Annotated in this window: 88 protein-coding genes and 2 pseudogenes; 38 read left to right on the forward strand and 52 right to left on the reverse strand. The window is 70.3% G+C overall.

Features of this window, described 5'->3' with window-relative positions; genetic code table 11:
• Positions 1 to 789: 789 nt before the first annotated feature.
• The 5 genes from IEZ27_RS35280 to IEZ27_RS35300 all read right to left on the reverse strand — a co-directional run bounded on the left by IEZ27_RS35280 (position 790) and on the right by IEZ27_RS35300 (position 7,552).
• Positions 790 to 2,592 (reverse strand): glycoside hydrolase family 35 protein, encoded by a 1,803-nt coding sequence (locus IEZ27_RS35280; RefSeq protein ID WP_189651215.1) that lies wholly within the window; start codon positions 2,590 to 2,592, stop codon positions 790 to 792.
• 212 nt (positions 2,593 to 2,804) lie between these two features.
• Positions 2,805 to 3,650, reverse strand: coding sequence for a carbohydrate ABC transporter permease (locus IEZ27_RS35285; RefSeq protein ID WP_189651216.1), 846 nt, complete (start codon positions 3,648 to 3,650; stop codon positions 2,805 to 2,807).
• A complete protein-coding gene (locus IEZ27_RS35290) occupies positions 3,647 to 4,546 on the reverse strand; it encodes a carbohydrate ABC transporter permease (protein ID WP_229824633.1) in 900 nt (299 codons plus the stop codon). The genes IEZ27_RS35285 and IEZ27_RS35290 overlap by 4 nt, the downstream gene beginning before the upstream one ends.
• Positions 4,547 to 4,699: 153 nt before the next feature.
• Positions 4,700 to 5,998: an ABC transporter substrate-binding protein gene (locus IEZ27_RS35295; RefSeq protein ID WP_189651218.1), complete on the reverse strand. Its 1,299-nt coding sequence runs from the start codon at positions 5,996 to 5,998 to the stop codon at positions 4,700 to 4,702.
• A gap of 378 nt (positions 5,999 to 6,376) precedes the next feature.
• Complete coding sequence (locus IEZ27_RS35300) at positions 6,377 to 7,552, reverse strand: ROK family transcriptional regulator (RefSeq protein WP_189651219.1); 1,176 nt, start codon at positions 7,550 to 7,552, stop codon at positions 6,377 to 6,379.
• Between the two features lie 668 nt (positions 7,553 to 8,220).
• Here IEZ27_RS35300 and IEZ27_RS35305 point away from each other — a divergent pair.
• Both IEZ27_RS35305 and IEZ27_RS35310 read left to right on the forward strand, forming a co-directional pair.
• Complete coding sequence (locus IEZ27_RS35305) at positions 8,221 to 8,610, forward strand: DUF3892 domain-containing protein (RefSeq protein WP_189651220.1); 390 nt, start codon at positions 8,221 to 8,223, stop codon at positions 8,608 to 8,610.
• Positions 8,611 to 8,934: 324 nt separating this feature from the next.
• Positions 8,935 to 9,411: a hypothetical protein gene (locus tag IEZ27_RS35310; RefSeq protein ID WP_189651221.1), complete on the forward strand. Its 477-nt coding sequence runs from the start codon at positions 8,935 to 8,937 to the stop codon at positions 9,409 to 9,411.
• Between the two features lie 273 nt (positions 9,412 to 9,684).
• Here IEZ27_RS35310 and IEZ27_RS35315 read toward each other — a convergent pair whose 3' ends face one another.
• Positions 9,685 to 9,912 carry a hypothetical protein gene (locus IEZ27_RS35315; RefSeq protein WP_189651222.1) on the reverse strand — a complete coding sequence of 76 codons (228 nt, stop codon included), beginning with the start codon at positions 9,910 to 9,912 and terminating at the stop codon, positions 9,685 to 9,687.
• Between the two features lie 281 nt (positions 9,913 to 10,193).
• Here IEZ27_RS35315 and IEZ27_RS35320 point away from each other — a divergent pair, with 281 nt between their 5' ends.
• From IEZ27_RS35320 to IEZ27_RS35350, 7 genes and pseudogenes are all read left to right on the forward strand, one after another.
• Entirely contained in the window at positions 10,194 to 10,847 is a 654-nt protein-coding gene (locus IEZ27_RS35320) for a response regulator transcription factor (protein WP_189651223.1), read from the forward strand.
• A gap of 409 nt (positions 10,848 to 11,256) precedes the next feature.
• Positions 11,257 to 12,153, forward strand: a complete 897-nt coding sequence (locus tag IEZ27_RS35325; protein WP_189651224.1) for a CPBP family intramembrane glutamic endopeptidase — start codon at positions 11,257 to 11,259, stop codon at positions 12,151 to 12,153.
• Between the two features lie 57 nt (positions 12,154 to 12,210).
• A complete protein-coding gene (locus IEZ27_RS35330; RefSeq protein WP_189651225.1) occupies positions 12,211 to 13,476 on the forward strand; it encodes a sensor histidine kinase in 1,266 nt (421 codons plus the stop codon).
• A gap of 193 nt (positions 13,477 to 13,669) precedes the next feature.
• A complete protein-coding gene (locus IEZ27_RS35335) occupies positions 13,670 to 14,053 on the forward strand; it encodes a hypothetical protein (protein ID WP_189651226.1) in 384 nt (127 codons plus the stop codon).
• 66 nt (positions 14,054 to 14,119) lie between these two features.
• Entirely contained in the window at positions 14,120 to 14,818 is a 699-nt protein-coding gene (locus IEZ27_RS35340) for a DUF2306 domain-containing protein (RefSeq protein ID WP_189651227.1), read from the forward strand.
• A 518-nt stretch (positions 14,819 to 15,336) separates the two neighbouring features.
• Positions 15,337 to 15,642, forward strand: coding sequence for a hypothetical protein (locus IEZ27_RS35345; protein WP_189651228.1), 306 nt, complete (start codon positions 15,337 to 15,339; stop codon positions 15,640 to 15,642).
• 158 nt (positions 15,643 to 15,800) lie between these two features.
• Positions 15,801 to 15,938, forward strand: a pseudogene (locus IEZ27_RS35350) (IS256 family transposase); the annotation flags it as partial.
• Between the two features lie 68 nt (positions 15,939 to 16,006).
• Here IEZ27_RS35350 and IEZ27_RS35355 read toward each other — a convergent pair.
• From IEZ27_RS35355 to IEZ27_RS35405, 11 genes and pseudogenes are all read right to left on the reverse strand, one after another.
• Positions 16,007 to 17,536, reverse strand: coding sequence for an ISL3 family transposase (locus IEZ27_RS35355; RefSeq protein ID WP_189651229.1), 1,530 nt, complete (start codon positions 17,534 to 17,536; stop codon positions 16,007 to 16,009).
• A gap of 91 nt (positions 17,537 to 17,627) precedes the next feature.
• Positions 17,628 to 18,095 (reverse strand): annotated as a pseudogene (locus IEZ27_RS35360) (GNAT family N-acetyltransferase); the annotation flags it as partial.
• A 54-nt stretch (positions 18,096 to 18,149) separates the two neighbouring features.
• Positions 18,150 to 18,566: a hypothetical protein gene (locus IEZ27_RS35365; protein WP_189651231.1), complete on the reverse strand. Its 417-nt coding sequence runs from the start codon at positions 18,564 to 18,566 to the stop codon at positions 18,150 to 18,152.
• 66 nt (positions 18,567 to 18,632) lie between these two features.
• Positions 18,633 to 20,225: an aldehyde dehydrogenase (NADP(+)) gene (locus IEZ27_RS35370; protein ID WP_189651232.1), complete on the reverse strand. Its 1,593-nt coding sequence runs from the start codon at positions 20,223 to 20,225 to the stop codon at positions 18,633 to 18,635.
• A complete protein-coding gene (locus IEZ27_RS35375) occupies positions 20,225 to 21,103 on the reverse strand; it encodes a fumarylacetoacetate hydrolase family protein (RefSeq protein WP_189651233.1) in 879 nt (292 codons plus the stop codon). Before IEZ27_RS35375 ends, IEZ27_RS35370 begins: the two co-directional genes overlap by 1 nt.
• A complete protein-coding gene (locus IEZ27_RS35380) occupies positions 21,100 to 21,984 on the reverse strand; it encodes an SMP-30/gluconolactonase/LRE family protein (RefSeq protein ID WP_189651234.1) in 885 nt (294 codons plus the stop codon). The genes IEZ27_RS35375 and IEZ27_RS35380 overlap by 4 nt, the downstream gene beginning before the upstream one ends.
• Entirely contained in the window at positions 21,984 to 23,009 is a 1,026-nt protein-coding gene (locus tag IEZ27_RS35385; protein WP_189651235.1) for an alcohol dehydrogenase catalytic domain-containing protein, read from the reverse strand. Before IEZ27_RS35385 ends, IEZ27_RS35380 begins: the two co-directional genes overlap by 1 nt.
• A gap of 29 nt (positions 23,010 to 23,038) precedes the next feature.
• Positions 23,039 to 24,232, reverse strand: coding sequence for a mandelate racemase/muconate lactonizing enzyme family protein (locus tag IEZ27_RS35390; protein WP_189651236.1), 1,194 nt, complete (start codon positions 24,230 to 24,232; stop codon positions 23,039 to 23,041).
• Positions 24,233 to 24,290: 58 nt separating this feature from the next.
• On the reverse strand, positions 24,291 to 25,334 hold the full coding sequence (locus IEZ27_RS35395; protein WP_189651237.1) for a substrate-binding domain-containing protein: 1,044 nt from the start codon (positions 25,332 to 25,334) through the stop codon (positions 24,291 to 24,293).
• Positions 25,335 to 25,359: 25 nt separating this feature from the next.
• Positions 25,360 to 26,379, reverse strand: coding sequence for an ABC transporter permease (locus IEZ27_RS35400; protein WP_189651238.1), 1,020 nt, complete (start codon positions 26,377 to 26,379; stop codon positions 25,360 to 25,362).
• Entirely contained in the window at positions 26,376 to 27,146 is a 771-nt protein-coding gene (locus IEZ27_RS35405; protein ID WP_189651239.1) for an ATP-binding cassette domain-containing protein, read from the reverse strand. Before IEZ27_RS35405 ends, IEZ27_RS35400 begins: the two co-directional genes overlap by 4 nt.
• A gap of 199 nt (positions 27,147 to 27,345) precedes the next feature.
• On the opposite strand from IEZ27_RS35405, the gene IEZ27_RS35410 reads away from it, so the two are divergent.
• From IEZ27_RS35410 to IEZ27_RS35435, 6 genes are all read left to right on the forward strand, one after another.
• Complete coding sequence (locus IEZ27_RS35410; protein ID WP_189651240.1) at positions 27,346 to 28,101, forward strand: SDR family NAD(P)-dependent oxidoreductase; 756 nt, start codon at positions 27,346 to 27,348, stop codon at positions 28,099 to 28,101.
• Positions 28,102 to 28,155: 54 nt separating this feature from the next.
• Positions 28,156 to 28,926, forward strand: a complete 771-nt coding sequence (locus IEZ27_RS35415; protein ID WP_229824634.1) for a FadR/GntR family transcriptional regulator — start codon at positions 28,156 to 28,158, stop codon at positions 28,924 to 28,926.
• Positions 28,927 to 29,135: 209 nt separating this feature from the next.
• Positions 29,136 to 29,501 carry a hypothetical protein gene (locus tag IEZ27_RS35420; protein ID WP_189651241.1) on the forward strand — a complete coding sequence of 122 codons (366 nt, stop codon included), beginning with the start codon at positions 29,136 to 29,138 and terminating at the stop codon, positions 29,499 to 29,501.
• A gap of 110 nt (positions 29,502 to 29,611) precedes the next feature.
• A complete protein-coding gene (locus tag IEZ27_RS35425) occupies positions 29,612 to 30,013 on the forward strand; it encodes a hypothetical protein (RefSeq protein ID WP_189651242.1) in 402 nt (133 codons plus the stop codon).
• Positions 30,010 to 30,687 carry a two-component system response regulator CseB gene (gene cseB / locus IEZ27_RS35430; RefSeq protein WP_189651243.1) on the forward strand — a complete coding sequence of 226 codons (678 nt, stop codon included), beginning with the start codon at positions 30,010 to 30,012 and terminating at the stop codon, positions 30,685 to 30,687. The genes IEZ27_RS35425 and cseB overlap by 4 nt, the downstream gene beginning before the upstream one ends.
• Positions 30,688 to 30,695: 8 nt before the next feature.
• The gene (locus IEZ27_RS35435; RefSeq protein WP_189651244.1) at positions 30,696 to 31,964 is read left to right on the forward strand and encodes a HAMP domain-containing sensor histidine kinase; all 1,269 of its coding nucleotides are present in this window, start codon (positions 30,696 to 30,698) and stop codon (positions 31,962 to 31,964) included.
• Positions 31,965 to 32,088: 124 nt separating this feature from the next.
• Here the strand turns inward: IEZ27_RS35435 and IEZ27_RS35440 are convergent, their stop codons facing one another.
• A complete protein-coding gene (locus tag IEZ27_RS35440; protein WP_229824635.1) occupies positions 32,089 to 32,718 on the reverse strand; it encodes a TetR/AcrR family transcriptional regulator in 630 nt (209 codons plus the stop codon).
• A gap of 89 nt (positions 32,719 to 32,807) precedes the next feature.
• Here IEZ27_RS35440 and IEZ27_RS35445 point away from each other — a divergent pair, with 89 nt between their 5' ends.
• Positions 32,808 to 33,470, forward strand: a complete 663-nt coding sequence (locus IEZ27_RS35445) for a biliverdin-producing heme oxygenase (RefSeq protein ID WP_189651245.1) — start codon at positions 32,808 to 32,810, stop codon at positions 33,468 to 33,470.
• 36 nt (positions 33,471 to 33,506) lie between these two features.
• Here IEZ27_RS35445 and IEZ27_RS35450 read toward each other — a convergent pair whose 3' ends face one another.
• From IEZ27_RS35450 to IEZ27_RS35460, 3 genes are read right to left on the reverse strand one after another with little or no spacing between them, the layout of a single operon-like run.
• Entirely contained in the window at positions 33,507 to 33,695 is a 189-nt protein-coding gene (locus tag IEZ27_RS35450) for a ferredoxin (protein WP_189651246.1), read from the reverse strand.
• Positions 33,692 to 34,873 (reverse strand): NADH-ubiquinone oxidoreductase-F iron-sulfur binding region domain-containing protein, encoded by a 1,182-nt coding sequence (locus IEZ27_RS35455; protein ID WP_189651247.1) that lies wholly within the window; start codon positions 34,871 to 34,873, stop codon positions 33,692 to 33,694. The genes IEZ27_RS35450 and IEZ27_RS35455 overlap by 4 nt, the downstream gene beginning before the upstream one ends.
• Positions 34,870 to 35,520 (reverse strand): biliverdin-producing heme oxygenase, encoded by a 651-nt coding sequence (locus IEZ27_RS35460; protein WP_189651248.1) that lies wholly within the window; start codon positions 35,518 to 35,520, stop codon positions 34,870 to 34,872. The genes IEZ27_RS35455 and IEZ27_RS35460 overlap by 4 nt, the downstream gene beginning before the upstream one ends.
• Positions 35,521 to 35,633: 113 nt before the next feature.
• On the opposite strand from IEZ27_RS35460, the gene IEZ27_RS35465 reads away from it, so the two are divergent.
• The 6 genes from IEZ27_RS35465 to IEZ27_RS35490 are packed head-to-tail and all read left to right on the forward strand — an operon-like array spanning position 35,634 to position 41,646.
• Positions 35,634 to 36,398 (forward strand): DUF1838 family protein, encoded by a 765-nt coding sequence (locus IEZ27_RS35465; RefSeq protein WP_189651249.1) that lies wholly within the window; start codon positions 35,634 to 35,636, stop codon positions 36,396 to 36,398.
• Positions 36,399 to 36,457: 59 nt separating this feature from the next.
• On the forward strand, positions 36,458 to 37,414 hold the full coding sequence (locus IEZ27_RS35470; protein ID WP_189651250.1) for an ABC transporter permease: 957 nt from the start codon (positions 36,458 to 36,460) through the stop codon (positions 37,412 to 37,414).
• A complete protein-coding gene (locus tag IEZ27_RS35475) occupies positions 37,411 to 38,253 on the forward strand; it encodes an ABC transporter permease (protein WP_189651251.1) in 843 nt (280 codons plus the stop codon). The genes IEZ27_RS35470 and IEZ27_RS35475 overlap by 4 nt, the downstream gene beginning before the upstream one ends.
• Positions 38,250 to 39,779, forward strand: coding sequence for an ABC transporter substrate-binding protein (locus IEZ27_RS35480; RefSeq protein ID WP_189651252.1), 1,530 nt, complete (start codon positions 38,250 to 38,252; stop codon positions 39,777 to 39,779). Before IEZ27_RS35475 ends, IEZ27_RS35480 begins: the two co-directional genes overlap by 4 nt.
• Positions 39,776 to 40,681, forward strand: coding sequence for an ABC transporter ATP-binding protein (locus tag IEZ27_RS35485; RefSeq protein WP_189651253.1), 906 nt, complete (start codon positions 39,776 to 39,778; stop codon positions 40,679 to 40,681). The genes IEZ27_RS35480 and IEZ27_RS35485 overlap by 4 nt, the downstream gene beginning before the upstream one ends.
• On the forward strand, positions 40,678 to 41,646 hold the full coding sequence (locus IEZ27_RS35490) for an oligopeptide/dipeptide ABC transporter ATP-binding protein (protein WP_189651254.1): 969 nt from the start codon (positions 40,678 to 40,680) through the stop codon (positions 41,644 to 41,646). Before IEZ27_RS35485 ends, IEZ27_RS35490 begins: the two co-directional genes overlap by 4 nt.
• Before the next feature lie 40 nt (positions 41,647 to 41,686).
• Here the strand turns inward: IEZ27_RS35490 and IEZ27_RS35495 are convergent, their stop codons facing one another.
• Positions 41,687 to 42,277 (reverse strand): neocarzinostatin apoprotein domain-containing protein, encoded by a 591-nt coding sequence (locus tag IEZ27_RS35495; protein ID WP_189651255.1) that lies wholly within the window; start codon positions 42,275 to 42,277, stop codon positions 41,687 to 41,689.
• Positions 42,278 to 42,449: 172 nt separating this feature from the next.
• Here IEZ27_RS35495 and IEZ27_RS35500 point away from each other — a divergent pair, with 172 nt between their 5' ends.
• The 4 genes from IEZ27_RS35500 to IEZ27_RS35515 are packed head-to-tail and all read left to right on the forward strand — an operon-like array spanning position 42,450 to position 46,273.
• Positions 42,450 to 43,115: a VIT1/CCC1 transporter family protein gene (locus tag IEZ27_RS35500; RefSeq protein ID WP_229824636.1), complete on the forward strand. Its 666-nt coding sequence runs from the start codon at positions 42,450 to 42,452 to the stop codon at positions 43,113 to 43,115.
• 14 nt (positions 43,116 to 43,129) lie between these two features.
• Positions 43,130 to 43,582 (forward strand): DUF3598 family protein, encoded by a 453-nt coding sequence (locus IEZ27_RS35505; RefSeq protein ID WP_189651257.1) that lies wholly within the window; start codon positions 43,130 to 43,132, stop codon positions 43,580 to 43,582.
• On the forward strand, positions 43,579 to 45,069 hold the full coding sequence (locus IEZ27_RS35510; RefSeq protein WP_229824637.1) for a class I adenylate-forming enzyme family protein: 1,491 nt from the start codon (positions 43,579 to 43,581) through the stop codon (positions 45,067 to 45,069). The genes IEZ27_RS35505 and IEZ27_RS35510 overlap by 4 nt, the downstream gene beginning before the upstream one ends.
• Positions 45,053 to 46,273 (forward strand): DUF4437 domain-containing protein, encoded by a 1,221-nt coding sequence (locus IEZ27_RS35515; protein WP_189651258.1) that lies wholly within the window; start codon positions 45,053 to 45,055, stop codon positions 46,271 to 46,273. The genes IEZ27_RS35510 and IEZ27_RS35515 overlap by 17 nt, the downstream gene beginning before the upstream one ends.
• Before the next feature lie 205 nt (positions 46,274 to 46,478).
• Here IEZ27_RS35515 and IEZ27_RS35520 read toward each other — a convergent pair whose 3' ends face one another.
• From IEZ27_RS35520 to IEZ27_RS35530, 3 genes are read right to left on the reverse strand one after another with little or no spacing between them, the layout of a single operon-like run.
• Positions 46,479 to 47,894 (reverse strand): dihydroorotase, encoded by a 1,416-nt coding sequence (locus IEZ27_RS35520; protein ID WP_189651259.1) that lies wholly within the window; start codon positions 47,892 to 47,894, stop codon positions 46,479 to 46,481.
• Between the two features lie 40 nt (positions 47,895 to 47,934).
• A complete protein-coding gene (locus IEZ27_RS35525) occupies positions 47,935 to 48,744 on the reverse strand; it encodes an IclR family transcriptional regulator (protein ID WP_229824638.1) in 810 nt (269 codons plus the stop codon).
• A 13-nt stretch (positions 48,745 to 48,757) separates the two neighbouring features.
• Positions 48,758 to 49,102 (reverse strand): hypothetical protein, encoded by a 345-nt coding sequence (locus IEZ27_RS35530; RefSeq protein ID WP_229824639.1) that lies wholly within the window; start codon positions 49,100 to 49,102, stop codon positions 48,758 to 48,760.
• A gap of 80 nt (positions 49,103 to 49,182) precedes the next feature.
• Here IEZ27_RS35530 and IEZ27_RS55110 point away from each other — a divergent pair, with 80 nt between their 5' ends.
• From IEZ27_RS55110 to IEZ27_RS35540, 3 genes are read left to right on the forward strand one after another with little or no spacing between them, the layout of a single operon-like run.
• Positions 49,183 to 49,305 (forward strand): hypothetical protein, encoded by a 123-nt coding sequence (locus IEZ27_RS55110; protein WP_268246105.1) that lies wholly within the window; start codon positions 49,183 to 49,185, stop codon positions 49,303 to 49,305.
• Positions 49,305 to 50,099, forward strand: a complete 795-nt coding sequence (locus IEZ27_RS35535; protein WP_189651261.1) for a cyclase family protein — start codon at positions 49,305 to 49,307, stop codon at positions 50,097 to 50,099. Before IEZ27_RS55110 ends, IEZ27_RS35535 begins: the two co-directional genes overlap by 1 nt.
• Entirely contained in the window at positions 50,099 to 51,496 is a 1,398-nt protein-coding gene (locus IEZ27_RS35540; RefSeq protein ID WP_189651262.1) for an MmgE/PrpD family protein, read from the forward strand. Before IEZ27_RS35535 ends, IEZ27_RS35540 begins: the two co-directional genes overlap by 1 nt.
• Before the next feature lie 72 nt (positions 51,497 to 51,568).
• Here the strand turns inward: IEZ27_RS35540 and IEZ27_RS35545 are convergent, their stop codons facing one another.
• From IEZ27_RS35545 to IEZ27_RS35600, 12 genes are read right to left on the reverse strand one after another with little or no spacing between them, the layout of a single operon-like run.
• A complete protein-coding gene (locus IEZ27_RS35545) occupies positions 51,569 to 51,913 on the reverse strand; it encodes a cupin domain-containing protein (protein ID WP_189651263.1) in 345 nt (114 codons plus the stop codon).
• Entirely contained in the window at positions 51,910 to 52,758 is an 849-nt protein-coding gene (locus tag IEZ27_RS35550; protein WP_189651264.1) for an HpcH/HpaI aldolase/citrate lyase family protein, read from the reverse strand. Before IEZ27_RS35550 ends, IEZ27_RS35545 begins: the two co-directional genes overlap by 4 nt.
• Positions 52,755 to 53,909, reverse strand: a complete 1,155-nt coding sequence (locus IEZ27_RS35555; RefSeq protein WP_189651265.1) for an acyl-CoA dehydrogenase family protein — start codon at positions 53,907 to 53,909, stop codon at positions 52,755 to 52,757. The genes IEZ27_RS35550 and IEZ27_RS35555 overlap by 4 nt, the downstream gene beginning before the upstream one ends.
• 1 nt (position 53,910) lies before the next feature.
• Positions 53,911 to 54,270 (reverse strand): Zn-ribbon domain-containing OB-fold protein, encoded by a 360-nt coding sequence (locus IEZ27_RS35560; RefSeq protein ID WP_189651266.1) that lies wholly within the window; start codon positions 54,268 to 54,270, stop codon positions 53,911 to 53,913.
• On the reverse strand, positions 54,267 to 55,409 hold the full coding sequence (locus IEZ27_RS35565) for an acetyl-CoA acetyltransferase (RefSeq protein WP_189651267.1): 1,143 nt from the start codon (positions 55,407 to 55,409) through the stop codon (positions 54,267 to 54,269). The genes IEZ27_RS35560 and IEZ27_RS35565 overlap by 4 nt, the downstream gene beginning before the upstream one ends.
• Positions 55,406 to 55,768 carry a MaoC/PaaZ C-terminal domain-containing protein gene (locus IEZ27_RS35570; RefSeq protein WP_189651268.1) on the reverse strand — a complete coding sequence of 121 codons (363 nt, stop codon included), beginning with the start codon at positions 55,766 to 55,768 and terminating at the stop codon, positions 55,406 to 55,408. The genes IEZ27_RS35565 and IEZ27_RS35570 overlap by 4 nt, the downstream gene beginning before the upstream one ends.
• Complete coding sequence (locus IEZ27_RS35575; RefSeq protein ID WP_189651269.1) at positions 55,765 to 56,220, reverse strand: FAS1-like dehydratase domain-containing protein; 456 nt, start codon at positions 56,218 to 56,220, stop codon at positions 55,765 to 55,767. Before IEZ27_RS35575 ends, IEZ27_RS35570 begins: the two co-directional genes overlap by 4 nt.
• Positions 56,217 to 57,242, reverse strand: a complete 1,026-nt coding sequence (locus tag IEZ27_RS35580) for a RidA family protein (protein WP_189651270.1) — start codon at positions 57,240 to 57,242, stop codon at positions 56,217 to 56,219. The genes IEZ27_RS35575 and IEZ27_RS35580 overlap by 4 nt, the downstream gene beginning before the upstream one ends.
• On the reverse strand, positions 57,239 to 58,585 hold the full coding sequence (locus tag IEZ27_RS35585) for an MmgE/PrpD family protein (protein WP_189651271.1): 1,347 nt from the start codon (positions 58,583 to 58,585) through the stop codon (positions 57,239 to 57,241). The genes IEZ27_RS35580 and IEZ27_RS35585 overlap by 4 nt, the downstream gene beginning before the upstream one ends.
• Positions 58,582 to 59,787 (reverse strand): CaiB/BaiF CoA transferase family protein, encoded by a 1,206-nt coding sequence (locus tag IEZ27_RS35590; protein WP_189651272.1) that lies wholly within the window; start codon positions 59,785 to 59,787, stop codon positions 58,582 to 58,584. Before IEZ27_RS35590 ends, IEZ27_RS35585 begins: the two co-directional genes overlap by 4 nt.
• Positions 59,784 to 60,767, reverse strand: coding sequence for an LLM class flavin-dependent oxidoreductase (locus IEZ27_RS35595; RefSeq protein ID WP_189651273.1), 984 nt, complete (start codon positions 60,765 to 60,767; stop codon positions 59,784 to 59,786). Before IEZ27_RS35595 ends, IEZ27_RS35590 begins: the two co-directional genes overlap by 4 nt.
• Positions 60,767 to 61,285: a MaoC family dehydratase gene (locus tag IEZ27_RS35600; protein ID WP_189651274.1), complete on the reverse strand. Its 519-nt coding sequence runs from the start codon at positions 61,283 to 61,285 to the stop codon at positions 60,767 to 60,769. The genes IEZ27_RS35595 and IEZ27_RS35600 overlap by 1 nt, the downstream gene beginning before the upstream one ends.
• 77 nt (positions 61,286 to 61,362) lie before the next feature.
• On the opposite strand from IEZ27_RS35600, the gene IEZ27_RS35605 reads away from it, so the two are divergent.
• Together IEZ27_RS35605 and IEZ27_RS35610 are read left to right on the forward strand one after the other, a co-directional pair.
• The gene (locus tag IEZ27_RS35605; protein ID WP_229824641.1) at positions 61,363 to 62,391 is read left to right on the forward strand and encodes a nitrilase-related carbon-nitrogen hydrolase; all 1,029 of its coding nucleotides are present in this window, start codon (positions 61,363 to 61,365) and stop codon (positions 62,389 to 62,391) included.
• Entirely contained in the window at positions 62,388 to 63,794 is a 1,407-nt protein-coding gene (locus tag IEZ27_RS35610; protein WP_189651275.1) for an aldehyde dehydrogenase family protein, read from the forward strand. Before IEZ27_RS35605 ends, IEZ27_RS35610 begins: the two co-directional genes overlap by 4 nt.
• Before the next feature lie 34 nt (positions 63,795 to 63,828).
• Here the strand turns inward: IEZ27_RS35610 and IEZ27_RS35615 are convergent, their stop codons facing one another.
• The 8 genes from IEZ27_RS35615 to IEZ27_RS35650 all read right to left on the reverse strand — a co-directional run bounded on the left by IEZ27_RS35615 (position 63,829) and on the right by IEZ27_RS35650 (position 73,132).
• Positions 63,829 to 64,683, reverse strand: a complete 855-nt coding sequence (locus IEZ27_RS35615; RefSeq protein ID WP_189651276.1) for an amidohydrolase family protein — start codon at positions 64,681 to 64,683, stop codon at positions 63,829 to 63,831.
• The gene (locus IEZ27_RS35620) at positions 64,680 to 65,615 is read right to left on the reverse strand and encodes an aldo/keto reductase (protein WP_189651277.1); all 936 of its coding nucleotides are present in this window, start codon (positions 65,613 to 65,615) and stop codon (positions 64,680 to 64,682) included. Before IEZ27_RS35620 ends, IEZ27_RS35615 begins: the two co-directional genes overlap by 4 nt.
• 221 nt (positions 65,616 to 65,836) lie before the next feature.
• Positions 65,837 to 66,610 (reverse strand): RraA family protein, encoded by a 774-nt coding sequence (locus IEZ27_RS35625; RefSeq protein WP_189651278.1) that lies wholly within the window; start codon positions 66,608 to 66,610, stop codon positions 65,837 to 65,839.
• Positions 66,607 to 68,586 (reverse strand): hypothetical protein, encoded by a 1,980-nt coding sequence (locus tag IEZ27_RS35630; RefSeq protein WP_189651279.1) that lies wholly within the window; start codon positions 68,584 to 68,586, stop codon positions 66,607 to 66,609. Before IEZ27_RS35630 ends, IEZ27_RS35625 begins: the two co-directional genes overlap by 4 nt.
• Before the next feature lie 87 nt (positions 68,587 to 68,673).
• Positions 68,674 to 69,978, reverse strand: coding sequence for a Gfo/Idh/MocA family protein (locus IEZ27_RS35635; RefSeq protein WP_189651280.1), 1,305 nt, complete (start codon positions 69,976 to 69,978; stop codon positions 68,674 to 68,676).
• Positions 69,979 to 69,986: 8 nt separating this feature from the next.
• Entirely contained in the window at positions 69,987 to 70,820 is an 834-nt protein-coding gene (locus IEZ27_RS35640; protein WP_189651281.1) for a carbohydrate ABC transporter permease, read from the reverse strand.
• On the reverse strand, positions 70,817 to 71,794 hold the full coding sequence (locus tag IEZ27_RS35645) for a carbohydrate ABC transporter permease (protein WP_189651282.1): 978 nt from the start codon (positions 71,792 to 71,794) through the stop codon (positions 70,817 to 70,819). The genes IEZ27_RS35640 and IEZ27_RS35645 overlap by 4 nt, the downstream gene beginning before the upstream one ends.
• 30 nt (positions 71,795 to 71,824) lie before the next feature.
• Positions 71,825 to 73,132 (reverse strand): ABC transporter substrate-binding protein, encoded by a 1,308-nt coding sequence (locus IEZ27_RS35650; protein WP_189651283.1) that lies wholly within the window; start codon positions 73,130 to 73,132, stop codon positions 71,825 to 71,827.
• A 157-nt stretch (positions 73,133 to 73,289) separates the two neighbouring features.
• Between IEZ27_RS35650 and IEZ27_RS35655 the strand changes: the two genes are divergently transcribed.
• The gene (locus IEZ27_RS35655) at positions 73,290 to 74,480 is read left to right on the forward strand and encodes an ROK family protein (RefSeq protein ID WP_189651284.1); all 1,191 of its coding nucleotides are present in this window, start codon (positions 73,290 to 73,292) and stop codon (positions 74,478 to 74,480) included.
• Positions 74,481 to 74,941: 461 nt separating this feature from the next.
• On the opposite strand, the gene IEZ27_RS35660 is transcribed toward IEZ27_RS35655, so the two are convergent.
• Positions 74,942 to 75,373, reverse strand: a complete 432-nt coding sequence (locus IEZ27_RS35660; protein WP_189651285.1) for a BP74-related protein — start codon at positions 75,371 to 75,373, stop codon at positions 74,942 to 74,944.
• Positions 75,374 to 75,690: 317 nt separating this feature from the next.
• Here IEZ27_RS35660 and IEZ27_RS35665 point away from each other — a divergent pair, with 317 nt between their 5' ends.
• The 4 genes from IEZ27_RS35665 (at position 75,691) to IEZ27_RS35680 (ending at position 80,342) form a co-directional block, all read left to right on the forward strand.
• On the forward strand, positions 75,691 to 76,554 hold the full coding sequence (locus IEZ27_RS35665) for a hypothetical protein (RefSeq protein WP_189651286.1): 864 nt from the start codon (positions 75,691 to 75,693) through the stop codon (positions 76,552 to 76,554).
• A 62-nt stretch (positions 76,555 to 76,616) separates the two neighbouring features.
• The gene (locus tag IEZ27_RS35670) at positions 76,617 to 78,491 is read left to right on the forward strand and encodes a peptidoglycan-binding protein (RefSeq protein WP_229824642.1); all 1,875 of its coding nucleotides are present in this window, start codon (positions 76,617 to 76,619) and stop codon (positions 78,489 to 78,491) included.
• Entirely contained in the window at positions 78,484 to 79,161 is a 678-nt protein-coding gene (locus IEZ27_RS35675; RefSeq protein ID WP_189651287.1) for an ABC transporter ATP-binding protein, read from the forward strand. The genes IEZ27_RS35670 and IEZ27_RS35675 overlap by 8 nt, the downstream gene beginning before the upstream one ends.
• A 2-nt stretch (positions 79,162 to 79,163) precedes the next feature.
• On the forward strand, positions 79,164 to 80,342 hold the full coding sequence (locus tag IEZ27_RS35680; RefSeq protein WP_189651345.1) for an ABC transporter permease: 1,179 nt from the start codon (positions 79,164 to 79,166) through the stop codon (positions 80,340 to 80,342).
• A 27-nt stretch (positions 80,343 to 80,369) separates the two neighbouring features.
• On the opposite strand, the gene IEZ27_RS35685 is transcribed toward IEZ27_RS35680, so the two are convergent.
• Both IEZ27_RS35685 and dnaE read right to left on the reverse strand, forming a co-directional pair.
• Positions 80,370 to 81,539 carry a hypothetical protein gene (locus IEZ27_RS35685; RefSeq protein WP_189651288.1) on the reverse strand — a complete coding sequence of 390 codons (1,170 nt, stop codon included), beginning with the start codon at positions 81,537 to 81,539 and terminating at the stop codon, positions 80,370 to 80,372.
• Between the two features lie 107 nt (positions 81,540 to 81,646).
• Complete coding sequence (gene dnaE / locus IEZ27_RS35690) at positions 81,647 to 85,189, reverse strand: DNA polymerase III subunit alpha (RefSeq protein WP_189651289.1); 3,543 nt, start codon at positions 85,187 to 85,189, stop codon at positions 81,647 to 81,649.
• Between the two features lie 107 nt (positions 85,190 to 85,296).
• Here dnaE and IEZ27_RS35695 point away from each other — a divergent pair, with 107 nt between their 5' ends.
• Positions 85,297 to 86,250 carry a LysR family transcriptional regulator gene (locus tag IEZ27_RS35695; RefSeq protein ID WP_189651290.1) on the forward strand — a complete coding sequence of 318 codons (954 nt, stop codon included), beginning with the start codon at positions 85,297 to 85,299 and terminating at the stop codon, positions 86,248 to 86,250.
• Here the strand turns inward: IEZ27_RS35695 and IEZ27_RS35700 are convergent.
• Entirely contained in the window at positions 86,247 to 87,047 is an 801-nt protein-coding gene (locus IEZ27_RS35700) for a TetR/AcrR family transcriptional regulator (protein ID WP_229824643.1), read from the reverse strand. The two genes, IEZ27_RS35695 and IEZ27_RS35700, sit on opposite strands and share 4 nt — an antisense overlap.
• Positions 87,048 to 87,156: 109 nt before the next feature.
• Here IEZ27_RS35700 and IEZ27_RS35705 point away from each other — a divergent pair, with 109 nt between their 5' ends.
• Positions 87,157 to 88,701, forward strand: coding sequence for an MFS transporter (locus IEZ27_RS35705; protein ID WP_189651292.1), 1,545 nt, complete (start codon positions 87,157 to 87,159; stop codon positions 88,699 to 88,701).
• A gap of 77 nt (positions 88,702 to 88,778) precedes the next feature.
• On the opposite strand, the gene IEZ27_RS35710 is transcribed toward IEZ27_RS35705, so the two are convergent.
• From IEZ27_RS35710 to IEZ27_RS54305, 3 genes are all read right to left on the reverse strand, one after another.
• A complete protein-coding gene (locus IEZ27_RS35710) occupies positions 88,779 to 89,168 on the reverse strand; it encodes a hypothetical protein (RefSeq protein ID WP_189651293.1) in 390 nt (129 codons plus the stop codon).
• A gap of 284 nt (positions 89,169 to 89,452) precedes the next feature.
• Positions 89,453 to 90,703, reverse strand: a complete 1,251-nt coding sequence (locus tag IEZ27_RS35715; RefSeq protein ID WP_229824644.1) for an esterase/lipase family protein — start codon at positions 90,701 to 90,703, stop codon at positions 89,453 to 89,455.
• Positions 90,704 to 90,813: 110 nt separating this feature from the next.
• Positions 90,814 to 91,317 (reverse strand): SDR family oxidoreductase (locus IEZ27_RS54305; RefSeq protein WP_229824645.1); only part of this gene is annotated, 504 nt, incomplete at its 5' end.

Raw genomic sequence — 91,317 nt, forward strand, 5'->3', positions numbered from 1 at the left:
CCCAGCACGGCCCGGGCGATACGGACGTCATCGGCCGGATCCAGCAGGACCGTCACCGGCGGTGGCGTTGGCGAGGCCGAAGGGCTCATGATCCCATCCTGAGCGATCCCGTGGCAGCTCAGTCAGCACCAGACTGCCAGCCCCAGGCATCTGCTCAGCTCTGGTGTGGTGAAGGTGAGAGCGGCGAGGATGCACGCACCGCCGCGACCGCCCGCATCACGAGCTGAAACAGCAGGCCGGCGACCAGAAGCACGAGCTCACCACCCCACCGCCGCCAACTGCAGGAACAGGAAGGGCTCACCGCACACGCCGGACACTTGCCTACGACTCTCGAGGTCCCGCTGGAGGCGCCGTCCGCTCGGGCGCACCGGATTTGCTTTGATCCACTGCACGAGGCTTGCTGCGGCCTTCGTGCGAAGCTGGCACCCTTTGGTTTTGGTGGGAGAGTACGGGCGAAGCCCGTGCCGTATCGGTTGTAAGTGGTATACGGGTTGTGAACATCTAGCCGGCGCCTTTACAACGTAGATCACAACCGGGCACGACGGACACCGCCGATCACGGCACGGAGTTCGACCCCGATGGGTCCCCCCAGATCGCCCCCGATGGCCGTGGCGCCTGGGGCCAGCCGTAGGCGATGTGAGTACGAGAGCCCGTCCCAGACGCCCGGGCGACAGCAAGGTCACCCGCAGCACTACCACCTTGTGCCGAAGTACCTTGAGCGCGGCGTTCTTGGCCTCCCAACTTCCGCTGAAGCGGTGCAGGCCACCTGCGATTGTCGCTCACCTTCGGTCAGTACCGAGGCGCTGCCGCGGTCGGCCCGAGATCGGGCGCGGCCCGCAGCTCGACGGTGAGCGGCTTGTCGGTTCCGGCGAGGTCGAGCACCAGAACCTCATTGGTCCCCGCACGCCACAGTGGCGCCGGGGCGTAGAGAGTGACCTGGGGCCCCTTCTCGGTCCGCAGGCGGCCGAGAAGGAAGCCGTTGACCCAGACCAGAGTGCGGTCGCTGCCCGGGACGGCGACGAACGCGTCGCCCGCTTCGGGCATCCCCACGACAGCGCGGTGGAAGGCCGGACCCGCGGTGGTGTCAGCGGCCGAGGCGGTGGGCAGGGCGGCCAGGTCGTCGAGCGGCAGCACCCGGATGGTCCACCCGAACAGGTGCTGGTGGTCCAGGCGCACACCGCCGATCAGGCCCTTGCGGTCGGCAAGGTGGGGGCCGTAGTTGACCCGCCCGTACGGCTCGACGAGGATCTCCAACTCCGCGCCGCCCTCGGGGACGGTCAGTTCCACGGTCGGGGCCGGGGCATCCCGCTCCAGTACGCCGACCAGGTGACCGTCAAGGAAGACCTGCGCCAGGTCCCGGATGCCGTCCACGGTCAGCGTGGCGGGGCCCGCGGGGCCGATGATCCGGTGCCGGTAGTGAACGAGCCCGCAGTGATGACCGAGCCTTTCCATCGGCTCCGGCGCCGGGCGGTGCGTCGCGACCGAAAGCAGGCCCACGTGGTCGCGCAGGGCCCCGACGCGGGTGGCGGCGACGGTCTGCGGCGCCACCCGCCGCTGTGGAGCGGGGAGTTCGGCGGCGGGCAGCGGCGCGTAGCGGCCGATGACCTCGCGGAAGGCGTGGAACTTCTCGGTCAGTTCGCCGGCTTCGCCGATGGGGGCATCGTAGTCGTAGCTGGTGACGGTGGGCACGTAGCCAGGGTCGGTGAGGGTCTTGCCGATGTGGTTGGCGCCGGCCCACCAGCCGAAGTTGGTTCCGCCATGGCCCATGTAGATGTTGACCGATCCCCCGGCGGCGAGAATGCCGTCGAGCACGTCCGCGGCGTCGGAGGCGTCGCGGACGTGGTGGGGGTCCCCGAAGTGGTCGAACCAGCCGTTCCAGAACTCCATGCAGACCAGCGGCGCTTCGGGCCGGAACTTGGCGAGGGCGGCGAAAGCCTCGTCAGGGCGCGAGCCGAAGTTGGCGGTGGCCAGCACGCCGGACAGGGTGCCGCCCGCCAGCATGCGCGGTTCGGGGCCGTCGGAGGTGAAGAGCAGGCAGTCGATGCCCCGGGTGACCAGACCCTCCTTGAGGTGTTGCAAGTAGGCGTGGTCGTTGCCGTAGCTGCCGTACTCGTTCTCGACCTGGACCGCGACGATCGGTCCGCCACGCGAGGCCTGCAGGTCGGCGAGCATGGGGATCAGCTGGTCGAACCACTCGTCGACGGCCGCGAGATAGGTCGGGTCGCTGGTGCGCAGCCGCAGGGACTCGTCGGCGAGCAGCCACGCCGGCAGCCCGCCCATGTCCCACTCGGCGCAGATGTAGGGGCCGGGGCGGGCGATGACGTCGAGGCCGAGGGCGTCGGCCTCGCGGATGAAGGCGGCGACGTCGTGCCAGCCGTCGAAGCGGGGCGGGCCGGGGACCGGCTGGTGGAAGTTCCAGGCGATGTAGAGCTCGACCGTGTTGCAGCCCATGGCGCGCAGTCGCTGCAGCCGGTCGCGCCACAGTCCGGGGTGGATGCGGAAGTAGTGCACGGCGGCGGAGACCACGCGGTGCTCGCGGCCACCGCGCAGGAAGCGGTGGCCGTCAACGGTCAAGGCGGGTCGCGCGCTCATATGTTCATTGCTCTCGGGTCGTGGTGGTTCGGTGGGCGAGGACTGGTGCGCGGCATGGTCCGGTTGCGCCGCCGGTGCAGCTCCACAGCTCCATGGCGGTGCCGTCGAGAACCAGGAGCGCGGTACCGAGCCGCGCGGCGCAGCCGGTATGCGCGCGTGGTCTGTGCATGCCTTGTCCGTTCTGAGGTGTGCGGAAGATGCCTGGAGTGCGGTTACTTGACGGCGCCTGCAGTCAGACCGCTGCGCCAGAAGCGCTGCAGCGCGACGAAGGCAACGAGCAGGGGGAGCAGCGAAACGAACGCTCCGGTGATCGGGAGCATCGGAGAGACGCCGTTGGCGAACTCTGAGCGCCACTGGACCAGGCCGACGGTGACCGGCAGTTTGGACGCGTCGTTGAGCATGAGCGAGGGAAGCAGATAGTTGTTCCAGACGCTGACGAACTGGAACAGGAAGATCGTCACCAGCGCGGGCGCCATCACGGGCATCGCGATGCGGAAGAAGGTCCGCTTTTCGCTGGCGCCGTCGATGCGCGCGGCCTCCAGCAGCTCGTCAGGGACGGAGGCCGAGGCGTAGACGCGCGAAAGGTAGACGCCGAACGGGCTGACGAAGCTGGGGAGCAGGACGGCCCAGTAGCTGTCGGTGAGCCGGAGTTGAGCCAGCATCAGGAACAGCGGCAGGGCGAGCATCGGCGCCGGGATCAGCACCGAGGCCAGGATCGTGTTGAAGACCGTCTCCCGGCCTCGGAACCGGTACTTGGCCAGGGCGAAGCCCGCCATGACCGACAACAGTGTGCTGACCCCTGCGCCGACCAGGCTGTAGAGCGCGCTGTTGGCGAGCCAGGAGGAGAAGATCCCGTCCTGGAAGGAGAAGACGCGGCCGAGATTGTCACCGAGGCCGAAGTGGGAGAACCAGAGTGGGTTCCCACGGTGAAGATAGCCCTCGCCCTTGGTCGCCGAGACGAACAGCCACCACAAGGGGATGAGGGTGTAGAGGGCCATCAGGCCGAGCAGTGCGTTGACGGCCAGGCGGCCGGCGAGCGGGCTGCGGGTGCTGGTCATGCGTCGGCCATCCTTCGCTGCGTGAACTTCAGGAACCCGAAGGAGAGAACCAGCGTGACGAGGGCCAGCAGAACGGATTCAGCAGCGGCCAGGTTCGGGTCCGCCTGGGAGGCGGTGAGCGTGGTGTTCATGATCGGGCTGAACTTGGTGGAGGCGCCCGGGATCCGTGCGGCGGCGAGCACGGCCGGCTCGGTGTAGAGCTGGGCGGTGCCGATGACGGAGAAGACCGTCGTCAGTACGAGGGCGGGCCACACCATCGGGATCTTGACGTACCAGGCCAGCCGCCAGCCTGTGCAGTTGTCGAGGGTCGCGGCTTCGAGCACCTCGCCGGGCACGGCCTGCAGCGCCGAGTAGATGATCAGCATGTTGTAGCCGGTCCAGCCCCAGGTGATCATGTTGCCGATCGACACCGGGATCCAGTCGGCCGACAGGAAGTCGGCGTGGATACCGATCGCCGCCAGCGGCCCGGTGAACGGCGAGAGGTTCTTCACCAGCAGGAACGACCACATCACCACGGCGATCGCCCCGGGCAGCGCATAGGGCAGGAAGAAGGTCAGCCGGAACATCTTCCGGAGCCGGGCCGAGCGAGAGTCCAGCAGCAGCGCGAGGCCGAGGGCCAGCCCGAGCATCACCGGCACCTGGACGACGCCCAGCAGCGCCACCCGGCCCAGCGAGGCCATGAAGTCGCCGTCCTGGAGAGCGCGAGAGAAGTTTCCGAACCCGGCGAAGTGCGTGGTCTGTCCGCCGCCGAACAGGCCCTGACGGCGGACCTGGAAAAAGCTCTGGTAGATCGCGTAACCGATCGGCGCGAGCATCATCGCGGTGAACAGGATGCCGAACGGGGCCAGGAATCCGGCGGCGTAGCGTGCGCTCCGGCGGCTGCGGCCGGCTGTCACGGGCGTGGACGCCGGCGCCGGTGCAGGCGGTGTTGCTGTCTGGGTGCTCATGGTCTTCCTCGCGCGGTTGCGGTACGGAGGGGGCGGTTCCGCGGTGCCGCCCCCTCAAGCGGCACTGCGGAACCCTCGGACGACGTGGTGTCGCGTCGGGCATCAGCTGCCGGACACGGAGAGCCCGAGACTCTTGATCTTGTCGATCGTCTTCTGCTGTACCGTGGTCGTCGCCTGCGCGTAGCCGCCCTTGCCGATGGCGTCCGAGTAATCCGCCTCGACCTGGCCGAAGGTCGGCCCGACGACCCAGGTGGCGGGGATGTTCGCCGCGGATTCCTTGAAGACGTCGTAGATCTTCTGGCCGCCGAAGTACGGGTCGCCCTGCGACAGCAGGGGGTTCTCCAGACCGGTCTTGGATGCCGGGTACAGGCCGCCGACCGTGATGCCGGTGCTCACCGCTTCCGGGTCGCTGGACAGGAAGGCGGCGAACTGCTCGGCCTCCTTCGGGGTCTTGCAGCCGGTCAGCACGGAGGTGGCGGAGCCGCCGGAGTTCGCGCTGGTGTGATCGCCGGCGGTCCAGGTCGGCAGCGGGGCCACGGCCCACTTGCCGGCGAGATCCTTGAGGTCACCCTTGATCCCCGCGGCCGCCCAGGAGGCGTTCACGAAGGTCATGACCTGGCCCGCCTCGGACGCCTTGTCGAAGTTCGGGTCCCAGGCGTTGCCGTTGTTCATCACCAGCTTCTTGTCCTTCAGGCCCTGCCAGTACGTGGCGACCTGCTGGGTGCCGGGATTGTCGATGGAGACCTGCCAGGCGCCGCCCTGCGTGCCGAACCAGGACTTGCCGGTCTGCCAGGTCAGCGCGGCCATGTCGTAGGCGTCCTGGGGCGCGGTGCCGAAGGCGACGGCGGGGTCGGCCGCGTGCACCTTGGCGGCGTCCGCGGCGTACTCGTCCCAGGTCGCGGGGGGCTTCGCGATGCCGAACTTGCGGAACAGGTCGGTGCGGTAGTACAGGGCCATCGGCCCGATGTCGACCGGGAGGCCGTACACCTTGCCGTCGGCCGACGACGCCGCGACGGTCCAGTCCAGGTACTTGCCGGTGTCGCCGGACGCGTACGGGGTGATGTCCATCAGCGCGTTCTTGACCAGCATCGACGGGATGTCGTTGTAGGTGACCTGAGCCAGGCACGGCGCCTTGCCCGCGGTGATCGCGTTGGTCATCTGGTCGTAACCGCCCTTGGCGCCGGACGGGATCTGCTTGAACGTCACCTTGATGTCCGGGTGGGCGGCGTTCCACTGAGCGGTGATCTTGTCGTAGCCCGGGGCCCAGCCCCAGAACTCCATCGACACCGGCCCGCTCGGAGCTGCCGCATCGTCGGCCGAGCCGGAGCTGGAACAGCCGGCCACCAGCAGGGCCAGGGAGAGGAACGCCGCGCCGGCGGCTCTGGACGCGGAGGTGCGCATGGGGGGACTTCCTTTGCAGAGAGTGAATTGGAACGCGATCGGGAAGCCGGCCGGAGGACGCGGCAAACAGTCGCATTCGGGAATGTCGAGGGTTGTTCGGCATGTCGCGGGAGAGGCGGTCAACACCTCGTGCACGCGGTTTCCGGCTCGACTCAGCAGCCTTGATTTCGGGCACGGGTCCCGACCTGCTGGTTCAGGGGAGACAGCGGAGAACCACCCGTCCGATACTCGAGCGGATGACATGAAGGTTCAGGCGGTTTATCCGGCAGGGGAATTCATGGTTGCGGCAGCCCCGGCCGCCACCGCATACCCAAGCTTTATCGACCGCGCATGGCTGCTCCGGGATTTTGCCTGGCGAAGGCGGAACCGGTTGGGGACTCAGGACAGCCGGGCACGGACGCTCTCCCTGATGACCAGACAGGCGGCGCCCCGCGCCCACAATGTCTCGCTGGCCTGATCTACCTTGATCACACAGTCGCGGGCGGCAGAGGAGACGGCGTGGCGCTCCAGGGCTCTCGTCATTGCCGGGCCGAAGTGGTCGTAGGCCACCACGCCCTCGCCCGCGATCACGATCAGTCCCGGGTTGAGCAGGTTGCACAGGCAGGCCAGTCCGCGCCCCAACGCGTCCCCGGCCACGGCGAACGCGTCGAGCGCGGCCTGCCGCTCGGGTTCCGTCCCCGAGCGCGCGAGCTCGGCGACGGCATCATAATCCGCCTCGGGACGGCCGCCGAGCTCCCGGAACGTCCGCAGCACCGCATCGGAGGAGGCAAGCGCCTCCACGCAGCCGCGGTTGCCGCAGGCGCACTCCGGCCCGTTGGGCTCGATGGGCAGATGCCCGAACTCGACGGCCAGTCCGCCGGCACCGGAGTGGAGGACCCCGTGCAGCATGAGCGCACCGCCGACACCTCGCCCGACCGAGATCACCGCGAACGAGTCGACGTCCCGGCCCTCACCGAACCAGCGCTCGGCGATGACCAGGGCGTTGACGTCGTTGTTCACCACCACCGGAAGCCCGGTGGCCGCGCTGAGCGGAGCGGCGATCGGGACATCCGTCCAGCCGAGCCGCACCGCCGAGCGGCACACCCCGCCCTCCGCGTAGACGTGACCGCCGACGCCGACCCCGATGCCCAGCACCTTCGCCTTGGCGGACGGCGCCCCGGCGATCAGGCGGCCCGTCAACTCCGCCGCCACCGAGAGGACATGAGCCGGTTCCACGGAGTCGAGCGCCTGCTCCAGACGCAGCAGCGGACGGGCTCCGAGGTCGGTGAGCACAGCCGCGACATGGGTGCGCGCGATCTGGATCCCGACAACCAGGTGCTGCTCGGTGTTGACCCGCAGCAGGCGCTGGGGCCGCCCCAGCCCCGCCGCGCTCTGCTGTCCGGTCTCGCTCAGGTAGCCGCCCTCGATCAGCGGCGACAGCAGCCGGGTCACCGTGGAGGGCGACAACCCGAGCCGCTGTGCGATCACCGTCCGGGAGATCGGCCCGGCGGTGAGCACCTGCGCGAAGATCTCGGCTCCCGTCTGGTCCGGGACCAGAGTCGTCAACGCGTTCACGTCGTACCCCATCTCATGACTGCACGCACTGCGTCGCCTAGAGTCTGGCGGACATATTTTCTTGAGTCAAGAAAATAAGTGGGTTGACGTGATCCCGGCCCCCTCGTCGGGCGTGAGCTGTGGCGGTCCGCCAGAGCTGCGAGTTCGAGGCCGTCACCACGCGCAGGGCCGTACGCCCCCGCGCCCATCGCAATCTTGGGTTCGCAGATCTTTCCGCAGGTCATAGAGATGTGATCTTGTCAGGCACGTAAGGCACGTGAGCCCAGCCTCCACGGCAAGTTGCGGCGACCAGGAATCACTGCGGAACAACATCCCGAAGTTAAAGCGATAGCAGAGTGTAGTTATAGGCAACGGCCGGTAGTCGTACGGAGGGAGGTGAACCGGCGAGACAGCTGTTCCCCCAGCGATGGGAGCACCATGCATCCGATTCTCAAGTTCGCCGCCGCACTACTGTTCGGGACGGCCGTAGTCGCCAGTGCCGCCCCGGCGGTTACCCGAGCCGACTGCATCGCCGGTGGGGGGGGTACGTCACGTTCGACCCCATATACGGCCTGATCTGCTCCAGGGGAACCCATGAAGGAGAAAGCATCATCCGCGAGTAGGCCCGAGAAGAGCGCGTGCCTGATCGGGAGCGAGCCCTTCTTGTGTAGCCGCCGGGGTTCGACGCGGTGCTACGGGACCCCGCGACGGTGCGCATCCCCACCACCACCGACATCCACGGCCGCTGGGAGTGGCATCACCGACCCTCCGCGACGACCTGGCGAGCCGAGATCGTCCAGCCGGTCGCCGCCGGGCAGATCAGCGCGATCAGGCGGATCGGCCCCGCCCGCACGATCCAGCGGATCAAAGTCGTGTCCCCCTCGGGAAAGGACTCGGAGCTGAGCATCGACGAGGCCATCCAGATGACCGAGTCGGGACGGTTCACGTTCTTCACCAGAGTCCCCGGATTCCCCGAGGCCGGCGTGATCGTCGACACCACCGCGCGAGGCCGCCGGTACCTGCGCACCGACGCCGACCAGACGACGGGCAACAACCTGGCCGTACTACCCATCTTCTGACCCCGGGAGTCACGATGGCGATCTCGAAACTCGCCGCGGCACTCTTCCCCGCGCCCATCGCGGTGGCCGAAGGTAACGCCACTCCCTTCGAAGCGATGCCCGCTCTGCCGCTCCCCGTCGTCCAGGGGACAGCCGACGCCCCCATACACCTGCTCGTCGGCCAGTCGGCCACGCTGGCCGGCGCCGCGATGGCCATGGTCGGTATGTGGGCCGATCCGCCGCAGTGGGCGAGGGCGCTCAAGGTCTTCCAGTACCAGCTGCTGGGGGCACACCTGTTCCGGTACGGCACCACATTCGCGTTCGGCCCTGACAGCGCTGGCTGCAGTGGCGGACACGCCGAAGGCGCTCGCGCCGGTGACGCTGGCCGGCGTGACGCGGCAGGAGGTCGGCTCGCTGCACGCCTTCGACCCCTTCCGGCGTTTTCGCCCGCAAGGCGCGCGATACAACCTTGCCTCACCAACGACGGTTATCCGCGTTTCGCGCCTGCGTGCAGCTCTACCGTCCGAGCTGGAAGCCGGCCGCTCGGCCTGGCAGGAGGAGAAGCTGGCCTACGCGACCGCTCGACGCGAGGCCAAGCAGCGAGGTCAGCGCGGCCTCCACCCTGACGACATCAACCTCTACACCCCGACCTGTTGGTACGGCGCGTGCCGAGAAGCGGCACTCCATGCCGTGTCTTTCTGGCATCAGCGACGGCTCGCGGTCCTTCTCGTCGACGACGACAGGCCGGCTTCCCATCCCTGTCCCGGATCAGAAAGCGCGCCCGACGGCCCGCATCGTCCAGATCCATCACAAGATTCTTGAACGCCTGGATCACCCAGTTCGCACTCGGGTGAGCGGTGGTGTCCAGCACGCGGACGCGCCGGGTGGCGTGCTGGACGCGAGCGTGGCGAGCTCACCATGCACCCGCCGGTATCCCCCGACCGGGGTTCTCCCGAATCAGGCGCAGGACGAGAGCGCGAATGGAGCGGACCGTGAGCGGGCGCCCAGGCCGCTTCGGCCGGCAGATACCGGCATGACGGCGCTTCATCAGATCGCGGTGCCATCGCGGGACGGTGTCCGGCCGGACGAGGAGCCTCAGTCGGCGCAGGACCTCGCGGGGCGGCGACTCAGAAGCGCGGCGAGAAGGGCTCGGTCCTCGGGTGCGAACTTCACTCTGGTGTCAGCGCCGAGCCGGCGTTCAAGAACGATGATCCGGTGGCGCAGGGCAAGAATCTCCACGTCCTTGTCCCGATCGCCCGTGGGCGGCAACCGCAGCGCGGCGAACGTGTTCGTGACGGTGAGGTAGGCCAGGCGAAGGAGCATGGCCGATCATCCTGCCGCACTTGGTTCCCTCTCCTGGGTGGCCGGAGCTCGCGCCGCCACGCGAAGCCCTTGCACGGCGATGACCAGGCCGGATGTAGTTATCGGCAGGCGCACAGCCGCGATGTCGACGATGCCGGCCCCATCGATGTCATGGACGGGCCGTGGGAGTCGCCCCGAGGGCGGAGCCTTAGGATCTACTTGGTTCCCCGGCCGGCGGTCGGCGGCGCCCGCGGATCGCCCAGCCCGCCCGGCGGGCCGACCACCATGAAGGCGAGCCTTCCATGCGCATTGTGATCGCCGAGGACGACCCCTTGCTGCGCGAAGGCATGGCGTTGCTGCTGCGTGCCGAGTCGCTGGAAGTGGTGGCCACCGCCTCAGATGCCGCCGGGTTCCTGGACGCCGTGGACGCCCATCGGCCGGATGTGGCCATCGTGGACGTGCGCATGCCGCCCACCCACACCGACGAGGGCATTGTGGCGGCCGTCGAGGCCAGGCGGCGGCTGCCGGGACTGGCCGTGCTGGTGCTGTCGGCGTACGTGGAGCAGGCGTTCGCCACCGATCTGCTCGCGCATGGCGGCGCGCGCCTGGGTTACCTGCTCAAGGAGCGGGTCGGGCGCGTCCAGGAATTCCTGATGGCGCTGCACCGGGTAGCCGATGGCGGCACCGCCATCGACCCCGAGGTGGTCGCGCAGTTCCTCACCCGCAGCCGCCCTGGCAACCGGCTCGAACGGCTCAGCCCGCGCGAGCGCGACGTGCTGGCCTTGATGGCCGAAGGGCTGGGCAACTCGGCCATCGCCGAGCGGTTGTTCGTCACCGGCGGCGCAGTGCACAAGCACATTCGCAGCATCTTCGCCAAACTCGACCTGGCCCCGGCCGACGGCACCGACCGGCGGGTGGCCGCCGTGCTGACCTACCTCGAAGGCGTGAAGGGGTGAGTAGTCGGGCCCACCCGGGTCCGGCCGGAACGTCCATGTGACATGAAGGTGTTGATCGAGGCACAGAGTCATCGGGGTCGGAATTCCCGCGCGATCAGCCGGCTTCGGGCCATTCCAGAGCCGTGTCCTCAGACTCTCTGATCACTCTGCCTCGCCGGGTGACCGGCATTCGGCGCCTTCCATCGTGCGGTGCGCGGCCCTGTTCACCTGGCGTTCCTGATCGGTGTCCAACTCACTGACCAGCCAGTTCACTTGACAACGCCAGATGGCGAGCGTGTCCGGCGTCCCGGCGCCTGAGACGGTGGTACCCCTGGCTGTACCTCTCTTCGGGGCGTAGGGGGGAATGATCAGAACGCCCGCGGCTGATGTGCTGATGAGCGTCCATCACACGCTCCCAAGGGAACACCGAATGGCAGTCAACAGCCGATCGGTCGCCGAGCGCGACACGCCCCCCAAGGGTTTCGTCCGCCGCCGTCCGTTACTCGCTTTCTTCGTCCTGGCCAACGCGATGAGCTGGGCCGCCTGGACGCCCTATGTCCTGTCGGCGAACGGGCTCGGGATCCTGGACTTCACCTTCCCCACATTGCTCGGCACCACGCAGTTCCTGGGAGTGCTCCCCGGCGCGTATCTCGGGCCCGTCTTCGCCGCCTACATCGTCACCAGAGTCACGGAAGGAAAGGAAGGCGTCCGCCGCTGGATCGGGCGGATGACCAAATGGCGCGTCAATGGGATCTGGTACCTGGTGACCGCGCTCGGCGTCCCGGCCGCCATCATCGTCACCGCGGCCTCCATGGCCGGCGAGAAGCTCACCATGCCGCCCGTCGCCGTGCTGGTGGCCTACGTGCCCGGCCTGATGCTCCAAATGGTCACCACCGGGCTCGCGGAGGAGCCGGGATGGCGGGACTTCGCCCTGGCCCGCATGCAACGCAGGTTCGGCCCGCTGCGCGCCACCGCGCTCCTCGGCCCATTGTGGGGCGTCTGGCACCTGCCGCTGTTCCTGACCGAGTGGGGCGGCTGGCCGGACGTCACCTGGATGCGGGTCGGCGAGTTCATCGCCTTCTGCTGCGCGTTCAGCGTGGTCGTCACCTGGGTCTTCAACCGGACCGGGCAGAGCCTGCCGCTGGTCATGCTGCTGCATGTCAGCATCAACAACTTCATGTCGATCGTCTACGCGGACATGTTCCCGTCCATCGCCACGCCGGCGCTGGCGTCCCGGGTCACGCTGCTGGCGGGCACCACGGCGGCGGTCCTGGTGCTCATCGCGACGCGCGGCCGGCTGGGTTACCGGCCCGCCGGGGAACCGTGAGGAGGGGATGATCTGCTGTTCCGCCGGCGAAGACCGACAAGAGAGAGGTGAGTGCCGATGAAGGCCCAGCCCCTGTGGCGCCGCTTCGGACGCCGGGAGATGCTCGCCCACGCCCGCGCCACGCTCGACGCGCTCGAACACGTCGTCGGCGGCATGGGCACCGCGATCCTGGCGCTGGTCGCGCTCCTGGCGGTGGCCGTCACCGGCCTGGCATGCCTGATCGGCGTGGGGCTGCCGCTGGTGCCCACCACGCTGCGCGGGGTGCGCGCGGTGGCCGACCGAGAGCGGGCCAGACTCTCGCGCTGGGGCGAGGAGGAAGTCATCGCCGTGTCCCCGCCGGCAGGCGGCCTGCGCGCTGCCCTCGCCGACCCGGCCACGCGGCGCGAGCTGGCCTGGCTACTCGCGCACGCCTCCATCGGACTGCTGCTGGGCCTGGTCACGCTCACCTTCCCGATCCACGCCGTGCAGGACGCGACATTCGCGCTGTGGTGGTGGCTGTTGCCGCTGGAGGAAGCCGCGAGCGCGGCGTACGGGCTGTGGGAGGTCAACGACACTGCCAGCGCACTCGCGGTCGCCGCGCTGGCCCCGATCGAGATCATTGTCACCCTGGTCCTCACGCCGTGCACGGCCTGGCTGCAAGCGCGGCCGGGCCGGAAGCTGCTGCTGAGGCCCGCCCCCGACGCCGACCTGGGCCTGCGCGTCGCGCAGCTCACCGCGTCCCGCGCCGCCCTGCTCGACGCGCACGTCGTCGAATTGCGCAGGATCGAACGCTCGCTGCACGACGGGACCCAAAACCGGCTCGTCGCGGTGAATGTGCTGCTGGGCACGGCCTTACGGGCGCTGGAACGCGACCCTGCCACCGCCAAGGCATCGCTCGAGCGAGCCCAGGACGCCGCCGAGCAGGCCCTCGGCGAGCTCCGCGGCGTGGTACGCGCCATCCTGCCTCCCGTCCTGGCCCACAAGAACCTCGCCGACGCGCTCGCCGGGCTGGCCTCGGCCTGCCCGGTGCCGTGCCGGGTCGACGCCGATCTGCCGGTCAGGGCCGCCGCCTCGGTCGAGGCCACCGCCTACTACGCGGCGGCCGAAGCGCTCACCAACATCGCCAAGCACAGCCGGGCCGGGCGTGCCGTCGTCAGCGTGCGCCGCGTCGGCGACCGGCTGTGCCTGCGGATCACGGACGACGGCCGGGGCGGCGCGGACGAGCATGGCTCCGGCCTGGTCGGCATCCGCCGCCGGGTCGAGGCACACGACGGGTCGTTCACGCTGGACAGCCCGGCCGGCGGCCCGACCGTCCTCGACGTGACCCTGCCTTGCGGAACCTGAACCCGCGAAACCGCCACCAGCATTGCCATTCCACTCCGACCTTGCGACGTCCGGACCGATCTTGCGCCCCTCCATGCGTGCGGCGTCCCCGGGTGGACGCGAAGCGGCGGCGCGAGCAGATCCTCGAGGCCGCCCTGGCCGAGTTCAGGCAGAAGGGCTGCACGGCGGGTTTACGGTAACGAACGCCCAGCAGGTGGGCATCTCGCACCCGAACCTGTTCCGGCTCTTCTCCACCAAGAAGGAGCTCTTCCTGGCCGTTCTCGTTCGGCTGTTCGAGACGATCGACCGCGAGATGGTCCGGCGGGGCAGCAACGCCGGGGCGGACCCCGTGCCGGTGATGGTGGACGCCTGGGGCGTGCTCATGGAGGATCGCGCGCTGATGCTCATGATGCTCCAGGGGTACGCGGCCTGCGATGATCGCGACGTTCGCGATCTGGTGGCCCGCTCGACCCAGGACATCTTCGAGAATGTCGAGCTCATGCCGGGCGTCGGCGCCGACCGTGCGCACGCCTTCGTCGCCGAGGGAATGCGCTACATGGTCTCCGCGGCGATGGACCTGCCGCGCCTGGCCGCGTAGGAGCCGTGGGCCGAGCGTTTTCTTTTTTGTGCTTGAAAGTGACCACTCACTACACAGGAGCAGGACATGACCACAACCACCACCCGACGCCGCCGGCCCGCACTCATGTGGACCCTGTTAACTCTGCTCGCTGTCGGCATCGCCGTCTTCGCCGTCCAGCCCTACCTGACGGGCGACACCTCGCTCAGCAAGATCCCCCTCAACACGGACGTCGCCCTGCACTACCTGTCGATCGTGATCCACGCGCTTCCCGGCGGCCTCGCGTTGATCATCGGCCCGTTCCAGTTCAGCACCCGGCTGCGCGCCCGCCACCCCAAGGCCCACCGCATCGCCGGGCGCGTCTACATGATCAGCATCGTCCTGGCCACCGCCGCAGCCCTGTTCGCAGCCACCGTCTCCACCAGCGGCCTGCCCGCCCAGATCGCGTTCTACCTGCTGGCCGCAGCCTGGCTGTACAGCCTCTGTCAGGGCTATCGTGCCATCCGCCGTGGCAACGTCCGAGAGCACCGGGTCTGGATGGTCCGCAACTACGCGCTGACATTCGCCGCGGTGAGCCTGCGCCTCTTCCTCGTCATCGGTCTCCTGGCGCAGCAGGCCTATCCCACGCTGAGCTTCGACGACGTCTACACCACAAGCGCGTGGGCGTCCGTGCTGGTCAACTCGGTCGCGGCGGAGTACTTCATCGTGCATCGCCTGCTGGTGCACCGCGATCGGCGCCCCGCGTCGAGCGGCCGGCGGGGAGACGCCGCCCTCACCGCGCAGTGAAGGGGGGCGCTGTGACAGGGGGCGCTGTCGAGACCTCGCGCTGCCTCCATGAACGGCCCGCCCTTGTCGAAGTCGGCCTGCTGGGTGGTGAGGACACGGAAAGCCAGCTCTGCCCGGTTGAGCAGGTAACTTTCCCAGTTCCCCAGGCGAACCCGAACCACTGGATCGGTGGCGCACTGCTGGCGCAGGTAACCCGGCGGATCACGCAACAACTGGTGCGTGTGACCGAGCAAGGGAACAGCGCCCACCGCCGCCGGGATGCTGGTGCTCGCCGGCATTCTCGCCCCCTTCGATCCGGAGGCAGCCAGGTGGCGCTCACCGCGGCGATGCGGCCCCCGGCGTGGCGGTCGTCTCGATGGGGACGTCCTTCCCCTGCGCGAGCGCGGCCGGGTGGTTGACGTCGAACACTGGCACGCGCACCCTGACCTGGACAGAACCATAACTACAATAGGTAGTCATATGAGAGCATAGAGTTATTAGCATGGTGGAGGTCATCTGGATTCCACGAAGGGACCCCCATGCGACCCATCCCCGCCATCCTGGCCGTAGCCGCCGGGGCTCTGACACTCATCAGCGCCGTTCCCGCCTCCGCCGCACCCGGAGTCGCCCTCCTCTCCTCACAGGACGGGCAGACGCGAACGATCAACGATCCGCAGCCCAGGCAGTGCCATCGCGGCTTCGGGCCGAACAGCGGCCTGGCGAACTACACCGAGGGCACCATCCTGGTCTTCCCTGACTCGAACTGCCGGACCAGGATCTTCGACCCTGTGGAGCCTGGCGACACCAAGAACGGCAACATCGGCAGCTTCTTCGCCCTGGACTGATCCGCGCCCTCTGCGCACGGCCAGAGGAGAACGGAACGCGGGGATGCGGCTGGACGCCACTTGGGTTCGCCGCTGGGAAGCAGCCACCGCCGCCGCCGTGATCCCCCGGCCCCCTTGAACCGCGAGGGGACCGGGGGCTCTCTCCGTGCCTGAAGCCGCTCAAGTGCGTTTACATGGCGATCACGAGCCTGGACCCGACCGGCAAGGGCCGCAAACGCTGGATCACCCGCTGGAAGGCGGCCCTGAACGCCTTCGCCATCACCTTCGAAGGCCGCCTGACCCCGACCACCCGATAACGAGTCAGGATCGAGAAACACCGGTATCTAGACTCTGGCCCGTAATCGGTGGTGGCGTTGAGTGATCTTCATTGCAGCAGGATGCGGTGGCGCAGAAGGTCGAACCCGGCGCGGCCGTGCATCTGGCGCGTGATCCTCTTCGTGCGGGTGTTGACGCCTTCGGTTCGGCTGTTGTGGTGCGGGAGGGCGGCGTTGACAGCATCGCGGTCAAGTTCGATGCCGTTGGCGAAGCCGTGCAGGTGCGGCAGATCGGCGGCTCGGAGGGTGGTGGTCCAGGCGGTGAGTTCGGCGTCGTTGCCGGCGGCCGGGGTGAGGAGCTCGGCGAAGCTGCGGACGTGTCGGGCGAGTTCGGCCAGTTCGGGGCAGGCGGCTGTGAGCTCCTGCACCAGCTGGGTGTCGCTGTCACGCAGCCGGTCGGGGTGGGTGAGCAGGAGACGGGCCAGGCGGCGCGGCGTGATGACGGGCCGCTCTCCTTCGGCACGGCCTTGGGTGATGTAGCGGTAGAGCGGATTGAGGCTGCCGGTGTAGCCGAGCTCTTTGATCTCTCGAAACAGCTGCTGGACGGCAACGGCCGGATCGGTGGCGCGCCGTTCTCGCAGGTGATCGCGGTAAGGATCGACGAGCGTGGGTCGGTAGCACGGGGCCCGGCGCAAAGCCTCGGGCTTCTGGGTGCGGGCGTAGCGCTTGGTGGTGCCCAGGGACAGGTTCAACCGACGGGCGCACTCCAAGAGGCCGACGCCCTTGTCCAGCAGGTCGTGGATCTGCTGCCAGCGCTCACGGGTGCTCTGCTCATGGACGCCGGCGGGCCGCGACGGGTTGACCGTGGCCCAGCAGGCGCTGTGGGACCGAAGCTCAGCAAGGGTCTTGTCGCAGAAATTCGCCCACAGGTGCCACCTGTCCCCGACCTGCACGGCATCCGGCAGAGCACGTCGAACCGCCTCACCGTACGCGCCCGACCCGTCGCGGCAGACGATCTCGACTCCAGGGCGGGATCGCAGCCATGTCTCCAGCACATCGGCACCGCGGCCGGGCAGGACATCGATCCGCTCGCCGGTCGCGGCGTCGATCAGGATCGTGGCATAGCGGTGCCGGCGTTTGAGAGCGAAGTCATCGACACCCAGCACGCGCGGGATCCGCAGCGGGGGAAGCGGCAGCCGCGCCAGCAGCCGCAGCGCTGTGGACCTCGAAATCGTGACAGCCAGGACCACCGACAGCCGAGCACTCGCTCGGCCGGCCAGTTCCTTCACCACCGCGCCCAGCTGGCCGGTGAGCCTGCTGGCTCGACGCTGGTAGCGCTCGATCAGCCTGGGCGCCTGCTCACGGAACGTCTGCCGAGGGCATCCCCACTCGGGGCAGACCAGACGCCGTACCTGTAGCGACACCACCACCAGCCGCCCGTCGACCGGGACATCCGTGACCGTCCGGCTCACGTGGCCGTGCGCTCGACCGCTCAGCGCCCCGCACACCGGGCACGGCACCGGCTCGTCGCGAGTACGAGCCATGACCCGAATGAGGTCGTCCTCGTCCTCTACTCCCTCGATGACCAGGGTAGACAGCCCCGCAAATACCACACCCGCAAGATCGTCGATCTTCAGCACGGCCCAGCCTGGCAGGGATCACTCAGTGCCACCACCGATTACGGGCCAGAGCCGTTGACCGTACAGTCCCTTACGAGGGAGAAGTGCGCTGTCAGCCAGCCGCAGCCTTCCACTCCGGAGCGAGGACGGAGTGAATGACCGAATCTCGCCACCCGTCCGCGAGCTTCAAGTGCCCCCGGATGACACCCTCCTCCACCATTCCGAGCTTGCTCATGACTCGCCCGGACGCCTCGTTGAGCGGGCTTCGTGCACCCCAGATACGGTAGATGCCGAGTTGCTCGAACCCGAGCCGCAGGAGCAGGCGCACGACTTCGGCGCCCAGGCCCTGACGCCACCGGTCTGACCGGAGCGCGAACCCTATCTGGGCGCTGTTCTGGAGCGGGTGGCCGAGGTCGATCGAGATCCGCGCGAACGCCACCAGCTCGCCGCCGTCCGGCAGCACCGCGGCGAGGCAGTAGTCCATCCGCGGTTCGATCCGAGCCGACTCGACCACTCCGGCGATCGTGCTCTCGACTTGCTCACGAGTTCGAGGCTCGAAGCTCATGTGCTCAGTGACCTGCGGGTCGCCGTAGTTCCTCCTTGGACAGGAACCCGATCAGGGTGTCGGCGACGATCACGCGGGGCGGTCGGCGGGGACCTCGTCGAGCCATCGGGGGTCGTTGAGGTCGGAGCCGATGGTGTGGGCGTGGGGGCGCTCGGGGAGCAGCAGGCGCCTGGCCTTGGCCACGCCGGGCAGGCCCACGTCGTGCCACTCGACGGTGGCGGGCGGGTCGACGCGGTGGACGTGGGTGTCGAGTCCGGCGCTGTAGTCGAGCGCCTTGCCCGCCAGGGTCAGCCAGAACGTGTTCTCCAGCGGCGTGGGGTCGGGGAGGGTGACGGCCATCGTGTCAGTCCCTTTCTGCGGTGACTCGTCCAGCGCGGTGTCGTCGGTGAACCGCCGGTGGGTACAGAGCTCCAGCGTGGGCAGCGCGAGGCGGCGCAGCAGGTCGGGGCCGAACCGGCGGGTTCGCCTGCGGACACGATCAGGCACGGACGAGGCGACCCGGGCGTTCTCCACGATCAGTGATCGCCGGGATGTCCGTGCCTTCTGTGCGGATCAGACCTGGCGGGACCCATCCGGGCCGAACTCCGTGCCGTGATCGGCGGTGTCCGTCTCCTTCACGGCCAGGACTCCGTCCACGCGGCGGGGAACCCCAAGGGGGTTGTCGTCGCGCAGCTCGGGCGGGAGCAGCCGCTGCGGGGTGTCCTGGTAGGCGATCGGGCGGAGGAACCGCTGGACGGCGGAGGCGCCGACCGAGGTGTGCGCGGAGTCGGTGGCCGCCGGGTACGGTCCCGAATGGTTCATCGCCCAGCTCACCGCGACCCCGGTCGGATAGCCGTCGCACACCACCCGCCCGGTGCGCCGGGTGACGACGTCGATCACGCGGCGCGGGAGATCCTCCTCCCCCTCCCCCATGTGCAGCGTCGCGGTGAGGCTGCCGGGGAGGCGGCCGAGCAGGGCGAGCAGCTCCTCCTCCGTGTCGTACTCCACCAGCACGATCACCGGGCCGAAGCACTCCCCGGTCAGCGCCTCGCCGAACATCGTGCCCGGCACTCTCAGCACGGTGGGCGTCGCCCTGCCGTCGAGGTCGCGCGGCTCGGCTCCGGCCAACACCTGGACGCCCGGCTGCGCGGCGAGCTCCCGCACGCCTTCGGCGTACGCCGCCAGGATGTTCCTGGTGAGCATCGTGCCGGCCGGCGCGTCGGCGCCGCGCGCGGCGAGCGCCTCCTGCAGCGCTGTCCCGTGCTCGCCGGCCGGTACGAAGGCGAGCCCCGGTTTGGTGCAGAACTGGCCTGTCCCGAGCGTGAAGGAACCCAGCAGTCCTTCGGCGATCGACGCACCACGTTCCACGGCCGCGGCCGGGGTGACGACCAGCGGGTTGACGCTGCCGAGCTCTCCGAAGAACGGGATGGGCTCCGGGCGGGCGGCGGCCAGGTCGAACAGCGCGCGCCCACCGCGCACCGAGCCGGTGAAGGCTACGGCCGTGACGCGCGGGTCCGTGACCAGCGCCACTCCGGCGGCCTGCCCGTGCACCAGGCTCACCGCGTCGGGAACCCCTGCCCGTACGGCAGCATTGAGCAGCGCGCCGTACGTCGCCAGCGAGGTCGCCGGGTGGGCCGGATGGGCCTTCACCACCACGGGGCAGCCGGCTGCCAGCGCGGAGGCGGTGTCGCCGCCCGGAACGCTGAAGGCGAGCGGGAAGTTGCTTGCGCCGAAGACGGCGACCGGGCCGCGCGGGACCATCATCCGCCGCAGGTCCGGGCACGGCGGGACGGCCGCCGGGTCGGCGTGGTCGATCACGACCCCGAGGTGGCTTCCCTCGGTGACGACGTCGGCGAGGAACCTGAGCTGGGCACAGGTGCGGGCGAGCTCCCCGGTGAGCCGGGGCAGGCCCAGCGCGCTCTCCCGGTCGGCGAGCGTGAGGATCGTCTCGCCGGCCTTCTCCAGCTCGGCGGCCATGTCGCGCAGCAGCGCCGCCCGGCCCGCGACGCCCAAGGCGGCCAGCGCGGGCACGGCCGACGCGGCGGCCGCGCAGCGCGCCGCCACCTCGGCCGGCGTGGACTCGGCGCCGACCACCTCGACGACCTCGCCGGTGCGCGGGTCGACTGAGACGACGTCTGAGGTGGCGTTGTTCGTCGCGGTGTTCATCACTGCGTTCCTTCAAGGGACTCCAGCATGGCCGCCAGTCCGCGGACCACGCCGTTGGTCAGGGTTCCGATCTCGCCGATCCCGATCTCCACGACGTCCCCCCCGGCGAGCGTGAAGGGAAGGTCCGGCACCAGGCAGGTGCCGGTCGCCAGCACGGCGCCGTCCGGGAAGACGTCGGCGGCGAACAGGTATCCGGCCAGGTCGTCGAGCCGCCGGTTCAGCCGCCCGGTGTCGGCCTCACCGGACCAGGCGACGGCGCCGTCGCGACGGATCGTCATGCGGATCGGCAGCGCGTAGGGGTCGGCGACCTCCCACACCGGGCGGATGGCCGGGCCTACTGCGCAGCCACCGAGATAGATCTTGGCCTGGGGGAGGTACAGCGGGTTCTCGCCCTCGATGGTGCGCGAGCTCATGTCGTCGCAGACCGTGTACCCGACGATCTCGCCGTACGCGTTGAGCACCAGGGCCAGCTCGGGCTCGGGCACGTCGATCGTGGAGTCGGCCCGCACCGCGACCGTGCCGCCGTCGCCGACGACCCGCCAGGCGGCGGACTTGAAGAACAGCTCGGGCCGGGGCGCGTCGTACACCCGCTCGTAGACGTCCGCGGCGGCGGCGCTCTCGGCCATCCGTGCCTGGCGGGAGCGACGGTAGGTGACGCCGGCGGCCCACACCTCCATGCGGCCCTCGACCGGCGGGAGCGGCTCGGCCGGGCCGTCCGAGGGCTCGGTCAGGGCCCGCTCGACGAGTTCGCGCAGGTCGGACAGGCTCAGACGCAACAGCTCGGCCAGCGGCAGCGGCAGCGGATGGACCAGGCCGTCGTCTGCCCGCACCCCCGCCCGGATCTCGCCGTCTCTCGCGTAACGCAGGATGTGTGTCATCGGTCAGCTCCATGGAAGGGGGTGGCGGGACGGCCGGTGGTTCCGGGTTCGACCGCGAAGATCGACCCGGCCAGCGGCTGGGCGGCCAGCTCGCCGGGGGTGAGCCGGTAGGCGGCGGAGGTCACGTAGAGCACGTCACCGTCGGGGCCGCCGAAGGCGCAGCTGGTCACCTGGGTGACAGGGAGGCGGACGATCCGGTCCAGGACGCCGTCGGGGGTGTAGCGACGGACCGTTCCGCCGCCCCACAGCGCCACCCACAGGCAGCCGTCGTCGTCGACCGTCATGCCGTCCGGCATGCCCTCGGCGGGCTCGACGGTCACGACCACGCGGCGTGAGTCCGGCTCGCCCGACGCGAGGTCGAAGTCGTAGGCGTCGACCCGCTGGGTTCCGCTGTCGATGTGGTACATCACGGTCCCGTCGGGGCTCCATCCCAGACCGTTGGACAGCGTGACCCCGGTCAGGACGCGCTCGACGCTCCGGCCGTCGTAGCGGTAGAGGGCGGCGGCGCCGGGTTCGGCCTCGTACGGCATGGTGCCCGCCCAGAGCCGCCCGGACGGGTCGCATTTGGCGTCGTTCATCCGGTTGCCCGGACGATCGGCCTCCACTTCGGCGACCATGCGGACCTCTCCGTCGGGTGACAACATCGCCAGCCCGTCGCGTACCGCGAGAATCAGACCGTCGTCGCCCGCGGGCACCGCCGCGCCGATGTGCGTGCCCACGTCCACGAGCTGGTCCACGCCGCCGGCGGGGTCGTAGGTGTGGACCGCGCATCCGGTGACGTCCACCCAGACGAGCCGTCGCCGGACCGCGTCCCAGGCCGGCCCCTCCCCCACGTCCGCGTCGCTCCGCAGCACGAGTTCGCCGTCGAGTTCGCTGACCATCAGACCTCCTCCTGGCCGCGCGGATCGATCGCGACCTTCACGACACTCTGATCGGGCACGGCGAGCAGCGCGGGCACCTCGTCCAACGACGCCACACGCACCGGTACGAGGTCCGGGTCGATCACCCCGGACGCGAGCAGCCGTACTCCGGCGGTGACGTCCTCGTCCCACAGGTGGGCCGCCGTACCGACCAGGCGCTTCTCCTTGAGCACCACGTCGGCGAGCGGCACCGTGGCGTCCTGGCCGGAGAACCCGACGATCACCACGGTGCCCCGGGCCGCACAGCGCCGGATCGCCTCCGGCAGCAGGGCAGGCAGGCCGGTGCACTCGAACACCACGTCCGCCCCCCTGCCCTCGGTCAGGCGGTCGATCGCGGCGGCCGTCTCCTCCGGCCGGACCGCCACCGCTCCGGCGCGGCGAGCGGCCTCCCGGCGGAAGCCGGCGGTCTCGCTCGTCACGACCTGGATCCCGGCAGCCACCGCCACCCGGGTCAGCAGCAGCCCGATGGCGCCCGCGCCGAGCACCAGCGCGGTGCCGCCGGTCACGTCACCGGCCTTGCGCAGCGCGCGTACCGCAACGGCGGCCGGCTCGGCGAGCACCGCCAGCCGCGGCGGGACGTGGTCGGGGACGGGGACGCAGGTGCCCGCGTCGGCGACCATGTACTCGGCCAGCCCTCCGTCGAGGTTGAGGCCGCGCACCGCCTGACGCGCGCAGACCCCCTCCTGGTGCCTGCGGCACCACCAGCACGTTCCGCAGCCGAGCACGACGTCGGGGATGACCCGGGTGCCGACGGGCATCCGGCTCGCGTCGGTCCCCGGGCCGTGCCCGACGACGACGCCGGCCACCTCGTGTCCGAGTGTCAACGGCGCCCGGGTGCCGGTCAGCGGGTGGGGCCTGTCCACGTCGATGGCGAGCGGCCCCTCCCGGTACTCCTCCACGTCGGTGCCGCAGATCCCGCAGAGCTCGACGCGGACCAGCACCTCGCCGGCCGCCGGAACGGGGTCGGGCACCTCCTCCACGCGCACGTCTCCACGCGCGTGCCAGCGGACCGCCCTCACAGCCGGGACACCCGCCGTTCCACGTCGTCCCGCTCGGCGACCCCGTCACGCAGGACGACCCCGTGCCCGGGGGCCCGGCCCGGCCGCACCTGCCCGTCCTCGATCTCCGGCAGGCCCGTGACCAGCTCGTCGTACCAGGTGCGCAGGAACGCCCTGACCGTCTCCTGGATGAGCCCGTTCGGCTGGCTGCACGCGAAGTGCACGCAGCCGGCCAGGGTCGCCGGGCCGGTGCAGTCGTGCGGGGCGACGGGCACGCCGTAGGCGTCGGCCAGCGAGGCGATCTTGCGCGCCTCGGTCAGTCCGCCGGTCCATTGGACGTCCAGGGTCAGGATGTCGACGCCGCCGGAGTCGAGCAGGGGCTTGAAGCCGCGCCGTCCCACGCAGGTCTCCCCCGTGGCGATCGGTACCCCGTCAACCCTGGCCAGCTTGCCGAACGCGTCGGCCGCGTCGGAGCGCAGCGGGTCCTCCACCCAGTACGGCCGGTACGGCGCGAGCGCCGAGATGATCTTTTCTGCGGCGGGCCTGTTCCACAGGCCGTGCAGCTCGATCATCAGCTTCATGTCCATGCCGACCTCTTCGCGGACCGCGGCGACCGTGGAGAGGGCCCGGTCCAGCTCGGTCGGGGAGATGTCGGTGCCGCCGGTCCGTTCGGCGGCGGTGTCGAAGGGCCAGATCTTCATGCCCCGGATGCCCTCGTCCCACAGCTCGCGGGCCAGCCGCGCGGGCTCGTTGAGGAAGGCGTGCAGATCCTCGTAGCGGTCGGCGGCGCTCATCCCCCAGTTGCCGGACTCCTGCCGGGTGGACGTGCCGACGTAACCAGGACCGGCGCACGTGTTGTAGATATCGATCCCGTCACGTACGGCTCCGCCGAGCAGGTCGACCAGCGGCAGCCCCGAGGCATGCCCCAGCAGATCCCACAGGGCGATGTCGATCGCACCGTTGCCGCGCGTCTCGGCCCCCGCTCCCTGGAATCCGACGTAGGTGGCCAGCGCTCGCGCCGCCCGCTCCGGCGTGGGATCGGTCATCCCGACCAGGACGGGAGCGACGCTTTCGTGCAGGTAGGCCTCCACCGTACGGGCGCCGAAGAACGCCTCGCCCAGGCCGACCAGTCCGGCATCGGTATGCAGGCGGACGAACAGCAGGTTGGGCTGGATGGCCGGACGGATTGTCTCAAGAGCAGTGATCTTCATCCAGGTCTTCCGAAAGTTCGTGAACTGAGGGGGGCACGGGACGCGCTGGCGTACCTGGTCAGGCGAAACGGGCCTCACGCGCGGCGACCGCGTCGATGTTGGCGGCGTTGACGACCTCCGCGCCGGTGTCGTACGTCCTGGCCGGGTAGCCGGGGTCGAACTCCTCGGCGAGCAGGGCCGCGGCGATCCAGCCCTGCGCGTACGGGTTCTGCCCCAGGGAGAAGTCGATCGACTTGTCCTTGATCCCGTCCAGGACCGGCTGGATCAGGTCGAATCCTCCGACGGCGAACTTGCCGACGAGATTCTTGCCCTTCGCCCAGGTGGCCACGTACTGGTGGTCGAAGGCCGCCATCGCCCAGCCGACGATCCTGCCCTTCGCCGAGGCGTACTTGGCGTCGATGGCGGCGACGGCCTTGGACTCGTCGGTGCTGGTGACGAGGACCTCGGTGGTGAAGGAGGTGCCGTTCTCCTTGTTGTACGCCCCGATCCCCTGCTTGATCCCCTGGATGCGCTGTTCGAGGGCGGTGCTGCCGGGCGCGAAGTTGCCGCACACGATGACGCCGTCGGACTTGCCGGTGCGCTCCTTCGCGCACCTGGCGATCTCACGGCCGCACGCGTCACCCGCGTTGACGAAGTTCTGGCCGACGAAGCCGACACCGAGCTTCTCGTAGCCGTCGCTGGCCACGTTGGACAGGATCACCTTTACTCCGGAGGAGGTCGCCCGCTTGATGTTGGCGTCGAAGGAGGTCTCGTCGATCCGGGTGAAGATCACGCCATCGGGCTTTGCGCTCAGCGCGCTGGCTTGGAGCTCGACGGTCTTCTGGGTGTCCTGCGCGGGCGGGCCGATGAACTGGGTCTTCCATCCCATGATCAGGCCGAAGTCCTCGAAACCGCGCTGCACCGGGGCGAAGAAGGGGTTCTTGTCGTGGACGACGAAGATCACCTTCTTGTCCTTCTGGGGGCCGTCGGCGGCGCGGCCGCCGGACGAGGCCTCTGCGGACGGCTCCTTCTCACTGGTGCACGCGGCGGCCAGGACGCCGGCGGTGGCCAGGGAGCCGCTGAGCAGCAGGCCCCGGCGTGACAACGGGCTTTTCGCTGCCATTGTTCTCTCCTGTTCGATCGGGGGGTCAGGCGTTCAAGCCGTGTGCTGAACGCTTGGCGACGAGGTGGTTGAGCATGACGGCTCCCAGGATCAGGAGGCCGGTGGCGACCTGCTGCCAGTTGCCGTCCACGCCGAAGAGGACGAGCGCGTTGGTGATCACACCGGTGATCACCGCGCCGAGGAAGGTGCCGAGCACGCTGCCCGTGCCGCCGGCCAGCCCGGCACCGCCCACGACGACCGCGGCGATGACACTGAGCTCGAAGCCGTTGCCGGTGAGGGGGTTGGCACTGCCCAGCCAACCGACCAGGATGATCGAGGCCAGGCCGGTCAGCCCTCCGGTGAGGGCGAAGCACATGACCTTGACGCGGTCGCTGGTGATGCCCGCTCCGGCTGCGGCCGACGGGTTGCCGCCCACGCTGTAGACGTCGTAGCCGAACTTGGTCCTGGCCATGACGAAGGCTCCGACGGCGACAACGACGGCCATCCACAGCGTCTGCGCGGCGAGGTTGGGCAGCGGGCTGCCCGCGAACAGATGGATGAACGACTCATCGCGCGAGCCGCGGATCGGCACGCCGTCCGACAGCAGCAGCGCGGCGCCGCGCAGTGCCGCCAGCGCGGCCAGTGTGACCACGAACGAGGGGATCTTGAACCGGGTGGTGAGCAGACCGTTGATCACACCGATCGTCACACCGGTGAGGATGGCCAGCGGGGCCGCGGCGCCGACGGGCACGCCCACCTTCGTCACCAGCCAGGCGAGTTCCACCGCGAGGAATCCGTGCAGCGACCCCACCGACAGGTCGATCTCGCCGACGACGATCAGGAAGGTCATGCCGGTGGCGACGATGCCGAGGATGGCGATCTGCTGGGCGACGGACAGCAGGTTGTCGGCTGCGAGAAAGCCGTCGGCGCCCACGGCGCAGACCAGGAAGATCGCCACGGTCGCGGCCAGCACGCCGAACTCCCTGGCACCGAGCAACCTGCGTACCAGGCTTCCGCCGGAGTCGTCCACCCGGTAGGCGGTCGCGATCTGCTGCTGGATGGTCATGCGGGTTCTCCGGAGGTGTGAGGGGCGCCGTCGGGAGCGGCCGCCGGCGCGTTGCCGAGGATGAGTCCGACGACCTCGGCCGCCGTGGTGCCCGCGACATCGCGTACGCCCGACACCAGCCCGCCGCGCATCACCACGACCCGGTCGGCGACCTCCAGGACGTGGTCGACGTTGTGCGAGACGACGACGACGGCCTTGCCCCGGCCCCGCAGGTCACGGATCAGCGAGAGCACGTTCTGCTGCTGCTCGGGTCCCAGCGCCGCGGTCGGCTCGTCCAGCAGCACGAGCTCACCGCCCTGATGCACGGCTCTGGCGATGGCGATGCACTGGCGCTGCCCTCCGGACAGCCCGGCCACGGGCATCCGTACGGACGGGATGCGGATGCGCAGTGTGGTGAGCACCTCTCGCGCCTCCGCCCGCATCCTGCGGGTGTCGACCAGGCCGAACCTGCGCGGCTCCTGCCCGAGGAACACGTTGGCGGCGACGCTGCGCTGGTCGACCAGGCCGAGGTTCTGGTAGACGACCGCGATGCCGCAGGCCGCGGCGCCACGGGGGCTGCGGAAGACCTGCGGGCGGCCGCCCATCCGGATCTCTCCCTCGTCGGGCCGGTACGCGCCGCAGATCACCTTCATCAGCGTCGACTTACCGGCGCCGTTGTCGCCCATGAGGCCGACCACCTCGCCGGGTTCGACGCTGAAGTCGACGCCGCGCAGGGCCTCGACCCCGCCGAAGCGTTTGCGTACGCCTACGGCCTCGAACAGTGGCATGCTCTCTCCCTTCCGAACCCGTGGGTTGGCTTGACTGGTAAGACCGGTTATGCCAAGCGAGGTTTGTCCCTCGAAGAGTGATTCGTCAACCCTTTCGCACATCTCGAATCGGCAACGGCCGCTCGGGGCGCGGCGGCGGGGCCCACGGAGTATGGTGGTCCTGGTCTTACCGGCCTAACCACACTCTGAGGAGATCTCCATGCCGGACCTGGAGGGAAGAAACGCACTGGTCACGGGCGGTGCCGGCGACATCGGCGCCGCCATGGCCGCCGAGCTGACCCGCCGGGGCGCCCACGTCACGCTGCTCGACGTCAAGTCCCCGGACGAGGCACAGGAGTGGATCACTACGGCCTCCGCGTACGGCGAGGTGGGCTACGTGCGAGCCGACGTACGCGACCGGCCCGCTCTGGACGCGGCGCTGGAACACATCGGCAGGCTGGACATCGCGATCGCCAACGCGGGCATCGTCGAATCCGCCCCCTTCCTGGAGATCACTGCCGAGCAGTGGCAGCGGCACCTGGACATCAACCTCACCGGCACCTTCCACACCGCCCAGGCCGCCGCCCGGCGCATGGTCGCCCAGGGCGGCGGGGGCCGCATCGTCTTGACCGGGTCCTGGGTGGGCACGGTCCCCTGGCCGGAGATCGCGGCCTACAGCGCGTCCAAGGCGGGGGTGGCGATGCTGGCCCGTTCGATGGCCAAGGAGCTGGCGCCGCACGGCATCCTGGTCAACGCTCTCGCCCCCGGGATCGTGGCCGCGGGCCTGGCCAAGTGGCAGTTCGAGAACGAGCCGGCCTACGCCGCGCGGGCGAGCACGGCGATCCCCCTCGGGGCGCCGCAGACCGCGCAGCAGGTGGCCAAGGCGGCAGCCTTCCTGTGTTCGCCGGACTCCGACTACATCACCGGCACGACGCTGCTGGCCGACGGTGGTTGCTCGTTGTTCAACCAGGGATGATCGGATTCGACCGGAGGGCGTCGGCCCCTCGATCTTGAAGGTAACGTGGCAGGGATGATGGGAAGTGAAGACGCCGCCTCCGCGCGCGACATGCGCCCCCCGACCAAGGAGGCCGTGGCCAGGCGACTCGAACTGGAGCTCCTGTCCGGGCAACATCCGGCCGGATCGAAGCTGGAGTCGGAACGGGTGCTCTCCCAGCGGTTCCGCGTGAGCCGCCCGATGATCAGGGAGGTCCTGCGGAGACTGGAGCAGCAGGGCATCATCGAGGTCGTCCCGGGGCGGGGCAGCTTCGTCCGCGACGTGCGGATCACCGACGCGGTCCGCCCGCTCGACGCGCTGTACCGGCAGCGCAAGCCGACCTCACGTGACGTGATCAGCGCCCGGATGATGCTCGAGCGCGAGACCGCCGCGCTCGCCGCCCAGCACGCGACCCCGGAGGACCTGCGCGTCATCGAGGAGATGCTGCTGCGCTTCGACGAGGCCCGCGACCTGGTCTCCCGGGCCAGAGCCGACGTCGCCTTCCACGCCGCGGTCGCGGCGGCGTCGCGCAACCCGGTGATCGAGGCCATGTTCGGCTCGATCGTCACGCTCACCTTCGAGCTCATGCTCCGCAGCCTCGGCGATCCTTCGGTCTCCCGCGAGGGCCTGCCGTACCATCGGGAGATCCTTGAGGCGATCACGGCCCGCGACCCGGAGGCCGCGAGCAACGCCATGGCCGCCCATCTCGAGGTGGCCCTGCGCACCTATGGTGACGACCTCGACCAGAGCCTCGACCTGGTCGCCCAACGTAAGATCGAGCAGCTCATGGACCTGTCCGCGGACTGACCGCGACCGGCTCGGTCAGCGACCGCTCGACGATGCGGGCGTCTTCGACGATCATGGTTGTCACTCTGACCGCGCCGCCGTAGAGCCCGGAGCGCTGTTACACGGCTGTGAACCAGCCGCCGGGTCATCGTGAAGCGCCCGCGAACGCTTCGCGGGGTGCCGCGGCCAGTCTGGTGTCATCATCGGACACCACCTCAAGGGGGCGCGACATGCGTAGAACCCTTCTCACCCTGGCCGCGGGAACACTCGCCGCCGGAGGCATGGCCGGCGTGGCCACCGCGGACACCTCGCACGCAGAGGTCACCCACGCGAGGCTCGCACGCTGCGCCTTCGACCCGAACGAGGTCGACCATCCCGACGACGCAACGCGCGCCCGCAAGAAGCACGCGACGTACTGCCGGTACGGCCTCCTCGACCGGACCGGCGCGTGGACGGCCAAGGGCCGCGCCTGGATCGCCCTCAGGAACGGCGACACCCCCGCCGCGCTCGCGCGGTTCGAGCGGTGGTTCGCCAAGGGCTGGATCGGGCCGGACGGCGGCTGGTCCGAGCGCGCTCCGGCCCAGGTCTCCCGGTGAACCGGTCCGGAGTTCCGCTGTCGCCGCATGCGTCCTATGCCGTGGCCGGGACAGGATGCGCCGGTCGGCCGCGCCGGCGGCGGGGCATACCCTTCACCCTCGTGAGGGTCGTGACGACAGTGATGGTGCTGTCCCTGCTGGTGGCCGGGTGCGGTGTCGACGGCGGTGTCAGGGTCGAGGGGCCGGCCCCGTCGGCCCGGCCGGGGCCCGTGTACGTGATGGCCTACATGGGGCATCCGCTGCAGCGGCCTGAGCGTTTCGCGCTCAGCGAGTTCTCCAGCATGGCCAAGGTACGCTGGCGGTCCTGGGGCGGCGGGAGCGCGGTCGGGGTGGGCGAGCTCAGCGGCACCTGGTGCCTGCCGGGATGCGAGAAGAACGGCATTCCCGCCACGATCACGCTCAGCGGCCTGGAATGGCAGGAGCGGGTCGGCTACTACAGCCGCTTCGACGTCCAGGGGCGCGGGGTGCCGCAGGATCTGGTCGATCAGAAACTGGAGGTGCCGCGGGCATGAGCGACCTGTTGCTGGTCGAGGACGACGCGGTGATCCGCGAGGCCACGCAGATGGCGCTGGAGCGCTACGGTCTGCGCGTACGCACCGCCGTCGACGGGCTGGCCGGCCTGGAGGCCTTCGAGAGGGACGTCCCAGCCGTTGCGCTGCTGGATGTGATGCTGCCCCATCTGGACGGGGTGAGCGTGGCACGGCGTATCAGGGAGACCAGCCTGATCCCGATCATCATGATCTCGGCCCGCTCCGACGCGATCGACGTGATCAACGCCCTGGAGGCCGGCGCGGACGACTACGTCACCAAACCGTTCGACACGGCGGTGCTGTACGCGCGAATCCGGGCGGCGTTGCGCCGGGCCGCCACCGGCGCCAAGGTTCCCGTATCCGCTGGTGGCCCCGCGCTGGTCTTCGGAGACCTGTCGGTGGACCCCGAGGCGATGGAGGTCAGGTCGCGCGGTGAGCGGCTGTCCTTGACGCCGACCGAACTGAAGCTGCTGCTGGAGTTCACCGCGAGCCCGGGGATCGTGCTCTCGCGCGACGTGCTGCTCCAGCGGGTGTGGGATTACGCCTGGGACGGCGACACCCGGGTGGTGGACGTACATGTCCAGCGGCTCCGCGTCAAGATCGGGTCCGACCGCATCGAGACCGTGCGCGGTTTCGGCTACAAGCTCCGGCGTTGAGGCCGTCCATGGGCATTCGCACCAGGATCGGGCTGGTCATCGCGGCGACCGCGGCGCTCGTGGCCGCGGTGCTGGGGCTGGTGGTCCACTCCCGGATGGCGGCGGCGCAGTTGGAGACGGCCCGCACCGCGCTGGACGCGCGACTCGTCGCCGAGGTGGAGCGCTACCAGGAGGGCCAGGACACCGAGTTGACCACGCAGGGCGTGCCCGGGCCTCTGCGTGAGGCGGTGCGGGGACACGTCCGAGCCACCTACCTCGACGGACCCGTGCTCTGGGCGGCGGCCCAGGTAGGGGATCAGCTGGTCGCGCTTCGGCTTGACTACGGCCCGCAGAACGCCGAGCTGGTCCGGTTGGATCGGATTCTGGCGGTCTCGGGCGTGGTGGTGGCGGCGGTGGCGTCTCTGCTGGGGCTGCTGGCCGCCGACGGGCTGAGCCGGAGGATCCGCCGGATGGCCGTGATCGCCGAGCGTGTCGCCGGTGGAGAGCTGTCGGCCCGTGTCGCACCGGCCGGCCTGAGCGGGCGTGGGAGCGCGGGCGACGAGGTGGCGACCTTGGGGGCGGCACTGGACCGGATGGCGGACGTACTGCAGGCGCGGCTGGAGGCCGAGCGGCGGGTCACCGCCGACATCGCGCACGAGTTGCGTACCCCCGTCACCGGTCTGGTCACCGCCGCCGAACTGCTGCCGCCCGGCCGACCGGCCGAGATGGTGCGCGACCGCGCCGCCCTGCTGCGTCGCCTGGTGGAGGACGTGCTGGAGGTCGCCCGGCTGGACGCCGCGGTCGAGACCTCGGCGATGGAGCGCCGGCCGGTCAGCGTGCTGGCCCGCCGCGCCGTGTCCGCCGCTCAGGCGACTCTGCGGCAGGCCCATGCCGTGGAGGTCGTCGTGCTCGCCGATGCCGAGGTGGAGGCCGATCCGCGCAGGGTGGAACGCATCCTGGCCAACCTGATCGCCAATGCCGTCCATCACGGCACCCCTCCGGTGTCGGCCACCGTCGACGCCACCGGCATCACGGTCACCGACCATGGCCCCGGTTTCCCCGACGAGATGCTGAGCGCCCTGCGCGCGCACGGTCCCCGGCGGTTCAGCACCGGCGAGGCCGCGCGCGGTACGGGGGTCGGCCTGGGCCTGACCATCGCCGCCGGCCAGGCCCGTCTGATCGGCGCCACGCTGACCTTCGGCAACGCCCCGGACGGCGGCGCACAGGTCCGGCTCTCCTTCGAGGGGGCCGGTGGACGGTCTTCACCTCAAGGCGCAGCACGGCCCCGTGCCCAGTGACGGTCTTCGCCTGTGCCGTCGGGCGGATCACATCCAGTGGCGTCCGGCCCACAGGCGCCTGCTGGACGAGCCCGCCGAGACCCCACCACCGGCTCGGGCGGGGCTCAGCCGGCGTCGAGGCGACTCATGCCCGAAGAGCGCATTGGACGAAGGCGGTCACCCTGGTCCGCGCCTCCTCCGGCCCCACGTGTCCCTGGACGAGCGGGATACGCTCAGCGCCGATGACCCCCATGACGCTGCGTGCCGCACTGTCTGCATCGAGCGGACGGAACTCGCCCGCCTCCACGCCCGCTGCGATGATCTCCGCGAGTATCTGCTGCATCGGTGCGACATGCCCGGCCAGGGCGTTGTAGGCATCGGCTCCGAGGGCCACCGACATCTCGGCCGTGTCGGGGTGGGGGTGGGCCAGCAGGCCGTCGAGGGTGAGCCGGATGAACACCGACAGGCGTTCGGACGGCTGGGCGGAGGCCGGCAGTTCGCGTTCGAACCGCTCCACGAAGTATTCCGTCACCCGCTCGCTGAAGGCGAGCAACAGCGAGGCCTTGTCGGAGAAGTAGTTGTAGAGCACCGTGCGCGCCACTCCGGCCGCCGCGGCGACGTCGGTCATGGAGATGTCGTCGATGGCCTGGCTGCGTGACAACCGCGAGACCGCCTCGAAGATGCGTTCCAAGGTCTGCGCGCGGTGCTCACTCAAATTCGCGGCGGAGATTCGGGGCACCTGGCCATCTTCGCACGTGGGCGGGTCGAGAGCCATCGGCGCACAGGTCAGGAACGCTGTTCCATTGTTTTTACGACAGAATGTCGTTATCTTTATGGCATGTCGTCATAAAGACGAGGAGAATCATGGAGACCACCGGACAGGGCCGCGAGCCCTTGTCGCGGCTGCTGTACAAGGGCACGACCGAAGCCCATCGCGCGGCCGAGAACACCCCGTACATGCTCGCTCTCTTCCAAGGCAAGCTCACGGAGGAGGCATACCGGCTCTGGCTGGTGCGCTTCCACGCCGTCTACACCGCTCTGGAGCACACCACCGAGGCCCTTCGCGACGACCCGGCGGTCGGCGTGCTGCGACTGCCGCAGTTGTACCGCACCGAAGCGATCGAGAAGGACCTGGCGCACTTCTACGGCCGCGACTGGCGGCGGGCCCTGGAGTCCTCCCCCGCCACCGACGCCTACGTCGCCCGGCTGGATCGAGTCCGGGACGAGTGGCCGCTCGGCCTGGTGCCCCACCACTGGATCCGTTACGCGGGCTACCTGCACGGCGGGGCCACCCTCGGCAAGCTGCTCGCGACCACCTACGGACTGAGTGGAGGCGACGGCACCGCCTTCTATGACTTCGCGGAGATCGAGGACACCCACGCCTTCGTCAGCGAATATCACACCAGGATGAACTCGGTCCCGGTCACTGACGACGACCTTCCCACGCTGGTGGACGAAGGCAATCACGCCTTCGACGGCAATGCCGCCATCACCGTCGAGCTGGGCGAGGCCGTCGACCTGGGCTGAGCGGCGGAAGGCTGCCCCCGCGGGGGCAGCCCATGCTCACGCCGTCCTGATAGCCTGGAGCGGGCAGGCCTCCACCGCGGCACGGGCGTTGGCCTCCTGCTCCGGAGGGACCTCCTCGACCAGGACCTTGCCGTAGCCCCATTCGTCCAGGCCGAACACCTCGGGGGCGAAGCGCTTGCAGTAGCCCTTGCCGTCACAGACAGAGGCGTCGATCGCCACCTTCATGGATTCTCCTCAAGCCGAATACGGAAATCGTGTGGCGCGCACCGCGGGCACCTGGCGCCGACGTGCGCTCGCACCAGCTCTCGGTGGTGCCGGAAGAGCGAGCCGACGAGGACGGAGACCGCGTCGGGCGTGGCGCAATTGCCTCGCCCGGCCAGCCCCCTCCCCCACCGTTCCAGCCGCTCCACGTCCTCTCCGGTCGCCGCCCCCGTACCGAGGCGGGCCAGGACGGCGGCAACGCCCGCGCTCCCCTTGACGCACGACCCGCACTGGCGGGCGTTCTCCTCGTCGAAGAAGCGCGCCATCTCGGCGGCGACCCCGATGGGACAGTCGCCTGCCAGGAGCACGAAAGCGCCGCATCCGAGCGTGCTTCCCGCTCGGGAGAAGTCGGCGTGCGTCATGGGCAGGGCGAGCGCGGAGGCCGGGAGCAGGCCACCGGCGAAACCGCCCGCGATCACCCCGGTCACACCGGCCGCCGACCCAAGGTGATGCGCCACGAGTTCGCCGAACGGCATGCCGTACGGCACCTCGTAGAGGGTGGGGGCATGGGCGGCGCCGGACACCGTGGCGAGGAAGGTGCCCGGCGAGTCGCCGGTGCCCACTGCGCGGTACGCCTCCGGGCCGAGGTGTACGGCGGTCGCGAGCTGGGCCAGCGTCTCGACGTTGCTGACCAGGGTCGGCCGCCCGCCCAGTCCCGACTGCCAGGGACGGGGCGGTTTCGCCGACGGGAGCGCCGGGCCACCGCCGACGGCGCGTACGGCGGCCGTCTCCTCCCCCGCGACGTAGGCAGGCGGCACCTGCACGATCTCCACGCCGGCAGGTGCCGCCGCCCCCATCCGCGCCGCCGCCACGGGATCGCTGAGATACAGGAAGGCCCGCTCGGCATCGACGGCTCGTGCCGCGAGCTCAAGCCCCCTGATGACCAGCGAAGAACGTTCCCGCAGCAGGTACCGGTCCTTGACCGAGGCGGGCTCGCCCTCCTCGCCGTTGGCGATGACGAAGCCGGACCGTACGGCCCGGAGCTTCACCGCGAGGGGGAAGCCCGCCCCGCCCCGGCCTTGAACGCCCGCGGCCGCCGCGCTCTCCACGATCTGCTCGCCGGTCGGCTCCGGCCCACCGGCGGGCGGATCGGCCGACAGGCGTGCCGGGCCGAGGGATCGCACCGGAACGGGAAAGCTCATGCGACCAGATACTCCGGCAGCCGCTTGCCGATCTCGACGAGCACTTCGGTGTTGAGCTGGTAGGCCAGCAGAGTCTCGCGGACGATCCGCTTGCGCTGGACGTCGTCCAGGTCGAGGGCGTTGAGCTGGTCCCGGTACTCGACCTTGAACGCCTTGAGGTCGGGGACGGCCGGGAACCGGTAGAAGCCGACGCCGCCCTCGTCGTCGAACTCATAGGTCCGCTCGGCGACCTTCCTGATCACCTGGCCGCCGGACAGGTCGCCCAGGTAGCGGGTGTAGTGGTGGGCGATGAAGCCGCCCGGCCAGTCGGCGACCTGGTTGATGCGCGCGACGTAGGTCAACGTCGGCTTCGACGGCGTGATCTCCTCCCGCCAGGCCGGGCCGTACAGGGTCTCCAGGTCACGTTCGAGTGCGGGGACCCGCTCCAGTTCGGTCCGTACGAACGGGCCGGCCACCGGGTCGTCGGCCAGCGCCCGACCGGCCGCTTCCAGTGCGACGTAGGCGAAATAGTGCTGGGCGACCATCTCGGCGTAGCCGGCTCGGGAGACCTTGCCGCTCATCAACGCCTCCAGGTAGGCGGTGTGCTCGGCGGCCTCATGATCACCCCAGGTCGCCTGCCTGAGCTCATCGGCGAACGTCTCGGTCATCTGTGGCCTCCCGGGGCATTGCATTGGAATGTGGTTTCACGACAGAGTGTCGTCAAGTGGGCCCCAGGGCGTCAATGGGTTAGCGACACATTGTCATAAAAAGGAGGGCAACGATGGACCTGGTCCGTGTCCGAGCCGACCTGAGCGGAGCGGAGGTCGTGGTCTCGTGGTCAGGCGACGTCTACGCCTGGCTCCCCGGGGACGGCCCTCACCACCTCTTCGGATTCGAAGGGGTCAACGTCTCACGAGCGGTGGCGGCCGAGGCCGGGTACCGGCTCCTGAGCCGCGAGGCGGCCTTCTACCTCGATCCGGCCACGCGCGAGATCCTGGACACCTGGGACAACCGCTACACCGGCGACAAGGTGGACGTCGCGCACGTCTGGAACGACCCGGTGAACCAGTTCTGGCCGCACGGCCTCGAACCGTCCACCACCCGGATCGGGGCCGACGTCGTGATCAACGCGGACGTCCTGCTCGCCTATCCGTCACCGCTGCCGGTCGCCGAATATCCGGAGAACTCCGGCGACGACGTCTACCGCGCCATGGAACTCTTCCAGTTCTTCGCCCGCGCCGCCGACGTGGACGACTCCTCCGTCGACAACGTCGGATGCACGCTGTCGTGGACGCGGGTCGCCCCCTGGCTGCCGTGGATGCGGATGGCGCGGCGACCGGGCGCGCTGGTCTACCACTGCCGGGGCGCCAAACTCCCGGGCTGGGAGGCGGTTCCCGAGCGGATCAGGAAGTTCGTCGCCGACCACGGTCCGCGGTTCGCGCACGCCCCGGAGACCTGGTCAGCGCCCAACGAGACGAGCTGGACCTCCTTCCGGAAGCGCGCAATACATCCTTCGGACGATGCGCAGCGGCCTCAGGAGACCTAGTCTTTCCACCCATCCAAACGCCATTCCGGATATAGGAACACAGCGAGGAGTGGTCCGACTTGGCCTCCTACCTCCTCCGGCGCCTGATCGCCCTGCTGACCACGGTCTTCGTGGTGGTCTCGCTGGTCTTCGTCCTGCTGAGGCTGTCCCCCGGCAGCCCGCTCTACACTCTGCTCGGCTACAGCTACAGCGAGGAAGGAAGAGCCGCCGTCGCGGCACGGCTCGGCCTGGACGCCTCGATCCCGGAGCAGTACATCCGGTATGTCGGCCGGCTGTTCACCGGCGACCTGGGCAGCTCGCTCTTCTCCGGTCAGCCGGTGGTCTCCCTCGTCATGGAACGACTGCCCGTCTCCCTTGAGCTGGGACTGGTGGCCGCGGGCGCGTGGATGCTTCTGGGCGTCCTGGCAGGCGCCGCCGCCGCGCTCCGCCGCGGCTCGATCATCGACGGGTTCGTCCGCGTGGTCAGCGTGGTCGCGCTGTCCGTGCCCAGCTTCTGGCTCGGCCTGGTCTGCGTCCTGGTCTTCGGGGTCTACGTCGTGGGGGTCTTCCCCGCCGACGGCTACGTCCCGCCAGGGGACGGGCTGGGCGCGCATCTCAGCAGCCTGGCCCTGCCCGCGTTCGTCCTCGGCCTGCCCGCGTTCGCCGTGGTCGCGCGGACGCTTCGAGCCTCGTTGCTGGAGGTGCTGGAGCGCGACTACGTGGCGTTCGCCTGGGCCATCGGGCTGCCCCGTGGCGCACTCGTCCGCAGGGTCGCCCTGCGCAACGCGGCCGTACCGGTCGTCACGGTGATGGGGCTCATGCTCGGCATGCTGGTCAGCGGGGCGATCCTGGTGGAGAACGTGTTCGGCGTCCCGGGCATCGGCCAGCTCATGGTCGACTCCTTCCGCCGCCAGGACTACCCCGTCGCCGTCGGGTGCTGCCTGGCTGTGGCGCTGCTGTACCTCGTGACCAACCTGCTCGTGGACCTGGCCCAGCTGGCCATCGACCCCCGGGTGCGCGAGGGGCTGCTGCGATGAGACTGACCTGGTTCGGCGCCGGCTGCGCGGCGCTGTTCTGCCTGCTCGCCGTCCTCGGTCCGCTGGTGACCGGCGATCCCGACGCCGGCGGACCTGACGTCCTGGCCGGCCCGAGCATGACCCACCCGTTCGGCACCGACCAACTCGGCCGGGATCTGCTCGCCCGCACCGCGTCGGGCACGCGGGTCTCGCTCCTGGTCAGCCTGGCCGCGGTCGCCCTGGGACTGCTCATGGCCCTGCCCTTGGGCATCCTGGCCGGCTACCTGCGCGGCACGCTGGTCGACGACCTGGTCATGCGCGGCCTGGAGATCATTCAGGCGCTTCCCATGTTCGTGCTGGCCATGTTCGTCATCGGCCTGAGCGGGACAGCCACCATCCACCTCGGGCCGGTTCCCATCACCATGACGGCCAAGGTCGTCCTGCTGCTGGGCGTCGCCTTCGTCCCCTACTTCGCCCGTGTCGCCCGGGCGTCCACCCTCGTCGAGATGGGCCAGGACTACGTGCCTTCGCTTCAGGTGATCGGCGTCCGCCGTACCCGCGTCATCCTCGGCGAACTGCTCCCCAACATCGCCCCCGCCATGGCCGTCCAGGCCTTCCTGGCCATGGCGCTGGCCGTCTTCGCCGAAGGCGGGCTCGGCTTCCTGGGGCTCGGCATCCAGCTCCCCCAGGCCACCCTGGGCAACCTGACCGGCGGCGGCACCGGTTACCTGCCGGCGGGCATCTGGTGGTACTCCGTCCTGCCCGGCGCCGTCATGCTCGCCGGGATCCTCGGGTTCAACCTGGTCGGCGACACCCTCTCCGACCGGCTTGGCGGACATGCGCTGAAGGAGATTCGATGACCCCTGCCTTCTGGTCCAGACGGCGGCTGCTCGGCACCCTGGGCGCGATCCCGCTGGCCGCCGCCTGCTCCCCGCGGACCTCCCGTACGGCAAGCGGCACCCTGCGCATCGGCATCCCGGCAGGCCCGAGCAACCTCAACCCGCTCGACTCCGGAAGCGAGGTGACCCGCTGGATCGCCGAACCGGTGATGGAGACCCTCTACGACTACGACGCGGACCTGCGCCCGGTCCCCCTCCTCGCCGCCAAGGCCCCCGCCGTCTCACCGGACGGCCTGACCTGGACGATCTCGCTGAAGCCCGGAGTGACGTTTCACAACGGCGACCCGTTCACCGCCGAGCACGTCACCGCCTCCCTCGACCACGTCGCCGCCTTCGCCAGCGGAAGCGAATGGGTCGTCTACTTCCTCGGCTACTACGCCGGCGCGCACGCGGTCGACGCGCACACCGTGGAGATCAAGCTCAACCGTCCCTACGGACTGCTGCGTTCACACCTGACCAACCTGCCGATCACGCACAAGGCCTACGCCGAGCGCAAGGACGGGATGATGGGCACCGGACCCTACCGGCTGGACAAGGTGACCTCCGGTCTCGGCTACGCGATGAGCGCCCACCCCCGCTACCACGGCCCCGAGCCCGCCTACAGAGGGCTGGAGTTCCAGATCATCCCTGACGGTTCCACCCGTGCGGTCAACCTCCGCGCGGGCAGCGTCGACCTGGCGACCGAGCTCCCCGTCGCCGCCCTGCCCCTGCTCGCCGGCCTGCCTCAGGTCACCGTCCATCGAGTGGACGCACCCATTGACCTGCTCACCTATGTCAAGGTCGGCGATCCCCCCTTCGACGATGACGACTTCCGGCTCGCCGTCGCGCACGCCATGGACCGGCAGGCCGTCAACGACAAGGTCTATGGCGGAGCCGCCACCCTCGGCCAGGGCCCCATAGGACCGGCCGAACGCGGTTACGACCCCGGTCTCACGGTCTTCCCCGCCACACCGGACCTGGCCAGGGTCCGCGACCTGTTGAAGGGCGTGCGCGACCCCTCGTTCACCCTCACCATCAGCGCCGGTCAGACGATGGAGGACATCGCACAGGTGCTCATGCAGGGCTGGCAGCGCGCGGGCATCACCGTGAAGCTGGAGGTCCTTCAAGGCGGTCCGTGGGCGCAACGCTGGATCTCCGGCAAGTACCAAATGATCATGAATCGCTTCTCCAGCGGATTCACCAGCGGCGACGCCAACTACCTCACCCTCTCCCCGGCCCTGTCCACCAGCGTCCTGGCCTGCGGCTACCGCGACAAGGACGTGGACACCGCCATCGAACGCATCTGGGCCACCGATGACCAGGCCGAACGCGACCGGCTCCTCACCCGGGTCAACGCCCGGATCACCGAGGACGCCGTGATGTTCCCCCCGGTCTATCCCCAGATGATCGTCGGCCGGCGCGACGACGTGAGCCCGCTGGATCCGGCCAGGCTGCGGATCAACCGCCTCGGCACCACTCGCCTGCGGCCACGCGGGAGCACCGGATGACCGAGCTGCTCGCCGTCAGTGGCCTGCATGTGGACTATCCGGGCGTGCGGGCGGTCCATGACGTCTCCTTCACGCTGCGACAGGGTGAGGTCTTCGGCCTGGTGGGCGAATCGGGCAGCGGCAAGAGCAGCGTGTGCGCGGCGCTCACGCGCGTGCTGCCGCCCGGTGCCAGGATGACGGCCGAGGCCGTCCGGCTCGACGGCCAGGCGCTGTCCGACCTCACCGACGAGCAGATGCGCCGGCTGCGCGCCACCCGCATCGGAGTCATCCCGCAACGACCCATGACCTCGCTCAGCCCGGTCACCCCGGTCCTGCGGCAACTGCGATGGCACGCCGGAGACGCCGATCTCCCCGCGTTGCTCGGTCAGGTCGGGCTGCGCGCCGTCCTCGACCGCCCTCGCGACGCCCCCCACCGATTCTCCGGCGGCCAGTTGCAGCGGCTGCTCATCCTGCTCGCCGCACTCGCCAGGCAGCCCGACCTGCTCATCGCCGACGAACCGACCACGACGCTGGACCCCACGGTGCAGGCGCAGGTGCTCCGCCTGCTGCTCGACCTGCGCGACCGGCTCCGGCTCGCCATCCTCTACGTCACCCACGACCTGGCCGTGGTGGCACAGGTCTGCGACCGGGTCGGCGTGATGTACGGCGGGCGCCTGGTGGAGACGGGGACGACCGAACAGATCTTCACCTCTCCGCGCCACCCCTACACCCGCGCTCTGCTCTCGGCGCTTCCGGGCCGGACCGGCGCCGGATCGCGCCTGGGCGCTCTCGCCCCCGGCCCCGTCGCGCGCCACGGCTGCCCGTTCGCACCGCGCTGCCCGGTCGTCATGGACGTATGCGCCGCGCAGGACCCGCAGCCCGTTCTCGACGTTCGCTGCCACCACACGAAAGGCACGCCATGACAGCGCTCGTCGAGTTCGACCAGGTCACCCACCACTATCCACTCGCCCGGCGGCAGGTCGTCCATGCGGTGGAAGGCGTCTCGCTCAGCCTGCGGCCCGGTCAGACCCTGGCGGTGGTGGGCGAGTCCGGGTGCGGCAAGTCGACCCTCGCGCGGCTCGCCGTCGGCCTGGTCACGCCGACGGCCGGGCAGGTACGGCTGGCGGGCGAACCCGTCAGCCGGCCGCTGAGCCGTGAGGCACGCCGGGCTGTGCAGTTCGTCTCCCAGAATCCCTGGTCGGCGCTGAATCCCCGCAAGACGATCGGCCACTCGGTCGGCCTGCCCCTCCTCGTGCACGGCCTCTGCGCGACCAAGGGCGAGCGGGCCCGCCGGGTGGCCGAGCTCCTGGAGCAGGTCGGCCTGCCCGCGGACCACGCGCGCCGCCGCCCCGGAGGCGTCAGCGGCGGCGAGCTCCAGCGCGTCACCGTGGCACGCGCGCTCGCCGCCCGGCCTCGCGCCATCGTGCTGGACGAGCCGACGGCCAGCCTCGATGCCGGTGTCAAGGCCACCGTTGTCAACCTGCTGCTGGACCTGCGCCGATCTCTGGGGCTGGGTTATCTGCTCATCACCCACGAACTGGACATCGCACGTCACCTCGCCACCCACGTCGCCGTGATGTACCTGGGCAGGATCGTCGAGCACGGCCCCGCGGCGGAGATCTTCGACTCCCCTCGGCACCCCTACACCCGCACCTTGCTGGCGGCGGTTCCCGTCCCCGACCCCACCCGTCGGCAGCTGATCGCCGTGCCCGGCGAGGTCCCCTCCGCCGTACATCCTCCGCCCGGCTGCGCCTTCCATCCGCGCTGCCCCCACGTGGCCGATGCCTGCCGGGACGAGGTGCCGCTCCTGATGGAGGTGCCCGATCGCGCGGGCAGGCGGAGCGCCTGCCTGCGGGATCGGGAGATCGCCCGTGCGGCGAGCGAGTGAGGGCGGGCCGGTCCTCCCGGCCCGTCCTCACGACAGGCGATCAGGCCGTACGACGGCGCCGCACCACGACGACGACCCCCGCGACCACCAGTACCGCCGCGATCCCGATACCGGCCATCAGCATGGTGTTCGAGCCGCTGTCGTCAGCCGCCGGTGCCGCCGCCGGCGAGGCGGCCGGTTCCTGGGCGGCCGGGGTGCCCGGCGCGCTGGAGGGCGCGCCCTGGGCGGTCGCGAACGTGATGGGCAGTTGGGCGTAGTTCCGGGTGTCGCGTGGGTTGGCGGGGTCGTTGGTCATCAGCGCGCACGTGGTGTTCGTGCAGTCGGTCGCGCCGAACGTCGCGGCCGGTTTGATCTTCGCCTCCAGCTTGCCGCCGGTGTCGGTCGCCACCTTGGTGAAGTTCCCGGTGTCGCAGGCCTTGCCGGGAGGCTGCTTGGTGTCGCAGATCGCGAGGAACAGTGCGGTCTTGGGCGTGAACCCGGTCCCCGTCACGGTGATCTCGGATCCGGGCGACAGGTCGGTGCTCTGGCTTGCGGTCAGTTCCGGTCCGGCCGCCGTCGCGGCGGCCGGACCGGCCGCCGCGACGAGGGCGCACGTGAGAGCGACGGTGAGTGTGAGGAGCTTGCGGGGCATTCGACGGCCTCCTTGAGCTAGCTGTCTGGTCCAACCCCCGAGGCGCTTGCGGAACACTGTTTCACGACATAGTGTCACAAAACAAGATGTGGCCATCCCCAGCACAAGGACACATATGAGCGCGGACGTCATGTCCTCCCCCGCAGCGGAAAAGCATCAGCACCATCGCGACGTGACCGGCGGCTGGCTCCGCCCCGCGGTCTTCGGCGCGATGGACGGCCTGGTCTCCAACTTCGCCCTCATCAGCGGCATCGTGGGCGGTGGCGCCTCCGGCACGGTCGTGGTCGTCACCGGACTGGCCGGCCTGGCCGCCGGCGCGTGCTCCATGGCCGCCGGCGAATACACCTCCGTCGCCTCTCAGACGGAGCTCATGCAGGCCGAGATCGCAGTGGAGAAGGTCGAGCTGGCCCGGAACCCCGAGGGTGAACGCGCCGAGCTCACCGCCCTCTACCGGGCCCGCGGCCTGGACGTCGAGACCGCCGAGAAGGTCGCGGCACAGATCAGCGCCCAGCCGGAACTGGCCTGGCGGGTCCACGTACGCGAAGAGCTCGGCGTCGACCCCGACGACCTGCCCTCCCCCTACGTAGCGGCCCTGTCCTCGTTCACCGCCTTCGCCGTGGGCGCGATCATCCCGGTGCTGCCGTTCGTCTTCGGCGCCTCCGGCCTGCTCCTGGCCGCCATCGTCAGCATCCTCGGGCTGCTGGTGGCCGGCGGCATCGTCGCCCGGCTCACCGCACGACCGTGGTGGGCCGGCGCCCTGCGTCAACTGATACTCGGCAGCTTCGCCGCGGCGGCAACCTTCGGAATCGGAAGCCTGGTAGGAGCCGGGCTCTCCTGAGAGGAACGACCAGCATGGGAATCAGGCACGACATGCCGCTGCTCGCCCGGCACGAAGGCGAGTGGGAGGGCACCTACACCTACGTGGACGGCGACGGCAAGGTCGTCGACCGGCATCACGCCCGGCTCACCTGTACCCTGCCCGATGGCGGCGAATGGGACTATTACCAGGTCAACCGCTACACCTGGGAGGACGGCCGGACCGAGGAGCACTGTTTCCCCGGCACCTACCTGGGCGAGGGCCGCTGCGCGTTCGACACCGAGCGGATCAGAGGCGAGTTCTGGGCCGTGGACGACGACACGATCTACTTGTCGTGGATCTACAAGGAGAGCGGCGCCGACCTGAGGCTCTTCGAGCTGATCGTGCTGAGCCCGGACGGCGACACGCGTAGCCGCGTATGGCAATGGATCCAGGGCGGGCAGTGCGTCCGGCGGACCCTGATCGACGAGACCCGCGTCCAGCCGTGAAGGCGCAGTTGCTGATCGCCAACGGCGTGCGCGAGTTCGCCGTGGCCACCCCGTCCGCCGTCGCCGTGGTGGACGGGGACCGGCACCTGAGCTACGCGGCCCTGCACGAGCGCTCCAGCCGCCTGGCCAACGCGCTGCTCGACGCCGGCCTCGCGCCCGGTGACACGGTGGCCGTCCTGCTCGGCAACCAACTGGAGTATCCGGAGGTCGCCTGCGGGATCGCCAAGGCCGGTCTGGTGATGGTGCCGCTCAACCCGCGACTGACCCAGGTCGAGATCGCCTTCGTCGTCGGACACTCCGGCGCCGGAGCACTCGTCGTGGACGCGTCCCTGGAAGAGCTGGTCCCTGGTGATCCGCCCCTCGTGCTGCGGGTCGGCGGTTCCTACGAGCAGGCCCTCGCCGCCGCGCCCACACGTGACCCCGAGATCTGGGTCGATGAGAATTCTCCCTTCTGCGTCGCCTACACCTCGGGCACCACGGGTGATCCCAAGGGCGTGCTCATCAGCCATCGCTCCCGCGTGCTCACCTTCTACTGCTCGGCCCTGGACTGGGGACTCGGCACCGGCCGCCGTTCCATCGCCGTCGCTCCGATGTACCACGGCGCGGGATTCGCCTTCGCCTACGGCGCGATCCATACCGGCGGGACCGTCGCCATGCTCCGCTCGTGGGACCCCGAACGCCTGCTGACCCTGGTCGCCGAGTACCGCGCGCAGTCGGTGTTCCTGGTCCCCACCCACGCGCAGACCCTGCGCGCGCTCGGCGATCAGGCGCTGCGCCGCCACGACCTGGGCAGCCTGGACACGCTGTTCTTCAACGCCGCCGCGCTGCCCGTCCCGCTCAAGGAGTGGGTCTTCGACGCCCTCCCCGGAACCGGCGTGCACGAGCTGTACGGTTCCACCGAGGCAGGGATCGTCACCAATCTCCGTCCCGCCGACGCCCGGCGCAAGGCCGGATCCGTAGGCCATCCCTGGTTCATGACGGAGGTCAGGCTCGTCGGCGACGACGGCTCGCCCGTCCCCGCCGGCACCCCCGGGGAGCTGTTCAGCCGCTCCCCCTTCCTGATGAACGGCTACCTGCGCAACGAGCCGGCCACCCAGGCATGCACGACCGAGGACGGCTTCCTCACCAGCGGCGACATCGCCGTCGCCGATGAGGACGGTTTCCTGCGCATCGTCGACCGCAAGAAGGACGTGATCATCACGGGCGGCCTCAACGTCTACCCGCGAGAGATCGAGAGTGTCATCGACGGCTACCCCGGGGTCGGGGAGTCAGCCGTGGTCGGCGAACCGGACGACACCTGGGGCGAGCGGATCGTCGCGTACGTGTCCGGCTCGGTGGCCCCCGCCGACATCCACGCGTATCTGCGTCTCCACCTGGCCGGCTACAAGCTGCCCAAGGTCATTCACATCGTCCCGCGTCTCCCCCGGAACGCGGCGGGCAAGGTGCTCAAGCGCGAGTTGAAGGAGTCCCATGCGTCCCCACGTTGAACTCATCCACGAGAAGGACTACGTCTGGCACGGCGCCGAGCTCATCGGTGGGGAGGGCCGCGCCAGTGAGCGGCGGCTGTCGGTCGACGAGGAAGACGGATCGTGCTCGCTGCGCATCGACTTCCACACCCGGTGGGGGCGCGGACCAGGTGTCCACCACGCCGACACGGAGTACTTCGTGCTGGAGGGCTCCATGACCTACGGCGGCCGTACCATCGGCAGGGGCGGCTACGTCCACGCCCCCAAGGGCGTCCCGGCCGAGGCCGTCACCTTCGCCGAAGGAACCAGGATCCTCCACTACCGGGAGTACGGCGACGCCGGATTCGACCCCGGCGCGGCCCGCCGGCCCGGCGCCGGGGACGACGTCATCGTGCTCGATTCCGCGGCCATGACCTGGGACGCCGTGCCCAACGCCGGCCCGATGCCGGGCCTGTTCATCAAGTACCTCCATGTCGATCCGGTGAGCGGCTTCTACACCCGTCTGGTCCATTCTCAGGAGGGCTGGTCCGACCACCGGCTCGCGCACCATCCGTGCTACGAGGAGGCGTACACCATCGAAGGCCGGATGGAGTACAACTTCGGCACCCTGCTCGACAACACCTACTTCTTCCGGCCCGCCCGGGTGAAGCACGGCCACTTCACCACCATGGAAGGCGGTGTCACGTGGATCCTGCGTTCCGACGGTGAGCTCCAGAACTGGTACACCCAGAACGAGTGGGTCCGCTGGGGCGGAGAGGCGGTCAACTACGGGCCGAACGGCGGCCGCATGCGCTGGTCCCAGTCCAGTCACGACCTCGGCGCGGGATCCCCGCCACGCAGCGAGCGCGACCTGGCCGACCTGCGTGCCTCACTGGCCTTCGCCCGCCGGCAGGGCGGTCAGGACGTCGACTTCGTCCCGCACGGCCAGGGCACCGACAAGAGCGTCCTCGCCGTGGCCAAGGCCATGGACGCCGCCCGGCTCCAGGGCGGCCACAGCGACCACCACGACCACCACGACCACAAGCACGACCACGACCACGCGCATCCCGACTGGGGCGCCGATCCGCACGTCCTGGAGCACCCCGACGAGCGCACCGACTCCGGTTCGCACAACTGGGCCCAGGGGCGGCCGTGGAAGCAGGGCGACCCGATCCCCGCCCCCGTCATCTCCTCCCTCCCCGTCCGCAGCCGCTCCGCCGGACGGTGGAGCACGGACGGCATGTGACTCAGGAACCGAAGTACCCGGTGGTCTCCGGCCATGGTCTTGGCGGGGGCGGAGACCACCACCCGTTCGCGTTCGGCGTGCAGGCGGCCGCAAGCTGGTGGCGAGGCTCGCGCCGCCGAGGCGGACGCTCCCCGCAGCCACTCCGACCAGCCCTGACACGGCCCTGAGCAGCGAGGCCCCCTTCACCGCCGACGAGTCGAGATCGTCATCCTCTGCGGAGGTAGGAGCCGCCCGGCTCGCCCACGACGGCCCCGTCGCGGAAGGCGACGCGGCCACCGACGACCGTGGCCACCGGCCAGCCGGTCGCGGCCACGCCCTCGAACGGGCAGTGGTCCTGGCCCGACAACAGCAGCTCGCTCGTGACGGTACGGGTGACGGCCGGGTCGAGCACCGTGAAGTCGGCGTCGAAGCCGACCGCCAGGCTGCCCTTCCGGCCCCACAGGTTGTAGGCGCGAGCCGGGTTGGCCGAGGCCACCTCGGCGATCCGGGCCAGCGGCAGCCCACGCTTGAGGTGGCCCTCCGAGAACAGCACCGGGTACAGCAGCGCCGTGCCGCCGAAGCCGGGCCTGGCCGGCCACAACGCGTCGCCCTTGTGCTCCTCCATGCAGCAGGCGTGGTCGGAGGCCACCCAGTCGATGGCGCCGTCGGCGACCCCGGCCCACAGGGCGTCGTTGTGCTCGCGGGTGCGGACGGGCGGGTTGACCTTGCCGCCCAGGCCGCCCCTGGCGTCCAGTTCGTCGTGGTCCAGGCACAGGTGGTGGAGGGTGGTCTCGCGGCGCGCCCCGCGATGCGGCGCGGCCGCCGCCAGAGCCTGCGCGCTGGACAGGTGGAGGAAGTTGACCTCGACACCGGTGTGCGCGGCGAGGGTGACGGCCTCCGCGATCGCCACCTCCTCGGTGAGCGGCGGCCTGCCCTCGCTGTAGGCGCGCAGGTTCTGCGGCCCTCCGGCGCGCTGGACCCGGTCGATGAAGACCCGCATCAGCTCTGACTGCTCGCAGTGCAGGCTGAGCGAGATGCGCTTGTCCGGCCGGGCGCGCTGCACCTCGGCCAGCTTCTCCATGATGAGGAAGAGGTGGCCGAGGTCGTACTCGTCGCCCATGGTGAAGGAGCGGGCGTCGCGGCTGTTCGCGGCCAGGTCGAAGCCCTTGTAGAACATGTAGTACTTGTACGACGTGATGCCGTGCCCGGTCACGAGCTCCGGGATCTCCTCGATCTGCTCGACCGTCATCGGGGCGAGGTGGAACCCGTAGTCGGTCCAGGCCTGACCGTCGACCGCGGCCAGCGCCTCGGGGAAGATCGTCCGATAAGGGCCGGTCTTGTCCAGATAGTGCTGCCCGGTACGGAAGTAGGACAGGACTGTGGTGGCTCCGCCGACCAGCGAGGAGCGGGTCTCTTCGTAGGCGTCCACCGCCATATCCCGATAAATGCCGATGTGGAAGTGGGCGTCCACGGCTCCGGGCAGCACGACCTTGCCGGACGCGTCGATCACCTCGTCGGCCCCCGACAGCCCCTCACCCATCGCGACGATCCGGCCGCCGGCAATGGCCAGGTCGGCCCTGACCTCACCGTGGTACGGCAGGACGAGAAGTCCGTCTTTGACCAGTAAGTCGTATTGCTTCATCGGTGCGGCCGGCGGGTGTCCCGGCCGTCACCTCCCTTCGTCATGTCATGTGGCCCATCTGGGCCGAGAGCCGGGCCGTCGTTTCGAGCAGAGCCTCGGCCGCGCGCTTCTCCTCGCCCCGGAACCGCTCCTGCGGCCCGCAGACGCTGATGACGGCGGCGGGACTGCCGTGATGGTCGAAGACGGGGGCGGCGACCGAGGCGGATCCGGGCTGCCGTTCTGCGCTGGACTTGGCGTAGCCGCGGCGGCGGATGGCCGCCAGGTCCTTGCGCAGGACGTCCTCGTGCACGAGCGTGCGTTCGGTCAGGCGGGCGAGCGGCACCGTCTTGAAGTAGTCGTCGATCTCCGCCTCGGTGAGGAAGGCGAGGAACGCCTTGGAGGAGGCGCCGGCGTGGAGCGGATAGGGAACGCCGAGGGTGACCGACATGATCACCTCCCGGCTGGGCGTCACCTGGTCGACATAGACGCGGGTGTGGCCGGTCCGGACGGAGAGGGTGGCGGTCTCCGACAACGTCCTGGACAGCGAGACCAGCTCGGGCGCGCTCAGCCGCCGGACGTCCAGCCGGTCGAGGTAGGCCAGCCCGAGCCGCATCGCGGTCAGGCCGAGCGAGTATCTGCGGGTCTCCTCGTCCAGCTCGATCAGGCCGCGCAGCCGCAGCGAGGCGAGGATGCGGTGCACCGCCGCCTTCGACAGCGCGAGCTTCTCGGCGATCTCCGTGACGCCCAATGTCCGGGCCTCGGGGTCGGCGAACAGCACGAGTACGTCGGCCGCGCGCTCGACGGTCGCGACGGTCTGGCTCGTGCCCTCGGTGGTACGCCGGCGCAGCGGCTTGGATGTGTCCATCGGCATGCGGTGTTCCTACTCATCGGCGGCTCAGTCCCACCGGTACGGGCGGGTCGGTGACGATCCTGGTGTCGAGGAAATCCCACCACGTTTCCTGGGACACCCGTTCACTCTCCCATTCCGGATCGGCCTTCAGCCCTCCCAGAGCGGCCCGATACGCGCCCCACGCGGCCTCGTCGTCGAAGGCCGCCCAGTTCTCCAGCACGTAGACCTCCCCGACGGCGCTGTAGTACCAGCGGACCTCCTTCACCATCGGGAGGTCCCGGTAGAAGAACCGTTCCCGCTGCTCAAGCCACGCCCAGAACGCCTTCATGTCCCGACGAGCCGTCTCGGTGAGCCGCATCCGATAGACGAGATAGATCATGCGGCGGCCTCCCATTCCTAGGACGTATGCCCTACAGTTTGGAACAGCTTTCCTCAAATGGGAACACCCTTGGAGGTTCTGTGACCGGCGGTCCCTTGACCGACGTGGTCGTCGCCTGGCCGCCCACGCACTCCACGCCTGGCTCGATCCGCTGGACCGGTCCGCACCCGAAGGACGAGTCGCACCCGAAGGGGGTCATCTGATGCCACGCCCGTGGGAAGTCCTCGCCAATGCCCGCGTGTTCGACCTCGCGCAACCCATGAGCACCGGCATGCCGCAGTCCCCCAACCACCCGCCCTTCCGCATGACCTTGGAGCGCCGCCACGGCGACCTGATCAGGGAGGACGGCGGCTCCGCCGCGAACGAGGTCATCATCACCGGCGGCCACGTCGGCACCCACGTCGACGCGCTGGCCCACGTCTCCCAGGACGGCCTGCTGCACGGCGGCCTCGCCTCGGAGACCGTGCAGGGCCACCGGGGATTCTCCGCCCTGGGCATCGACGCCTTCGCCCCCTACGTCGGCCGTGCCGTGCTGCTCGACGTCGCCGCTGCGCACGGGGTCCCCGTCCTGCCTGCCGGGTACGAGGTCACGCCGGACGACCTCGACCGGGCCGCCGCCGGGGTCGAGATCGAGCCCGGCCAGGCCATCCTGATCGGCACCGGCTGGTCACGCCATTGGCCGGATCCAGCGGTCTTCACCGGGCAGTCCGGCGGAGCGCCGGGCCCCGGGGAGGCCGCGGCACGCTGGCTGGCCGAGCGGCGTCCCCGGCTGGTGGGCGCGGAGACCATCGCCTTCGAGCGCATCGCGCCCGGCCGTGGCCACGCCGCCCTCCCGGTCCATCGCGTACTCCTGGTCGAGGAAGGGATCAACATCGTGGAGACGATGCGGCTGCACGAGCTGCTCGACGCCGCGGCGAAGGAGTTCCTGCTCGTGGTCAACCCGCTGCCCATCGTCGGGGCGACCGGCGCCCCCGTCCGGCCGCTGGCCGTGCTGTGATGTCCACCTACGCGGAGATTCTCGCCCGTTTCGCGACGGACTGCCGCGATCACGGCTTGCCCAGCGAGGTCGAGACCGACGCGATCGGCCGGATTCTGGACGTGCTCGGCAACTGCCTGGCGGCGCACGCCGAGCGGTCCGAGCCGGGTCCGCTGGAGGCGGTCCGGCAGGTGACCGCGGCCTGGGGCGGGACCGCCCAGGCGGGCGCGATCGGCATGCGGGAAAGGCTGCCCGCTCCCTCGGCCGCGCTGGTCAACGGCACGCTCGCGCACGCGCTCGACTTCGACGACACCCACCTGCCGTCGATCCTGCACCCCAGCGCGTCCGTGGTGCCGGCCGCGCTCGCGGCGGCGGCCGAGACCCGCGCCGACGGCCGCGCCCTGCTCGCCGCCGTCGCCGCGGGCGACGAGGTCTGCGTACGGCTGGGCGCCGCCTCCTACCTGCCGGACCTGCGCAACTCGCTCTTCTTCGAAAAGGGCCTGCACGCCACCTCCATCTGCGGCACGATCGGCGCCGCCGTGGCCGCCGGCCTCCTCTACGGCCTGGACGCCCCAGGACTCGTCTCAGCCGTCGGCGTCGCGGCGAGCATGGGGGCGGGGATCATCGAGGCCAACCGCACCGGCGGCACCGTCAAGCGGGTCCACTGCGGCTGGGCCGCACACTCCGGCGTCAGCGCCGCGGCCCTGGTCCGCGCCGGTCTCACCGGGCCCCCCACCGTGCTGGAGGGCCGCTTCGGCTTCCTGAACGCCTATCTCGACGGCCGCCACGACGGCGACGCGCTGCTCTCCGGGCTGGGCGAGCGCTGGGAGGTCACCCGGACCACCTACAAGCCCTACCCGGCCAACCACTTCACCCACCCCGGCATCGACTGCGCCCTGGCCCTGCGCGCACAGGGTCTCGACCCCGCCGACGTCGTGGAGGCCGAGCTCGCGGTGCCCGCCCCCGTGCTGCGGACGATCGCCGAGCCGTACGAGGAGAAGATCCGCCCCCGTACGGCCTACCACGCCAAGTTCTCCGGGCCCTACACCGTGGCCGTCGCACTGTTCGGTGGCGGCGGTCTGGGCGTCTACCTGGACGACTTCGCCGAGCTCCACCCCGAGCGGCTGGCTCTGGCGGCCCGGGTTCGATGTGTCGCCGATGAGCGGGCCTCAGCGCTCTTCCCCGCCGGCTTCGGCGCCGCCCTTCGGGTCCGCACCCGAGCGGGCGCCCTGCTGGAGCATCGTGTGGACTGCTCGCGTGGCGGCCCTGGATCGCCGTTGACCGGGGCGGAGCTGGCGATGAAGTTCCGGCTCAACGCCCGGCGGGCGCTGACCGGCGAGGCTGCCGACGCCCTGGAGTCCGCCGTGCGCGCGCTGCCGACAAGCGCGGACGCCGACCGGCTCACGCCATCCTGCTGAACGCCGGCTCGTCCGTGGAGCCCCACGCCCCGCCCTGCCGCTCGGGGCGGCAGCGGCGGGGGTCCGGGGCTCTCATTCCGCCGCGACCCAGTGGGCGGGCCCGGAGAACCAGGCCAGCGCAAGAGCGCCTCCGTCGCTTCTGGAGTCGGTACGCTCACGGCCTGCCGGGAACCAGCCGCGGTCTCCGGCCCCGAAGAGGATGCCGGACACCGTCAGTTCGCCTTCCAGGACGACGAATTCCTCGTCGCAGGAGTAGTGACCGGCCACGGGTCGTCCCCAGCCTGCCGGGAAGCGGACCAGCACCAGGAAGGAGCCGCCGGCGGGGTCGCCGTGCAGAGGCGCCAGGACGACCGGCGGGCTCGACCGGGGGATGGTGAAGGGACGCCAGGGCAGGTCCTGGCCGATCCGCTCGATCATCTGGCCATGCCCATCACCCGCCGTGCCGATCTCACGACGGCCTCGTCCACGAGGCGTCCCGCCTCGTCCAGGCATACCGCCGTCCCGGCCGCCAGTGCCTGGTCGTACCTGTCGAGCAGCGCTCCGGCGGCGGCCAGCACTTCGGCCGAAGGGGTGAACACCTCGTGCGCCACGGGAAGCTGGGCGGGGTGGACACAGGCCCTGCCCACGAAGCCCAGCCGGGCGAGCGCTTCGGTGGAGAGCCGGAAGGCGGCCAGGTCACGTACCTCCACGCTCACCGGGGCGACCGGCGGCGCGATCCCGGCGGCGGCGCTCGCCGCGACCACCTGGGAGCGGGCCCACAGCAGCTCGCGTCCGTCGGGTCCAGGAGTGATGCCGAGGTCGGCGGCCAGGTCCGCCTCGCCCAGCTGGAGCCGGGTGACCCTGGGAGCGAGGGCGATCGCCCGCGCCTCGAACACCGCGTTCGCCGACTCCAGGAGGGGCATGAGGCTGATCGTCCCGGGCGCCAGGCCGGCCGCTTCTTCGGCCTGGTCCAGCACCGCGGCGAGCGCTTCGACCTCGGCGGCGTTCTCGGCCTTGGCCATGCAGAGCCCGGTGAGCGCCGACCGGACGACGGCCTTGGCGTCGACGTGCCCGGCCGAGCCCGGGTTGACGCGCACCCAGATCTCCGGCCCGCGCGGCCCCTGGGCGAGCCAGTCGGCGACGGCGGTGCGGGCCGCCGCCTTGCCGGTGTGCCGGACGGCGTCCTCCAGGTCGACGATCAGCGCGTCCGCGCCGCGACCGGCGGCCTTGGCCAGCTTGCCGGCGGCGTCGCCGGGCACGTAGAGATAGGAGCGGGCGGTCATCCGATGCTCCCCTTCCCTGTGGTCAACGCCTTGGCGATGACCATGCGCAGGATGTCGTTGGTGCCTTCGCCGATCATCATCAGCGGGGCGTCACGGTAGAGCCGTTCCACGATGAACTCCTTGGAGTAGCCGTAGCCGCCGTGCACCTGCATGGCGATGAGCGAGCACTCCTGTGCCGCCTCTGACGCCAGCACCTTGGCCATCCCCGACTCCAGGTCGACCCGTTCCCCGGCGTCGGCCCGGGAAGCTGCCCAGTAGACCATCAGGCGGGCGGCCTGCACCTTGATCGCCATGTCGGCCAGCTTGAGCTGGATCGCCTGGAAGTCGTGGATGGGGCGCCCGAACGCCTGCCGCTGCCCGGCATAGGCCAGCGCCTCGTCGTAGGCGGCCTGGGCGACGCCGAGTGCGCGGGCCGCGACGTTGATCCGGCCGGTCTCCAGTCCGGACAGCACCTGCTGCATGCCGCGCCCTTCGACGCCGCCGAGCAGGTTGGCCACCGGCACCCGGGCATCCTGGAGTAGGACCTCGCACGACTCGGTGCCCTTGTAGCCCAGCTTGGGCAGGTCGCGCAGCACGGAGAAGCCGGGGGTGTCGCGTTCGACCAGGAGCACGGACATGCCCTGGTGCGCGGGCGTGGTCTGCGCCGTCTTGACCAGTACCGGCAGCGGGTCGGCGTGGCGGGCGTTGGTGATCCACGTCTTGGCGCCGTTGACGACATAGACGTCCCGTTCGCGGCGGGCGGTCGTGGTGATCCCTTGCAGGTCGGTGCCGGCGCCGGGTTCGGTCAGTCCGATGCCGCTCCGGCGCGCACCGGTCGCCAGCTCGGGCAGGAAGCGTTCCTGCTGTTCCGCCGTCCCGTACCTGGAGATCATCCAGCAGGCCAGGGAGTGGGAGCCGAGCGTGCCGGCCACTCCCATCCAGCCCTTGGAGATCTCCTCGAAGACCAGGGCGAAGGAGACCATGTCGGCGCCGAGCCCGCCGTACGCCTCCGGAACGGTCAGCCCGAACAGGCCCATGTCCTTCATCTTCGCGACGATCTCCGCGGGGTGGCGGTCGGTCGCCTCCCATTCCTGTGCGACGGGCCGGACGTCCTTGTCGACGAAGTCGCGCAGCGTCTGCCGGAAGAGTCGCTGTTCTTCGGTCAGTTCCATGTCATTGCTCCTGAATGCGGAAGACCGGCAGGTGGCGGCCGTCGGGCAGGGGCCGCCAGTCGAGGCGTACGGGAAGGTCGCAGGCCCATTCGGCGTCGCCGACGAGGTGCGTGAGCAGGATCGGCCCTTCGGCGAGCCGTACCCTGGCCAGGACGTACGGCGGGTCGAACCCGGCGGCGGGAGCGCGGTGGACGACGGTGAAGGAGTCCACCGTGGCCCGTCCCGTCGCCTCCGCCAGGTCCAGGTCGCCGCGGCCACAGGCGACGCACAGAATGCGAGGGTAGTGCTGGTGTGCGCCGCAGGCACGGCAGCGCTGGACGAGCAGCCGCCGCCCGCGGGTGGCCTCCCAGAAGTCGTTCACCGGTCCACCCCCAGCAGGACGGTGGCGTGCGCGGACAGGATGCCGCCGGTGCCGTGGGCGAGCGCGATCTCGGCACCCGTCACCTGGCGCGCACCGCACTCGCCACGCAACTGCCGGACCGCCTCGACCAGCAGGAGCAGGCCGTACTGTCCGGGGTGGTTGTAGGACAACCCACCGCCGTTGGTGTTGAGCGGAAACGTACCCCCCGGGCGGATCCGGCCGCCCTTGAGGAAGTCGGCGGCCTCTCCCCTGCCGCAGAAGCCGAGCCCTTCGAGGCTGAGCAGCACGGTGATGGTGAAGGAGTCGTACAACTCGGCCACGTCCACGTCGTCCGGCCGCAGCCCTGCCCGCGCGAACGCCTCGGCCCCCGAACGCACGGCGCCGCTCGTGGTCAGGTCGTCGGCGCTGGTCATCGAGGTGTTGGTGACGCACTCGCCGTACCCGAGGACCACGACAGGGGGCTTGGGCAGGTCGCGGGCGCGCTCCAGCGAGGTCAGGACGACGGCCCCGCCCCCGTCGGTGACCAGGCACGCGTCGGCGGTGGTCAGGGGCGTGGAGACCATGGGCGCGGCCAGCACGTCCTCGACGGTCAGCGGTCCCGCGCCGTGGCGGAAGGCGGCGGGGTTGAGCAGCGCCCATTCCCGGGCGGCGACCGCCACCTCGGCCAGCGCCTCCCGCCCGGCGCCGGAGGTGTGCAGGTAGCGCTGAGCGGCCATCGCGTAGTACGAGAACGGGTACAGCGGGCCGTACGGCATCTCGTAGACGGCCTCGGGGGTGTGCTCCTCGGCCACTCCGCCCAGCGAGCGGGAGCGGGCCGAGCGCTGGTTGGAACCGTAGGAGATGACGACGGTGCGACACTGCCCGGCCTCGATGGCCTGGACGGCGCGGGCGACGTACATCTCGAACGCGCATCCCCCCGCGAAGGTGGAGTCGGTCCAGGCCGGCTGGAGGCCGAGGTAGTCGGCGACCTGGGTGGCGGAGAAGCGGGACACGCCGCAGGTGGCCAGCCCGTCCACGTCCTTGAGCGGCAGTCCGGCGTCGGCCAGGGCACGGGTGATGGCCTGGGTCTGCAGGGTCAGGATCGGGTGGCCGGTGACCCCGAGGTCGGATTCGGCGGCTCCGGCGATCGCGACGGTCATCGGGTCGTCACCTCGGCCGTCCCGGTGGCGGCGACCCTGTCGCCGGCGAGCACCTGCTGCTCGATCGTGGTCCGCGCGCCGTCGACCCGCGTCACGGCGCCGGTCACCCGGACGGTGTCTCCTGCGAACACCATGGAGTGCAGGCGGTAGCGCAGCCGGGTGAGCCGGGCGCCGGGTCCCGCCCAGTCCTGGGCGTGCTCCGCCATGAGCGCGCCGAGCAGTTGCCCGTCCACGACGGGCCGGTCGAGGCCGCGCCCGGCAACGTAGGCGAGATCGTGGTGGAGGCGGTGCCAGTCCCAGGTGGCTCCGGCGTAGGCCACGAGGTCGGCCGTCTCCAGGGTGCGTTCGAGGTCGATCATGCGGGCCTCACGTAGATGAGCGTCTCGTCGTTGACGGCGAGCAGCTCTCCGTGCTGGTTGGTGTAGGTGGCGCGGGAGAGCACGAAGAGCTTCCCCGCCTTCTCGGTAACGTCCTGGACGCGCCAGGTCGCGGTGATCACGTCATCGGGGTGCACGGGCCGGTGGAAGGTGTAGTCATTGCCGCCGCGCACCAGCCGGGCGCCCGGTACCTCGATCCGCCAGGAGTGTCCGGCGTAGCCGTCCTCGTCGCGGGGGAGGCCGGCGTACTGGTTCGTCTCGCAGATCAGGGTGGGTGGTGCGACCACGTCGCGGTAGCCGTGTGCCCGGGCGTGGGCGGGGTCGGTGTAGAGCGGGTTGTCGTCGCCGACGGCGAGCGCGAAGTAGCGGATGGCGGCCCGGCCGAGCTCCTCCGGGGCGGTGTAGGTGACCTCACGGCCGATCAGCTCCTTCATCGGAACACCGCCACGGGCACGACCTCGATGAGGAACTCGGGCCGCAGCAGGGCCGAGCAGACCACGGAGGTGAGCGCGGCGTCGCCGAAGTACCGGGCCCGCAGATCCGCCAGCCCGGGGTGGTCCGGCACGCCGTCCGGGGTGACGTACTCGATCAGCCGGACGACGTCGTGCCCGGTCAGCCCCGCTTCGCGCAGGACGGCGGCGATGGCGGCGTAGGTGTACTCGGCCTGCGCCGCCAGGTCGCCGTCGAAGATCGCCTTCTGGGTGGCGGGTTCGAGCGCGCCGAACCCCGACATGAACAGCGTGCGACCGGCGACGACCCCCGGTCTGTAGGTGAGCGTCTCGTACCGGGTCCAGCCCGGGTTCACCGTCCGCAGGGGCGCCGTGGAAGCGATGGCGTCCAGGGACACCATCGCGCCTGGGAGCACCGGCCGGTCGACCAGGATGCCCGCGGCGCCGGGGAAGACCGGACGGCCGTCGCTGCCGGTGCCGCCGAGCAGTTCCCTCCTGGGCCTTCCACAGCGGGGGTAGTCGGCCCGGGTGCCGGTGGCGGTGTAGTCGATCGTGCGCACCAGCGCCTGCGGGCCGAGCCCGGCCGCCTTGAGCAGTTCGGCGGCGCGTTCCAGGCAGAAGCGGTACTGGGCGCGGAAGTCGCCGGGATGCGCGAGGCCGTCGGCGTCGCAGGGGTGGATGCCCGGCAGGTAGACGATTCCGTCGGCGATCCGCAGCGTGCCTCGGTGGAGCCCGGCGTCCTCGTGGGCGACGACGAGCTCGCCGCCGCCCGGGTGGGCGGTCAGCTCCACCGCGTACGGCTCGCCGCCAGGCAGAGCCTCGACCGCCACGGTCGCCACCGGTACGGCGTGACCGCCCAGGAGGTCGTGCCTCGCCGTGGTCGGGCCGGTGGCGTCGCCGGTGACGTACTCCACGACGTGCACGAGGTCTGCGGGGGTGAGCCCGGCGTCGCGCAGCCCGGCCGCCGCTTCGCGGTAGCCGGGCGCGGCCGGCAGGTGGACGGTCATGGATGAGCCTCCAGTGCGGTCATCAGCGCCGTCGGTGACGGCAGGTCGGCGACGAGGGCGAGTACGGTCTCGGCTCGCGCGCCCAGGTTGGCCCGCGCCTTGCCGCGGACCAGGTCCTCGATGCGGGGGTCGTCCGGGCCGCCGCCGCTGCGGTCCACAACGGCGGTGACGCGTGTGCCGTCGCCGAGCAGCGCGCTCACTCGGCCCGGCTGATCGGCCGCCGCGCCGGGGGAGGTGACGAGCTCGTGCCGCACCCGCTCCGCCAGGGCGATCACCTCCGGCCGGTCCAGGCGCTCGAAGCTCGCGACCGTCAGCTCCCCGTCCAGGAGCAGCTGGGCCAGGCACCAGGGAAGGGAGAACTTGGCCGCGTACGCCGAGGCGGGGCGTTCCTTGCCGGGACCGCAGACGAACTGGGCGGCGTCAGGATGGATCTCCACGACGATCTCCACGATCGTGGAGACGACCGTCTCCGCCGCCTCCCGGCCGCCGAGCCGCGCCCGGAGCGCCGCCCCCGCGTCCAGGGCGGCGTGACCGAGCTGGCAGACCGGGTACGGCTTGATCGTGATCCGGGTCAGCTCCCAGACCTCGCCCAGGCCGGCGAGCACGTCCCGCGGCTCGACCCGCCGGTCGGCGTGCACGCCGTACAGGCCATAGGTCCCCTCGAAGACGCTGGCCGGGCCGGTCGCGCCCGCCGAGGCGAGCCGCGCGGCCAGGATGCCCGCCTGTGCCGCGAAGCCGGGGTGCAGCTGCTTGGTGGCCGCACCGGTGTTGACGCATTCCAGCAGGCCGCCCGCCAGGCTCCCGGCAATGCCGAGCGCGTGCGCGGCCCGCTCCGGCGGGAGCCGGTACAGCCGCGCGGCGGCCAGCGCCGCGGCGAAGACTCCGCAGGCCGACGTGGCGTGGAGCCCGCGCGCGTGGAACCCGTGGGGCACGGCGGCCCCCAGCCGGCACACCGTCTCCAGCCCGACCGCGAGCGCGGCCAGCGCCTGCGCGCCGCTCGCGCCGACCTCCTCCCCCACCGCCAGCACCGCGGGCAGCACCGGGGCGGTCGCGTGAACCAGCCCTCCTGCGTGGGTGTCGTCGAAGTCGAGGGCGTGGATGAGCGTCCCGTTGGCGAGCGCGGCGGCCGGCGCTCCGATCTTGCCGGGGAAGCCGATGACGGTCGCCTCGGCCGGGCCGCCGAGACCGCGCGCCACCGTGACCGCGGGGGCCGCCGCGTCGAGGCGGGCGGCGGCGCAGGCCGTGCCGAGCGCGTCCAGCAGGTGCCGCCGGACGGCCGCGTCCACCTCCGGGGGTGCTGTCCAGGGGGACGTCCCCCAGCGGGCCAGCTCCTCGGCGATCATCGTACGTCTCCGAACGCGCCCGCTCCGGTCAGCTCCGCGATCCTGGCCTCGCCGTACCCGAGCAGGTCGCGGAGAACGTGGCCGGCGTCCTCGTGGCGGCGGGGCGCGCGGCGGTGGGCGGGCGGGCGCTCGCCGACCCGTACCGGGGAGGCCAGGTTCCTGACCGTCCCGAAGACGGGGTGCTCGGTCTCGACGACCAGGTCCCTGGCTGCGGTGTGCGGTTCGGCGAGGGCCTGCTCGACGCTGTTGATCGGCCCGCACGGGACGCCGGCCGGGGCCAGCACGGCGAGCCATTGCCCGGCCGTACGGGACCGGAAGATCTTCTCCAGCGGCGGCAGCAACTCCTCCGCATGGTCCCGCCGCCCGCCGAAGGTCGCGTACGGTGAGCCGGGCTCGGCCCATTCCGGATGGCCGACGGCCGCGGCGAGCCGCTGCCAGAACTTCTCCTTGGCGCAGCCGACCACGATCCAGCCGTCGGAGGTCTCGAACGCCTGGAAGGGCACCAGCGAGGGATGCGCCGAGTGCCGGGTCCGCGCGGGGCTGTAGCCCGCGTTGAGGTGCCACACGCCCGGATAGGTGAGCAACGAGATCGCCGTGTCGTAGAGCGAGAGGTCGCAGTCCATGCCCACACCGTCCCGCCGGGCCGCGTGCAGACCCGCGAGCAGCGCGATCGCGGCCACGAAGCCGCCGGAGTAGTCGACCAGGGACAGTCCGGACTTCGTGGGCGGCCCGTCGGGTTCGCCGGTGACGTACATCCATCCGGCCAGCCCCTGGAGGATGTAGTCGTAGCCGGGCTCGGCGGCGCGCGGCCCGGTCATGCCGAACCCGGTCAGCGAGCAGCACACGATCGCCGGGTTCAGGTGCCTGAGCGCGCCGTACGTGATGCCGATCTTCTCCGGCACGTCGCCGCGCAGGTTGGAGTAGACCGCGTCGGCCCCGCGGACGAGGTCCTCGAACACCTCCCTGCCCGCCGGAGTGGCCAGGTCGAGCGACAGGGAACGTTTGTTGCGGTTGAACGCCTCGAAGAACAGGGAGTCCTCGCCCTCGGCGTACGGCGGCACGTAACGCCCGACGTCGCCGCCCGACCGGGGCTCCTCGATCTTGATGACCTCGGCGCCCAGGTCCGCCAGGTGCAGCGAGCCGAACGGCCCCGCGCCGTACTGTTCCAGGCTGATGATCCGAACGTCCTGGAGAGGTCTCATGCCAGGTCTCCGATGAGCTCGATGATGCGGTCCTGGGCCACGCGGGTCTCCTCTGAGGAGACTCCGTGGGTGGGCGGGGTCAGCTTGATCGCGCCGGCCAGCCCCTCATAGGCGGCGAGCTTGTCCCGCACCTGGTCGGCCGTGCCGGACAACGTGAGCAGGTCCACCATCCGCTGGGGCACGACGTCCGCCAGATCGTCGGCACCGGCGCCGCGACGGAACCGGTCCACCACTCCGGCCTGCTCCGCACCCAGCCCGTGGAAGGCGAAGAAGCCGGCATATGTCCTCACCGAGGCGTAGAAGCCGACCAGACCCGCCGCCCGCCTGCGGGCGACCGCCGGGTCCTCGTCGATGGAGCAGCAGGCCGAGACCACCACGTCGAACCCGGGCCGGACGTTCAGCTGGGGACGCACCCTGTCGCGCAGGTAGGCGGGCGAGCAGAGCTCATGGGAGATCCACCCGTCGCCGATCTCCCCCGCCAGCCGCGTCATCGCGGGTCCGACGGCGGCCAGGTAGATCGGGATGCGCGCCCGTTCGGTGGGGAAGGGCCGCTGGTAGCCGCGGATCCGCATGCCGGGCGCCTCGATCGGGTCACCGGTCCGGCAGCCGGCCGTGAACTCCCTGATCGCCGCCACGGTGTCGCGCATCCGTGCCACGGGCTTGTCCCATGCCACGCCGTGCCAGTCCTCGTTCAGTCTGCGCACGCCTGAGCCCAGCCCGAGCACGAACCGGCCGCCGGAGAGCTCGTCCAGGTCGAGCGCCTCCAGCGCGGTGGTCATGGGGCTGCGGGTGAAGGCCAGGGCGATCGCCGTGCCGATCCGGGTCCGCGTCGTGGCCCCGGCCAGGACGGCCGCGCTCACCATCGCGCTGCGGTGCAGCTCAGGGACCCACAACGTCTCGGCTCCCGCGTCCTCCGCGGCGCGGGCGGATGAGGCCAGCTCACTCAGCGTCTCACCCCAGGGCCCGTACGTGAGGCGCATCAGAGCGTCAGCTCACCGGTCTTGGCCGCGGGGAAGTAGCCCTTGTCCTGCGGGGCGTCGCGGCGGTAGACCATCACGCTGCGCCGCCAGGACATGATCTCGTCGCCGTCCTGGTTCAGCCCGCGGGTGCGGCAGGTGACGATCCCGGCGTAGGGGCGTGACCTCGACTCGCGCCTGTCCAGCACGATCGACTCGGCGTAGAGGGTGTCGCCCACGAAGACCGGATGGGTGAGCCGGATCTCGTCCCAGCCCAGGTTCATGATCGCGTTCTGGCTGGTGTCGGCCACCGAGAGGCCCAGGATGACCGCCACCGACAGCCCCGAGTTGACGATCACCCTGCCGTACGGCGCGCGCGCCGCGAAGTGGGCGTTGAAGTGGTTCTGGTTGGTGTTCATCGTCAGCAGCGTGAACCACGTGTTGTCGGCCTCGCTGACCGTACGGCCGAGCGCGTGCCGGTAGACGTCCCCGATCTCGAAGTCCTCGTAGTAGCGGCCCGCCGCGGCCTCGTGAAGCGTCACATCGTTCCCTTTCGCCGGGACATGCTCGGTGATACTTTCCATTTTGAGGAACGCTGTTTCAATTTGGGAAGGCCTGAGTGACGAATCCTTCGTACCGAGCCCTCGCCCTGCAGACGGTGACCCGTTCGGTCACCGGCATGTCGGTGCCTGACGCTCGTGCCGCCATCGGTGACGCCATCGCCAGGATCGGGGCCCAGGTTCGTGCCTCCCGGGCGTGGATCGGCCCGGATCTGCGGCTGGTCGTGCTGCCCGAGTACGCGCTGACCGGGTTCCCGATGGGCGAGCCGATCCCGGCCTGGCGGGACAAGGCGGCTCTCGCTCCGGACGGCGCCGAATACCAGGCGCTCGCCGAGATCGCCCAGGACCAGGACGTCCACCTGGTCGTCAACGCCTATGAGAGCGACCCGTACTTTCCCGGCCTGTACTTCCAGGCCTGCGTGATCCTGGACCCCGCCGGGAACCCGATGCTGCGCGCCAGGCGCCTCTACTCGATGTACTCCCCCACGCCGTACGACGTGTGGACGCGTTACCTGGACGCCTACGGCGCCGAGGCCGTGCTGCCCGTGGCACACACGCCGATAGGCAACCTCGCCGCCCTGTCCTCCGAGGAGATCCTCTATCCGGAGCTGGCCCGTTCGCTGGCCCTTCGGGGTGCCGAGATTCTGTGCCATCCGACCTCGGAGGCTTCGAGCCCGCGACTCACTCCCAAGGCTGTCGCCCGCCGAGCCCGCGCCATCGAGAATCTCGCCTATGTCGTCTCGGCCAACAGCGGCGGGCTCACGGACATCCCCATCCCCAACGACTCGACCAACGGCGGCTCGGAGCTGATCGACTTCGAAGGCCGCGTGCTGGCCCAGGCCGGCCCCGGCGAGAGCCTGGTCGCGGCCGCCGAGCTCGACCTCGGCGCCCTGCGCCGCTTCCGCGCCCGGCCGGGCATGGGCAACTTGCTGGCTCGGGCCAAACCAGCCCTCTGGGCACAGGAGTACGGCAGGCACGAGGGCGAACGGCCGGATGAGCTGGGCGATGCCGTACCGGAGCGAAGCTGGTTCGTCCAGCGTCAGCGTCAGACGATCGAGCGGCTGCGCGAGGCGAAGGTGATCTCATGACCTACCAGGTCCGTGACCCGCGCACCGGCCTGCTCGAACGAGAGCTGCGCCCGCCCAGCCCCGCCGAACTCGCGGAGACAGCCGCCGGGCTGCGCGCCGCCCAGCCCGCCTGGGCGGCGCTCACGGCAGAGGCCCGCGCCGCGGCTCTCCTGGCCTGGCGGAAGGAGATCAGCGCCGCCGAGAGCATCCTGGTCTCCGCGCTGACCGCTGACACCGGACGGTACGCCGAGTCGGTCATGGAGGTGCGGAGCGTGCTCGGGATGCTGGAGCGCTGGGCCGGTCAGGCGCCGAAGCTGCTGGCCACCTCCCCCGGGCCGGCGACAACCGTACCGGGCGTCGAGGTGTGCCAGTCACTGGTGCCTTACCAGCTCACCGGCGTGATCAGTCCCTGGAACTTCCCCCTCCTGCTCGGGCTCATCGACGCGATACCCGCACTGGCCGCCGGCAGCGCGGTCATCGTCAAGCCCAGCGAGGTCACCCCGCGCTTCATCGGCCCGGTCATGGACACCGTCCAGCGGGTGCCCTTGCTCGCGAAGACTCTGGCCATCGTCGAGGGCGACGGCGCGACAGGCGCCGAACTGATCGAACTCGTCGATGTCCTGGCCTTCACCGGGAGCGTGCCCACGGGACGCGCCGTCGGGGCCGCCGCGGCTGAAGCCTTCATTCCCGCCTTTCTCGAACTGGGCGGGAAGGACCCCGCCATCGTCCTGGCCGGCTCCGATCTGGAGCGGGCCAGTTCAGCCATATTGTGGGGCGCGACCGCCAACGCCGGGCAGTCCTGCCTGTCGATCGAGCGCGTCTATGTCGAGGAGCCGGCCTACGAGCGGTTCGTCGACCTGCTCACCGCGAAGGCAGAACGGCTGCGGCTGGCACGACCGGGCCCGGCGGACGGGCAGATCGGCCCACTGATCGACCCCGCCCAAGCCCTGATCATCGAACGGCACTTGGCCGACGCGTTCGCCAAGGGGGCCGTGGCGCGCTGCGGCGGCGCCGTGGAGACCTTGGACGGCGGCCTCTGGTGCAAGCCCACCGTCCTCATCGAGGTCGACCACGGCATGCTGGTCATGACCGAGGAGACCTTCGGCCCCATCGTCCCCGTCATGCCTGCCTCCGACGCACGGCACGCCGTGGAACTGGCCAACGACTCGGCCTTCGGGCTGTCGGCGGCGGTCTTCGGGCCCGACCTGGAAGCCGCCCGGACCGTGGCGGCGCGACTCCAGGCCGGAGCCGTGAGCGTCAACGACGCGGCGCTGACCGCTTTCGTCCACGAAGGGACGAAGAACTCCTTCAAGCTGTCCGGGCTCGGGGGCTCCAGAATGGGCCCCGCATCCTTGTTCCGCTTCGTCCGGCACCAGGCACACCTCGTCAACAGGTCACCCGCGCACGCCCCCTGGTGGCACTGACGGCTTGACCTGCATGGACGAGCAAGGCAGCACACTAGGCCGCCCGCGCATCCCGGAGATATACGGCGCGGGCGGTGGCGGACCGGATCGCGTCCTGGTCCGCGGGTGAGAGCCCGGCCAGCGAGGCGGCCAGGCGTTCGAGGCACGGCCCGTAGCCTGTGCCGCGTGTGGTGACCGGCCAGTCCGACCCGACCATGAGCCGCCGCGGCCCGAACACCTCGATCGCGTGTGCGATGGCGAAGGAGACCGGGTCGCCGGGCAGGTCAGCGGTGGACGGCAGCCCGGAGAGTTTGGCGACCACGTTGGGGCATCGCGCCAGTACGCCCAGGTCCCTCGCCCAGGAGCCCATTGTGCGCCTGCCCGCTGTGAGCGGCGGGTAGCCGATGTGATCGAGCACGAAGGTGGTTGACGGATGGCTCCGTGCCAGAGATCCGAGGCCGCGGAGTTCGGCGGGGGTGGCCAGAACGTCGAGCGGGAGCCCGCGTTCCGCGAGGAGGTCCAGGTTCGCACGCACCGCGCGGTCGCCTGAGGCCCCCCGCCCCAGCAGCGCCGGATCCCGGACGCCGACCAGCGGCGGCGGGGCGCCGCCCTCGGCGTCCGCGGCGGCGGTCAGCGCAGGTCCGCGCCCGGCGTCGGCCAGCGAGCGCTGCATCACGACCCCGGCGATGACGGTGCTCCGCCTCGCCACGTCCAGCAGCCATCGGGTCTCGCCGGGAGACGGGCCGGCCTGGACGCAGATGCTCGCGCTGACGGCGGTGGCCGCCACGGCTCGGGAGAACTCGTCGGCGGTCGCGTGCCGCGGAAGGTCGCGTGCGTCCGCCGCGTCCAGCCAGGGCTGGGGATGCAGGCGGACGTCCCAGAGGTGGTGGTGTGCGTCGATGACGGTCATGGCGTCGGAGCCCGCGGATCGAGCAGCCCCGATTCCCGCAGGTCCTGCCACAGCTCCGGCGGGATCGGCGTCCGCGCCATGGCGGCGTTCTCCGCCACTTCAGCGGGCGAGGCCGCTCCGATGACGACGCTGTGGACGGCCGGATGCGCCGGCGGCAGCTGGACGGCGGCGGCCTTGAGCGGCACGCCGTGTGCCGTGCAGTGCTCCCGCAACGCGACTGCCCTCTCCAGCACCGCCTCGGGCGCGGAGGCGTAATTGTACTTCGCGCCGGGTCGCGGGTCGGCGAGCAGCCCCGAGTTGTAGATCCCGCCGACGATGACGCCGACGCCGTGGTCCAGGCAGAGCGGCAGCAGCTCCCGCAGCGCGGGCTGTTCCAGCAGGGTGTACCGCCCCGCGATCAGGACATAGTCGATGCCGGTGTCCGGGACGAACCGGCTGAGCAGCACGTTGTCGTTCATGCCGACGCCGATGGCCCGGATCACCCCCGCGGCGCGCAGCGCCAGCAGTTCCGGAAGCGCCTCGTCGAGCGCGGGGCCGAGGTGGTCGTCGGGATCATGGATGTGGACGAGGTCCACGGCGTCCACGCCGAGCCGGTCCAGGCTCGCCGCGAGTGAGGCCCTGACCCCCGTCGCGGAGAAGTCGGGACGCGCCGCGCCGTCGTCGTCGAGCAGCCAGCCGACCTTCGTGGAGATGACCACCTCTGTGCTGTCGGCGTCGCGCAGCGCCCGGCCCAGGCGACGCTCGGCCAGTCCGGCGCCGTAACGGGGGGCCACGTCGAACAGCCTGATGCCGAGGTCGAGGGCGCGGTGCACCGTGGACAGCGCCTGCGCGTCGGTGAGCCGCTCGTACAGGTCGCCGATCGGCGCGCAGCCGAGGCCGAAGGCGGGCAGGTCAAGGGGGTTGGGCCGTTGCGGCGGGCCGAGGCTGGTCACCGTGTCTCCTGGTCAGGGGCGGGCTGGAACGTGCGCGGTGGGGAGGCCGCCGGCTCATGCCGGCCGGCCTCCCGATCGGTCGCTCGGACGGCGACCAGGTCGAACTCCTCCCACGGGCCGACGGCGGCGCGGTTGGCGATCAGCGGCGACGCGCCGCCGTACGTGGTCGAGCGTGGCGAACGGGAACGTCCGGCGGCGTCGGCAACCGGATCCCGTTCGCATCAGCGTTCGTGCCGCCGCCACTGCTCGTATTCGGCGCGGGTGGCCCGGGTCAGCGGGTAGTAGTCGCTCAACCGTGCGCCCTCGTCGATCCGGCGGCGGCTGAACACTTCCCACTCCTCGTGGTCGCGGGCCTCGGCGACGACCGCGGCGGCCTTGCCCGCCGGGACGACCACGGCGCCGTCGTCGTCGGCGACGACCAGGTCGCCGGGGAGGCACAACACGCCGCCGACCGCGACGGGGACGTCGTAGGCCCAGGGGAAGAGCTCGGACTGGGAGGCGTAGTGCGGGGTCGTGCCCCGGCACCAGATGGGGACGCCGAGCTGCCGGACGCGTGGCGCGTCGCGGATGTAGCCGTCGACGACGATCCCGGCGCCGCCCTTACGCTGGAAGTAACGGACCAGCATGTCCCCGAAGCACCCGGAGAAGGGGCTGCCGAAGGCCTGCACGACCAGGACGTCGCCGGGTTCGACGACCTCGAGCACCTCCCACAGGGCGGTGTGTTTCTCCACGTCCTCCTGCCCCAGGCCGGTCGCCACGTCTTCGCGTTGGGGCATGAACTGGAGCGTCCGCGCGACCCCGGTGACGCGGTGTCCGTCGACGAGCGGGACGGGTCCCTGCACGAAGGTGCGGCGGATGCCGTCCGCGTGCAGCTTCGCGCAGGCCGTGGCGGAACTGACCTGGGCCAGTTCGGCGACCAGGGCCGGGTCGGGCGTGGCGGGGCGTGTGCCGCGCACCGGGATGGGCCACGCGGCGTCGGCCGGACGGGTGCTCATGCGTCGTTCTCCGAAGGTCTGATCGCGTCGAACGTCTGATGCCGCGGGGGGTAGATGCGCAGTGTCATGTCCAGTTCGAGGCGGATGGTGTGGGCCGGCGGCAGGGACACGACGAGCCTCGGGCCGTCGACGCTCTGGCTGGACCGCTTTGTGGCCGGGACGGGCAGCGCGTAGCCGAGCGGATCGCCGGGATGGCCGTCCTCACGGAGGTCGTAGGTCACCCGGTCGATTCGGTGCTCGCCGAAGGCGCCCGCGCTGAGCCACAGCAGCCGGGGGCGGGTCGGGCTGAGGTTCACCAGGGTCACGTGCGTCGAGCGGTCGTCGAGGTGGTCGATCAGGGCCGCGACGTCCGGCGGCAGGCCCGGCCGGCCCGCTTCGGCGTCCCCGTACCGCAGGCGCGCGTGCTGCAGCCCGCCGTTGTAGAGCACCTGCGGGGCGCCAGTGGTCAACTGCGTCAGGACTTCGGTGACCACCGGGTTCTTCCGCTGCCACCAGTGGATGTCCTCGATGTCCCGCTCGTCGTCGGCGGCGATGAGCGCCAGCCGGTGCGCCGCCTGGGCCGCCGCCATGGCCAGCGCCTCCTCCGGATAACGCGGGTTGTCGCCGTTGAGGTACGCCAGCCACGGCGCCTCGTGCCCGGCCTCCTCCTTGTCGCGGAACGCGCGCACCCGGGCCCAGTCGTATCCGCTGCGCGCACCGATGTCCCGCAGCACCTCGGCGTCGCCCTTCTCCATCGAGTACCACCACAGCCACGTCGGGAACGCGGTCTGCATCGGCTGGAAGTCGAACCACCCCGACGGGCCGTGGCGGTGCGGATACAGCATCACCGGGAGTTCCGCCTCGTCGGCGAGCCGCTCGGTCCAGGGCCGGCGCTGACTCATCTCGGTCTCCGGCACCACGCCGGGGCGGCGTTGCTCCATCACCTGACGCAGCGGAAGCCGGGCGAGTTCCAGGAACCCGGCGTCGCCGCTCACGAAGGCGGCGTTCATGCCGCCGATCAGCGCGGCGGCGCCGACGGTGTGGTAGCCGTGCGGCCAGGTCCACCCGTAATGCCCGCCGTACCAGCGGCCGTCGTGGTACTCGCCGACCCTTCCCGACAGCCCCACGTTGTCGGGGAGGACGCCGCCAAGGTCGCGGCCGCGGGAGAGCCATCCGCGCGCGTAGGTGGTGATCCACTCGGCGTAGACGGCATCGTTGCCGTACAGCCAGGCGTTCGTCAGCAGGGACGTCGCGCACAGGTTGATCGCGGTGTCGCCGCGGCCCAGGCGCTCTCGCATCGCCTCCCCCATGGTCCGCGCCTTGACGTCGTCGCCGAGGTCGTCCCACTCGGTGATGCCCGGCACGTCGTGCAGCGGCAACCCGTAGGGATGGAAGATGTCCGCGTCGGGCGGGAAGGCGTCCATCTCCTCGCCGAGGCCGGGACGGGGTCCGTCGGCGCCGTTGTGCGGGGCCCTGATGATGTTCAGTTCGGCGTCGTAGTTCCCTTCTGGCGCCCCGGCCAGGTACAGACGGGCGAAACGCTCGGCCCGCTCCCGGAAGTCGGGATCCCGCGGGTCGGCCGCGCAGATCCCGTAGAGGAACAGCAGCGACTCGCCCTGATGGAACCAGTCATAGCCGCGGTCGAACTCGTCCTTGAGCAGGCCGAGCTCGGTGAGCTGGGCGGTGACGCCGTTCCAATGGCGTTTGGCCGCGTCCAGCACGTCGGAGGAGCCGCCGAGCAGATACAGGGCGGGCCAGTTGAAGAAGGGTTCGTAGAAGTCGTCCGCACCGTCGCGGTCCATCGGATGGTCGCGGTAGGCCAGCCGTCCGTCCGGCTCGCAGTAGCGGCGCTCGAAGACCCGCCATGCCTCGTCGAGCACGTCGAACAACCGGCGCTGCGACACCGCCCAGGTCGGCGGTGATCCCAGCGGGACGGTCGCTGCGACGCGAACCTCCGCCCCGGATCGCGGCTGCCCGACCACCAAATCGTCCCCCATGTCCGATCACTGTCCTTTCGCCACGCCGGGCCCTCGATGCCACGGCCCCCGGCAGTTCATTTCAGGAGCTCTCGCCGAACGCCTGACTCACATGTCTGTCGGCAGTTCGATGACGGTCCCCTGGGCCCGCGCGCGTTCCGCGGCGAAGACGACCCGGTGGCTGGCCAGGCTCTCCTTCAGGCCGGACGGGATGTCCCCGGCTGTGCCTTCGCGCAGTCCGCGGACGAATGCCTCCATCAGTGCGCGGTCGCCTCCGCCGTGTCCGTCGGCGGCCGTGTGACCCATGCCGGCGTGGGAGTCGATCACCGTGGTCCGCTCCGACAGGAAGTCGAACAGTTCGAGGTTTCGCCCGTCGCCGGTGATCTGCCCCCGGGTGCCGAACACGCGGGTCTTGCGATTGGCGCCCTCGGCGAACGCCGTCAAAGTGAAGCTCACCGTCGCACCGCCGTCGAACTCCATCTGGACCACCTGGTGGTCCACGACGTCGTTGTCGCTGGCGTAGACACACCGTCCGTACGGTCCGTGCGCCAGCGCGTCCTCGACCGCTTCGGTGGTGAGCCGGCCGGCCATCACCAGCGCGTTGTAGCCGTCGAAGGAGTCCGGGGCGGCGACGCCCCGGCGGTAGACCCGCGCGGCGGAGAAGGCGCAGTCCGGCTCGATCGAGCAGTCGACACACCGGTCGGCGGCGCCCTCGGGCCGGTTCGCGGCGTTGAAGTGCTTCAGGCTGCCGAACGAGGAGACCCGCTGCACCGGGCGGCCGATCAGGGACATCAGCCAGTCGATGTCGTGACAGGACTTCTGCAGAAGCAGCGGGCTGCTCTCGTCGGCGCGGCGCCAGTTGCCCCGCACGAACGAGTGGGCGAAGTGCGAGTGCCCGATCGGCTCCAGGTGCTCGATCGAGACGATCTCCCCGATCGCGCCGTCCGCGAGCAGCTTCTGCAGCGCGACGGTGTAGGGCGTGTAGCGGAGCACGTGGCACACCGCCGCGTGGACGCCGGCCGCCTCGACGGCCTCCTGGATCTTGACGCAGTCCTCCTCCGTGGTCGCCATCGGCTTCTCCAGGAGGATGTGGTAGCCGCGCTCGGCGAAGGCCAGGACGGCCTCCATGTGCTGGTGGTCGAGCAGGCTGACGACCACCATGTCAGCGAGCCGGGGCGCCGCGGCCAGGTCGCGCCAGTCCTTGAAGACGTTGTCGGCGGGTACGTCGAACCGGTCGGCGAACCGTTCGCGCGCGATCGTGCGGGGCTCGGCCACCGCCACGACGCGCACCGGTTCTGGCAGGCGGACCGCGGTGTCGGCATAGGCGAAGCCGCGCGCCCCTCCCCCGGCCACCGCCATGGTCAGGAGCCTGCCAGGCGAGTCGGCGACATTGGTGAACTGCGAGCCGGACATGCTGTGGATCATCCCTTCGTGGCCCCGCCAAGCAGGCCTTTGACGAAGTAGCGCTGGAAGAACAGGAAAAGGATCAAGATCGGGATGGTGGACAGCACCATGAACGCGAACACCGCTCCGAAGTCCGAGACGTGCTCGCTGATCTGGCGGTACATGCCGACGGTCACGGTGCTGCCGTTGGCCGGGCCCAGCACGATCAGCGGTGTGATGAAGTCGTTCCACACGCTGACCGCCGTGAAGATCAGGACGCTGGCCGCGGCGGGTCGCAGCAGGGGGAAGACGATGGACCAGAACGTCCGCAGCGGCCCGGCTCCGTCGAGGGCCGCGGCCTCCTCGAGATCGAGCGGGATGTTCTTGATGAAGCCCATGAACAGCAGGGCGCCGAACGGCAGGTTCGCCGCGACGTTGACCAGCACCAGGCCCAGAACCGTGCCCATCAGATGCAGTTGCCCGAGCACCTCGGTGATCGGCTGGAGCGTGACGGCGCTGGGGATCATCAGGCCGGCCAGGATCAGGACGGCGATGAGACGGGCGCCGCGGGTCTTGGTACGGACCAGGTAGTGCGCCAGCATCGCCGAGAGCACCGTGGACAAGATGACGGACAGGGCCGTGACCTGGACGCTGTTCAACAGGCCCGCCCAGAACAGGTGGTCGGCCCGGCCGGTGACGTTGCGGATGTTGTCCAGCGTCGGGTGCAGGGGAAGCGTTCCGGGGTGGGCGAAGATCTCCGTGCCCGGTTTGAAGGTGTTGGCCAGCACCAGGTAGACGGGCAGGATGAACACCGCCGTCACCGTCAGGGCCGTGAGGGCCCTGACCGGGCCGGTCCAGGTCCGCGTGGTCACAGTTCGACCTCCCGGCGGCGCAGCAGGCGGAGCGCGGCGAAGGAGACGGCCGCGATCAGCACGAGCATCAGCGTGGCCTTGGCGGCGCCGTATCCGATGTGCGCCCCGTCGATGCCGGTCACGACGACGTCGAAGGCCAGGGTGGTGGTGGTGCCGATGCCCGGGCCGCCGTTCGTCATGACCTTGACCTGGTCGTAGGCCTTGAATCCGCCGATCATGAGCAGGACGGTGCAGATGGTGACGGCCGGGGCGATCATCGGCCAGGTGACCGCGCGGAAGCGGGTCACCGGGCCGGCGCCGTCGATGGCCGCGGCCTCGGTCAGCTCCTGGGGGACGCCTTGCAGGCCCGCCAGGTAGATGACGACGCACAGGCCGAGCATCTGCCAGCACATGATCGAGGCGACGCTGTACAGCGCGATCCCCGGATCGGACAGCCACCCCGGCGGATGCGCGACGCCCAGGCCGCGCAGGACCCGGTTGAGCAGGCCGTCATCGGTGATGATCGTCTCCCAGATGACGCTGACCACGACCGAGGACAGCACCACCGGGACGAAGAACACCGCGCGCATCGCGTTGAAGACCCAGCCGCGCCGGTCCAGCAGCTGCGCGATGGCCAGCCCGAGGACGTTCGGGACGATGGTGACGATCGCACTGAGGATCAGCGTGTTCCGCAGGGTCTGGAGATACGCGGGGTCGGAGAACAGGTCACCGTAGTTCCGCAGGCCGACGAAGCTGGTCGCGAGGCGGAACCCGTTGCGGTCGGTGGTGCTCGTCCCGATGGCCATCGCCATCGGGACGAGCACCAGGCCCACGTAGACAGCCGCGCCCGGCAGCGCGAACACCAGGAAGCGGTACGTCCCGCGTCCCCGCCCGCGCCGCGGGGCGCCGATCGGCGATCTTGGGCGCCCCACCGATCCGGACGGCCCCGGCGGTCCGGCCGCGGTGGGCCGATCGTGGTTCTTGACGCCTTGCATGTACGGCTCCAAGTTCAGGTCCCGATGGATCTAGCGCGTCGCCGCGGCGTACCGCTGGTCGAGATACGCCGCGAAGGCCTGCGGCGACTTGCGCCCGGTGATCAGGTCGACGATCGCCGCGTTCAGCTGGTCGGAGAAGCCCGGCGGCAGGGAGCCGTCGCCGGCCGTGTTCATCCAGGCCGGCGCCGTCTGGCCGCTCTGCTGCGCCTTCTGGTAGATGTCGAGCGTCTGCGTGTACATCGCCCCGACGTTGGCCGGCGGCGTGTAGCCCTTGATGCCGATGATGAGCCCGTCGGCCAGGACGCTGTTGTCGAGATTGGTCTTGTCCTCGGCGAACGCCAGGGCCCACTTCTTGGCGAGGCCGACGTCCTTGGCCTTCGAGTTGACCATCAGACCGCCGCCGGTGACGACCGGGACGACGTTCTGCCCGGCGTCGCTGGGCCAGCCGAAGACGCCGACGTCGAACGACGGCTTGTTCTTGTCGAGGGAAGCGGAGAACCACGAGCCCATCGGGTACATGGCGGCCTTCTTGTCACGGAACGCCTGCTCGACGTCGGAGTAGGAGCGGCTGAGCCCGGCGGTGTCGATGTAGCCCTTCTTGGACAGGTCCGCGGCCTTCTGGGCGGCTGCCACGAAGTCCGGGTCGGCGAACTTCACCGTGCCGGCGGCGCGCTTGCTGAACCAGTCAGGGGTCTTGGTCAGCATGTCGGACGACACGATGGCCCCGAACCCGAACGCCGCCGCCCAGGTGTCCTTGCCTCCGCCGCCGATCTCCAGTGGGGTGATCCCCGCCGCCTTCAGCTTCGCGCAGGCGTCGAGGAACGCCGCGTAGGTCTTGGGCGCGGCGGTGATGCCCGCTTTGGCGAAGTCGTCCTTGTTGTAGTAGACGAGGGGGATCGGCTGCACGTTGAACGACAGCGCGTACGTCTGGCCCTTGATGGCGCCGGCGTGCGGGTCGATGAAGTTCTTCATCTCGTCCGCGCTCCACGCCGCCAGCTCGCCCTTCTGCGCGAAGCCGTCCGGCGAGATGCTCGTCATGATGTCGGGCGCCTGGCCGGACGCGTAGAGCTGCTGGAGGTAGGCGGTGCTGTTGGTGCCGACCAGCTTCTTGATCGTCACCCCGGGCACCTTCGCACTCGCTCGGGCGATCGCGGCGTCCCAATACTCACTGGTCAGGTTGGGATTCTCGAACGTGAGAAAGGTGAGTGTGACGGCGCTGCCGCCGCCTGACGCCTTGGTGACGTTCCCGTCTCCGACGGTACAGGCGCTGAGCGCCAGCGCCGCGGCCACCGCGACCGCCGCGGTCGTACGAAGCCTGGTTCCACGCGGTACGTACATGCTGATGCTCCTCAAAGGGGGGCGAGCCGCCGAAACCCGGCGGAGGCAGGGCTTTCCCCGCGGTACGACGCGGGGGCAGGTATATAAATAAACTTTGTTTTATAACCTGAATGGCTGGTAGTGTTGCAGCTCACACAGGGACCGTCAAGAGGTGGAGATGGCTGGTCTGAACGGGGATCCCTCGGTGCTCCGCAGGCTCAATTCGGCGGCGGTGCTGCGCGTCCTGCACGGCGCCCTACTGTCCGGGGCCGCGTCCGGCACAACGTCGCAGCCCGGTTCGATGACGCTCACCGAGATCACGAAGGCGATGAGCGTCTCCCGGCCCACCGTCGAGGATGTCGTGGAGTCGCTGCTGGAACAGGGGCTGCTGAACGATCTGGAGCCGACGGGCCGCGTGGCCGGCCGGCCTGCCCGGCGGTTCGGCTTCCGGGCCGATGCCGGCCACGTCGTCGGCATCGATGTCGCCCCCGACTGGGTCCACGTCCTGACGGCCGATCTGGTCGGCACGATCGTGGCTTCCCACCATGCGCCGGTGTCCCGGCGGGCCGACAGACCCGAGCGGCTGGAAGCGGTCCGCCGCGCCGTGGCACGGGTCCTCGACGACGCCGCGCCCGGACGACGACCCGTCCTGGGCGCGGCGGTGGCGACCACCGGCATCGTCGACGCCGTCGGCCGTGTCGTCCTGTCCAATCTCCCCGGCTGGACCGGCGTGGACCTCTCGTCGGAGCTCGGCGACATCATCGGCGCACCGATCGTCGTGGAGAACGACATGCGGGCCGGCGCGGCCGCCGAACGCTGGATCGGGGCGGCCATGGCCGCCGACAACGTCGTGTATCTGCACGCCGGGCTGCGTATGGGCACCGGCTTCCTGATCGACGGCCGCATCCCGAAGGGCCACCACGGCGGGGCGGGAGAACTCACGCGGGCAGGTGGGAAGCGGGCGCTCAAGGCGTACCGCCGCCTCCTCGATCACCTACCGCCCGCCGACCCCGCGAACGGCAGCGAGGAAGACGGCCCCCCTCGGGATGTGCGGCCGTTGTTCGAGGCCGCCGCCCGCCACGAGCCCGCCGCCGAGTCGGCGGCGAAGGACTTCGCCCGCCGTTTCGTCAAGGCCGTCGAAGGCCTCATCGTCTCGATCGACCCCGAGGTCGTGGTCGTCGGCGGCAGCCTGGCTCTGGCCGGTGACATCGTGGCAGAACCGATCCGGAACCACCTGGCCAAGGCATGCGTCTTCCCTCCACGCATCGAGGTGTCCCGATTGGGCGACGACTCCGTCGCCCAGGGGGCCATCCGAATAGCGCTGGACCAGGTCGAGGCTCAGCTGTTCCTCACCGGGAACGGTCACTAGCATCGCGACGCCCCCTTGGGGCCCCCTCCCCCGCCGGAGCGGATCCGGAGGCGATCATCGACCGGGTTCGGGAGTGGCCGAGCAGAACGGAATGATTGCTCCGACCTGCGGTTCGACGGGACCCGTCCGCGCGGACAAGGTCGCGCCCAGCGGGTGTTCGGCCGGCCGATGTTCTGGGCGTGGTGCTGCGTCACGAAGTAGCCGCGCCGCGACGCCGGACGTCCGACCACGCGTCGTAGCTCTCTCCAGAGCCGGCGAGGAACCGGTCCTGGTAGGGCTGGGCAACCACGAAGCAGCTCACCAGGACCTTTTCACGACCGACAACGGCGTCGGCCGCCGAACGCCGTACCGGGCACGGGAGGGCGACGACCTGAGCAGCCCCGCGGTCTGACCGCTCCGCATGCGGAGCGGCCTCCGGAGTGGTTCTCCAGAGGCCGCGACGGCAGGCGACGTAGGGGGTTCTACGGCGCAGGGACTTCGCGCACGAGCCTGGACGTCCAGGGGCACCAGACGAGGCCGGGCAGGAACGCCCCGCCGGCCTCGTCCAGGTAGTCCTCGACGTAGGGGATGGTCGCGTCACAGACTTCAAACGCCTGGTCGAAGAAGTCGACGGTCTCGGGGTTGTAGTGGTAGCTCCAGCGCGGGTTGTAGGGAACTTGGCGCTTGAGGATGCGTCCGATGACGTGCGGTCGGTCTGTGGTCTCGCCGTTCACCAGGTCGCGGGCGTGCTGGATCTTCGCGGGGTCGGTGAGTCTGATGATGAAGTGCTCGCGGGTGATGTCGGTCATCTCGAAGTAGGCCGACTCTGCCGCCTGAGCGGGTGCGGGGGCGGCGACGCCGAGCGCCGTGATGGCAGTGAGAGCTGTGGCGATCTTTGTCAGGGTGCGATTCATGGGCCCGTCCACCTCGTGTGATTACTTAGCGTGGTCTTTGTGTGCACTAAGTAATCACATGGAGATCAGCATGCTGCCTGGCGCGGCAGTGACAAGATCGTCACTTTCTGCCGCGACGGCCGAAGCCCTGCCGTTCTGCCTCCTGACGCAGGTCGCCCTCGATCCGTGCACGGCGCTTCAGGTGTGTTCAGGTTCGCTTCAGCCTGCCCACGGGAAATTGAACCGGCTCGCCGCCCGGCACCCGCAACACGACATGGTTCCGCCGCGGTGTTGCTTCGTGCTGCCCGCTGATCCTCTGGAACCTACGAGAGGCCCCCATGACTCACTCCCACAGGTCGCTCGCGACCGTGGTGGCCGGCGCGGCCCTGCTGGCCGCCATGACCGGCTGCGCTTCGACCGGTCAGGCGCAGCCCTCGGCGGCCCCTGCCGCGGATTCGCAGAACAAACAGCGCCAGAGCCAGGCCCAGCTCGCCGCGTGCATGAAGGGCAAGGGCTTCACCTACCACCCGGTGGTCTCCACCCGGGGCATTCCCGAAGAGCAGAAGAAGGAGCTGTCCGGCGACTACGAAGCCATGAAGAAGCAGCGCAGCAAGTACGGCTTCGGCTGGGCCGCCTCGATCGTCTACCCCAACGACCCAGGCGGGCGCATGGTCACCCGGACCGTCGAGAGCGCGGGCGACGACCCGAACTCCAAGGTCATCGCCGGGCTGACCAAGGCGCAGCGCGACGCCTACTTCGCCGCGATGGAGACGTGCATGCTGGAGGCGTACAACAAGACCACCGGCCGCAAGATGACCTCCATGCAGGAGGTGGCCAAGGCTCAGTCCAAGATGATCGAACAGGCGATCAACCGCGAGGTGAACGGCGACAGCCGCCTAGTGGAGCTGGCCGGCCAGTTCGCCGACTGCCTCAAGGGCAAGGGCTACAAGGTCACCTCCCAGCAGCCGGCCGAGGTCTCCACCAGCACCGAGGGGCCCTTCCAGGAAGAGCTGCGCAAGCTCGGCGAGAAACCCACCGCGGAGCAGGCGCGTCCCCTGCTGACGCGTGAGATCAAGGCCGCGCTGGAGGATCTGGAGTGCGGCAGGCAGTTCTACGCCGCCTACCGGCCCAAGCTGAACGCCATCTTCGAGCAGGCCGGCCAGTTCGCGGGCATGGGCATGAGCATGCAGGTCGCAGGGTAGCCCGGCCAGGCTCCGCCGCCCCAACCCTCATTTCCCTCTTTTTCATCGAAGCGAGTTTCAGCATGCGCAAGCTCAAGGCTTCGGCCGGCGCGACGGGCGCCTTCAGGGCCGGCCTGTCCAGGAACAAGGTCCTGGCCGGTGTCGTGGCCGCGGTGGTGGCGCTGGCCGGCATCGGCTGGGGGGTGGGCGCCCAGCTGCGCTCTCCGGCCGACGAGTTGGCCGCGCGCCGCCCGCCGAAACCGTCCCTGGTCACCGCGCTGGTCGAACGGCGCAAGCTCACCAGCACCGTCACCGTCAGCGGCACGCTCACCTACGGTTCCCCGCTGCCGGTCACGCTGGCCGGCACCGTCGGCGTGACCGGCGCGGTCGGTGCGGCGTCGGCCAGTGGCGGCGGCACGGCCCAGCGCGTGTCCACGGCGCCCCGGCCCGGCCCGATTCGTGAAGGTGAGGTGCTGATGCAGGTCAACGGGCGGCCGGTGTTCGTCTTTCGTGGACGGCTGCCGATGTACCGGCCGCTGGTCCCGGGCACGGTAGGCGACGACGTACGCCAGTTGCAGCGCGCGCTGCGCCGCAAGGGCGTGCAGGTGCCGGTCACGGGCGTCTTCGACGCGGCCACCGTCATCGCGGTGAAGCGCTGGTACGCCAAGCGCGGCTACCAGGCCCAGGAGCCCGACATGGAGGCGCGCAAGAACCTGCAGACCTACCGCGAGACCGTCCGCAACAAGCAGGCGGAGCTGGCCGAGGCCCGCAAGGCGCTGGATGAGGGCCTGGACGTGCGGCCGCTCAAGGTGCGCCTGGAGAACGCCGTCCGTGACCTGCGCTCGGCCGAGCGGGCACTGCGAGAAGCGCTGCAGCAGGACATGACCCCCGACCAGGCCTCCAGGTCGACCAGTCTGCGGCAGGGGGTGCGCACCGCTGAGGAAGCCGTGCTCGCGGCCGAGAAGGAGCTGATGGAGGCCAGGGAGAACAACAACCCCCCGCTGCCCTCGCCGACGCCTTCCGGCACACCCTCCGGCAATCCGGTGCCTGCCCCCAGCCCGTCCCGCTCGACCGATACCCGGCTGCTGGAGCTGAAGCTCGCCAACGCCCGCCAAGCCCTGGACGAGGCCCACAAAGCCGTCGACGACTACGACCAGCAGGTCCGCGAGGAGCAGGGCAAGCGGCTGGAGGAGCTGCGCAAGAGCGTGCGCACCGCCAAGGAGGCAAAGGTCACCGCCGAGCAGAACCTGCGCCGGGGCCGGGTGGTCTCCCCACTGCGGATGAAGGTCAGCAACAGCGCCGCCGGCCTGGCTGAGGCCCGCGCCATGCTGGCCGACTTCCTCAAGAGCTACGGCGTAAGCGTTCCGGCCGGCGAGGTCGTCTTTCTCCCGACGCTACCGGCCCGCATCGACAAGGCCGAGGTCAAGCCCGGCGACACCATCGAGGGCAAGGTCGCCACCGTGACCAGCTCCGCCTTCGCGATCACCGGGTCGGTGGAGGCCAAGGAGGCCAAGCTGCTGCGCCCGGGCCAGAAGGCCACCATGGAAGCCCTCGACGGCACCCTGCTGCCGGTCAGGCTCACCGCCACCGGGGAGGCCGCCCGCCTCGCCCCACAGGAAGACAAGAAGGACGGCGATCAGGATCCTCCGCCCGCCACCGGCTCGGTGCCGGTCCTGCTCACCCCCGACCCCGCCAAGGGGCTCAAGGCGCTGGTCGGCTCGACGCTGACAGTGCGGATCTCCGTCGGCTCGACCGGCGGGCCGGTTCTGAGCGTGCCGGTCGCCGCCGTCGTCACCTCCGCCGACGGCCGCCCCCGCCTGCGAGTGGCGCTGGACGGCGACAAGAGCCGAGAGGTCGAGGTGCGCACCGGGCTGACCGCCGACGGCAACGTGGAGATCAGCCCCGTGCAGGCGGGCGCGGTCAAGGAGGGCGACCGGGTCGTGGTGAACGATGCCTGAGCCCGTCATCGAGCTGACCGGCGTCTGCCGCCACTTCTCCACCGACCCGCCGGTGCGCGCCCTGGACAACGTCGACCTGCGCGTCGAGCGCGGCGACTACCTGGCCATCATCGGCCCGTCCGGGTCCGGCAAGTCCACCCTGCTCAACGTTCTCGGGCTGCTGGACTCACCGAGTTCGGGCTCCTACCGGCTGGACGGCATCGAGACCACCACCTTGGGTGACGGCGCGCGAACCCGGCTGCGTGGCGCACGCATCGGATTCGTCTTCCAGTCCTTCCACCTGCTCGCCCACCGCACGGTGACCGAGAACGTGATGCTCGCCGAGGTCTACGGCAATCATCCGCGCCGCGGCCGCCTGGCCCGCGCCGAGCAGGCGCTGCAGCAGGTGGGCATGGGACACCGCGCCGGCTTCCGGCCGGGCCGGCTGTCGGGCGGCGAACGTCAGCGGGTGGCCATCGCCCGCGCCCTGATGGCCCAGCCCGCCCTGCTGCTGTGTGACGAGCCCACCGGCAACCTCGACAGCCGCAACACCGAGGCCGTCCTCGACCTGTTCGACACCCTGCGCGAACGCGGCCTGACCATCCTGGTGATCACCCACGAGGACGAGGTCAGCGCCCGCGCCGGACGCCGGGTGCGCATCGGCGACGGCATCTTGACCGAGCAGGGGTGAGCATGCACATCCGCGACCTGTGGACCGAGTCGCTGGCCGGGATGCTGGCCCGTCCCGTCCGATCGGCCCTGACCACCCTGGGCACCGTCCTGGGCATCACCACGCTGGTGGTCACCATGGGCATCGCCGCGACCGCCGGCAACCAGATCGTCGGCCGCTTCGACGAACTGCTGGCCACCAGCGTCACCGTCGAGGTGCCGCAGAACAACCGCCAGGCCCTGGTGTCCTGGCAGGCCGCCGCCGAGGTGCGGCGGCTGCGCGGCGTGCTCTCAGCCACCGCGCTGGCGCAGAACGAGAAGAGCTCCAACCTGGTGGTGACCGCCAACAACCTGCTCGACCCCACCCGGCTGTCCGGCCAGACCCTGGCCGTCGTCGCGGCCACCCCGGACCTGCCGGCCACCACCCGCGGCAAACTGCTGGCCGGCCGCTTCTACGACACCGGCCACAACGCCCGCGGTGACCGCGTCGTCGTGCTGGGCGAGCAGGCCGCCGGCATGCTCGGCATCACCCGGCTGGACCACGCGCCGGCGGTGTTCGTCAACGACCGTGCCTATACCGTCATCGGCATCATCGGCGGCCTGCAGCGCGAGCAGATCCTCGCCAGCGCGGTCCTGGTGCCGCCCGCCCTCGGGCCCGACTTCGGCCTGAACAACGTCACCCGCGTGCTGATCGGCACCCAACTGGGCGCCGCCGAACTGATCGCCCGCCAGGCCCCCCTCGCCCTCAGCCCCAACCACACCGGCGAACTCCAGGTCATCGCCCCGCCCAGCCCCAAACGTGCCCGCGACGGCGCCCAGGACGACGTCAACGGCCTGTTCCTCATCCTCGGCCTGGTCTCCCTGATCGTCGGCGCGGTCGGCATCGCCAACGTCACCCTGGTCACCATCATGGAACGCGTCGCCGAGATCGGCCTGCGCCGAGCCCTGGGAGCCGCCCGCCGCCACATCGCCGCCCAGTTCCTGCTGGAATCCAGCCTGATCGGCCTGACCGGCGGAGTCATCGGCGCCAGCTTGGGCACCATCGCCGTCGTCATCGTCGCCGCCCTCCGCCAGTGGACCCCGGTCCTGGACTTCCGCATGGCCCTGGCCGCACCTGCCGCCGGCGCATTGGTCGGACTCCTCGCAGGGCTCTATCCAGCCCTGCGCGCCGCCCGCATGGAACCCGTCGACGCCCTGCGCTGACCAGCTACAAGGTGGCTCGCGGTGTCGTCACCTGGTGCTCCAGAGGTTCTGGTCGTCCAGCGCCCAGACCTCCCGGCTGCCGGGGCGCTGGGACAGCCGCAGGTCGGTGCCGCCGTCGCGGGTCGGCGCGGGCAGCGTGACGGGTTCGCGGCGCCCGCCCGTGACGTGCTCCAGGCCGCCGTGGTCGAGGTCCGCGAGCCAGACGCCGCCGTCCCCGTCGGAGACGATCTCGCCGCTGCCGATCGGCACGATCTCCTCGCCCATGCGCGAGGACCAGGCCGAGCCGTTCCAGCGGGCCAGGATCTGCCTGCCCGGCTCCGACTCGTCCTCGGCGTACCATGACAGGTGCGCGACCACCCAGACGTCGTCGGGCGCGGTCACCACCGTGCCGTCGAGTTCGAGCCAGGGCTTCGTGTACTCCCTGAGCCGCGGCAGTATCAGGTCGGGGAGCCGCCGCCAGGCCCCGCGGTCCCGGCGGGCGACCTGGACGCGGCCGGCGCCCCTTGTACCGGCCACCCAGACCGCGCCGTCACGGCCTCGGGCGAGCAGCCCGGCCTCGGCGACCGGCTCGTGCCTGAAGATCTTGCCGCCGACCAGCTGGGTGGGGCGCTCCCGGTCGATGGTCCACAGCTCGGCGGAACCGGCCGCCAGTTCGGCGTCCGGTTCCATCGGGAGTGTCCGCTCGGCCCAGGACGTGCCGTCCCAGCGGGCCGCGCACGGCTGGTCCGCGCCGTCCTCGGTCTGCCTCGCGCCGAAGACCCATATGCTTCCGTCCGCTGCCGCATCGACCCCGGTCAGGCTGTCCGCGCAGGTCCGAGGCGGCGTGACCAGCCGCCAGGTGCCCGCGTCGAGTCGCCACACCCTCCCGCGGCTCTCGGTGTCGTTCACCGCCAGGCAGCCGCGCTCCTCATCGACGTACGGCTTGAGCGCAACGTCGCCGGCCCCGACCACCCAGACCGTCCCGTCCCGCAGAACGGTCATATCAGCGGGCCTGCCGTCGGTGAACGTCCTGACATGACGCCAGTCGCCGACGCGGTCGGCGGGCAGCGGTTCGTCCGATCCCGCCGACCACGGATCATCGTCACAGGTGGGCTTCGCCGCGACCGGAGCCGCACCGGGAGCGCCGGGAGCGCCGGTCGAGCAGGCGCAGAGCAGAAAGGCGAGAGCCAACGCCGACGAACGCCAGATACCGGACATCCGATCACCCTAATGCGCTCGCCGCGCTGGCCACCGCACCGCTTCGCGTGCCAGTGAGACAGGGCGGGCACCCCAGGCGGGTGGTGGGGCGTACCGCGCCATTTGCCTCAGCCCTGCACAATGGCGCCGGGGCCGAGCAGCGCCTTGACTTCGCTGTAGAAGGCCGGCTCGGGGCTGACCTGGAAGGGCTGCAGGTTCAGCAGCAACCCTTTGGCTCCTTGGCGGTGCAGGCGGACGTGGACCGGCGCGCGGCCGGGATGAGCGGACAGGATGTGCTTGAGCTCCAGGACGACGCGTGAGTTCAGGCGGCTCTCCTGAATCGAGAGCACCACGGGTGGCTCGGCGTTCGTGTGGGAGACGTCGAGGATTCTGATGTCCTCGCCGTATACGCTCAGCGTCTCGTCGCGGACGTTGACTCGTCCGCGCACGGAGATCACGCGGTCCTCGGCGAGCGATTCGCCGTACAGCGTGTAGGTCTTGGGAAAGATGAGGCACTCGACGGCGGCGTCGTGGTCTTCGAGGGTGACGATCGCCCAGGGGCTGCCCTGCTTGGTGATCTTTCGCTGCAGGCCGGAGACGATGCCGCTGATCCGGACGGTCGCGTCCTGCCGTCCGGAGGACTGCAGCTCGGCGATGGTGGTGTCGCGGTTGGCGTCCAGGACGTGTTCGGCTCCGTCGAGCGGATGGCTGCTGACGTAGAGGCCGAGCATTTCGCGTTCGAAGGCGAGCATGCCGGCGCGGTCCCATTCGCCCTGCGGGATCGTGGTCGAGAACGCGCTGCTCTGACCGGGTTCGCCGAACAGCGAGTCCTGGCCGTGGGCCTCGTTGCGTTTGAGGTCGATGACCGCGTCGACGGCCTGCTCGTGCACCGCGACCAGGGCCTGGCGGTGATGGCCCAGGCTGTCGAAGGCGCCGGACTTGGCCAGCGACTCGATGACACGCTTGTTGCAGACGATGGAGGGGACCTTGGTGAGGAAGTCGTTGAAATCGGTGTAGTGCCCCTTGCTCACCCGGGTGGTGACGATCGCGTCCACGACACCCGTTCCCACGTTGCGGACGGCTCCCAGGCCGAAGCGGATGTCGGCGCCGACCGCGGCGAAGTCCTGCCGGCTGGCGTTGACGTCCGGGGGCAGCACCTTGATCCCCGTACGGCGGCAGTCAGCCAGGTAGACGGCCATCTTGTCCTTGTCGTCGCCGACGGAGGTGAGCAGCGCGGCCAGGTACTCGCAGGGGTGGTTGGCCTTGAGGTAGGCGGTCCAGTAGGAGACCAGGCCGTAGCCGGCGGTGTGCGACTTGTTGAAGCCGTAGCCGCTGAAGGGGACGAGGACGTCCCAGACCGCCTTGACGGCTTCCTCGGAGAAGCCGCGCCCGCGCATGCCCGCCGAGAAGCGGTGCCATTCGGCGTCCAGGACCTCTTTCTTCTTCTTGCCCATGGCCCGGCGCAGCATGTCGGCGGCGCCGAGGGAGTAGTCGGCGAGCTGCTGGGCGATGGCCATCACCTGTTCCTGGAAGACCACCAGGTGATAGGTGTCGCCGAGGATGGGATCCAGCGCCTCCTCCAGCTCGGGGTGGATCGGCTCGACCGGTTGCCTGCCGGTCTTGCGCAGGGCGTAGTTGGTGTGGGCGTTCATCTCCATGGGGCCGGGCCGGTACAGCGCGTTCACCGCGGCGATGTCGGTGAACGTGGTCGGCTGCATCAGCTTCAGCAGCACCCGCATGCCGCCGCTGTCCAGCTGGAAGACGCCGAGCGTGTCGCCGCGCGCCAGCAGCTCATACGTCGCGGCGTCGTCGAGCGGGATCTCCAGGACGTCGAGGTCGATGCCCTTGTTGGCGCGGACGTTCGCGATGGCGTCGCCGATGACGGTGAGGTTGCGCAGGCCGAGGAAGTCCATCTTCAGCAGGCCCATCTCCTCGGCCTGGGTGAAGGGGAAGCCGGTGATGACAGGCCCGTCCGTCTTGGGCTTGACCAGGGGGATGACGTCGATGAGCGGCTCGCTGGAGAGGATCACGCCGGCGGCGTGAATGCCGGTTCCCCGGGTGAGGCCCTCGATGCCGGCGGCGGCGTCGATCACCCTTTCGACGTCAGGGTCCTGCTCGTACATCTGGCGCAGCTCCACGGCCTCGCCGTAGCGGGGATGGCCGGAGTCGTGGATGGCGGCCAGCGGGATCTCCTTGCCTCCATCCGCCGCCGGGAATGCCTTGGTGATGCGGTCGCCGAGGGCGTACGGCAGGCCCAGCACCCGGCAGGAATCCTTGATGGCGGCCTTGGCCTTGATGGTGCCGAAGGTGACGATCTGACAGACGCGGTCGTCGCCGTATTTGCGGGTGACGTAGTCGATCATCTCGTCCCGTCGGCGGTCGTCGAAGTCGAGGTCCACGTCCGGCATGGAGATCCGCTCGGGGTTGAGGAACCGTTCGAAGATCAGTTTGTGTTCGACCGGGTCCAGCTGGGTGATGCCCGTGCAGTAGGCGACCATCGACCCGGTGGCCGAGCCGCGGCCGGGGCCCAGGCCGATGCCGTGCTCGCGGGCGTACCGGCAGATGTCGGCGACCACCAGGAAGTAACCGGGGAAGCCCATCATGTCGATGACCGACAGCTCGTAGTCGATCCGGTCCAGCACCTCCTGCGACGGCCGGCCGCCGTAGCGGCGGCGCGCCCCCTCCAAGGTCTCCCCGCGCAACCAGCTCGACTCGCTCTCCCCTTCCGGTACGGGGAACCGCGGCGTCAGGTCCCGGTGCGCGAACACCTCCCCGTAGTCGCCGACCCGCTCGGCGACCAGAAGCGTGTTGTCGCAGGCGCCCGGCACCTCGGCGTCCCACAACGCGCGCATCTCGGCGGCGGACTTGACGTAGTAGCCGCTGCCGCCGAAGCGGAAACGGTCGGTGTCGGCGAGCCGCTTGCCGGTGCCGACGCACAGCAACGCGTCGTGTGCCTGGGCCTGGCTCTCCGTGACGTAGTGGGAGTCGTTGGTGGCCAGGGGCGGCAGGTCGAGCTCCTTGCCGAGCCTGAGCAGGTCGTCGCGGACCCGGCGCTCGATGGCGAGGCCGTGGTCCATCAGTTCCAGGAAGTAGTTGTCCGGGCCGAAGATGTCGCGGTACCGGGCGGCGGCCTCGACAGCCCGGTCGTACTGACCGAGCCGGAGCCGGGTCTGCACCTCGCCGGAGGGACAGCCGGTCGAGGCGACGATGCCCTGGCCGTGCTCGGCGAGCAACTCGTCATCCATGCGCGGGTACTTCTGGACGTGCCCTTCGAGCCAGGCCCGGGACTGCAGCCGGAAAAGATTACGCAGGCCCTGGGCATCGGCCGCCCACATCGTCATATGCGTGTACAGACCACGCCCGGAGACGTCCCCGCCCTTGCCGGTGTCGTCGTCGGAGCGGCGCAACGAGAGGTCGTCGCTGTAGTACACCGGCTTGCGGTGGTGTCTGGAGACGGGGGCGACGTACGCCTCGATGCCGATGATCGGCTTGATCCCCGTCTTGCGCGCCTTCTGGTAGAACTCGTACGCCCCGTGCACGTTGCCGTGGTCGCTCATCGCCACGGCCGGCATGCCGAGCCGCGCCACCTCGTCCATCAGCAGGCCGACCTTGGCCGCGCCGTCGAGCATGCTGTATTCGGTGTGCACGTGGAGATGCACGAAGGACCCCATCAGTATCCACTCCCCCTGGTTGTAGGCTGCCGCCGAAGACCCCGCATTCGACCCGAGAGGAAGCCGGGTTGTCCAACAACCGACACGCAGTCCATCCACAACCATCGGTGGTACCGCCAGTTGACCTGGACCTTGCGGCGGTCCGCGCCTTCGTCACCGTCACCGACGAGCGCTACTTCAGCGAAGCCGCCGCCACGCTGGGCATCAGCCAGCAGGCCGTCTCCAAGCGCATCGCGAAGCTGGAGGCCGACCTCGGCGTGCGGCTGCTGTCCCGCACCCGCGTCGGCGCCGAGCCCACCCAGGACGGCCGGGCGTTCCTCAACCACGCGCGCGCCCTGATCGGCCTCGCCGACCAGGCATCCGAGATGCTGCGCAACCGGCGCCGGACACTGCGCGTCGACGTCCTGGACACCCGGCTGGCCGCCATCGACGTGATCCGCGCCTTCCACCGGGCGACCGCGGACGCCGAGATCGACATCATCACGTCCAACGGGCTCCGGTCCGCGCATGTCGCGCTGGCGAACGGGTCCGTGGACGCGGCCTTCGCGCGGGCCTGCGGGCCGTTGGGCGACGACCTGGTGTCCACCCCCGCCTACCTGGAGCAAGCGCACCTGCTGGTGGGCCGCGACCATCCCCTGGCCGCTCTGCCGCAGGTGGAGACGGGGCGGCTCGCGGGGATGACCGTGTGGATGCCGGGCAACGCCGCCGGCAGCGAGTGGGCCGACTTCTGGAGCCTCTTCGGCGCCGAGTTCGGCGTCCACATCGACGCCTCCGGCCCCGACTTCGGCTGGGAGTACTACGTCGAGGAGATCGGATCAGGTGAGCGCGTCGGGCTCGTCGGGGAGTGGTGTCGCCTCCCCAGCCATGTGCGCACCGTGCAGATCCCGGTGGTCGACCCGGCACCCGTGTACCCCTGTTCACTGCTCCGCCAACGGCACAACGATCACCCGGTGCTGGCGTTGCTCACCCGCTTCGTCAAGGACCGGTTCCGCCCGTTCGACCCTGGACGCCAATGGCTGCCCGTCGCCGACCGCGCCGCCTTCGTCGGCACTCGTGCCTAGTCCTGTCCGTCAGGACGCCGTGGTGACCGGTGCTCCGTGTGACGCTCCCCGGCAGAGGCCAGCAGGTCGCGCACGATGACGATCAACCCGTGCATGACATGCTCGAACGCCTCGTCCACCGTCATCAGGGGAGCGGCGGCGACCGCTTCGCGAAGGTGCGGAACGGCCAGGTCGGGATGTGCCCGCAACCAGAACGGCGGGACGGGAGTGTGCTCCATGACCGACTCCCCCTGGTCCTGGCGATGGTCCACGAGCAGCACGAACCCGAAGAGCCTCAGCGTCAGATCGCGGTGCACGATCTGCGCCTCCGCGACGCCCAGCCCGATGGCGCGCAGCATGCCCAGGAAGGCGTCGGTGTGGATCAGGCGGTCCTGGTGGATCGCCACGTCGCCGAGCTGCTCGTCCAGCGACACCAGCAGTGCCCGCGGGTAGCGCCGGTAGACCGCGCGCAGGGCGGCGCCGTACTCCCTGATGCCGCGCTCCCAGTCCCCGGGATCCAGCCGAGGCGCCGGCCACTGCTCGAGGAACAGCGCGACCGCGCGCTCCACGATCTCGCCGCGGTCGTCGGCGTAGTTGTAGAGGGCCCGGACGGTCACGCCGAGATGCTCGGCGAGCAGTCGCATGGTCACCGCGCGGAAGCCGTGAACGCCCGCGAGGTCGAGCATCGTCTGGGCGATGAGGTCCTTGGTCAGAGTCGGCCGTCCCTTGCGCATGAGCGGCCGCTGACGGCGACGCGGCCCGCCGGGGCTGGTGGCATCGGGGCTGGAGGCGCCGGACTGGTCCGGATCGTGGAGCACCATCCGAGCATACCGCCCTTGAACTTCACACTCTGTTGACTTTAACGTCCGGCCTGCGCCACTCTCCTTAGGTGCCCCTTACCTCCACACACCTTCCCGGATCTCTCCGATGACCCCGCCGACCGTCGCCCGTTCGGCGGACGCCCGGGGGCGGGCCGTTCTCGGCCTGGCCATCACGGGCACCGCGCTGGTGGTGATCGACATGACGATCGTGACCGTCGGCCTGCCCGCGATCCAGGCCGACCTCGGCGGAACGCTCGCCGGCATCCAATGGGTGATCATCAGCTACATGATCACCATGGGCGCGGTGACCCAGGTCGTGGGCAGCCTGTCCGATCGCATCGGCCGACGCCGCATGTACCTGCTCGGCATCGCCCTGTTCACGGCCGCGTCGATCGTCTGCGGCGCGGCGCCGACCACCATGGTGCTCGACCTCGCTCGCGCCGCGCAGGGCATCGGCGGCGCCATCCTGATGGTCAACGCACTCCCCCTGCTCTCCCAGCACCTGGACGGAGAACGGCGCAACATGGCCATCTCCACCTGGGGCAGCGCGGCGACCGCGGCCGGCCTCATCGCCCCCCTGCTGGGCGGCACACTCGTCGACACGCTCGGCTGGCGCGCGATCTTCCTGATCAACGTGCCGATCGGTGCGGTCGCCTTCGTGCTCTGCCTGCGCGCCCTTCCCGCCGGCGGCTCCGCCTCGGCCCGGCAGGGCCGGATCGACTGGACGGGCACCGCACTGCTGATCGCCTCACTCGCCCTGATCAACCTGGCCCTGCTACGTGGAGAGGACCAGGGCTGGGGATCGGCGGCGACACTGACGCAGCTCGCGATCGCGGTCGTCCTGTTCGCGGCCTTCCTTCTCCTCCAGAGCCGGAGCGGTGCGCCCACGCTGGACGTCGCCCTGTTCCGCAAGCCCGCCTTCGCCGGCGCCGCCCTGGCGGTCTTCGTCTCCCGCGTTCTGACCATCGGCGGCACGGTCTACTTCGTGCAGTACTTTCAGTGGTCGTTGCACCTGAACCCCACACAGAGCGGACTGCTGCTGACACCCGTCTTCCTCGCCCAGATGGCGGCGGGCATGCTCGGAGGAAAGCTCCTGAGCCGGTTCCCCTCCGGCTACGTCATCGCAGGCGGTTACGCGTGCAAGGCGGTGGGCGCCACCGCGCTGGCACTGGCGTTCACCCCGACCGTCACCCCCTGGCTCCTGACAATTCCCCTGCTCGTCTGGGGGATCGGCGGCGGCATCGCCGGCGCACCGGTCATGGCCGTCGCCATGAACGTCACCGACAAGCAGCGAGCCGGCATGGTCGCCGGAACGATCACCGGCTTGGCCTCCGCCGGAGCCGGCATCGGCACCGCCGTTCTGGGGGCCGTCTACACCACTCGCATCGCCGGTGTCGTCGCCGCCGGACCGCCCCTGCCCGCGGCAGCCCGCGAGGCCGTCCTCGCCGCCGACGGCGACCTCCAGCGCGCCCTCGACGTCACCCCCGTCGCCGCCCGAGCCGCCGTCGAGGACCTGCTGAGCAACGCCATCGCCTCCGGCGCGTCGGCCGTGCTCTACAGCTCCGCGGGCCTGGCCCTCATCACCATCGTCGTTGTGCTGACCCTCATCCGCGGACGCGACCTCCCGCAGTCTTCCGCAGGCACGAAGTAGCCCGGCGGGGTGGCGATCCACGCCGGTGCCGGCTGAGCCGAACGGCGAACTCGTCACCAACGCCGAGAAGTCCCCACTCAGCCCACGAAGGAGGACTCGAAGGAGAACTGCTCCCGCCTGACCAGATCTGTGACCTGGGCGGAGCCCAGGGCACGGTCGAACTGGAAGGGGTTGTCGTCGGGCACGCTGCGGGTGCCGCAGAACGCCGTCTGCCCGTTCTGGAGGCTGATGTCGACGCAGCGGGCGTCCGCGGGGAGAGACTCCAGGCGGGCGTTGAGGTTCTCGACCTCCACCGAGAAGCCCGTGCCGTTGAAGACCTCCGTCTGGGCCTGCTTCCAGGCGGCACCGGTCCCCCGGATACAGGCTGACAGACCGGGGAAGACGAGGCTGGAGATCCAGCTCCCGCATGTCGGGTCGGCCGCGGCCAGGGCGCCGCTCGTGCCGGTCAGGCCCGGCGCCATCGTCACAGCGCCCGCCACCACCGCTGCGATCAGGCTCGGGACAGGGCCCTCGCCGATCGGATGCTCATCGCGGAAGCAGCGTCGCTTCGCCCGGGAGACAGAGTGGCCGGACCCGGATCGGTCAGCTCCAAGCCGGGCACGATGACACCGAAGACGTCCTTCCCATTCGGGACACGACAAAGAGCGGCCCCGTGATCCCATTGGTGGTCACGGGGCCGCTTCGCTTTGATCAATCCGCCAACAGTGTCGCCATCGAGGATGCGGGCCTGTGGTGAGATCGGTGGCGCCTCCTAGTCGGGAAGGCGGTCCAGGAGCCAGGTGGCGCCCTCTTCGGTGATCTCGGTGTGGCCGCGGTTGTCGGTGGCACAGTAGAAGTCGTCGAGGTCGCTCTGGTCCGGGGGCAGCGCGTCGATGTCGGTGTACAGGTCGGCTTCGGTGACGTCGCGGACGGAGACGGCGCTGATGGACGGGACGAAGCAGTGCCCGGCGATCGGGTTGTCGACGTCCAGGCCGAGACCGGTGGCTTCGGCGATGGCGTTGAGCGCGTCGGCGAGGATCTTGAAGCCGGCCAGAATGCCGCCGGGCGCGCCGTCCACGCACGGAACGCCCGGCGCCTGCACCTCGATGACGTCGGGCGTCAGGACGCGGAGCCTGGCGGCGAGGGTCTCGGGCGCCTTGGGCTGGGTGCGCAGGTCGGTGCCGGTGATGAGGTCGCCGGTGCCGAGCAGCGCGCTCTCGCCGGCGCCGGTGCCGTTGCCCGCACCGTTGCCCGCGCCATCGGCGACGGCGAGCAGGCGCGGGATACGCGGCCACCCGCCGACGGACTCCAGTTCGCGGAGGAACTGCGTGCGCAGCGGGTCGACGCCGGGCTCGCCGTCGAAGTCCGGCAGGTGCCAGGCCAGCAGCTGGCGGGCGGCCGAGCTGTTGAACAGGTCGGAGAAGCGCGCGTCGTAGGGCTTGATGTAGTGCGCGAACGCCTGGAGCGAGATCGGCGCGTAGGCGCCGCGGTGCGGGGTGTCCCAGGAGAAGTACGCGCCGACCTGGTGGTCGATGCGCTGCCTCTCCATCCGGGCGAGGGCGTAGCGGGTGACCAGGCCGCCCATGCTGAACCCGCCGGCGAGCAGGCGGGTGCCGCCGAGCCGCTCGGCGGCGGCGCGATGGATCGCCGCGGTGGCGGTCTGCGCGTTGTCGAGGATGGAGGCGCCGCGGTCGTCGAAGCCGACGATGACGACGTCGCGACCGCGCCTGCGCAGCTCGCTGATCAGCGGGAAGGCGCGCCGCTCCAGGCCGTCGTAGAGCTCGTCGATGTCGCTGGGCCCGGAGCCGAAACCGTCGGCCAGGAGCACCGGCCGCGTCAGGCCCTGGTTCCGCTCGCCGTAGTACACCCACGCCGTACCGCCGGGCAGCGGCCAGCGGTCGCTCCACTTATCGGCGGGCGGAGCGGTGGTGGTGGTGATGCCGGCCCTGGAGCTGGCGCTGGAGGACAGGTCAATCGACGACGCGGCGCTCAGGGCGCTCACGATCTGCTGTTTGTTGATCACTCCCGGGTTATCACCGTTCGCAGCCGTACGAACACCTAAAGCTATGGTCTTGTCTGACCCCTCGTTCAACCCAGGCTCGGCGCCCGGCGTACGTCCTGGCGGACCCGCACTCAGTCGACGATCGCGCCGCCGGTCAGGTTGGCGATCGTCCCGGTCATGGCCCCCGCTCGCTCCGAAGCCAGGAACGCGGCCGTCTCCGCGATCCCCGAAAGCGTCGGCAGCCTCTTGAGCAGCGTCCCCTGCGCCATCGCCCCGCCTTCGAGCATCTCCTGGACCGACTGCCCGGCCGCCGCCGCGGCCTGCTCGAAGAGCTCCTTGGTGTAGGAACCGGCCGCCGGCGCGTCGACGACAGCATGGGGACGGATGCCGATGACCCGGACGTTGCGGGGTGCCAGCTCCGCGGCCAGAACCCGGGAGAACGCCTCCTTGCCGGCCGCGCTCACGGCGTGCCCCAAGATGCCGCCCACGGCCAGCTTGGCACCCGGCTCCGACAGCGTCAGGATCACACCGGGCCCCTCGCCCCCCATGTGCCGGGCCACAGCCTTGCTGGTGATGAACAGCGTGCGCAAAAAGCCGTCGATCGGCCGCATGAACTCCTCCAGCGACAGTTCCGC

Source organism: Nonomuraea spiralis (assembly GCF_014648435.1).
In the GTDB taxonomy this organism is placed as follows: domain Bacteria; phylum Actinomycetota; class Actinomycetes; order Streptosporangiales; family Streptosporangiaceae; genus Nonomuraea; species Nonomuraea spiralis.

What these genes read in the sequence shown, in the direction of transcription:
- IEZ27_RS35280 (WP_189651215.1), bottom strand. Translation starts at nt 2,592, where the DNA reads ATGAGCGCGCGACCCGCCTTGACCGTTGACGGCCACCGCTTCCTGCGC.
- IEZ27_RS35285 (WP_189651216.1), bottom strand. Translation starts at nt 3,650, where the DNA reads ATGACCAGCACCCGCAGCCCGCTCGCCGGCCGCCTGGCCGTCAACGCA.
- IEZ27_RS35295 (WP_189651218.1), bottom strand. Translation starts at nt 5,998, where the DNA reads ATGCGCACCTCCGCGTCCAGAGCCGCCGGCGCGGCGTTCCTCTCCCTG.
- IEZ27_RS35315 (WP_189651222.1), bottom strand. Translation starts at nt 9,912, where the DNA reads ATGCTCCTTCGCCTGGCCTACCTCACCGTCACGAACACGTTCGCCGCG.
- IEZ27_RS35320 (WP_189651223.1), top strand. Translation starts at nt 10,194, where the DNA reads ATGCGCATTGTGATCGCCGAGGACGACCCCTTGCTGCGCGAAGGCATG.
- IEZ27_RS35325 (WP_189651224.1), top strand. Translation starts at nt 11,257, where the DNA reads ATGGCAGTCAACAGCCGATCGGTCGCCGAGCGCGACACGCCCCCCAAG.
- IEZ27_RS35330 (WP_189651225.1), top strand. Translation starts at nt 12,211, where the DNA reads ATGAAGGCCCAGCCCCTGTGGCGCCGCTTCGGACGCCGGGAGATGCTC.
- IEZ27_RS35340 (WP_189651227.1), top strand. Translation starts at nt 14,120, where the DNA reads ATGACCACAACCACCACCCGACGCCGCCGGCCCGCACTCATGTGGACC.
- IEZ27_RS35345 (WP_189651228.1), top strand. Translation starts at nt 15,337, where the DNA reads ATGCGACCCATCCCCGCCATCCTGGCCGTAGCCGCCGGGGCTCTGACA.
- IEZ27_RS35370 (WP_189651232.1), bottom strand. Translation starts at nt 20,225, where the DNA reads ATGAACACCGCGACGAACAACGCCACCTCAGACGTCGTCTCAGTCGAC.
- IEZ27_RS35375 (WP_189651233.1), bottom strand. Translation starts at nt 21,103, where the DNA reads ATGACACACATCCTGCGTTACGCGAGAGACGGCGAGATCCGGGCGGGG.
- IEZ27_RS35380 (WP_189651234.1), bottom strand. Translation starts at nt 21,984, where the DNA reads ATGGTCAGCGAACTCGACGGCGAACTCGTGCTGCGGAGCGACGCGGAC.
- IEZ27_RS35390 (WP_189651236.1), bottom strand. Translation starts at nt 24,232, where the DNA reads ATGAAGATCACTGCTCTTGAGACAATCCGTCCGGCCATCCAGCCCAAC.
- IEZ27_RS35395 (WP_189651237.1), bottom strand. Translation starts at nt 25,334, where the DNA reads ATGGCAGCGAAAAGCCCGTTGTCACGCCGGGGCCTGCTGCTCAGCGGC.
- IEZ27_RS35400 (WP_189651238.1), bottom strand. Translation starts at nt 26,379, where the DNA reads ATGACCATCCAGCAGCAGATCGCGACCGCCTACCGGGTGGACGACTCC.
- IEZ27_RS35405 (WP_189651239.1), bottom strand. Translation starts at nt 27,146, where the DNA reads ATGCCACTGTTCGAGGCCGTAGGCGTACGCAAACGCTTCGGCGGGGTC.
- IEZ27_RS35410 (WP_189651240.1), top strand. Translation starts at nt 27,346, where the DNA reads ATGCCGGACCTGGAGGGAAGAAACGCACTGGTCACGGGCGGTGCCGGC.
- IEZ27_RS35415 (WP_229824634.1), top strand. Translation starts at nt 28,156, where the DNA reads ATGATGGGAAGTGAAGACGCCGCCTCCGCGCGCGACATGCGCCCCCCG.
- IEZ27_RS35420 (WP_189651241.1), top strand. Translation starts at nt 29,136, where the DNA reads ATGCGTAGAACCCTTCTCACCCTGGCCGCGGGAACACTCGCCGCCGGA.
- cseB (WP_189651243.1), top strand. Translation starts at nt 30,010, where the DNA reads ATGAGCGACCTGTTGCTGGTCGAGGACGACGCGGTGATCCGCGAGGCC.
- IEZ27_RS35435 (WP_189651244.1), top strand. Translation starts at nt 30,696, where the DNA reads ATGGGCATTCGCACCAGGATCGGGCTGGTCATCGCGGCGACCGCGGCG.
- IEZ27_RS35440 (WP_229824635.1), bottom strand. Translation starts at nt 32,718, where the DNA reads ATGGCTCTCGACCCGCCCACGTGCGAAGATGGCCAGGTGCCCCGAATC.
- IEZ27_RS35445 (WP_189651245.1), top strand. Translation starts at nt 32,808, where the DNA reads ATGGAGACCACCGGACAGGGCCGCGAGCCCTTGTCGCGGCTGCTGTAC.
- IEZ27_RS35450 (WP_189651246.1), bottom strand. Translation starts at nt 33,695, where the DNA reads ATGAAGGTGGCGATCGACGCCTCTGTCTGTGACGGCAAGGGCTACTGC.
- IEZ27_RS35455 (WP_189651247.1), bottom strand. Translation starts at nt 34,873, where the DNA reads ATGAGCTTTCCCGTTCCGGTGCGATCCCTCGGCCCGGCACGCCTGTCG.
- IEZ27_RS35460 (WP_189651248.1), bottom strand. Translation starts at nt 35,520, where the DNA reads ATGACCGAGACGTTCGCCGATGAGCTCAGGCAGGCGACCTGGGGTGAT.
- IEZ27_RS35465 (WP_189651249.1), top strand. Translation starts at nt 35,634, where the DNA reads ATGGACCTGGTCCGTGTCCGAGCCGACCTGAGCGGAGCGGAGGTCGTG.
- IEZ27_RS35475 (WP_189651251.1), top strand. Translation starts at nt 37,411, where the DNA reads ATGAGACTGACCTGGTTCGGCGCCGGCTGCGCGGCGCTGTTCTGCCTG.
- IEZ27_RS35480 (WP_189651252.1), top strand. Translation starts at nt 38,250, where the DNA reads ATGACCCCTGCCTTCTGGTCCAGACGGCGGCTGCTCGGCACCCTGGGC.
- IEZ27_RS35485 (WP_189651253.1), top strand. Translation starts at nt 39,776, where the DNA reads ATGACCGAGCTGCTCGCCGTCAGTGGCCTGCATGTGGACTATCCGGGC.
- IEZ27_RS35490 (WP_189651254.1), top strand. Translation starts at nt 40,678, where the DNA reads ATGACAGCGCTCGTCGAGTTCGACCAGGTCACCCACCACTATCCACTC.
- IEZ27_RS35495 (WP_189651255.1), bottom strand. Translation starts at nt 42,277, where the DNA reads ATGCCCCGCAAGCTCCTCACACTCACCGTCGCTCTCACGTGCGCCCTC.
- IEZ27_RS35505 (WP_189651257.1), top strand. Translation starts at nt 43,130, where the DNA reads ATGGGAATCAGGCACGACATGCCGCTGCTCGCCCGGCACGAAGGCGAG.
- IEZ27_RS35515 (WP_189651258.1), top strand. Translation starts at nt 45,053, where the DNA reads ATGCGTCCCCACGTTGAACTCATCCACGAGAAGGACTACGTCTGGCAC.
- IEZ27_RS35520 (WP_189651259.1), bottom strand. Translation starts at nt 47,894, where the DNA reads ATGAAGCAATACGACTTACTGGTCAAAGACGGACTTCTCGTCCTGCCG.
- IEZ27_RS35525 (WP_229824638.1), bottom strand. Translation starts at nt 48,744, where the DNA reads ATGCCGATGGACACATCCAAGCCGCTGCGCCGGCGTACCACCGAGGGC.
- IEZ27_RS35530 (WP_229824639.1), bottom strand. Translation starts at nt 49,102, where the DNA reads ATGATCTATCTCGTCTATCGGATGCGGCTCACCGAGACGGCTCGTCGG.
- IEZ27_RS35535 (WP_189651261.1), top strand. Translation starts at nt 49,305, where the DNA reads ATGCCACGCCCGTGGGAAGTCCTCGCCAATGCCCGCGTGTTCGACCTC.
- IEZ27_RS35540 (WP_189651262.1), top strand. Translation starts at nt 50,099, where the DNA reads ATGTCCACCTACGCGGAGATTCTCGCCCGTTTCGCGACGGACTGCCGC.
- IEZ27_RS35545 (WP_189651263.1), bottom strand. Translation starts at nt 51,913, where the DNA reads ATGATCGAGCGGATCGGCCAGGACCTGCCCTGGCGTCCCTTCACCATC.
- IEZ27_RS35550 (WP_189651264.1), bottom strand. Translation starts at nt 52,758, where the DNA reads ATGACCGCCCGCTCCTATCTCTACGTGCCCGGCGACGCCGCCGGCAAG.
- IEZ27_RS35555 (WP_189651265.1), bottom strand. Translation starts at nt 53,909, where the DNA reads ATGGAACTGACCGAAGAACAGCGACTCTTCCGGCAGACGCTGCGCGAC.
- IEZ27_RS35565 (WP_189651267.1), bottom strand. Translation starts at nt 55,409, where the DNA reads ATGACCGTCGCGATCGCCGGAGCCGCCGAATCCGACCTCGGGGTCACC.
- IEZ27_RS35570 (WP_189651268.1), bottom strand. Translation starts at nt 55,768, where the DNA reads ATGATCGACCTCGAACGCACCCTGGAGACGGCCGACCTCGTGGCCTAC.
- IEZ27_RS35575 (WP_189651269.1), bottom strand. Translation starts at nt 56,220, where the DNA reads ATGAAGGAGCTGATCGGCCGTGAGGTCACCTACACCGCCCCGGAGGAG.
- IEZ27_RS35580 (WP_189651270.1), bottom strand. Translation starts at nt 57,242, where the DNA reads ATGACCGTCCACCTGCCGGCCGCGCCCGGCTACCGCGAAGCGGCGGCC.
- IEZ27_RS35585 (WP_189651271.1), bottom strand. Translation starts at nt 58,585, where the DNA reads ATGATCGCCGAGGAGCTGGCCCGCTGGGGGACGTCCCCCTGGACAGCA.
- IEZ27_RS35590 (WP_189651272.1), bottom strand. Translation starts at nt 59,787, where the DNA reads ATGAGACCTCTCCAGGACGTTCGGATCATCAGCCTGGAACAGTACGGC.
- IEZ27_RS35595 (WP_189651273.1), bottom strand. Translation starts at nt 60,767, where the DNA reads ATGCGCCTCACGTACGGGCCCTGGGGTGAGACGCTGAGTGAGCTGGCC.
- IEZ27_RS35610 (WP_189651275.1), top strand. Translation starts at nt 62,388, where the DNA reads ATGACCTACCAGGTCCGTGACCCGCGCACCGGCCTGCTCGAACGAGAG.
- IEZ27_RS35615 (WP_189651276.1), bottom strand. Translation starts at nt 64,683, where the DNA reads ATGACCGTCATCGACGCACACCACCACCTCTGGGACGTCCGCCTGCAT.
- IEZ27_RS35625 (WP_189651278.1), bottom strand. Translation starts at nt 66,610, where the DNA reads ATGAGCACCCGTCCGGCCGACGCCGCGTGGCCCATCCCGGTGCGCGGC.
- IEZ27_RS35630 (WP_189651279.1), bottom strand. Translation starts at nt 68,586, where the DNA reads ATGGGGGACGATTTGGTGGTCGGGCAGCCGCGATCCGGGGCGGAGGTT.
- IEZ27_RS35635 (WP_189651280.1), bottom strand. Translation starts at nt 69,978, where the DNA reads ATGTCCGGCTCGCAGTTCACCAATGTCGCCGACTCGCCTGGCAGGCTC.
- IEZ27_RS35645 (WP_189651282.1), bottom strand. Translation starts at nt 71,794, where the DNA reads ATGCAAGGCGTCAAGAACCACGATCGGCCCACCGCGGCCGGACCGCCG.
- IEZ27_RS35650 (WP_189651283.1), bottom strand. Translation starts at nt 73,132, where the DNA reads ATGTACGTACCGCGTGGAACCAGGCTTCGTACGACCGCGGCGGTCGCG.
- IEZ27_RS35655 (WP_189651284.1), top strand. Translation starts at nt 73,290, where the DNA reads ATGGCTGGTCTGAACGGGGATCCCTCGGTGCTCCGCAGGCTCAATTCG.
- IEZ27_RS35660 (WP_189651285.1), bottom strand. Translation starts at nt 75,373, where the DNA reads ATGAATCGCACCCTGACAAAGATCGCCACAGCTCTCACTGCCATCACG.
- IEZ27_RS35665 (WP_189651286.1), top strand. Translation starts at nt 75,691, where the DNA reads ATGACTCACTCCCACAGGTCGCTCGCGACCGTGGTGGCCGGCGCGGCC.
- IEZ27_RS35670 (WP_229824642.1), top strand. Translation starts at nt 76,617, where the DNA reads ATGCGCAAGCTCAAGGCTTCGGCCGGCGCGACGGGCGCCTTCAGGGCC.
- IEZ27_RS35675 (WP_189651287.1), top strand. Translation starts at nt 78,484, where the DNA reads ATGCCTGAGCCCGTCATCGAGCTGACCGGCGTCTGCCGCCACTTCTCC.
- IEZ27_RS35680 (WP_189651345.1), top strand. Translation starts at nt 79,164, where the DNA reads ATGCACATCCGCGACCTGTGGACCGAGTCGCTGGCCGGGATGCTGGCC.
- IEZ27_RS35685 (WP_189651288.1), bottom strand. Translation starts at nt 81,539, where the DNA reads ATGTCCGGTATCTGGCGTTCGTCGGCGTTGGCTCTCGCCTTTCTGCTC.
- dnaE (WP_189651289.1), bottom strand. Translation starts at nt 85,189, where the DNA reads ATGGGGTCCTTCGTGCATCTCCACGTGCACACCGAATACAGCATGCTC.
- IEZ27_RS35705 (WP_189651292.1), top strand. Translation starts at nt 87,157, where the DNA reads ATGACCCCGCCGACCGTCGCCCGTTCGGCGGACGCCCGGGGGCGGGCC.